The 114217-nt window shown below is 63.8% G+C and carries 107 protein-coding genes and 1 other RNA gene (1 of these 108 running past the window's edge); 38 read left to right on the forward strand and 70 right to left on the reverse strand.

The annotated features are described in order from the left end of the window. Positions 1 to 81: the start of a bifunctional glutamate N-acetyltransferase/amino-acid acetyltransferase ArgJ gene (gene argJ / locus C163_RS21455; protein ID WP_023662147.1), read on the reverse strand. The gene continues 1137 nt to the left of window position 1, outside the view; the window shows 81 of its 1218 coding nt (coding positions 1–81); it begins with the start codon at positions 79 to 81; its stop codon lies beyond the left edge, outside the window. Positions 82 to 235: 154 nt separating this feature from the next. Continuing rightward, positions 236 to 2971: a preprotein translocase subunit SecA gene (gene secA / locus C163_RS21460; RefSeq protein WP_025340542.1), complete on the reverse strand. Its 2736-nt coding sequence runs from the start codon at positions 2969 to 2971 to the stop codon at positions 236 to 238. 391 nt (positions 2972 to 3362) lie between these two features. On the opposite strand from secA, the gene C163_RS21465 reads away from it, so the two are divergent. Then, on the forward strand, positions 3363 to 3818 hold the full coding sequence (locus C163_RS21465) for a DUF721 domain-containing protein (RefSeq protein ID WP_025340543.1): 456 nt from the start codon (positions 3363 to 3365) through the stop codon (positions 3816 to 3818). A 47-nt stretch (positions 3819 to 3865) separates the two neighbouring features. Here the strand turns inward: C163_RS21465 and lpxC are convergent, their stop codons facing one another. The 18 genes from lpxC to rsmI form a co-directional block, all read right to left on the reverse strand. Next, positions 3866 to 4777, reverse strand: coding sequence for a UDP-3-O-acyl-N-acetylglucosamine deacetylase (gene lpxC, locus C163_RS21470; protein ID WP_003260771.1), 912 nt, complete (start codon positions 4775 to 4777; stop codon positions 3866 to 3868). 112 nt (positions 4778 to 4889) lie between these two features. Next, positions 4890 to 6086 carry a cell division protein FtsZ gene (gene ftsZ, locus C163_RS21475; RefSeq protein WP_003251871.1) on the reverse strand — a complete coding sequence of 399 codons (1197 nt, stop codon included), beginning with the start codon at positions 6084 to 6086 and terminating at the stop codon, positions 4890 to 4892. Between the two features lie 55 nt (positions 6087 to 6141). Beyond that, positions 6142 to 7398 carry a cell division protein FtsA gene (gene ftsA, locus C163_RS21480; RefSeq protein ID WP_015271706.1) on the reverse strand — a complete coding sequence of 419 codons (1257 nt, stop codon included), beginning with the start codon at positions 7396 to 7398 and terminating at the stop codon, positions 6142 to 6144. A gap of 14 nt (positions 7399 to 7412) precedes the next feature. Then, on the reverse strand, positions 7413 to 8282 hold the full coding sequence (locus C163_RS21485; protein WP_025340544.1) for a cell division protein FtsQ/DivIB: 870 nt from the start codon (positions 8280 to 8282) through the stop codon (positions 7413 to 7415). Between the two features lie 5 nt (positions 8283 to 8287). Further along, positions 8288 to 9244 (reverse strand): D-alanine--D-alanine ligase, encoded by a 957-nt coding sequence (locus tag C163_RS21490; protein ID WP_015271707.1) that lies wholly within the window; start codon positions 9242 to 9244, stop codon positions 8288 to 8290. Continuing rightward, positions 9241 to 10689, reverse strand: a complete 1449-nt coding sequence (gene murC / locus C163_RS21495; RefSeq protein WP_013974110.1) for a UDP-N-acetylmuramate--L-alanine ligase — start codon at positions 10687 to 10689, stop codon at positions 9241 to 9243. The genes C163_RS21490 and murC overlap by 4 nt, the downstream gene beginning before the upstream one ends. Next, positions 10682 to 11761 (reverse strand): undecaprenyldiphospho-muramoylpentapeptide beta-N-acetylglucosaminyltransferase, encoded by a 1080-nt coding sequence (murG, locus tag C163_RS21500; protein ID WP_025340545.1) that lies wholly within the window; start codon positions 11759 to 11761, stop codon positions 10682 to 10684. Before murG ends, murC begins: the two co-directional genes overlap by 8 nt. Further along, the gene (gene ftsW / locus C163_RS21505; protein WP_025340546.1) at positions 11751 to 12965 is read right to left on the reverse strand and encodes a putative lipid II flippase FtsW; all 1215 of its coding nucleotides are present in this window, start codon (positions 12963 to 12965) and stop codon (positions 11751 to 11753) included. The genes murG and ftsW overlap by 11 nt, the downstream gene beginning before the upstream one ends. After that, a complete protein-coding gene (murD, locus tag C163_RS21510) occupies positions 12962 to 14308 on the reverse strand; it encodes a UDP-N-acetylmuramoyl-L-alanine--D-glutamate ligase (protein ID WP_038408387.1) in 1347 nt (448 codons plus the stop codon). Before murD ends, ftsW begins: the two co-directional genes overlap by 4 nt. A gap of 6 nt (positions 14309 to 14314) precedes the next feature. Next, the gene (mraY, locus tag C163_RS21515) at positions 14315 to 15397 is read right to left on the reverse strand and encodes a phospho-N-acetylmuramoyl-pentapeptide-transferase (protein ID WP_025340548.1); all 1083 of its coding nucleotides are present in this window, start codon (positions 15395 to 15397) and stop codon (positions 14315 to 14317) included. Next, complete coding sequence (gene murF, locus C163_RS21520) at positions 15397 to 16764, reverse strand: UDP-N-acetylmuramoyl-tripeptide--D-alanyl-D-alanine ligase (RefSeq protein WP_025340549.1); 1368 nt, start codon at positions 16762 to 16764, stop codon at positions 15397 to 15399. Before murF ends, mraY begins: the two co-directional genes overlap by 1 nt. Continuing rightward, positions 16757 to 18247, reverse strand: coding sequence for a UDP-N-acetylmuramoyl-L-alanyl-D-glutamate--2,6-diaminopimelate ligase (locus C163_RS21525; protein ID WP_177325770.1), 1491 nt, complete (start codon positions 18245 to 18247; stop codon positions 16757 to 16759). Before C163_RS21525 ends, murF begins: the two co-directional genes overlap by 8 nt. Beyond that, positions 18244 to 19986 (reverse strand): penicillin-binding protein 2, encoded by a 1743-nt coding sequence (locus tag C163_RS21530; protein WP_162276789.1) that lies wholly within the window; start codon positions 19984 to 19986, stop codon positions 18244 to 18246. Before C163_RS21530 ends, C163_RS21525 begins: the two co-directional genes overlap by 4 nt. Then, entirely contained in the window at positions 19986 to 20279 is a 294-nt protein-coding gene (gene ftsL, locus C163_RS21535) for a cell division protein FtsL (protein ID WP_025340552.1), read from the reverse strand. Before ftsL ends, C163_RS21530 begins: the two co-directional genes overlap by 1 nt. Continuing rightward, positions 20276 to 21223, reverse strand: a complete 948-nt coding sequence (gene rsmH / locus C163_RS21540; RefSeq protein ID WP_025340553.1) for a 16S rRNA (cytosine(1402)-N(4))-methyltransferase RsmH — start codon at positions 21221 to 21223, stop codon at positions 20276 to 20278. The genes ftsL and rsmH overlap by 4 nt, the downstream gene beginning before the upstream one ends. Further along, positions 21220 to 21675, reverse strand: a complete 456-nt coding sequence (mraZ, locus tag C163_RS21545; protein ID WP_004575120.1) for a division/cell wall cluster transcriptional repressor MraZ — start codon at positions 21673 to 21675, stop codon at positions 21220 to 21222. Before mraZ ends, rsmH begins: the two co-directional genes overlap by 4 nt. A 308-nt stretch (positions 21676 to 21983) precedes the next feature. Further along, positions 21984 to 22343, reverse strand: an RNA gene (gene rnpB / locus C163_RS26025) — RNase P RNA component class A. A gap of 67 nt (positions 22344 to 22410) precedes the next feature. Further along, positions 22411 to 23286: a 16S rRNA (cytidine(1402)-2'-O)-methyltransferase gene (gene rsmI, locus C163_RS21550; RefSeq protein ID WP_025340554.1), complete on the reverse strand. Its 876-nt coding sequence runs from the start codon at positions 23284 to 23286 to the stop codon at positions 22411 to 22413. 186 nt (positions 23287 to 23472) lie between these two features. Here rsmI and C163_RS21555 point away from each other — a divergent pair, with 186 nt between their 5' ends. The 5 genes from C163_RS21555 to C163_RS21575 all read left to right on the forward strand — a co-directional run bounded on the left by C163_RS21555 (position 23473) and on the right by C163_RS21575 (position 27278). Next, a complete protein-coding gene (locus C163_RS21555) occupies positions 23473 to 25290 on the forward strand; it encodes a penicillin-binding protein activator (protein WP_025340555.1) in 1818 nt (605 codons plus the stop codon). Next, on the forward strand, positions 25290 to 25661 hold the full coding sequence (locus C163_RS21560; protein WP_013974121.1) for a YraN family protein: 372 nt from the start codon (positions 25290 to 25292) through the stop codon (positions 25659 to 25661). Before C163_RS21555 ends, C163_RS21560 begins: the two co-directional genes overlap by 1 nt. A gap of 86 nt (positions 25662 to 25747) precedes the next feature. Beyond that, the gene (locus C163_RS21565) at positions 25748 to 26341 is read left to right on the forward strand and encodes a phosphoheptose isomerase (protein ID WP_012274070.1); all 594 of its coding nucleotides are present in this window, start codon (positions 25748 to 25750) and stop codon (positions 26339 to 26341) included. Continuing rightward, entirely contained in the window at positions 26338 to 26916 is a 579-nt protein-coding gene (locus C163_RS21570; RefSeq protein WP_015271720.1) for a BON domain-containing protein, read from the forward strand. Before C163_RS21565 ends, C163_RS21570 begins: the two co-directional genes overlap by 4 nt. A gap of 143 nt (positions 26917 to 27059) precedes the next feature. Next, the gene (locus C163_RS21575) at positions 27060 to 27278 is read left to right on the forward strand and encodes a YgdI/YgdR family lipoprotein (RefSeq protein ID WP_025340556.1); all 219 of its coding nucleotides are present in this window, start codon (positions 27060 to 27062) and stop codon (positions 27276 to 27278) included. Positions 27279 to 27326: 48 nt separating this feature from the next. On the opposite strand, the gene C163_RS21580 is transcribed toward C163_RS21575, so the two are convergent. The 7 genes from C163_RS21580 to rplM all read right to left on the reverse strand — a co-directional run bounded on the left by C163_RS21580 (position 27327) and on the right by rplM (position 32192). Next, positions 27327 to 27758 carry a ClpXP protease specificity-enhancing factor gene (locus C163_RS21580; RefSeq protein ID WP_025340557.1) on the reverse strand — a complete coding sequence of 144 codons (432 nt, stop codon included), beginning with the start codon at positions 27756 to 27758 and terminating at the stop codon, positions 27327 to 27329. A 10-nt stretch (positions 27759 to 27768) separates the two neighbouring features. After that, positions 27769 to 28392: a glutathione S-transferase N-terminal domain-containing protein gene (locus C163_RS21585; protein WP_025340558.1), complete on the reverse strand. Its 624-nt coding sequence runs from the start codon at positions 28390 to 28392 to the stop codon at positions 27769 to 27771. 117 nt (positions 28393 to 28509) lie between these two features. After that, entirely contained in the window at positions 28510 to 29289 is a 780-nt protein-coding gene (locus C163_RS21590; RefSeq protein ID WP_025340559.1) for a cytochrome c1, read from the reverse strand. Then, the gene (locus C163_RS21595) at positions 29289 to 30500 is read right to left on the reverse strand and encodes a cytochrome bc complex cytochrome b subunit (RefSeq protein WP_025340560.1); all 1212 of its coding nucleotides are present in this window, start codon (positions 30498 to 30500) and stop codon (positions 29289 to 29291) included. The genes C163_RS21590 and C163_RS21595 overlap by 1 nt, the downstream gene beginning before the upstream one ends. Next, positions 30500 to 31093: a ubiquinol-cytochrome c reductase iron-sulfur subunit gene (petA, locus tag C163_RS21600; protein ID WP_015271723.1), complete on the reverse strand. Its 594-nt coding sequence runs from the start codon at positions 31091 to 31093 to the stop codon at positions 30500 to 30502. The genes C163_RS21595 and petA overlap by 1 nt, the downstream gene beginning before the upstream one ends. Positions 31094 to 31356: 263 nt before the next feature. Further along, positions 31357 to 31749 carry a 30S ribosomal protein S9 gene (gene rpsI / locus C163_RS21605; RefSeq protein ID WP_003260797.1) on the reverse strand — a complete coding sequence of 131 codons (393 nt, stop codon included), beginning with the start codon at positions 31747 to 31749 and terminating at the stop codon, positions 31357 to 31359. A 14-nt stretch (positions 31750 to 31763) separates the two neighbouring features. Continuing rightward, positions 31764 to 32192, reverse strand: a complete 429-nt coding sequence (gene rplM, locus C163_RS21610; protein WP_003260798.1) for a 50S ribosomal protein L13 — start codon at positions 32190 to 32192, stop codon at positions 31764 to 31766. Between the two features lie 257 nt (positions 32193 to 32449). On the opposite strand from rplM, the gene C163_RS21615 reads away from it, so the two are divergent. Next, complete coding sequence (locus tag C163_RS21615) at positions 32450 to 33490, forward strand: NADP(H)-dependent aldo-keto reductase (RefSeq protein WP_023662822.1); 1041 nt, start codon at positions 32450 to 32452, stop codon at positions 33488 to 33490. A gap of 274 nt (positions 33491 to 33764) precedes the next feature. Further along, entirely contained in the window at positions 33765 to 34685 is a 921-nt protein-coding gene (locus C163_RS21620; protein WP_075047039.1) for a GlxA family transcriptional regulator, read from the forward strand. A 72-nt stretch (positions 34686 to 34757) separates the two neighbouring features. Here C163_RS21620 and zapE read toward each other — a convergent pair whose 3' ends face one another. From zapE to C163_RS21635, 3 genes are all read right to left on the reverse strand, one after another. Next, positions 34758 to 35852, reverse strand: coding sequence for a cell division protein ZapE (gene zapE / locus C163_RS21625; protein WP_025340562.1), 1095 nt, complete (start codon positions 35850 to 35852; stop codon positions 34758 to 34760). Between the two features lie 164 nt (positions 35853 to 36016). Next, on the reverse strand, positions 36017 to 37366 hold the full coding sequence (locus C163_RS21630) for a tryptophan--tRNA ligase (RefSeq protein WP_025340563.1): 1350 nt from the start codon (positions 37364 to 37366) through the stop codon (positions 36017 to 36019). A 25-nt stretch (positions 37367 to 37391) separates the two neighbouring features. Then, positions 37392 to 38027, reverse strand: coding sequence for an alpha/beta hydrolase (locus tag C163_RS21635; protein WP_025340564.1), 636 nt, complete (start codon positions 38025 to 38027; stop codon positions 37392 to 37394). 135 nt (positions 38028 to 38162) lie between these two features. Here C163_RS21635 and C163_RS21640 point away from each other — a divergent pair, with 135 nt between their 5' ends. Then, positions 38163 to 38600 (forward strand): YhcB family protein, encoded by a 438-nt coding sequence (locus C163_RS21640; RefSeq protein WP_025340565.1) that lies wholly within the window; start codon positions 38163 to 38165, stop codon positions 38598 to 38600. Positions 38601 to 38784: 184 nt separating this feature from the next. Here C163_RS21640 and C163_RS21645 read toward each other — a convergent pair whose 3' ends face one another. Further along, a complete protein-coding gene (locus C163_RS21645) occupies positions 38785 to 39978 on the reverse strand; it encodes a methionine gamma-lyase (protein WP_025340566.1) in 1194 nt (397 codons plus the stop codon). Between the two features lie 127 nt (positions 39979 to 40105). On the opposite strand from C163_RS21645, the gene C163_RS21650 reads away from it, so the two are divergent. Beyond that, positions 40106 to 40585, forward strand: a complete 480-nt coding sequence (locus C163_RS21650; protein ID WP_025340567.1) for an Lrp/AsnC family transcriptional regulator — start codon at positions 40106 to 40108, stop codon at positions 40583 to 40585. A 232-nt stretch (positions 40586 to 40817) separates the two neighbouring features. On the opposite strand, the gene cysN is transcribed toward C163_RS21650, so the two are convergent. The 3 genes from cysN to C163_RS21665 all read right to left on the reverse strand — a co-directional run bounded on the left by cysN (position 40818) and on the right by C163_RS21665 (position 44635). After that, entirely contained in the window at positions 40818 to 42719 is a 1902-nt protein-coding gene (cysN, locus tag C163_RS21655; protein WP_025340568.1) for a sulfate adenylyltransferase subunit CysN, read from the reverse strand. A gap of 15 nt (positions 42720 to 42734) precedes the next feature. Next, on the reverse strand, positions 42735 to 43652 hold the full coding sequence (cysD, locus tag C163_RS21660; RefSeq protein ID WP_013974136.1) for a sulfate adenylyltransferase subunit CysD: 918 nt from the start codon (positions 43650 to 43652) through the stop codon (positions 42735 to 42737). Positions 43653 to 43876: 224 nt separating this feature from the next. Beyond that, positions 43877 to 44635, reverse strand: coding sequence for a Nif3-like dinuclear metal center hexameric protein (locus tag C163_RS21665; RefSeq protein ID WP_025340569.1), 759 nt, complete (start codon positions 44633 to 44635; stop codon positions 43877 to 43879). Positions 44636 to 44804: 169 nt separating this feature from the next. Between C163_RS21665 and algW the strand changes: the two genes are divergently transcribed. After that, positions 44805 to 45965, forward strand: coding sequence for a Do family serine endopeptidase AlgW (algW, locus tag C163_RS21670; RefSeq protein ID WP_025340570.1), 1161 nt, complete (start codon positions 44805 to 44807; stop codon positions 45963 to 45965). 130 nt (positions 45966 to 46095) lie between these two features. On the opposite strand, the gene C163_RS21675 is transcribed toward algW, so the two are convergent. From C163_RS21675 to C163_RS21690, 4 genes are all read right to left on the reverse strand, one after another. Beyond that, entirely contained in the window at positions 46096 to 46860 is a 765-nt protein-coding gene (locus C163_RS21675; protein WP_003251792.1) for an amino acid ABC transporter ATP-binding protein, read from the reverse strand. Between the two features lie 10 nt (positions 46861 to 46870). After that, a complete protein-coding gene (locus tag C163_RS21680) occupies positions 46871 to 47968 on the reverse strand; it encodes an amino acid ABC transporter permease (protein WP_025340571.1) in 1098 nt (365 codons plus the stop codon). A 10-nt stretch (positions 47969 to 47978) separates the two neighbouring features. Further along, positions 47979 to 49157: an amino acid ABC transporter permease gene (locus tag C163_RS21685; protein WP_025340572.1), complete on the reverse strand. Its 1179-nt coding sequence runs from the start codon at positions 49155 to 49157 to the stop codon at positions 47979 to 47981. A 67-nt stretch (positions 49158 to 49224) separates the two neighbouring features. Further along, entirely contained in the window at positions 49225 to 50253 is a 1029-nt protein-coding gene (locus tag C163_RS21690; protein WP_015271736.1) for an amino acid ABC transporter substrate-binding protein, read from the reverse strand. A 331-nt stretch (positions 50254 to 50584) separates the two neighbouring features. On the opposite strand from C163_RS21690, the gene C163_RS21695 reads away from it, so the two are divergent. Both C163_RS21695 and rhlB read left to right on the forward strand, forming a co-directional pair. Further along, complete coding sequence (locus tag C163_RS21695; RefSeq protein ID WP_025340573.1) at positions 50585 to 51241, forward strand: alpha/beta hydrolase; 657 nt, start codon at positions 50585 to 50587, stop codon at positions 51239 to 51241. Between the two features lie 101 nt (positions 51242 to 51342). Continuing rightward, positions 51343 to 52806: an ATP-dependent RNA helicase RhlB gene (rhlB, locus tag C163_RS21700; RefSeq protein ID WP_025340574.1), complete on the forward strand. Its 1464-nt coding sequence runs from the start codon at positions 51343 to 51345 to the stop codon at positions 52804 to 52806. 160 nt (positions 52807 to 52966) lie between these two features. On the opposite strand, the gene moaE is transcribed toward rhlB, so the two are convergent. The 5 genes from moaE to C163_RS21725 form a co-directional block, all read right to left on the reverse strand. Beyond that, on the reverse strand, positions 52967 to 53413 hold the full coding sequence (gene moaE, locus C163_RS21705) for a molybdopterin synthase catalytic subunit MoaE (protein WP_025340575.1): 447 nt from the start codon (positions 53411 to 53413) through the stop codon (positions 52967 to 52969). Positions 53414 to 53415: 2 nt separating this feature from the next. Next, on the reverse strand, positions 53416 to 53661 hold the full coding sequence (moaD, locus tag C163_RS21710) for a molybdopterin converting factor subunit 1 (protein ID WP_025340576.1): 246 nt from the start codon (positions 53659 to 53661) through the stop codon (positions 53416 to 53418). Beyond that, positions 53661 to 54131 (reverse strand): cyclic pyranopterin monophosphate synthase MoaC, encoded by a 471-nt coding sequence (gene moaC / locus C163_RS21715; protein ID WP_003251775.1) that lies wholly within the window; start codon positions 54129 to 54131, stop codon positions 53661 to 53663. Before moaC ends, moaD begins: the two co-directional genes overlap by 1 nt. A gap of 116 nt (positions 54132 to 54247) precedes the next feature. Further along, positions 54248 to 55642 (reverse strand): PhoH family protein, encoded by a 1395-nt coding sequence (locus C163_RS21720; RefSeq protein WP_013974146.1) that lies wholly within the window; start codon positions 55640 to 55642, stop codon positions 54248 to 54250. Positions 55643 to 56033: 391 nt separating this feature from the next. Continuing rightward, entirely contained in the window at positions 56034 to 57161 is a 1128-nt protein-coding gene (locus C163_RS21725; protein ID WP_025340577.1) for a polysaccharide deacetylase family protein, read from the reverse strand. 137 nt (positions 57162 to 57298) lie between these two features. Between C163_RS21725 and yaaA the strand changes: the two genes are divergently transcribed. The 15 genes from yaaA to C163_RS21800 all read left to right on the forward strand — a co-directional run bounded on the left by yaaA (position 57299) and on the right by C163_RS21800 (position 76624). Further along, entirely contained in the window at positions 57299 to 58078 is a 780-nt protein-coding gene (gene yaaA, locus C163_RS21730; protein WP_025340578.1) for a peroxide stress protein YaaA, read from the forward strand. Positions 58079 to 58982: 904 nt separating this feature from the next. Then, positions 58983 to 60299, forward strand: a complete 1317-nt coding sequence (locus tag C163_RS21735; RefSeq protein ID WP_025340579.1) for a nucleotide sugar dehydrogenase — start codon at positions 58983 to 58985, stop codon at positions 60297 to 60299. A gap of 73 nt (positions 60300 to 60372) precedes the next feature. Next, positions 60373 to 61854, forward strand: a complete 1482-nt coding sequence (locus C163_RS21740) for a glycosyltransferase family 2 protein (protein ID WP_025340580.1) — start codon at positions 60373 to 60375, stop codon at positions 61852 to 61854. 36 nt (positions 61855 to 61890) lie between these two features. Further along, positions 61891 to 63057, forward strand: coding sequence for an alginate biosynthesis protein Alg44 (locus tag C163_RS21745; protein WP_025340581.1), 1167 nt, complete (start codon positions 61891 to 61893; stop codon positions 63055 to 63057). 12 nt (positions 63058 to 63069) lie between these two features. After that, positions 63070 to 64497, forward strand: coding sequence for an alginate biosynthesis TPR repeat lipoprotein AlgK (gene algK, locus C163_RS21750; protein WP_025340582.1), 1428 nt, complete (start codon positions 63070 to 63072; stop codon positions 64495 to 64497). Further along, the gene (locus C163_RS21755; RefSeq protein WP_013974153.1) at positions 64494 to 65972 is read left to right on the forward strand and encodes an alginate export family protein; all 1479 of its coding nucleotides are present in this window, start codon (positions 64494 to 64496) and stop codon (positions 65970 to 65972) included. The genes algK and C163_RS21755 overlap by 4 nt, the downstream gene beginning before the upstream one ends. 22 nt (positions 65973 to 65994) lie before the next feature. After that, complete coding sequence (gene algG / locus C163_RS21760) at positions 65995 to 67554, forward strand: mannuronan 5-epimerase AlgG (protein WP_025340583.1); 1560 nt, start codon at positions 65995 to 65997, stop codon at positions 67552 to 67554. A gap of 13 nt (positions 67555 to 67567) precedes the next feature. Next, positions 67568 to 69010, forward strand: a complete 1443-nt coding sequence (locus C163_RS21765) for an alginate O-acetyltransferase (RefSeq protein WP_025340584.1) — start codon at positions 67568 to 67570, stop codon at positions 69008 to 69010. 7 nt (positions 69011 to 69017) lie between these two features. Beyond that, positions 69018 to 70121, forward strand: a complete 1104-nt coding sequence (locus C163_RS21770; protein WP_025340585.1) for a mannuronate-specific alginate lyase — start codon at positions 69018 to 69020, stop codon at positions 70119 to 70121. 196 nt (positions 70122 to 70317) lie between these two features. Further along, entirely contained in the window at positions 70318 to 71775 is a 1458-nt protein-coding gene (locus C163_RS21775; RefSeq protein WP_013974157.1) for an MBOAT family protein, read from the forward strand. A 10-nt stretch (positions 71776 to 71785) separates the two neighbouring features. Next, complete coding sequence (locus C163_RS21780) at positions 71786 to 72943, forward strand: alginate O-acetyltransferase (protein ID WP_025340586.1); 1158 nt, start codon at positions 71786 to 71788, stop codon at positions 72941 to 72943. Positions 72944 to 72959: 16 nt separating this feature from the next. Then, positions 72960 to 73607 (forward strand): alginate O-acetyltransferase AlgF, encoded by a 648-nt coding sequence (locus C163_RS21785; protein ID WP_025340587.1) that lies wholly within the window; start codon positions 72960 to 72962, stop codon positions 73605 to 73607. Between the two features lie 35 nt (positions 73608 to 73642). After that, a complete protein-coding gene (locus C163_RS21790; RefSeq protein ID WP_025340588.1) occupies positions 73643 to 75097 on the forward strand; it encodes a mannose-1-phosphate guanylyltransferase/mannose-6-phosphate isomerase in 1455 nt (484 codons plus the stop codon). Positions 75098 to 75195: 98 nt separating this feature from the next. After that, on the forward strand, positions 75196 to 75660 hold the full coding sequence (locus tag C163_RS21795; protein WP_015271749.1) for a hypothetical protein: 465 nt from the start codon (positions 75196 to 75198) through the stop codon (positions 75658 to 75660). Positions 75661 to 75811: 151 nt separating this feature from the next. Next, complete coding sequence (locus tag C163_RS21800) at positions 75812 to 76624, forward strand: SDR family oxidoreductase (RefSeq protein ID WP_025340589.1); 813 nt, start codon at positions 75812 to 75814, stop codon at positions 76622 to 76624. A 130-nt stretch (positions 76625 to 76754) separates the two neighbouring features. Here C163_RS21800 and C163_RS21805 read toward each other — a convergent pair whose 3' ends face one another. The 5 genes from C163_RS21805 to C163_RS21825 form a co-directional block, all read right to left on the reverse strand. Then, complete coding sequence (locus C163_RS21805) at positions 76755 to 77549, reverse strand: SDR family NAD(P)-dependent oxidoreductase (protein WP_025340590.1); 795 nt, start codon at positions 77547 to 77549, stop codon at positions 76755 to 76757. Between the two features lie 139 nt (positions 77550 to 77688). After that, positions 77689 to 79140, reverse strand: a complete 1452-nt coding sequence (locus C163_RS21810; RefSeq protein ID WP_025340591.1) for an efflux transporter outer membrane subunit — start codon at positions 79138 to 79140, stop codon at positions 77689 to 77691. Beyond that, positions 79137 to 80198 carry an HlyD family secretion protein gene (locus C163_RS21815; RefSeq protein ID WP_025340592.1) on the reverse strand — a complete coding sequence of 354 codons (1062 nt, stop codon included), beginning with the start codon at positions 80196 to 80198 and terminating at the stop codon, positions 79137 to 79139. Before C163_RS21815 ends, C163_RS21810 begins: the two co-directional genes overlap by 4 nt. A 28-nt stretch (positions 80199 to 80226) precedes the next feature. Beyond that, positions 80227 to 81768, reverse strand: a complete 1542-nt coding sequence (locus tag C163_RS21820; protein ID WP_025340593.1) for an MFS transporter — start codon at positions 81766 to 81768, stop codon at positions 80227 to 80229. A 226-nt stretch (positions 81769 to 81994) separates the two neighbouring features. Then, positions 81995 to 82903, reverse strand: a complete 909-nt coding sequence (locus tag C163_RS21825; protein ID WP_015271755.1) for a LysR family transcriptional regulator — start codon at positions 82901 to 82903, stop codon at positions 81995 to 81997. Between the two features lie 271 nt (positions 82904 to 83174). On the opposite strand from C163_RS21825, the gene C163_RS21830 reads away from it, so the two are divergent. Continuing rightward, a complete protein-coding gene (locus C163_RS21830) occupies positions 83175 to 83624 on the forward strand; it encodes a universal stress protein (protein ID WP_025340594.1) in 450 nt (149 codons plus the stop codon). Here the strand turns inward: C163_RS21830 and C163_RS21835 are convergent. The 5 genes from C163_RS21835 to C163_RS21855 all read right to left on the reverse strand — a co-directional run bounded on the left by C163_RS21835 (position 83621) and on the right by C163_RS21855 (position 89329). After that, entirely contained in the window at positions 83621 to 84280 is a 660-nt protein-coding gene (locus tag C163_RS21835) for an Abi family protein (RefSeq protein ID WP_025340595.1), read from the reverse strand. The two genes, C163_RS21830 and C163_RS21835, sit on opposite strands and share 4 nt — an antisense overlap. A gap of 269 nt (positions 84281 to 84549) precedes the next feature. Continuing rightward, the gene (locus tag C163_RS21840; protein ID WP_025340596.1) at positions 84550 to 85410 is read right to left on the reverse strand and encodes an HlyD family secretion protein; all 861 of its coding nucleotides are present in this window, start codon (positions 85408 to 85410) and stop codon (positions 84550 to 84552) included. A gap of 10 nt (positions 85411 to 85420) precedes the next feature. Then, a complete protein-coding gene (locus C163_RS21845) occupies positions 85421 to 85621 on the reverse strand; it encodes a DUF1656 domain-containing protein (RefSeq protein WP_008097766.1) in 201 nt (66 codons plus the stop codon). Between the two features lie 4 nt (positions 85622 to 85625). Beyond that, the gene (locus tag C163_RS21850; protein ID WP_025340597.1) at positions 85626 to 87803 is read right to left on the reverse strand and encodes an FUSC family protein; all 2178 of its coding nucleotides are present in this window, start codon (positions 87801 to 87803) and stop codon (positions 85626 to 85628) included. Beyond that, a complete protein-coding gene (locus C163_RS21855; RefSeq protein WP_025340598.1) occupies positions 87800 to 89329 on the reverse strand; it encodes an efflux transporter outer membrane subunit in 1530 nt (509 codons plus the stop codon). Before C163_RS21855 ends, C163_RS21850 begins: the two co-directional genes overlap by 4 nt. Before the next feature lie 191 nt (positions 89330 to 89520). Here C163_RS21855 and C163_RS21860 point away from each other — a divergent pair, with 191 nt between their 5' ends. Next, positions 89521 to 90468 carry a LysR family transcriptional regulator gene (locus C163_RS21860; protein ID WP_013974172.1) on the forward strand — a complete coding sequence of 316 codons (948 nt, stop codon included), beginning with the start codon at positions 89521 to 89523 and terminating at the stop codon, positions 90466 to 90468. A gap of 177 nt (positions 90469 to 90645) precedes the next feature. Next, positions 90646 to 91620, forward strand: a complete 975-nt coding sequence (locus C163_RS21865; protein WP_025340599.1) for a D-glycerate dehydrogenase — start codon at positions 90646 to 90648, stop codon at positions 91618 to 91620. Between the two features lie 134 nt (positions 91621 to 91754). Here C163_RS21865 and C163_RS21870 read toward each other — a convergent pair whose 3' ends face one another. Further along, a complete protein-coding gene (locus tag C163_RS21870) occupies positions 91755 to 92657 on the reverse strand; it encodes a DMT family transporter (protein ID WP_025340600.1) in 903 nt (300 codons plus the stop codon). Positions 92658 to 92930: 273 nt separating this feature from the next. On the opposite strand from C163_RS21870, the gene C163_RS21875 reads away from it, so the two are divergent. Next, positions 92931 to 93806, forward strand: a complete 876-nt coding sequence (locus C163_RS21875) for a helix-turn-helix domain-containing protein (protein WP_025340601.1) — start codon at positions 92931 to 92933, stop codon at positions 93804 to 93806. A gap of 114 nt (positions 93807 to 93920) precedes the next feature. On the opposite strand, the gene C163_RS21880 is transcribed toward C163_RS21875, so the two are convergent. The 6 genes from C163_RS21880 to C163_RS21905 form a co-directional block, all read right to left on the reverse strand. Next, a complete protein-coding gene (locus tag C163_RS21880; RefSeq protein WP_025340602.1) occupies positions 93921 to 96311 on the reverse strand; it encodes a TonB-dependent receptor in 2391 nt (796 codons plus the stop codon). 218 nt (positions 96312 to 96529) lie between these two features. Beyond that, entirely contained in the window at positions 96530 to 97513 is a 984-nt protein-coding gene (locus C163_RS21885) for a FecR domain-containing protein (RefSeq protein WP_025340603.1), read from the reverse strand. Further along, the gene (locus C163_RS21890) at positions 97510 to 98085 is read right to left on the reverse strand and encodes an RNA polymerase sigma factor (RefSeq protein WP_025340604.1); all 576 of its coding nucleotides are present in this window, start codon (positions 98083 to 98085) and stop codon (positions 97510 to 97512) included. Before C163_RS21890 ends, C163_RS21885 begins: the two co-directional genes overlap by 4 nt. 4 nt (positions 98086 to 98089) lie before the next feature. Next, on the reverse strand, positions 98090 to 98416 hold the full coding sequence (locus tag C163_RS21895) for a DUF3325 domain-containing protein (RefSeq protein ID WP_015271767.1): 327 nt from the start codon (positions 98414 to 98416) through the stop codon (positions 98090 to 98092). After that, positions 98416 to 99993 (reverse strand): PepSY domain-containing protein, encoded by a 1578-nt coding sequence (locus C163_RS21900; RefSeq protein ID WP_025340605.1) that lies wholly within the window; start codon positions 99991 to 99993, stop codon positions 98416 to 98418. The genes C163_RS21895 and C163_RS21900 overlap by 1 nt, the downstream gene beginning before the upstream one ends. After that, on the reverse strand, positions 99990 to 100295 hold the full coding sequence (locus C163_RS21905; RefSeq protein ID WP_025340606.1) for a DUF3649 domain-containing protein: 306 nt from the start codon (positions 100293 to 100295) through the stop codon (positions 99990 to 99992). The genes C163_RS21900 and C163_RS21905 overlap by 4 nt, the downstream gene beginning before the upstream one ends. 232 nt (positions 100296 to 100527) lie before the next feature. On the opposite strand from C163_RS21905, the gene C163_RS21910 reads away from it, so the two are divergent. Both C163_RS21910 and C163_RS21915 read left to right on the forward strand, forming a co-directional pair. After that, positions 100528 to 100875, forward strand: coding sequence for an HPF/RaiA family ribosome-associated protein (locus tag C163_RS21910; RefSeq protein WP_003260689.1), 348 nt, complete (start codon positions 100528 to 100530; stop codon positions 100873 to 100875). A 120-nt stretch (positions 100876 to 100995) separates the two neighbouring features. After that, complete coding sequence (locus C163_RS21915; protein WP_025340607.1) at positions 100996 to 101286, forward strand: DUF3509 domain-containing protein; 291 nt, start codon at positions 100996 to 100998, stop codon at positions 101284 to 101286. 3 nt (positions 101287 to 101289) lie between these two features. Here C163_RS21915 and C163_RS21920 read toward each other — a convergent pair whose 3' ends face one another. After that, the gene (locus C163_RS21920; RefSeq protein ID WP_025340608.1) at positions 101290 to 101760 is read right to left on the reverse strand and encodes a phosphate-starvation-inducible protein PsiE; all 471 of its coding nucleotides are present in this window, start codon (positions 101758 to 101760) and stop codon (positions 101290 to 101292) included. A gap of 586 nt (positions 101761 to 102346) precedes the next feature. Here C163_RS21920 and C163_RS21930 point away from each other — a divergent pair. Next, positions 102347 to 102610, forward strand: a complete 264-nt coding sequence (locus tag C163_RS21930; protein ID WP_003260692.1) for a YebG family protein — start codon at positions 102347 to 102349, stop codon at positions 102608 to 102610. A 191-nt stretch (positions 102611 to 102801) separates the two neighbouring features. Here the strand turns inward: C163_RS21930 and C163_RS21935 are convergent, their stop codons facing one another. Then, positions 102802 to 103821, reverse strand: coding sequence for a Glu/Leu/Phe/Val dehydrogenase dimerization domain-containing protein (locus C163_RS21935; RefSeq protein WP_025340610.1), 1020 nt, complete (start codon positions 103819 to 103821; stop codon positions 102802 to 102804). Positions 103822 to 103945: 124 nt separating this feature from the next. On the opposite strand from C163_RS21935, the gene C163_RS21940 reads away from it, so the two are divergent. Then, a complete protein-coding gene (locus C163_RS21940; protein WP_025340611.1) occupies positions 103946 to 104752 on the forward strand; it encodes a SirB1 family protein in 807 nt (268 codons plus the stop codon). On the opposite strand, the gene maiA is transcribed toward C163_RS21940, so the two are convergent. Genes maiA through hmgA form a run of 3 tightly spaced genes read right to left on the reverse strand, consistent with a single transcriptional unit; the run spans position 104746 to position 107988 of the window. Further along, positions 104746 to 105378 carry a maleylacetoacetate isomerase gene (gene maiA / locus C163_RS21945; protein WP_025340612.1) on the reverse strand — a complete coding sequence of 211 codons (633 nt, stop codon included), beginning with the start codon at positions 105376 to 105378 and terminating at the stop codon, positions 104746 to 104748. The two genes, C163_RS21940 and maiA, sit on opposite strands and share 7 nt — an antisense overlap. Positions 105379 to 105390: 12 nt before the next feature. Further along, positions 105391 to 106683, reverse strand: coding sequence for a fumarylacetoacetase (fahA, locus tag C163_RS21950; protein ID WP_025340613.1), 1293 nt, complete (start codon positions 106681 to 106683; stop codon positions 105391 to 105393). 3 nt (positions 106684 to 106686) lie between these two features. Further along, on the reverse strand, positions 106687 to 107988 hold the full coding sequence (gene hmgA / locus C163_RS21955) for a homogentisate 1,2-dioxygenase (RefSeq protein WP_025340614.1): 1302 nt from the start codon (positions 107986 to 107988) through the stop codon (positions 106687 to 106689). A gap of 174 nt (positions 107989 to 108162) precedes the next feature. Here hmgA and C163_RS21960 point away from each other — a divergent pair, with 174 nt between their 5' ends. Further along, a complete protein-coding gene (locus tag C163_RS21960) occupies positions 108163 to 108945 on the forward strand; it encodes an IclR family transcriptional regulator (RefSeq protein WP_025340615.1) in 783 nt (260 codons plus the stop codon). 354 nt (positions 108946 to 109299) lie between these two features. Here the strand turns inward: C163_RS21960 and C163_RS21965 are convergent, their stop codons facing one another. The 4 genes from C163_RS21965 to C163_RS21980 form a co-directional block, all read right to left on the reverse strand. Then, on the reverse strand, positions 109300 to 110214 hold the full coding sequence (locus C163_RS21965; RefSeq protein WP_025340616.1) for an SDR family oxidoreductase: 915 nt from the start codon (positions 110212 to 110214) through the stop codon (positions 109300 to 109302). A 220-nt stretch (positions 110215 to 110434) separates the two neighbouring features. Further along, positions 110435 to 111340: an alpha/beta fold hydrolase gene (locus tag C163_RS21970; protein WP_025340617.1), complete on the reverse strand. Its 906-nt coding sequence runs from the start codon at positions 111338 to 111340 to the stop codon at positions 110435 to 110437. A 176-nt stretch (positions 111341 to 111516) separates the two neighbouring features. Further along, positions 111517 to 112203: an LrgB family protein gene (locus C163_RS21975; protein ID WP_024087732.1), complete on the reverse strand. Its 687-nt coding sequence runs from the start codon at positions 112201 to 112203 to the stop codon at positions 111517 to 111519. Further along, positions 112193 to 112579, reverse strand: coding sequence for a CidA/LrgA family protein (locus tag C163_RS21980; RefSeq protein ID WP_025340618.1), 387 nt, complete (start codon positions 112577 to 112579; stop codon positions 112193 to 112195). The genes C163_RS21975 and C163_RS21980 overlap by 11 nt, the downstream gene beginning before the upstream one ends. 97 nt (positions 112580 to 112676) lie before the next feature. Between C163_RS21980 and C163_RS21985 the strand changes: the two genes are divergently transcribed. Next, positions 112677 to 113558, forward strand: a complete 882-nt coding sequence (locus C163_RS21985) for a LysR family transcriptional regulator (RefSeq protein WP_025340619.1) — start codon at positions 112677 to 112679, stop codon at positions 113556 to 113558. Positions 113559 to 113705: 147 nt separating this feature from the next. Here the strand turns inward: C163_RS21985 and C163_RS21990 are convergent, their stop codons facing one another. After that, positions 113706 to 114161, reverse strand: coding sequence for a flavodoxin (locus C163_RS21990; RefSeq protein ID WP_025340620.1), 456 nt, complete (start codon positions 114159 to 114161; stop codon positions 113706 to 113708). Between the last annotated feature and the right edge of the window lie 56 nt (positions 114162 to 114217).

The following is a 114217-nucleotide window of genomic DNA, read 5'->3' on the forward strand; positions in this document are numbered from 1 at the left end:
CTTGATGCCGGCAGAAGCGATGCCGAGTTCAAAACCCGGAACCGGGTGCAGGGTGGGCAAAGGACCAAGACCAACAGCCATTAGAGCGCTCCTAGAAAATACGGTTGAATTGCAAAAAGCGGGGCCGCTTCGCGCCCCATCGCGACACAAGGCCGCTCCTACAAGAGTACTGCGATTCCTGTAGGAGCGGCCTTGTGTCACGACAGGGCCGCAAAGCGGCCCCATTCAGGTCAGATCACTCGATCTGCCCGTGGCAATGCTTGAACTTCTTGCCCGAACCACACCAGCACGGCTCGTTGCGGCCCAGCTTCTGCTCGTTGCGCACCGGTGCCGAGGCGACGGCCACTTCGGCGCCCTCCTCGTTCAGTTGCTCGCTTTCCAGGCCCGGGGCAGCGGCATGCTGGAACTGCATGCGGCTGGCCAGTTCCTCGGCCTCGCGGCGCAGGCGGGCTTCCTCTTCGACCGGGTCTTCGCGGCGTACCTGAACGTGCGACAGCACACGGATGGTGTCGCGCTTGATCGACTCGAGCAGCTCCTGGAACAGGCTGAAGGATTCGCGCTTGTACTCCTGCTTCGGGTTCTTCTGCGCATAACCACGCAGGTGGATACCGTGACGCAGGTGGTCCATGGTCGACAGGTGGTCTTTCCACAGGTCATCCAGCACGCGCAGCAGGATCTGCTTCTCGAAGGTACGCAGGGCTTCCATACCGGCCTGGTCTTCCTTCTCGGTGTACGCGGTGGTGATTTCGTTCAGCAGCTTCTCGCGCAGGGTCTCTTCGTAGAGGTGATCGTCCTCGTCGAGCCACTGCTGGATCGGCAGCTTCATGGCGAAATCGCTGGCAAGCGAAGCTTCCAGACCGGCCACGTCCCACTGCTCTGGCAGCGATTGCGGCGGAATGTGCTGGCTGATCGTAGCGTCCAGTACTTCCTTGCGGAATTCGACGATGGTGTCGCCAATGTTCTCGGCGGCCAGCAGGCTGTTGCGCATGTGGTAGATCACCTTGCGCTGCTCGTTGGCCACGTCGTCGTATTCCAGCAACTGCTTGCGGATGTCGAAGTTGCGGCCTTCGACCTTGCGCTGGGCCTTCTCGATGGCGTTGGTGACCATGCGGTGCTCGATGGCCTCGCCGGACTGCATGCCCAGCGCCTTCATGAAGTTCTTCACCCGGTCAGAGGCGAAGATACGCATCAGGCTGTCTTCCAGCGACAGGTAGAAGCGGCTGGAGCCCGGGTCGCCCTGACGGCCGGAACGGCCACGCAGCTGGTTGTCGATACGGCGCGATTCGTGGCGCTCGGAAGCGATCACGTGCAGGCCACCCGTCTCGATCACCTGCTGGTGACGCTTCTGCCAGTCGGCCTTGATCTGGGCGATCTGCTCGGCGGTCGGGTTTTCCAGGGCAGCCACTTCGGCTTCCCAGTTACCGCCCAGCAGAATGTCGGTACCACGGCCGGCCATGTTGGTGGCGATGGTCAGGGCACCTGGCGCACCGGCTTGCGCGATGATCTCGGCTTCCTTCTCGTGGTACTTGGCGTTGAGCACCTTGTGGTCGATACCTTCCTTCTTCAGGAGGTTGGACATGTGCTCGGAGGTTTCGATGGTCGCAGTACCCACCAGCACCGGGCGGCCCTGCTTCATGCTTTCCTTGATGTCGGCGATGATCGCGGCGTATTTCTCGTCGGCGGTCAGGTACACCAGGTCGTTGAAGTCTTTACGCGCCAACGGCTTGTTCGGCGGAATGACCATCACGTTGAGCCCGTAGATCGACTGGAACTCGAACGCTTCGGTGTCGGCGGTACCGGTCATGCCGGACAGCTTGGTGTACAGGCGGAAGTAGTTCTGGAAGGTGGTCGAAGCCAGGGTCTGGCTCTCGGCCTGGATGTTCAGGTTCTCTTTGGCTTCGATGGCCTGGTGCAGGCCTTCGGACAGACGACGGCCCGGCATGGTACGGCCGGTGTGCTCGTCGATCAGCAGGACCTGGCCGTCCTGGACGATGTATTCGATGTTGCGGTGGAACAGCTTGTGCGCGCGCAGGCCGGCGTAGACGTGGGTCAGCAGGCTCAGATTATGCGCCGAGTACAGGCTCTCGCCCTCGGCCAGCAGGCCGGACTGGGTGAGCATCTCTTCGATGAACTGGTGACCGGCTTCGTTCAGCTCGACCTGACGGCTCTTCTCGTCGATGGTGAAGTGGCCTTCCTGGGTGACCTGGCCTTCGACCTCTTCGATGTGCTGGGTAAGGCGCGGGATCAGACGGTTGATCTCGATGTACAGCTTGGAGCTGTCCTCGGCCTGACCGGAGATGATCAGCGGGGTACGCGCTTCGTCGATGAGGATGGAGTCGACTTCGTCGATCACGGCGAAGTTCAGTTCACGCTGGAACTTCTCGTCCTGGCTGAACGCCATGTTGTCGCGCAGGTAGTCGAAACCGAATTCGTTGTTGGTGCCGTAGGTGATGTCGGACGCGTAGGCGGCGCGCTTTTCTTCCGGCGGCTGGAAGGCCGAGACGATGCCGACCGACAGGCCGAGGAACTCGTACAGCGGGCGCATCCAGTTGGCATCGCGGCGGGCCAGGTAGTCGTTGACGGTGACCACGTGCACGCCCTTGCCGGACAATGCGTTGAGGTACACGGCCAGGGTACCGACCAAGGTCTTGCCTTCACCGGTACGCATTTCTGCGATCATGCCCTCGTGCAGGGTCATGCCACCGATCAGCTGCACGTCGAAGTGGCGCATGCCCATCACGCGCTTGCCGGCCTCACGGGCCACGGCGAAGGCTTCAGGCAGCAACTGGTCCAGTGTCTCGCCTTTGGCCAGGCGCTCCTTGAACTCTGCGGTCTTGCCCCGCAGTTGCTCGTCGGAGAGGGCCACCATCTTCTCTTCGAGAGCATTGACGATGTTCACCGTCTTGAGCATGCGTTTAACTTCACGCTCGTTCTTGCTTCCAAAAAGTTTCTTTAACAAAGGCGCAAACATATCGGCAGGATCTTCCACACGTAGGGATGGAGGGCGGCCCCATGAGTCGCCCGTGCAGCCCTGAGGCCGCATGCGAACGAGCATTCTACCCGGAAACGATGGTGAGGAAAGTGGTGGATTTCCACGATGCTTGTACAGCGTTTTGGCGGGGGCTTGTTTTAGATAGGGGCATTTTCCCTGAGTTCAAGGTTCGGGAAGATGAAACGTATCGAGAATGAGTCTTGTCTTGTGTTGCCTGTACCGGCCTCTTCGCGGGCTTGCCCGCTCCCACAGGATCACCACAGACCTCAAGTGTTGTGTAATGCCTGTGGGAGCGGGCAAGCCCGCGAAGAGGCCGGTACAGGCTATAGAGGTGTTAAACTGCTGATCTTGTAACCTCATGCACATACCCATGGCCTACAAACCCTCCCCCGCCCAGCCGCCCTCCGCCCTGCTACGCCAGGTGCGCCCGCTGCGCCTGCTGCTGAACCAGGCCGAACGCCTGGAACACCTGCAGCGCCTGCTGGAAAGCCAGCTGCAACCAGCCGCCCGCGAGCACTGCCATGTGGCGTCGTGGCGCGATGGCACACTGTTGCTGGTGGTAACCGACGGCCACTGGGCAACCCGCCTGCGCTATCAGCAGAAACGCCTGATGTCGGCATTACAGGCCATGGAGGCGTTCGCCAATCTCAGGCGCATCCTGTACAAGGTCCAGCCCCCGCTGGTGCCAGCCAAGCGTGGTGGCCATGCTGCGGAACTGTCCAATAACGCAGCCGAGAGCCTGCGCGATACCGCCGAGGGCATCACTGACCCCAAGCTGCGCGCAGCACTGGAACGATTGGCCGCCCACGCCCAGGGCAAGCCATAAAAAAGGCCACCCGAAGGTGGCCTTAATGAACTAGAGAGTGTTCGAACTTACACGGCCGCAACAGGGCGCATGTACGAGATCGGTGCCGTGCTGGCATCTTCGAAAGTGACCACTTCCCAGGCATCGGTTTCGGCAATCAGCTTGCGCAACAGCTGGTTGTTCAGCGCGTGGCCGGACTTGTAGCCCTTGAACTCGCCGATCAGGCTGTTACCCAGCAGATAAAGGTCGCCAATGGCGTCGAGGATCTTGTGCTTGACGAATTCGTCATCGGAACGAAGGCCGTCTTCGTTGAGCACACCGGTCTCGTCGACCACGATGGCGTTCTCGACACTGCCGCCCAGCGCAAGGTTGTGCTTGCGCAGGTACTCGATGTCACGCATGAAACCGAAGGTACGGGCGCGGCTGACTTCCTTCACGAACGAGGTGCTGGAGAAGTCGACGACCGCACTCTGGGTCTGGCCCTTGAGGACCGGATGATCGAAGTCGATCTCGAAGCTCACCTTGAAACCGTCGAAAGGCAGGAAAGTGGCGCGCTTGTCGCCCTCTTCCACGGTTACCTCACGCAGGATGCGGATGAACTTCTTGGCTGCGTCCTGTTCTTCCAGGCCGGCAGACTGAATCAGAAATACAAAGGGTCCGGCGCTGCCATCCATGATCGGCACTTCCGAGGCGGAGAGCTCGACGTAGGCGTTATCGATGCCCAGGCCCGCCATGGCGGAGAGCAGGTGCTCGACCGTATCGACCTTGACGTCACCGTTGACCAGCGTCGTCGACATGGTTGTCTCGCCGACGTTGGCCGCGCGCGCCGGGATTTCGACCACAGGGTCGAGGTCGGCGCGGCGGAAGACGATGCCGGTGTCAACAGGTGCAGGCTTGAGGGTCAGGTAAACCTTCTCCCCGGAGTGCAGACCGACACCTGTGGCACGGATGGTATTCTTCAGGGTGCGTTGTTTAATCATGGCATTGGCCGCTTCAGCGCAAATTGCGAACAGGTATCAACAAAGGCTGGGGATGATAACAGACCCAACCTTTGATGAATACCAATCACCTTTATACCCCTGATAAATTCCATTAATCAGCCTGACGACGCAGGAATGCCGGGATATCGAGGTAATCCAGGTCATCCTGAGGGTTCAGTTTAGCGGCTGCAGCAGCACCTGCATGGGCCTGGTTGCGCATTACGGTCGGGCGCTCCAGGTCACGGTAGTTGACCGCAGGCTGCTCCTGGCGAACCGGAGCCGGGTTGGAAGCCTCATATGCCTGCTGGGCAGTCTGCAGGGTGTTGTCGACCACCTTCACAGGCTTCTCGATGCGCGCGCCCAGGCCGGTGGCCACTACGGTCACGTGCAGCTCGTCACGCATGTCCGGGTCGATCACGGTGCCGACCTTGACCATGGCGTGGTCGGAGGCGAAGGCTTCGATGATGCTACCCACGTCGGAGTACTCGCCCAGCGACAGGTCAGGGCCTGCGGTGATGTTCACCAGGATGCCGCGGGCGCCCTGCAGGTTGACGTCTTCCAGCAGCGGGTTGCGGATCGCTGCCTCGGTGGCTTCACGCGCACGGTTCGGGCCGCTGGCGCAGCCAGTACCCATCATGGCCATGCCCATTTCACCCATCACGGTACGCACGTCGGCGAAGTCGACGTTGATCATGCCCGGGCGCTTGATGATATCGGAGATACCGCGCACGGCACCGGCCAGTACGTCGTCGGCCTTGGCGAAGGCGGACAGCAGGCTGGCATCCTTGCCCAGGATGGTCAGCAGCTTCTCGTTGGGGATGGTGATCAACGAGTCGACGCTTTCGGCCAGCATGCGGATGCCTTCATCGGCGATCTGCATGCGCTTGCGGCCTTCGAACGGGAACGGACGGGTCACCACGGCAACGGTGAGAATGCCCATTTCCTTGGCCACTTCGGCGATGATCGGCGCTGCACCGGTACCGGTACCGCCGCCCATGCCAGTGGTGATGAACACCATGTTGGTGCCCTGCAGCACTTCAGCGATGCGCTCACGGTCTTCCAGCGCGGCCTGGCGGCCGACTTCCGGATTGGCACCGGCACCCAGGCCCTTGGTCACGCCAGTGCCCAATTGCAGGATGGTGCGCGCGCCGATGTTCTTCAGCGCCTGAGCATCGGTGTTGGCGCAGATGAATTCCACGCCTTCGATGCTGCTCTTGACCATGTGGTTGACGGCGTTGCCGCCACCACCGCCAACACCGATCACTTTGATGACCGGGCTTTGCGGGACGTTGTCTACGAGCTCGAACATTTTCCCTCTCCTTACAGTTCTCTAGTTGTCGCGCCTACCACTACTGCTTTGAAACTTAGAAATTGCCCTGGACCCAGCGCTTGAAGCGTTCAAGCACTGGAGCCTTCGGTTCATCGCCATAGCTGTTGTTGCTGCTGTTACCGGTCAGGGGCAGGTCTTCGGTCTGCTTCTGCAGGCCGTAGGTGAGCAAGCCCACGCCGGTGGAATAGATCGGGTTGCGAACCACGTCGCTGAGCCCCCGAACGCTGTGCGGCACGCCCAGGCGTACCGGCATGTGGAAGATTTCCTCGGCCAGTTCCACGGCGCCTTCCATCTTGGCGGTGCCGCCGGTGAGGACGATGCCGGCCGGCACCAGGTCCTCGTAGCCGCTGCGGCGCAGCTCGGCCTGGATCAGGGTGAAGAGCTCGTCGTAACGTGGCTCCACCACCTCGGCCAGGGCCTGGCGCGACAGCTCGCGCGGTGGGCGATCACCCACGCTTGGCACCTTGATGGTCTCGCCGGCGCCAGCCAGTTTGGCCAGGGCGCAGGCGTAGCGGATCTTGATTTCTTCGGCGTACTGGGTCGGGGTACGCAGGGCCATGGCGATGTCGTTGGTCACCTGGTCGCCGGCAATCGGGATCACCGCGGTGTGACGGATCGCGCCCTCGGTGAAGATGGCGATGTCGGTGGTGCCACCACCGATGTCCACCAGGCACACGCCCAGCTCTTTTTCATCGTCGGTCAGCACCGAGTAGGCCGAGGCCAGTTGCTCGAGGATGATGTCGTCGATTTCCAGGCCGCAGCGGCGTACGCATTTTTCGATGTTCTGCGCCGCGTTGACCGCGCAGGTGACCACGTGGACCTTGGCTTCCAGACGTACGCCAGACATGCCCAGCGGCTCGCGCACGCCTTCCTGGTTGTCGATCACGTAGTCCTGCGGCAGGGTGTGCAGCACGCGCTGGTCAGCCGGGATGGCAACGGCCTGGGCGGCGTCGAGTACGCGCTCCAGGTCGGCCAGGCTGACCTCGCGGTCGCGAATGGCGACGATGCCGTGGGAGTTCAGGCTGCGGATGTGGTTGCCGGCCACGCCGACGAAGGCCGAGTGGATGCGGCAGCCGGCCATCAGCTGCGCTTCTTCCACGGCGCGCTGGATCGACTGCACGGTGGACTCGATGTTCACCACCACGCCTTTTTTCAGGCCGCGGGACGGATGGGTACCGATCCCGACGATTTCCAGGGTGCCGTCCTCGCCCACTTCACCCACCAGCGCCACCACCTTGGAGGTGCCGATGTCCAGCCCGACGATCATTTTGCCGCTATGCGCGTTTGCCATGGTCCTGCCTCTCTCTAATTCTTCGCAACGGCGGGTTGGGCCGTCGTCGGTGCAATCGGTTCCCGCCAACCAACGGCAAGTCCGTTGGAGTAACGCAGATCAATGCGGGCGATAGTGCTGATCTGGTCTTTGAGTGTCTTGTCGTAAATGGCAATGAAACGGCGCATCTTCTCCACCAGATGGTCGCGCCCCAGCAGCAGCTCGATACCCGGCCCGGCGCTGCTCGCGCCCGTGGTCAGGAACCAGCTGCCTCGCTCGCGCAGCTCCAGGCGAGCGATGGAAAAGCCCAGGGGGCGCAGCATCTGGCTCAATACCTGATACTGCTGCATCACTTGTTGCTGAGCACGCTGCGGCCCGGCCAGCTGCGGCAGGTGCTCGTAGTTGGCCAGTTCGCGCGGGGTGAAGGCCTGGCCCTGGTTGTTGAGCAAGGCTTCGTCACCCCAGCGCGCCACCGGCAACTGTTCTTCCAGGCGGATCACCACCTCGTCGGGCCACACCCGGCGCACTTCGGCGTGGGCGATCCACGGCATCTGCTCGAGCTCTGCGCGCATCGCCGGCAGGTCGACACTGAAGAAGCTCGCTGCCACGTAGGGCGCGATACGCTGCTGCACCGACTGCTGGCTGATGTAGCTGAGGTCGCCCTGCACGTCGATCTTGGTGATCGGCCGGTCGGCGTACGGCATCAGGCGAATGGCGCCCTCGTAGGCGCCAAACCCGGCCGCCACCAGCAGCACCGGCCACAGCAGGCGCTTGAGACCACCCAGGCTTGGCCGCGGCAGGCGCGCCGATACGGGCTCGTCGGCCACCAGCCGGCTGGCACCACGCGGCACCGGCTTGCTACGGCCGGTAACGGGTTGCTGCTGACGTATCATCGCGCCTTGCATGGTTGTTAACCTCGCGTCGCCACGCTTTCGGCCAGGATCGCCAGCACCAGTTGCTGGAAGTCCAGGCCGGCTGCGCGGGCCGCCATGGGCACCAGGCTATGGTCGGTCATGCCGGGTGCGGTGTTGACTTCGAGCAGCCAGAACCGGCCCTGCTCGTCCTGCATCACGTCCAGCCGCCCCCAGCCTTCGATGCCGATGGCATCGCAGGCACGTGCGGTCAGGTCGATCAGTTCCTGTTCCTTGACGCTGTCCAGGCCGCACGGAATGCGGTACTGGGTATCGTTGGCGATGTACTTGGCGTCGTAGTCGTAGAACACGTGCGGCGTACCCAGGGCGATCGGCGGCAGCACCTGGCCGCGCAATACCGCGACGGTGAACTCCGGCCCGTGGATCCACTGCTCCACCAGTACCTGGGAATCGTATCGGGCGGCATCCTGCCAGGCGGCGACCAGTTCCTGGGCGCTGTTCACCTTGGCCATGCCGATGCTGGAACCTTCATGGGCGGGTTTGACGATAAGCGGGAAGCCCAGTTCCGTGCTGGCCTGCAAACAATCGCTTTCGCTCGCCAGCACCGCGTGGCGCGGGGTCGGAATACCCAGGCTCTGCCACACCTGCTTGGTGCGCAGCTTGTCCATGGCCAGTGCCGAGGCAAGGATGCCACTACCGGTGTAGGGGATGCCCAGGCACTCGAGCAGGCCTTGCATGCTGCCGTCTTCACCGCCACGGCCGTGGAGGATGATGAAAGCGCGGTCGATCTTCTCGCTTTGCAGGCGGTCGAGCAGGTCGTCACCCACGTCGATGGCGACCACGTCGACACCGGCGGTGGTCAGCGCGTCGATCACTGCGGCACCGGACTTGAGCGACACTTCGCGCTCGGCGCTCTTGCCGCCGTACAGCACCGCGACGCGGCCGAACGCCTTGACGTCCAGGGTCGAGTGCAGTTTGTCGTAGGCGCTGGTCATTTCGACTTCTCCTGCTTGGCGCCAGCGAACAGCGGGCTTTTCATCAATTGAGGGGCCAGGCCGCCGACATCACCGGCACCCTGGCAGATCAGGATGTCGCCAGCGCGCAGCAGTGGCTTGACCAGCGGCGCCAGGTCGACGCCACGCTCGATGTAGATCGGGTCCAGCTTGCCGCGCTGGCGGATGCTGTGGCACAGCTGGCGGCTGTCGGCGCCGGGGATCGGCTCTTCGCCGGCCGGGTAGACCTCCATAAGCAGCAGCACGTTGGCATCGCCCAGCACCTGGACGAAATCGTCGTACAGGTCGCGGGTACGGCTGTAGCGGTGCGGCTGGTAGACGATCACCAGGCGACGGCTTGGCCAGCCACCGCGCACGGCCTGGATCACCGCGGCCACTTCGGTCGGGTGGTGGCCGTAGTCGTCGACCAGCATCACGCTGCCGCCTTCGACCGGCAGTTCGCCGTACACCTGGAAGCGGCGGCCGACGCCCTGGAAGCCGGACAGGCCCTGGACGATGGCTTCGTCGGTGATGCCTTCGTCGGTGGCGATGGCGATGGTGGCCAAGGCGTTGAGCACGTTGTGGTTGCCGGGCATGTTCACCGACACCTCCAGCGGCTCGCGGTCACGGCGCAGCACGGTGAAGTGGGTCTGCATGCCCATCTGGCGCACGTTGATGGCGCGGATGTCGGCCTCGTCGCTGAAGCCATAGGTCACGGTCGGGCGCTTGACCTGTGGCAGGATCTCGCGCACTACCGGGTCGTCCAGGCACATCACGGCCAGGCCGTAGAACGGCAGGTTGTGCAGGAACTCGACGAAGGTTTTCTTCAGTTTGTTGAAGTCACCTTCGTAGGTCGCCATGTGGTCGGCGTCGATGTTGGTGACCACGGCTACCATCGGCTGCAGGTGCAGGAAGCTGGCATCGCTCTCGTCAGCTTCGGCAATCAGGTAGCGGCTGGTACCCAGCTGGGCATTGGTGCCGGCCGCGGTCAGGCGGCCACCGATGACGAAGGTCGGGTCCAGGCCGCCAGCGGCGAACACCGAGGCCAGCAGGCTGGTGGTGGTGGTCTTGCCGTGGGTGCCGGCAACGGCCACGCCATGGCGATAGCGCATCAGCTCGGCGAGCATCTCGGCACGCGGCACCACCGGAATGCGCCGCTCGAGGGCGGTGGCGACTTCGGGGTTGGCCGGGTTGATGGCGCTGGACACCACCAGCACATCGGCGGTGGCGGCGTTCTCGGCGCGGTGGCCGACGAAGATCTCGGCGCCGAACGATTCCAGGCGCTCGGTAACCGGCGAGGCCTTCAGGTCGGAACCGGACACTTCATAGCCCAGGTTCAGCAACACTTCGGCAATGCCGCACATGCCCACGCCGCCGATACCGACGAAGTGGATACGGCGGATACGGCCCATCTTCGGCTGGGGCATGGCTTTCTGGCTCTCAACCATGGGCCACCTCCAGGCAGATATCGACCACGGTGCTGGTTGCGGCAGGTTTGGCCAGGCGCCGTGCGGTGCCTGCCATGACGTTGAGTTTCTCGGGTTGCATCAGCACCTCGTTCAGGCGTTCAGCGAGCTGCGCTGCGCCAGTTGTCGCTTGTGGCATCAGGAAGGCTGCGCCTTCCCGGGCCAGATATTGGGCGTTGTGGGTCTGGTGGTCGTCGATCGCGTGGGGCAATGGCACCAGCATCGAAGGCAGGCCCGCTGCCGCCAGCTCGCTGACGGTCAGGGCGCCGGCCCGGCACACCACAATGTCGGCCCAGCCATAGGCTTGGGCCATGTCCTTGATGAAGGGCTCTACCTGAGCCTCGACGCCCGCCTCGTGATAACGCTCGGCGGTGATCGGCGCGTGTTGCTTGCCGGCCTGGTGGAATACCTCTGGCCGCAGCGCGGCGGGCACTTCGGACAGGGCCTTAGGCAACAATTTGTTCAATGGTTCCGCACCCAGGCTGCCGCCCATCACCAGCAGGCGCGCACGGCGCTCGGCCAGGGGCGCGCGCAGGGCGTCCATGAACAGTTCCGGGCGCACCGGGTTGCCGGTGGTGCGCAGTTTGTCGCTGGCGGCGAAGGTGGCCGGGAAGGCTTCGCAAACACGCGCAGCCAGCGGCAGCAGCAGGCGGTTGGTGGTACCGGCGCGGGCGTTCTGCTCGTGGATCACCAGCGGTACGCCGCACAGGCGTGCGGCCACGCCGCCGGGGCCGGTCACATAACCACCGAAGCCGACCACGCATACCGGCTGGAGCTCACGCACGATACGCCGCGCCTGCAGCACGGCCTTGACCAGGGTGAACGGCGCCTTGAGCAACGACAGCTTGCTCTTGCCGCGCAGGCCACTCACCTGAATCAGGTGCAGCGGCAGGCCGGCCTGGGGCACCAGTTCGTTCTCGATACCGCGCGGGGTGCCCAGCCAGTGCACGCTGTAGCCGCGCGCCTGGAATTCACGGGCGCAGGCCAGGGCCGGGAACACGTGGCCCCCGGTGCCGCCCGCCATGATCAGTACGTTCTTGCCGTCAGCGGCCATGATTGGTCTCCTCGGCAAAATCGCTTTCGCTGAATTCGTGCTCCTCACTGCCCAGGTGCGTGCGGCTTTCCCACTCGATACGCAGCAACAGGCCCACACAGGCACAGCAGATCACCAGCGAACTGCCCCCGTAGCTGAGGAACGGCAGGGTCAGGCCCTTGGTCGGCAGCAGGCCGACGTTCACACCGATGTTGATCAGGAACTGGCCGATCCACAGGAAGGCCAGGCCGAAGGCAACATAAGCGGCAAAGAACTGCTTGGCTTTTTCTGCCCACAGGCCGATATACAGGGCACGTACAGTCACGAATACGAACAGCGCGATAGTCAGCAGCGAGCCGACCACGCCGAGTTCTTCGGCCAGTACCGAGAACACGAAGTCCGTGTGCGCTTCAGGCAGGTAGAACTGCTTCTGCACGCTGTTGCCCAGGCCAACGCCCAGCCACTCGCCACGGCCGAAGGCAATCAGCGCTTGGGTCAACTGGTAGCCCGAGCCGAACTGGTCGGACCACGGGTCGGTAAAGGTAATCAGGCGCGCCATCCGGTAAGGCTGCGCCTGTACCAGGACAAACACCGCGACCACTGCCAACACCACCATCAGGCTGAAGCGGAACAGCCCCACCCCGCCGAGGAACAGCATGGCCGCCGCCGCGCCCATCATCACCACGGTGGCACCGAAGTCCGGCTCCATCAGCAGCAGGGCAGCCATGGGCAGCAGCACGATGAACGGCTTGAAGAAGCCCATCCAGGTTTCGCGTACCTCGGTCTGCCGGCGCACCAGGTAGCCGGCCAGGTAGACGACCACGAACACCTTGGCAATTTCCGAAGGCTGCACGTTGAAGAAGCTGAAGCCGATCCAGCGCATGGAGCCGTTCACTTCGCGGCCGATACCCGGCACCAGCACCAGTACCAGCAGGCCGAAGGCACCCAGCAGCATCATGAAGCCCATGCGCTGCCAGGTGGCGATCGGTACCAGCATGGTGGCGCCACAGGCGACCAGGCCGAGGAACACGTACACCAGGTGGCGAAACATGTGGTAAAGCGGGTTGCCCGACTGCACCGCAGCCACTTCCGAGGACGCCGAGGTGATCATCACCAGGCCCAGGCCCAGCAATGCCAGGCAGCCGGCAAGCATCGCGAAGTCCAGGTCGATGCCACGGCCGCTGATCAGCGGCGACGGATAGGGCTTGAGGATGCCGAAGATCATGCAAGGCCTCCCGCTGCCTGGGCGAACAGGCGCCCGCGTTCTTCGAAGTTCTTGAACATGTCGAGGCTGGCGCACGCCGGCGACAGCAGCACGGCATCACCCGCCTGGGCCAGTTCGGCGCATTGCTGCACGGCGTCGTCGAGGGTCTTCACGCGGACCAGTTGCACGCCATCGCCCAGGGCTTCGGCCAGGCGCTCGGCATCACGGCCAAGCAGTACCACGGCGCGGCAGAAGCGCTTGACCGGCTCGCGCAGCGCGGCGAAGTCGGCGCCCTTGCCATCGCCACCGGCGATCAGCACCAGCTTGCCTTCGATGTCGGCACCCAGGCCTTCGATGGCGGCCAGGGCAGCACCGACGTTGGTGGCCTTGGAATCGTCGTACCAGTTAACGCCATTGCGCTCGCGCACCCATTGGCAACGGTGGGCCAGGCCGCCGAACTCGCGCAGTGCCTCGAGCATCGGTTCGAACGGCAGGCCGGCAGCATGCCCCAGGGCCAGTGCCGCCAAGGCATTGCTCTGGTTGTGGGCGCCACGAATCTTCAGCTCACGCGCCGGCATCAGCGCCTGGAATTCGAACGCCAGGTATTTCTCGCCGTCCACTTCGCGCAGGCCGAAGGCCTTGAAGTCCGGCTGGTTGAGGCCGAAGGTCCAGCATGGGCGGCCTTCCACCGGCAGCGGCCGGCTCAGCGCGTCCTGGCGGTTGACCACGACCTGGCGGGCACCACGGAAGATCCGGTGCTTGGCCAGGTGGTAGGCCGGCAGGCCGCTGTAGCGGTCCATGTGGTCTTCGCTGATGTTCAGCACGGTGGCCACTTCGGCGTTGAGCTGGTCTGTGGTTTCCAGCTGGAAGCTGGACAGTTCCAGCACGTACAGCTCGACGTCATCGGCCAGCAGGTCCAGCGCCGGGGTACCGAGGTTGCCGCCCACCGCCACGCGCTTGCCCGCCTTGGCGGCCATTTCGCCGACCAGGGTGGTGACGGTGCTCTTGGCGTTGGAGCCGCTGATGGCAATGATCGGGGCCTTGGCGTGGCGGGCGAACAGTTCGATGTCACCGGACAGCTTCACGCCACGCGCGGCCGCCAGCTGCAGGGCCGGGGTGGCCAGGGCCAGGCCGGGGCTGACGTACAGCTCGTTGGCGCGGCACAGGAAGTCCACGTCCAGTTCACCACAGCGCACTTCCACCTGCGGGTAATCACGGCGCAGGGTGTCCAGTTCCGGCGGTTGCTCGCGGGTGTCGGCGACCGCAAAGGCAATGCCCCGGCTCGCCAGGAAGCGAACCAGGGACATGCCGCTCTTGCCGAGGCCGACAACGATGCGGAATTGGTCGGAAGCGATCAGGGACACGCTCATCTACCTCAGTTTCAGGGTTGCAAGGCCGACCAGCACCAGGATCACGGTGATGATCCAGAAGCGGACGATCACCCGTGGCTCTGGCCAGCCCTTGAGTTCAAAGTGGTGGTGGATCGGCGCCATGCGGAACACGCGCTTGCCGGTCAGCTTGAAGGAGGCAACCTGGATCACCACCGACAGGGTTTCCATGACGAACACGCCGCCCATGATGAACAGCACGATTTCCTGGCGGACGATCACGGCGATGGTGCCCAGCGCGGCGCCCAGCGCCAGCGCGCCGACGTCACCCATGAATACCTGCGCCGGGTAGGTGTTGAACCACAGGAAGCCCAGGCCGGCACCGATCAGCGCGCCGCAGAACACGATCAGCTCGCCCGAGCCCGGCACATAGGGGATCAGCAGGTATTCGGCGAACTTCACGTTGCCCGACAGGTAGCAGAAGATGCCCAGGGCACCGCCGACCATCACCGTCGGCATGATCGCCAGGCCGTCGAGGCCGTCGGTGAGGTTGACCGCGTTGCTCGAACCGACAATGACGAAGTAGGTCAGCACGACGAAGCCGATGCCCAGCGGAATGGTGACATCCTTGATGAACGGCAGGATCAGCGTGGTTTCGACGCTGGTCGGCGCGGTCTTGTACAGGAAGATGGCTGCAGCCAGGCCGAACACCGACTGCCAGAAGTACTTCCAGCGGCTTGGCAGGCCACGCGAGTTCTTTTCGATCACCTTGCGGTAGTCGTCGACCCAGCCGATGGCACCGAATGCCAGGGTAACGATCAGCACCACCCACACGTAGCGGTTGGTCAGGTCGGCCCACAGCAGGGTGCTGACGGCGATGGCGGACAGGATCAGCGCCCCACCCATGGTCGGGGTGCCGGACTTGGACAGGTGCGATTGCGGGCCGTCGTTACGCACGGCCTGGCCGATCTGGCGGATTTGCAGGGTACGGATCATCCACGGCCCCAGCCACAGCGCCAGGGACAACGCGGTCAGCACACCCAGAATCCCGCGCAGGGACAGGTACTGGAAGACCGCGAAGCCTTTGTGGAACTGTTGCAGATACTCGGCCAACAGCAGCAGCATTAATGTTTCTCCCCGCTGGCACCGCACAATGCCGCCACGACGTTTTCCATCGCAGCGCTGCGCGAGCCCTTGATCAAGATAGTGGTGTCGCTGGCATTCTCGGCGCCAACTGCGTCGATCAACTCAGCTTGAGTAGCGAAATGGCGGCCATTGGCGCCGAACGCCTTGACCGCGTGTGTCATGTTGGAACCCACTGCGTACAGGGCGTCGACCTTGCCACGCGCGTAGTCACCCACCTGACGGTGGCCTTCTTCCGCCCATTGCCCCAGTTCGCCGATATCTCCAAGCACCAGGACGGTGCGTCCGGAAAAGCCGGCGAGTATATCAATGGCCGCGCACATGGAGGTGGGATTTGCGTTGTAACTGTCGTCGATCACGCGCACGCCGCTCGGCGCGATCTGCGCCACGGTACGGCCCTTGACCGGCTGCACGGCAGCCAGGCCGGCGGCGATGCCGCTCAGGCTCAGACCAACGGCATGGGCAGCGGCGGCGGCGGCCAGGGCATTGCTGACGTTGTGCTCACCGAGCACATTGAGTTGCACGTCTACCACGTCACCAGCGCCGTGCAGCTTGAACGACGGGCAACCACGGGCATCGCGACCGATGTCCGTGGCATGGAAATCGGCCTTTGCATTGCTGCGGGCGAAGCTGAAGACCTTGTGCGCGCCGGCGCGTGCCTTCCAGATATCAAAGGCCTTGTCGTCCAGGTTGAGGATGGCGATACCACCCTCGCCCAGGCCTTCGAGGATCTCGCCCTTGGCTTCGACGATCTTTTCCGGGCCGCCGAACTCGCCAACGTGGGCGGTACCGGCGTTGTTGATGATGACCACCTGGGGCTGGGTCAGGCCGACGGTGTAGCGGATCTCGCCAATGCGCGAGGCGCCCAGTTCGATCACCGCGGCACTGTGCTCGGGAGCGATCTCCAGCAGGGTCAGCGGCGCGCCGAGGTCGTTGTTCAGGTTGCCGCGGGTGGCGTGCACCAGGCCACGGGTGCGCAGGATGCTGGCGAGCATCTCTTTGACCGTGGTCTTGCCGCTGGAACCGGTGATGGCCACCACCGGCTTGTCGAAGGCAGCACGGTTCAGCGCGCCAAGCTGGCCGAGGGCCAGGCGGCAATCGGCGACCAGCAGCTGCGGCAGGTCGACATCGGCTACTTCACGCTCGACCAGGGCCGCGACAGCGCCCTTGGCCTTCACATCGGCCAGGTAGTCGTGGCCATCGAAGCGCGGGCCGGCCAGGGCGACGAACAGTTGCCCGGCGCCAACACTTCGGCTGTCGATGCTGACGCCGGTGAAGGTGGCGTCGGCACCGACTTGTTGACCACTCAGTGCTGTGGTCAGCTGGCTGAGTGACATCGGCTTAAGCATGTGGAGCCTCCCAGGCTGCAAGTGCCTTTTCGGCCTCGGTCAAATCGGAGAAGTCATGGCGCTCGCCATTGATCTCCTGGTAATCCTCGTGCCCCTTGCCGGCCAGCACGATCACATCGTCGGCAGCGGCAGTGGCGATCAGGTGTGCGATGGCTTCACCACGACCAGCAACGAACTCGACCTCGGCAGGCTTGGCGAAACCGGGGCGGATGTCATCGAAAATGCGCAGCGGGTCTTCAGTACGCGGGTTGTCGTCGGTGACCAGCACGCGGTCGGCCAGGCGCTCGGCCACTTCGGCCATCAGCGGGCGCTTGCCGCGGTCTCGGTCGCCGCCGCAGCCGAACAGGCACAGCAGCTTGCCGTGCGCGTGCGGGCGCAGGGCTTCGAGCACTTTCTCCAGGGCGTCCGGGGTGTGCGCATAGTCGACCACCACCAGCGGCTTGTTGCCCCCACCCAGGCGCTGCATTCGGCCGATCGGCCCCTGCAGCTGCGGGGTGACCTTGAGGATTTCGTCCAGCGCGTAGTCCAGCGCCAACAGGGTCGCCACGGCGGCGAGCATGTTGCTCAGGTTGAAGCGGCCCAGCAACTGGCTGCGCAGGGTACGTTCGCCCTGGGCGGTGACCAGGGTGGCACGCACGCCATCGTCATTGAACACGGCTTCGCGGCAGAACAGCGAGGCCTCCGGGTTCTCCAGGCTGTAGCTGAGCAACCGGGTCTCGATATGGTCGACACTCGGACGGCGGGCAAAATCGGCGGCCAGGCGACGGCCGAAATCGTCATCCAGGTTGACCACCTGGCAGCGCAGGCTCGGCCAGGCGAACAGCTTGGCCTTGGCGGCCTCGTAGGCCTCCATGCTGCCGTGGTAGTCCAGGTGGTCGCGGGACAGGTTGGTCATGACCGCAATGTCGAATTCCAGCGCGGCGACCCGGCCCTGCTCCAGGGCGTGGGAGGAAACCTCCATGGCCACGGCCTTGGCGCCACCTTTCTTGAGGTCGTTGAGGGTCGACTGTACGGCGATCGGGTCGGGCGTGGTCAGGCGACCACTCTGCAGCTCACCATAGAAGCCGGTACCCAGGGTGCCGATCAGGCCGCAACGCTGGCCAAGCAAGTCCAGCGCCTGGGCCACCAGCTGGGTGACGCTGGTCTTGCCGTTGGTACCGGTCACGCCCACCAGGTTCAGCTGGCGGCTCGGTTCGCCATAGAAGCGCCCTGCGATATCCGAAAGCTGGGCGATCAGGCCCTTGACCGGGATGAGCGGCGCGTCGGTGATTGGCAGGACGCTCGCGCCCTGCTCTTCATAGGCCACGGCGGCAGCGCCACGCGCCAGGGCATCGGCGATATGCTCGCGGCCATCGACCTTGGCGCCCGGCACGGCCAGGAACAGATCGCCCGGGCGCACATTGCGGCTGTCCAGGGTCAGTTCACGGATCAGCGGGTCACGGCTGGCGTGAGCGAAAAGCTTGCTCAATGGCATTGTCATCATCCACGCCCTCCCTTGGCGGTTGCTGCTGCATTGACTTGCGATTGTTCGACGGGTGCTGGTGGCGGCAGGTTGTCTGGCGGCACGTTCATCAGGCGCAGGGTGCCGGACATGACCTTGCTGAACACCGGCGCCGAAACCAGGCCGCCGAAGTAGCCGCCCTTGCCTGGTTCGTCGATGACCACGACGATGGCGTAGCGCGGGTCGCTCATCGGCCCGAAGCCGGCGAACAGCGAGCGATAGGCGTTTTCGGTGTAGCCCTTGGAGCCCACGGTGGCTTTACGCGCGGTACCGGACTTGCCGGCCACGTGGTAGAACGGCACCTGGGCGCGGAACACGCCGCGCGGTGCTTCAATCACCTGCTGCAGCATGCCCTGGACGGTTTCGGCGGTTTCCTTCGGAATGGCCTGCACCGCTTCCGGGGCCTTGTCGACCTTGAGGATCGACAGCGGCACCATCTTGCCGTCGTTGGCCAGCGCCGCGTAGGCATGCACCAGCTGCAGGGCGGTGACCGACACGCCATAGCCATAGGACAGGGTCGCGGTCTCTGCCTTGCGCCACTCGCGGTGGTTGGGCAGGTTGCCGACGCGTTCGCCGGGGAAGCCAAGGCCGGTGTACTGACCCAGGCCGACCTGGGACATGACCCGGTAGATGGCCTCGCCGCCGATGTCGAAGGCGATCTTGCTCATGCCGACGTTACTGGAGTTGATGAGGATGCCGGTCAGGTCGAGGATCGGGCCCTCGCTCCTGGACACGTCCTTGATGGTGTAGCGGCCGATCTGCAGGCTGCCCGGGTACACCTCGACCTTGTCGGTCGGCTTCCAGCGGCCACTTTCCAGTGCCGCGCTCATGGAAATCGGCTTGACCGTGGAGCCCGGCTCGAACACGTCGATGATCGCGCGGTTACGCATGGCGGCCGGGAACATGCTGCGACGGTTGTTGGGGTTGTAGGTCGGCTGGTTGACCATCGCCAGCACCTCACCGGTCTTGACGTCCATGATCACCAGGCTGCCGGCCTTGGCGTCCTGCTCGGCAATGGCGTTGCGCAGCTCGCGGGTAGCCAGGTACTGCAGGCGCAGGTCTATCGACAACGCCAAGGTCTTCCCGGCCTTGGCGTTCTTGGTTACCTGGATGTCCTTGATCAGCCGGCCGCGCCGGTCCTTGATCACCTGCCGCTTGCCGGGTACGCCGGCCAGCCACTCGTCATAGGCCAGTTCCACCCCTTCGCGACCGTGGTCGTCGAGGTCGGTGAAGCCGACCATGTGCGCGGTGACATCACCGGCCGGGTAGAAGCGGCGGAATTCTTCCAGGCCGTACACGCCCGGCACTTTCAGGTCGAGTACATGCTGGCCCTGCTCCGGGGTAAGGCCGCGGACCAGATAGATGAACTCTTTGCTGGCCTGCTGGGTCAGGCGCTCGGTCAGCTGCTGCGGGTTCTGCCCCAGCGCTGCCGCCAGCTGTGGCCAGCGGTCCTTGGAGGCCTGCATTTCCTTGGGGTTGGCCCACAGGGTGGTGACCGGGGTACTGACCGCCAGCGGTTCACCGTTACGGTCGGTGATCAGGCCGCGGTGAGCCGGGATAGGGATGTGACGCAGGCTGCGCGCATCGCCCTGGCCCTTGAGGAAGTCACGGTCGACCACCTGCAGGTCGATGATGCGCCAGCAGATGGCACCGACCATCAGCGCCAGCAAGCCGATCACCACGCGGAAGCGCCATGGGTAGAGTGCGCCTTCGAGCTTCATCATGGCGCCACCATCCGTACTTCGTCAGCCGAAGGTACGCGCATCTTCAGTTGCTCGGAAGCCAGGTTTTCGATGCGGCTGGCGGCGGTCCAGGTGCTTTGCTCGAGGATCAGCCGGCCCCACTCGGCCTGGGCCTTGTCGCGTTCGTTCAACTCGCCGTACAGGGTGTTGAGCAACTGACGGTTCCAGTGCGCGCTGTAGGACACGGCGATGGCCGAAATCAGCACGGCAACGAACAGCAGAAGCATCAGGAAGCTTCCGCCTGGCAAGGGTTTGGCAAACAGCCTGCTCACCGCAGTTTCTCCGCCACCCGCATCACGGCGCTGCGCGCCCGCGGGTTGGCCTTGAGCTCGGCTTCGGAAGCGAACTGGGCCTTGCCGATGAGCTTGATTTTCGGCTCGAAGGCCTTGTGCTGAACCGGCAGGTTGCGTGGCAGGTTGTCGGCCTCGCCCTTGACCAGCTTGCGCATGAACAGCTTGACGATACGGTCTTCCAGCGAGTGGAAACTGATGACTGCCAGGCGCCCGCCAACTTCCAGCGCTTCGAGCGCTGCCTCAAGACCGGTCTCTAGGTCGCCCAGCTCGTTGTTGACGTGAATGCGCAGGCCTTGGAAGGCACGGGTAGCCGGGTTCTTGCCCTTTTCCCAAGCCGGGTTGGCCACCTTGAGCACTTCCGCCAGGTCGGCGGTACGGGTGAACGGCTGCTTTTCGCGGCGTTCCACCACAGCACGCGCCATGCGCCCGGCAAAGCGCTCCTCGCCGTATTCCTTGAATACGCGGGCGATCTCTTCCACCGGCGCAGTGGCGATGAACTCGGCGGCGCTGATGCCCTGGTCCGGGTTCATGCGCATGTCCAGCGGGCCATCATTGAGGAAGCTGAAGCCACGCTCGGGATCATCCAGCTGCGGCGAGGAAACGCCCAGGTCCAGCAATACGCCGCTGACCTTGCCATCCAGGCCGCGCTCGGCCACTTCCGCGCCCAGCTCGGCAAAGCTGCGCTGCACAATGACAAAGCGGCCGTCTTCGGCCGCCAGCGCTTGCCCCGTGGCAATCGCCTGTGGATCTTTGTCGAAACCCAGCAGCCGCCCTTGCGGCCCGAGCTTGCTGAGAATCAGCCGGCTGTGCCCGCCGCGGCCGAAAGTGCCGTCCAGATAGCAACCGTCGGCGCGCAGGGCCAATGCCTCGACAGCTTCGTCGAGCAGGACGGTAATGTGGTTGAAGCCGCTATCTATGGTCACAGGATCAGGTCACGCAATTCGTCGGGCATGGCGCCCGGTTGTTGAATAGCTGCAAGGTCGGCTGCCGAAACCGCGTTCCAGGCATCTTCATCCCACAGCTGGAATTTGTTCAGTTGCCCCACCAGCATCGCCTTCTTGTCGAGCTTGGCGTACTCACGCAGACGGGGCGGCACCAGGAAACGCCCGCTGCCATCGAGCTCCAGGTCAACCGCATTACCGATCAGCAAACGCTGCAGGCGGCGGTTTTCCTCACGCAACGATGGCAAGGCACGCAACTTGGCTTCTATCTGTTCCCACTCATCGAGGGGATAAACACACAAGCAGGGGTCAACGGCGTCGATGGTCACGATCAGTTGACCATTGCAACGCGAATCGAGCTCGTCACGGTACCGGCTCGGCATGGCGAGACGGCCCTTGGCATCGAGGCTGACGGCGTTGGCTCCGCGGAACACGGCTGCGATTCCCCACAATGTTAGCTTTTTTGTGCCAGAAAACCCACTTCATCCCACTTTCTGCCACTTGCGCACACTATAGGAATCCGCCCGCAGCACCGTCAAGGCACGTTCGGAAGGAAAAGCCTTACAGGACCGAGATTTAGCGCAATAAAGGAATGCGGAAGGACTACCGAGGAGAAAAAAACACGAGAAAAATCAAACCCACGCAGGCGAATGGAGTTCGAAGTTAAAGTGATTTATTAAGAGTAAGATTTTTTCGGTATTACCAGAGGGCATCTGCTATCGAATAAAGCAGGGAGGGAAAGGTGGAGAGTCGATCTGTAAGCCGGGTTTTGTCGAGGACAGTCATTCCTCTACGACGGCCATCGCTGGACGCCTCTAGCAACCTACCCGGTTCCGACGCGGGCCACGCCTGATGGAACCCTATTTGGTCTTGCTCCGAGTGGGGTTTACCTAGCCACGAACTGTTGCCAGCCGTGCGGTGCGCTCTTACCGCACCTTTTCACCCTTACCGGCACCGAAGTGCTTAGGCGGTTATTTTCTGTGGCACTTTCCGTAGGCTCGCGCCTCCCAGGCGTTACCTGGCACTCTGCCCTATGGAGCCCGGACTTTCCTCCCCCTGCTGTTGCGGAACAAAAGCAGGCAGCGACTGTCCGATCGACTCTCCGCCGCCAAGATTAACGGCACGCGCGCCCGAGAACAAGCAATACCGACATCTACATCAATTTGCCACTACTCGGCTTTCTGCTTTTCCAGGGCCAGTTGATACAGCAGGTTCTTGCGCACCCCGGTAATTTCCGCGGCCAGCGCCGCCGCCCGCTTGAGTGGCAACTCGGCCAGCAGCAGGTCGAGCACCCGCTGCGCCTCGGCACTGATCGCCTGCTCGCCCTCCGGCGCACTCCAGCCACCGACCAGCACCACGCACTCACCGCGCTGCTGGTTGCTGTCGCCGGCAACGAACGCGCGCAGCTCGGCCAGGGGCAGGCCCTTGAGGGTCTCGAAGGCCTTGGTCAGCTCGCGCGCCAAAAGCGCCGGGCGCTCGCCACCGAACACCGCCTCCATGTCCTCTAGGCATTCCAGGATACGGTGCGGGGCCTCATAGAAGATCAGCGTGCGCGGCTCTTCCTTTACCTGCTCCAGGCGCGCCCGGCGTCCCGCTGCCTTGGCCGGCAGGAAGCCTTCGAAGATGAAGCGGTCCGAAGGCAGGCCGGCCGCCGACAGCGCGGCGATCAGAGCGCAGGCGCCCGGCACCGGCACCACGTTCACACCCGCAGCCCGCGCCTGGCGCACCAGGTGGTACCCCGGATCGGAAATCAGCGGCGTGCCGGCATCGGAGACCAACGCCACATTCTCGCCCGCCAGCAGCTTGGTGAGAAAACGCCCGCCCTCGTCGCGCTCGTTGTGCTCATGGCAGGCCGCCAGCGGCGTGTCGATGCCGAAGTGCTGCAGCAGGCGGATCGAATGACGGGTATCTTCCGCCGCGATCAGGGCCACGTCCGCCAGCACCTTCAGCGCCCGGGCGCTCATGTCGTCAAGGTTGCCGATGGGGGTTGCGACCACATACAGCGTCCCCACGGTGGATTTCGAAGCCCCTGCCACATCAGTCACTGCGCACACCTGTCGTTCGGATCAAAGGCGCCATTGTAGCCCGAGCGCCTGCAACAGGGCGCAAAGAACTTCGCCGACGACCGATGGCAGGCCTCCTATAGTGAAGGATCGACACGGCAACATCGCGCCCCGGCCAGCGCTTGGGTACAATTGCCGGCCACCTTGATCGAGTAACAGGACCTTTACATGATCGCTTGCCTGCGGCTGTTCACAGCCCTCTGCCTTGCTGCCTTGCTGGCAGCCTGCGCCAGCTCGCCCTCATCCAGCCTGGGCGAACTGCCACGCACCCCGGACGCCAGCATCGAGCAACTGCTCGAGAAGGCTGCTTCCAGCAAGTCCGCGGAAGACGCCGCCCTGCTGCGCCTGAGCGCAGCCGACCTGGCCTACAAGCAGAAGGATTTCCCACGCGCCGCACGCATCCTCGAGCAGGTGCCGCTGGACACGCTCAAGCCGGCGCAGCAAGTGTTCGCCAGCACCCTCGGTGCCGAGCTGGCCATGAGCCGCAACCAGCCCAAGGCTGCCCTGACCGCCCTGGCCCACCCGAGCCTGCAGCGCGTCGCCGAACTGCCGGAAGAACAGCAAGCGCGCACCTACAGCGTGCACGCGGCCGCCCTCGAAGCCGATGGCCAGGCCCTGGCCGCCGCGCAACAGCGCGTGCTGCTGGCCCCGCTGCTCAGCGGCCAGGCCGCCAGCGCCAACAATGACGCCATCTGGGCCCTGGTCGCCTCGCTGCCGGCAGAGCAACTGCAGCAGCCTGGCAACGACCAGACCCTGGCCGGCTGGACCAGCCTGGCCTTCGCGGTAAAAAGCGCCGGCACCCTGGAACAGCAGCAAGCGGCTATCGACGCCTGGGTCAAGCAGCACCCGGACCACCCGGCCGCCCAGCAACTGCCGCTGGCACTGACCAAGCTCAAGGAGCTGGCCAGCCAGCCGCTGACCAAGATTGCCCTGCTGCTGCCTCAGGAAGGCCCGCTGGCCGGTGTTGCCCGCGCCCTGCGTGACGGCTTCATGGCTGCGCATTTCCAGGCCCAGCAAGCCGGCCAGCAGGCGCCAGCCGTGCAGGTATTCGACAGCTCGCGCATCGGTTCGCTCGACGACTTCTATCGCCAGGCCCAGGCCGCAGGCGTACAGCTGGTCATCGGCCCACTGGAAAAACCGCTGGTCAAGCAACTGGCTGCCAAGCCACAACTGCCGATCACCACCCTGGCCCTGAACTACGCCGACGCCGGCCAGAAGGCGCCGCCGCAGCTGTTCCAGTTCGGCCTGGCTGCCGAAGACGAAGCCCGTGAAGTGGCCCGCCGCGCCCGCGCCGATGGCATGGTCCGCGCCGTGGCCCTGGTGCCGAGCGGCGAATGGGGCGACCGCGTGCTTGCCGCCTTCCGCCAGGACTGGGAAGGCAATGGTGGCACCCTGCTCGCCGCCGAGCGCATCGCCCAGCCGGTCGCACTGGCCCAGCAGATTGCCGACCTGTTCCAGCTGCGCCAGAGCGAAGGCCGCGCCAAGAGCCTGCAGAGCACGGTAGGTGGCAGCATCGCCGCGCAGCCGTCGCGCCGCCAGGACATCGACTTCATCTTCCTCGCCTCGACCCCGCAACAGGCCCAGCAGATCAAGCCGACCCTGAACTTCCAGTACGCCGGTGACGTACCGGTCTACGCCACCTCGAACCTGTACAGCGCCAGTGGTGACGTCAACCAGTACAACGACATGAACGGTATCCGCTTCTGCGAAACCCCGTGGCTGCTCGATACCAGCAACAGCCTGCGCCAGCAGGTCGTGCAGCAGTGGCCGCAAGCCGCCGGCAGCCTGGGCCGCCTGTATGCCATGGGCGTCGACGCCTACAGCCTGGCGCCGCGCCTGGGCCAACTGAAAGCGCTGCCGGACAACCGCGTACTGGGCCTTTCGGGCAGCCTGAGCATGAACGCCAACCAGCGTGTCGAGCGCCAGCTGCCCTGGGCCGAGTTCGTCGGCGGCCAGGTCCAGCGCCTGCCTGACACCGCCCGCTGATGGCAGCAGCGTCGCCCACCAGCGCCGGGCAGGCAGCGGAAACCCAGGCCCTTGAATACCTTCAAGGGCAGGGCTTGCAACTGCTGGCGCGCAACTGGCGATGCAAAGGCGGTGAGCTTGATCTGGTCATGCTCGACGCCGATACAGTAGTATTCGTCGAAGTCCGCTACCGGTTGCACGCGGGCTTCGGTGGCGCCCTCGGCAGTATCGACGGGCGCAAGCAGAAACGGTTGGTGCTCGCCGCCAGCCTGTTCCTGCAGAAGGAGCCCCACTGGGGCAACCACCCCTGCCGCTTCGACGTAGTCGCCCTGCAGGGCAGCCACCATGCAGGCAGACCGCTTCAATGGCTGAAAAACGCCTTCGAATGCTGAACCCACTCCGATTTTTTTGCTCTATGTTTCGCGGGCTGGTCGTTGTTGCGCGTAGCAAAGGCCACCGCCCCACTTAAGGTCACCAGATGGACATGCAATCCCGAATTCGCCGGCTGTTCCAGGCCAGCATCGATACCAAGCAACAGGCAATGGACATCCTGGCACCGCACATCGAGCAGGCCAGCCTGGTCATGGTCAATGCACTGCTCAACGAGGGCAAGATGCTCGCCTGCGGCAACGGCGGCTCGGCCGGCGATGCCCAGCACTTTTCCTCGGAGCTGCTCAACCGCTTCGAGCGCGAACGCCCGAGCCTGCCGGCCATCGCGCTGACCACCGACAGCTCGACCCTGACCTCGATCGCCAACGACTACAGCTACAACGAAGTCTTTTCCAAGCAGATCCGCGCGCTGGGCCAGCCCGGTGACGTTCTGCTGGCGATCTCCACCAGCGGCAACTCGGCCAACGTGATCCAGGCGATCCAGGCCGCACATGACCGCGAAATGATTGTCGTAGCATTGACGGGTCGCGATGGCGGCGGCATGGCTTCGTTGCTGCTGCCCGAAGACGTGGAAATCCGCGTACCTTCGACGGTTACCGCGCGCATCCAGGAAGTCCACCTGCTGGCGATCCACTGCCTGTGTGATCTGATCGACAGCCAACTGTTCGGGAGTGAAGAATGACCCCTATGCGCCTCGGCCTTATGGCCCTGACCCTGTGCCTGAGCGTTACTGGTTGCAGCTCGGTACTGACCTCTACCCGCAATTCGCCAATCGAGGACGATCGCGGCACGCGCACCATCGGCAGCAAGATCGACGACTCGCTGATCGAAACCAAGGCCTCGGTCAACATCGCCAAGGCCAGCCCTGACCTGGACAAAGGTTCGCACATCGTTGTCAGCAGCTACAACGGCATCGTCCTGCTGGCCGGCCAGACCCCGCGCGCCGACCTCAAGAGCCTTGCCGAGCAGACTGCCAGCCAGGTACAGCGGGTCAAGAAAGTGCACAACGAGCTGCAGGTGATGCAGCCCTCCTCCATCCTGGCGCGCAACAACGACGCCTGGCTGACCACCAAGATCAAGACCCAGATGCTGACCGACAATGCCGTGCCCAGCTCGCGCATCAAGGTGATTACCGAGAACGGCATCGTCTACCTGCTCGGCCTGGTGACCCAGCAGGAGGCCAACTCGGCCACTGCCGTGGTACAGGGCGTTTCGGGTGTGCAGAAGATCGTCAAGCTGTTCGAGTACATCGACTGATTCATTAGCCTGTACCGGCCTCTTCGCGGGCTTGCCCGCTCCCACAGGGATACGCTAAACCCTGTGGGAGCGGGCAAGCCCGCGAAGAGGCCGGTACAGGCAAGCACAACACCTTGTCTTTTCAGAAATCCAGGAAACACCGCATGAAAAAGCTTCTGCTGCCTGCCCTGCTGTTCGGCACTTTCGCCACCCTGGCCGGCTGCTCCACACCAAGCCTGATCACCCTCAACGATGGTCGTGAAATCCAGGCCGTCGACGTACCGGAATTCGACCGCGACGCCGGCTTCTACGAGTTCCAGCAACTCGACGGCAAGCGTACCCGCATCAACAAGGACCAGGTACGCACCATCAGCGACCTGTAAGTCAGGGCTGGTAAAGAAAAAGGCGATCCGGTTGGATCGCCTTTTTTGTTACTTGACCACTTTCAGGCTTGGCCGGCCAGTCGGGCGTGGCGGCTGGCCACCACCTTCTGGCGGGCCATTGTCGTCCGGCTGCACATCATCATCTTCCGGCTCATCGTCATCCATCACGGGCGGCTCCAGCTCGAAGACCATACCCTGGCCATTTTCGCGGGCATAGATACCCAGGATGGCGCCAACCGGCACGTACAGCGAGTGAGCCACGCCACCGAAGCGGCCCTCGAAGCTGACCGCGTCGTTGTCCATGTGCAGGCTGCGCACTGCACTTGGCGAGATGTTCAACACGATCTGGCCATCACTGGCGAAACCGTCCGGGACCTGGACCTTCGGGAATTCGGCATTGACCAGCATATGGGGCGTGCAATCGTTGTCGACGATCCACTCGTACAGTGCTCGAACCAGATAGGGGCGACTGGAGTTCATCAACGGCTCCTTAAAGCTTGCGCATTTCACGTTCTACAGAGGACAGGCTCGCCTGGAAAGGCTCGCGGGCGAACTGCCGCTCCATGTAATCCAGCAGCGGCTTGGCTTGCCGCGGCAACTCGATACCCAACACCGGCAGACGCCAGAGGATGGGCAGTAGACAACAATCGACCAGGCTTTGCTCCTCACTCATGAAGCAGGCGTACTCGCCGAACAACGGCGAGACCCCGGTCAGGCTCTCACGCAACGCCTTGCGCGCTTCGGCTCGGCCAGCCTCGCTGCTGCGCGGGTCGAGCACGGTATCGGCCAGGGAGCACCAGTCGCGCTGGATGCGGTGCATCAGCAAGCGGCTGTTGCCCCGCGCAACCGGGTACACCGGCATCAGCGGCGGATGTGGATAACGCTCCTCGAGGTATTCCATCACCACGGTCGACTCATACAGCGCCAGGTCACGGTCGACCAGGGTCGGCACGCTGCCGTAAGGGTTCACCTCGGCCAGCTTGGGCGGCAGGCGACTGGGGTCGACATCGATGACCTGCACGCTGATACCCTTCTCGGCCAGCACGAGGCGTACCCGATGAGAATAGTGATCAGCGGGGTCGGAATAGCAGGCTAACCTGTTGGTTGCGCCCATGTAGCGCCTCCTCGCACGGGATGCTTGTGAAACTGTAAATGAAAACGCGCCCGTGGTGACCTGGCAGATCTGCCAGGCCACCACGGGCGCGTTCAACAACCAGAAACTACTGCGTGATCAGTGCACGTCCTTCCAGTATTCACGCTTGAGCAAGTAGGCGAATACGAAGAAGAAAGCCAGGTACAGCAACACGTAGGTACCGATGCGCTGGCTTTCCAGTTTGACCGGGTTGGCCGAATAGGCCAGGAAGGTCACCAGGTTCTTGACCTTCTCGTCGAACTGCTCGGTCGTCAGGGTACCGGAATTCGGCGTAATGGTCAGCTGGTCGCAGGCTTCATGGGTGATCGGGGCGCCGGTCAACGGGTCGAATTGCTTCTTGCCATCGGTCACGGTCTGCACCTGTTTGCAGCCGACGTACTGGTTGCCCTGCAGGCCAACCAGCACGTTTGGCATGCCAACGTTCGGGAACACCTTGTTGTTCACCCCATAAGGCCGCGACGGGTCCTCATAGAAGCTGCGCAGGTAGGTGTACAGCCAGTCGGTGCCACGCACCCGCGCCACCAGGGTCAGGTCTGGCGGTGCGGCGCCGAACCAGGTCTTGGCGTCACTGGGCTTCATGCCGATCTGCATGTGGTCACCGATCTTGGCACCGGTGAACACCAGCTTCTCGAGCATCAGCTCGTGGGGGATGCCAAGGTCATCGGCCACCCGCTCGTAACGCTGGAACTTGGCACTGTGGCAACCCATGCAATAGTTGGCAAAGGTACGCGCACCGTCCTGCATGGCGGCCTTGTCGCCCAGGTCGATCTCGACCTTGTCCAGCTCCAGGCCCGTTTCGGCCGCGAAGGAAAAGGCAGGCATCACTGCCAGCAAAAATACTGCAATCAACTTTTTCATCAGCCAGTCACCCTTTCCGGAACCGGTTTGGTCTTCTCGAGCCTTGTGTAGAACGGCATCAGCAGGAAGTAGGCGAAGTACAACACCGTGCACACCTGCGACAGCAAGGTACGCCCAGGTGTCGGCGCCAGTACGCCCAGCACGCCGAGGATGACGAAGGCCACGCAGAACACCAGCAGGAAGAGCTTGCTGATCCAGCCCTTGTAGCGCATGGAGCGCACCGGGCTGCGGTCGAGCCAGGGCAGCACGAACAACACGGCAATGGCCGCACCCATGGCGATGACGCCCATCAGTTTGTCAGGCACCGCACGCAGGATCGCGTAGAACGGCGTGAAGTACCACACAGGCGCAATGTGCTCGGGTGTCTTGAAGGCGTTCGCCTGCTCGAAGTTAGGTTTCTCCAGGAAGTAACCGCCCATTTCCGGGAAGAAGAACACCACGGCGCAGAACACGAACAGGAACACCACCACGCCGACAATGTCCTTGACGGTGTAGTACGGGTGGAACGGGATACCATCCAGCGGGATACCGTTCTCGTCCTTTTTCTTCTTGATGTCGACGCCATCGGGGTTGTTCGAACCCACTTCGTGAAGGGCGAGGATATGCAGCACCACCAGGCCGAGAATCACGATCGGCAGGGCAACCACGTGCAGGGCGAAGAAGCGGTTCAGGGTGATACCCGAGATCAGGTAGTCACCGCGGATCCACTGGGTGAGGTCGCCACCGATTACCGGAATGGCACCGAACAGCGAGATGATCACCTGGGCACCCCAGTACGACATCTGGCCCCACGGCAGCAGGTAGCCCATGAAGGCTTCGGCCATCAGCGCCAGGTAGATCAGCATGCCGAACAGCCACACCAGTTCACGCGGTTTCTGGTAGGAGCCGTAGAGCAGGCCGCGGAACATGTGCAGGTAGACCACGATGAAGAACGCCGATGCACCGGTCGAGTGCAGGTAGCGCAGGATCCAGCCGTATTCCACGTCACGCATGATGTACTCGACCGAGGCGAACGCCTCTTCCGCCGAGGGCGTGAAGCTCATGGTCAGCCACACACCGGTGACGATCTGGTTGACCAGCACCAGCAGCGCCAGGGAGCCGAAGAAGTACAGGAAGTTGAAGTTCTTGGGCGCGTAATACTTGCTCAGGTGGTCTTCCCACATCTTGGTGGCGGGGAAGCGAGCATCAATCCAGTCCATGAACTTGCTCATCATGCGTTCTCCTGGTCAACGCCGATGACGACGATCTCGTCCGACTCGTAAGAGTGCGGTGGCACGGGCAGGTTGAGAGGCGCCGGCTGCGACTTGTAGACGCGGCCGGCCAGGTCGTAGTGGGAGCCGTGGCACGGGCAGAAATAGCCACCGACCCATTTCGGGCCAAGGTCGGCGGGTGCGACTTCCGGACGGAAGGTGGGCGAGCAGCCCAGGTGTGTGCACAGGCCGACAAGGATGAGGATTTCCGGCTTGATCGAACGAACCTGCGGGTCGACGTAGGTGGGCTGTACCGAGGCCTTGGACTCGGGGTCAGCCAGGTCACCGACGACCTTTTTCAGGTTACCGAGGATCTCGTCCGTTCGCCGCACGATGAACACCGGCTGGCCACGCCACTCGGCCACCATCTGCTGCCCGGCCTCGACCTTGGCGATATTGACCTTCACCGGTGCACCCGCGGCTTTCGCCTTGGCACTGGGAAACCATGACCCCACGAACGGTACCGCAGCCCCCACTGCCCCCGCTGCCCCGACTACAGATGTCGCGGCTACGAGGAAGCGGCGCCGGCCTGCGTTGACGCCGTCATTGCTCATTCAGTCCTCTCCCATCAGCTTGCTTGGCCAGTTGGACCTGGCCTGTACTTAGGTAATGTCTGTGGCACTAAAAATTGGCCGCCATGGTAAGAAACAAATCCACACACTGACAAGGTGATTACCCGGGGAACGGGCTACAACCCTCGCTTTGCTTGATCTGCGTCTATGCGGCAAGTCGTCACCGACATGCTGACAGGTTAGTTCAAGACATAAAAAAAGCCCGGTTCCAAGGAACCGGGCTTTTTTCGACTGCCGAAGCGGTATTAACGCTTGGAGTACTGAGGACGCTTACGCGCTTTACGCAGACCCACTTTCTTACGCTCAACTTCACGAGCGTCGCGGGTGACGTAGCCAGCACGACGCAGAGCGCCACGCAGGGTTTCGTCGTATTCCATCAGAGCGCGGGTGATACCGTGACGGATCGCACCGGCTTGACCGCTGACACCACCACCGGAAACGGTGACGTAGATGTCGAACTTCTCGACGGTTTCGGTCAGCTCGAGCGGCTGACGAACAACCATGCGAGCGGTTTCGCGACCGAAGAACACGTCCAGAGAACGGTTGTTGATGGAAATGTTACCAGTACCCGGACGCAGGAATACGCGAGCGGTTGCGGTCTTGCGACGGCCAGTGCCGTAGTTTTGAGTCGCCGACATAATGAACTATCCCGTTAGATCTTCAGTTCTTGAGGCTGCTGAGCAGTGTGTGGGTGAGCAGCACCCGCGTACACTTTCAGCTTGCGGTACATGTCGCGACCCAGCGGGTTCTTCGGCAGCATGCCTTTGACCGCAGTTTCGATAACACGCTCAGGGGCCTTGGCGATCAACTTCTCGAAGTTGATTTCCTTGATACCGCCCGGGAAACCGGAGTGGGAGTAGTACATCTTGTCGGAAGACTTGGCACCAGTCACACGAACCTGCTCGGCGTTGATGACGACGATGTAGTCGCCGGTGTCAACGTGAGGGGTGTATTCTGGTTTGTGTTTGCCACGCAGACGGCTAGCGATTTCGGTAGCCAGACGACCCAGGGTCTGGCCAGCGGCGTCGACTACGAACCACTCGCGCTTTACTGTTTCCGGTTTAGCAGTAAAAGTTTTCATTCTCTAAAGCCTCAGAGGCCGCCCAGCGAAAAATAGACGGCGAATCTTACTGGATAGTGCACAGCTTGCCAAGGGCAAGCGCGCAGCCGAACGCTGACGCTTTTGGGGGCTCGGGTCAGGCACGCCAATGTTCGACGGGGTTCTTCCTGCGTGGTGGTGCATCACTTCCGCCACACGGAGAGGGGCCGAATTATCCAGATTGCGCGAAAAATTTCAACCTGCTTTGATGGGCTTCTTTGTCAAGGAGTGTCTACCCGATGGAATACCGCCAGCTCGGCCGTACCGACCTCAATGTCAGCGCCCTGTGCCTGGGCACCATGACCTGGGGCGAGCAGAACGTCCAGGCCGAGGCCTTCGAGCAGATTGCCCGGGCCAAGGCCGCCGGGGTCAACTTCATCGACACCGCCGAGATGTACCCGGTGCCGCCCCGCCCCGAAACCTACGCCGCCACCGAGCGCATCATCGGCAACTGGTTCCGCGCCAATGGCGATCGCGACGACTGGGTGCTGGCCAGCAAGGTCGCCGGCCCCGGCAACGGCATCAGCCACATCCGCGACGGCCAGCTCAAGCACAACCGCCAGCACATCGTCGCCGCGCTGGACGAGAGCCTCAAGCGCCTGCAGACCGACCGCATCGACCTGTACCAGCTGCACTGGCCCGAGCGCAGCACCAACTTCTTCGGCAAGCTGGGCTACCAGCACCTGCCACAGGACCACTTCACCCCGCTGGAAGAAACCCTCGAAGTGCTCGACGAGCAGGTGCGCGCGGGCAAGATCCGCCACGTCGGCCTGTCCAACGAAACGCCTTGGGGCACCATGAAGTTCCTGCAACTGGCCGAAAGCCGCGGCTGGCCGCGAGCGGTGTCGATCCAGAACCCGTACAACCTGCTCAACCGCAGCTTCGAGGTGGGCCTGGCGGAAGTGGCCATCCGCGAGCAGTGCGGCCTGCTGGCCTATTCGCCGCTGGCGTTCGGCATGCTTTCCGGCAAATACGAGAACGGCGCACGCCCGGAAAACGCACGCCTGACCCTGTTCAGCCGCTTTGCCCGCTACTCCAACCCACAGACCGTGGCGGCCTGCAGCCGCTATGTGCAGCTGGCCCGCGAGCACGGCCTGGACCCGGCACAGATGGCCCTGGCGTTCGTCACCCGGCAGCCGTTCGTGACCAGCAACATCATTGGCGCGACCAGCCTCGAGCAGCTGGACAGCAACCTTGCCAGCCTCGAGCTGAGCCTGAGTGATGAACTGCTGGCGGCGATCGAGGCGATTCACCAGGAGCAACCGAACCCGGCGCCTTGAGCCGGACCCTGTGCTGGTTTCTTCGCGGGCTCGCCCGCTCCCACAGGACCTCACCGCCCCTCAGGCCTGCGGGGTACCTGTGGGAGCGGGCAAGCCCGCGAAGAAACCAGCGCGGTGTAGCAGGCTAGACACAATCGCCAAAAAATAAGACGATCCAGCCGGTGATTGACCACTCTACCCTATAAGAACAATGACAATGATGTTTACCCAACCCTCCGCGTCGCTGCGGCGCGTCAGCATCCTGGCCATTGACAAGGTGTTCGCTTCGACCTTGATGCAGGCCAAGGATTTCTTCCACCTCGCCAGCTTGCGCTACAGCAAGCAGCTGGGCCTGGGCCTTCAGCCCATGTTCGAGATCCGTCTGGTGAGCCCGGACGGCCAGCCCGTGGACAGCTTCAGCAATGTGCAGCTGCCGGTCGAAGGCGGCCTGGACGACGCCGATGTGATCATCCTCCCGGCATTCTGGGACGACTTCGACAACCTGCTGCAACGTTATCCACAGGTGCTACCGTGGCTGCGTGAACAGCATGCACGTGGCGCTGTGCTGTGCGCCGAGGCCAGTGGCGTGTTCTGGCTGGCCGAGTCCGGCCTGCTCGACGGCAAGGAAGCGACCACCTACTGGCGCTTCTTCAACAGCTTTGCCGAACGCTTCCCGAAGATCCGGCTGAACCAGGACAAGCACCTGACCGACGCCGACAACCTGTACTGCGCCGGCGGCACCACCTCGGCCTGCGACCTGTACATCTACCTGATCGAACGCTTCTGTGGCGCCAACGTGGCCCGCGCCGTGTCCCGGGACATCCTCTACGAAGTGCAACGCAACTACACCCCCGGGCGCATGGGCTTTGGCGGGCAGAAGCTGCACCAGGACCTGATCATCCTGCAGATCCAGCACTGGCTGGAGGAACACTTCGCCGACAAGTTCCGCTTCGAGGACGTGGCCCGCAACCACGGCATGAGCATTCGCAATTTCATGCGCCGCTTCCAGGGCGCGACGGGTGACAAGCCGCTGCACTACCTGCAACGGCTACGGATCGAGACGGCCAAGGGGTTGCTGTCGAGTACGCGCAAGAGCATCAAGACCATCAGCTATGAGGTCGGATATGACGATGCCAGTTTCTTTGCGCGGCTGTTCCGTCAGCACACCGAGTTGTCGCCGAACCAGTATCGGCAACAGTTCATGCAGGAGGCTTGAGGCCAATGGGGCTGCTCTGCAGCCCATCGCGACACAAGTGTCGCGAAAGGGCCGCAAAGCGGCCCCGGATTCTCAGGGCTTGTGCGCCCGCGCCAGAAACTCGTGCGACTGCATCTCCAGCAAGCGGCTCAGGGTACGCTGGAACTCGAAGGCCAAGCGCCCACCGGTATACAGGTCCTTCAGCTCCACCTCGGCCGAGATGATCAGCTTGACGTTGCGGTCGTAGAACTCGTCCACCATGTTGATGAAGCGGCGGGCGATGTCGTCGGTGGTGACACCCATCTGCTCCACGTTGCTCAACAGCACGGCATGGAAGATCTTGCCCAGTTCGATGTAGTCGTTCTGGCTGCGGGGGCCGTCGCACAGGGCGCGGAAGTCGAACCAGGCCACGTCGTCACAGGTAAGCAGGGCATTGATCGGGCGATTCTCGATCATCAGCACGTCGTTCTCGACCGCCTGGGTGCATTCAGGGGTCAGCGCCTTGAAGCTGGCGCGCAGGCTCTGGTGCGCCGCCTCATCGAGCGGGTAGTGGTACAGCTCGGCCTGCTCCAGGTGACGCAGGCGGTAGTCGACCCCGCTGTCGACGTTCACCACCTCGGTGTACTGCTTGATCATGGCGATGGCGGGCAGGAAGCGCGCGCGCTGCAGGCCGTCCTTGTACAGGCCGTCCGGCACGATGTTGGAAGTAGCCACCAGCGATACGCCGTTCTTGAACAACTCTTCCATCAGGGTGCCGAGGATCATCGCGTCGGTAATGTCCGATACGAAGAATTCGTCGAAACAGATGACCTTGGCTTCTTCGCTGAAGCGCTTGGCAATGATGGTCAGCGGGTTCTTCTCACCCTTGAGGGTTTTCATTTCCTCGTGCACACGCTTCATGAAGCGGTGGAAGTGCGTGCGCATCTTCTGCTTGAACGGCAGCGCCTCGAAGAAGGTATCGACCAGGTAGGTCTTGCCTCGCCCTACCCCACCCCAGAAGTACAGGCCCTTGACCGGGGTCTGCTCCTTCTTGCCGAACAGCTTGCCGAACACGCCCGGCTTGTTGTTCTGCGCGTGCACCAGGTCGTCGTACAGGCGCTGCAGGTGACGCACCGCAGTTTCCTGCGCCGCGTCATGGAAGAAGTCGGGACGTTTCAGATCTGCTTGATATCGTTCTAGGGGCGTCATGATTCGTTAGCGAGGCAACAAAAAACGGGCCGTCACTGTAGCGACAGGCCCGCTTAATGGCAATGCGACTTGCGTCAATATGCCTCATCCAGACCAACTAAGTGCTGGATGGCACCGGCTTTGCCGGTGTTCGCGGGTAAACCCGCTCCTACAGGCGAAATGCCTCAGTCCGGTTGAGGCGCAAGCGCTGCACGCAGGCTTTCAATGGCCGAATCACGGGCTTCGGCGCTGTCGAACTGCGGCCCGTCGGCAACCTGTTCGCCGTTCAGCCACAGCCCAAAGCCCAGCCCTTCGACGCGCACATCCGCCTCGCCGCCTTGCTGCAGCTGCTTGCTCACGGCGCCGGCGCTCTTGCCGTCGGCGAAGCTGCGCGACAGCAGCAGCTGTTCGCCGTCAGCGGCAAGCAGGCGGAAGCGGAAGCTGCCGTCTTCATCGCGGAAGCTGACGAAACGCGCACTCTTGGCAGCCTTCTTCTTCACTTCGGTGCTGGCCTGCACGCTGCTGCGGAACGAACGCAGGCCAACGGCCTCGCGCAGTTGCTCGAGGAATGGCGTGGCGATCTTGCGAGCCTTGGCGGCACCGGCCAGCAGGATGTCTTCCAGGTCCGCCGGGCGGGCGATCAGCTGGTGGTAGTACTCGCGCTTCTCGGCCAACTGGCCGTCCAGCAGCTGGAACAGGCGCTGCTTGGCCTCGCCCCAGCCCAGGCCCTGCAGCAGCTCTTCACGGAACTCGGCGCACTGCGCCGGCGTCGAGAAGGCCTGGAACAGGGTGAACAGGTGCGCGTTGTCCGGGTCTTTCGCTTCGCCAGGCGCACGCGAGTCGGTGACGATGCGCGAGATGGCGTCTTTCATCTCCTTGGCGCTGGTGAACAGCGGGATGGTGTTGTCGTAGCTCTTGGACATCTTGCGCCCGTCCAGGCCCGGCAGGGTCGCCACACTCTCCTCGATCACCGCTTCCGGCAGGGCGAAGAAGTCCTTGCCCTGGCCGAACAGGTGGTTGAAGCGTTGGCCGATGTCGCGGGCCATTTCCACGTGCTGGATCTGGTCACGGCCGACCGGCACCTTGTTGGCGTTGAACATCAGGATGTCCGCGGCCATCAGCACCGGGTAGCTGTACAGGCCCATGGTCACGCCGGCATCCGGGTCTTCGCCGTTTTCCAGGTTCTTGTCCACCGAGGCCTTGTAGGCGTGCGCGCGGTTGAGCAGGCCCTTGGCGCTGACGCAGGTCAGCAGCCAGGTCAGCTCGGGGATTTCCGGGATATCGGACTGGCGGTAGAAGGTCACCTTGTCCGGATCGAGGCCACCGGCCAGCCAGGTGGCGGCGATTTCCAGGCGCGAACGCTGGATGCGCAGCGGGTCGTCGCACTTGATCAGGGCGTGGTAGTCGGCCAGGAAGTAGAACGAGTCGACACCGGGCTGCTGGCTGGCACGGATCGCCGGGCGGATGGCGCCGGCGTAGTTGCCCAGGTGCGGAGTGCCGGTGGTGGTGATACCGGTAAGAATGCGCGTGGTCATGGGTGTTCGCTTATTCAGGCTTGGCTCAGTTCGAAAGGCGCGGCAGCAGCAGATCCTTCAGATCGGTCAGCTTGCCATGGAAGAAGTGTCCGCATTCTGCCACTTTCAGCAGCTCATGGGGGCGCGACAGGCTGTCGGACCATTCGTAAACCAGCTGCGGGGCGACGACTTCGTCGGCGTCCGGCTGCACCACGGTGAGCGGGCAGCGCTGCGGCAGCGGGAAATCCGCCGTCAGGCGCATGACCGCCGGGGCGATCATGAACAGCTGCTGCAGCTCTACACCGGCGGCCTCCAGGCGGCCGGCCAGGCTGGTGGCGACGAAGCCACCGAACGAGAAGCCCATCAGCACCAGCGGCAGGCCCAGATGCTTTTCGCGCAGCCAGGCCGCAGCGGCCTCGGCATCGGCCACCTCGCCAGCGCCCATGTCATGGGTGCCGGCGCTCTGCCCGACGCCACGGTAGTTGAACCGCAGGGTCACGTAGCCGGCGTCGCGGGCGGTGCGTTGCAGGGTCGAGACCACCTTGTTGAGCATGGTGCCACCCTGGACCGGGTTGGGGTGGCAGATCAGCACCGCGCCACGTGCATTGGCCACGTCCAGGTACAAGGCTTCCAGCTGGCCGCTGGGGCCATCGATGAACAAGGGGGTTTCGCGGACAAGCAAGGCACTACTCCGTGACCTCGGAAGGGGTCGATTCGTCTAGGTGAGGAATTCTGTTCTGATTTGCGATCGCTCGCGGTATACAGCGCAGGTCTGAGCCGTTAACGTAAAGCAAAGCCGTTTATAGAGGAAGGACTCGTGGAACTCTCGCTCCTTGTTTGGTTGTTGCCGACCCTGGCCCTGGTCATCGGCGTGGTAGTCGGTTTCGTCGTCGCTCGCCTGCTGCCCAATGCCGCGCCGAGCAGCACCCAGCGTCAGCTGGATGACATCCAGAAGCGTTTCGACAGCTACCAGAACGAAGTGGTCACCCACTTCAACAGCACCGCCGTGCTGGTCAAGAAACTGACCCAGAGCTATCAGGACGTCCAGGATCACCTGGCCGACGGCGCCAATACCCTGGCCCTCGACGATGTGACCCGTCAGCGCCTGCTGGCCGCCCTGCATTCCGAAGGCAGCCAGGGCCCACGTGACCGCCTGACCCCGCCGAAGGACACTGCCGAAGTGCCGCGCGACTACGCGCCGAAAGCGCCGAACTCGCCGGGCATGCTCGACGAGAGCTACGGGCTCAAGCGCTGATCTGCCGAACATGAAAAAGGCCTCGCAAGAGGCCTTTTTTGTGGGCATGTCTTCCTGCCTGGGCGCGATCCCTTGTAGGAGCGGCCTTGTGTCGCGAAAGGGCTGCGCAGCAGCCCCGGCGATCTTGCAGGCTGGCTGAAATCCTGGGGCCGCTACGCGCCCCTTTCGCGACACAAGGCCGCTCCTACAGGTGCCGCAATGCCTGCTCGACATCCGCCAGCAGGTCCTCCACATCCTCCAGCCCCACCGACAGGCGCACCAGCCCCTCCGATATCCCGTGATGCGCCCGTTCCTTCGCGGTATAGCTGGAGTGCGTCATGCTCGCCGGATGCTGCGCCAGCGACTCGGCATCGCCCAGGCTCACCGCACGGGCAAACAGTTGCAGGGCATTCATGAACCTGCGCCCGGCCTCGATACCACCCTTGAGCTCGAAGGCGATCATCCCGCCCGGCAAACGCATCTGCCGCTGCGCCAGCTCGTACTGGGCAAACGACGGCAACCCCGGGTAGTGAATCAGCTCCACCTGCGGCTGCCGGGCCAGAAACTCCGCTACCTGCAGGGCATTGGCGCAATGGCGGTCCATGCGCAAGGCGAGGGTCTTGATCCCGCGCATCAGCAGCGCCGCATCGTGGGGCGACAGCACCGCCCCGGTCATGTCCTTCAGCCCTTCCAGGCGAATGCGGTCGACCAGCGCCTTGCGTCCCACCACCAGCCCGGCAGTGATATCACCGTGGCCACTGAGGTACTTGGTCGCCGAATGCACCACCAGGTCCGCCCCCAGCTCCAGCGGCCGCTGCAGGTAGGGCGTGCAGTAGGTGTTGTCGACCACCACATGCACATCATGCCCGCGCACCGCCTCGGCCACCGCGGCGATATCCACCAGCTGCATGTTGGGGTTGGCCGGCGTTTCGAAGTAGATCATCCGCGTTTTGCTGTTGATCGCCGCTTTCAGGGCCTTGGCGTCGTTCAGGTCGACATGGCGGATCTTCACCCCGAATTCGCCAATGCCATGGTGCAGGAAAGCAAAGGTGCAGCCGTACAAAGTACGCCCGACGATCAGCTCATCGCCGGGGCGCAGCAGGGTCCAGATCGTCGATGTGATGGCCCCCATGCCCGACGCCAATGCCAACCCCGCCTCACCGCCCTCCAGCGAGGCCATGCGCTGTTCCAGCAGGGCCAGGGTAGGGTTGGAGATGCGGCTGTAGAAATGCCCCGGCTCCTCCCCGGCGAAGCAGGCAGCGCCGTATTCCACGGTGGGGAAGGCATAGGTAGCGGTCTGGTACACCGGCGGCACCAGGGCGCCACCGTGGGAAAGCGGGTCGTAGCCATGGTGAATGGCCCGCGTGGAAAAACCGGTGTTGTTATGGGAGTCGCGCATGGCAACAGCCTCTTGTGGTTTGCTATAAGCTTATGCCACTGAGCTGCCCGATTTTTTCCAAAATGGCCCACGCTTTCGTGTGCTTGTTGGAACAAAAACAATAATTACCGGACCAGAAGGGCAAAACATGCCTTCAACCCTCGACCGCACCGACCGCGCCCTGCTCGCTGCCCTGCAGGACAACGCCCGCCTCACCGTTGCCGAACTTGCCGACCAGGTAGCGCTGACCACCTCGCCGTGCTGGCGGCGGGTCAAGTTGCTGGAGGACAACGGCTACATCACCGGCTACCAGGCCATCCTCTCGCCCAAGTCGCTGGGGTTTGGCGTGACCGCGTTCGTCAGCATCATGATGGACTCGCACACCAAGGACATGGCGCTGGCGTTCGAGCAGCGGCTGATGGAAATTCCCGAGATTGTCGCCTGTCACAACATCTCCGGGCGCTACGACTTCTTGCTGGAGATTCTGGCGCGGGATCTGGAGTCGTTTGGCGAGTTCACCCGGGAAGTGCTGCAGCGGTTGCCGGGGGTGAAGGAGATCTACTCGAGTTTTTCCTATAAGGCGGTGAAGGAACGGCGGGTGATACCGGTGTCGGAAAAACACATCTGAACGGGACTGTCTTGTTCAAGCCCCCAAAGCTTGCGCAATCCTTGCAGGAGCGGCCTTGTGTCGCGATCGGGCCGCAACGCGGCCCTGCCGATATCAGCGGCGAAGTTCAATTCCCGGGGCCGCTGCGCGCCCCATCGCGACACAAGGCCGCTCCTACAAGGGAATGCGTACACATGCCGGGCATAGAAACAAAAAACCCCGCCGAAGCGGGGTTTTTCTTGCAGGCTAGCGCTTAGATCGCACCACGCTGACGCAGCACGTCCAGCACCTGTTTCACGCCCTCGTCCACGCTGGTGGCCTGGGTGTCGATCACAAGGTCGGCGTCCAGCGGCACATCGTACGGGAAGCTTTCGCCCGGGATGTTGTCGCCACCAGCAGCGTACAAGCCTTGCGGGTCACGCTCACGGCAGGCCAGCGGCGAGGCCTGGACGTAAACGGTTACCAGGCGCTCCTTGCCGATCAACGCCTTGGCCTGTTCGCGGCCTTCGGCATCCGGGGCCACGAACGCGGCCAGGGTCAACAGGCCGGCTTCGTTGAACTGGCGCGCCACATGGGCGGCGCGGCGCCAGTTTTCGGTACGGCCGGCGCGGTCCTGTGGCAGGCCCTTGTTCAGGTCGTGGCGCAGGTTCTGGCCGTCGAGCACGTACACCGCACGGCCCATGTCGAACAGCTTGCGCTCCACGGCGTAGGCCAGGGTGCTCTTGCCAGCGCCGGACAGGCCGCTGAACAGTACGGTCGCAGGCTGCTGGCCGAAGCGCAGGGCGCGCTCTTCGGTGGCCACATGGCACAGCTTGCCATGATGGCCGGTGCTGCCGTGCGGCAGGACTGGCGGGGCGATGATCATGCCGGCGCCGACGGTGCCGTTAGTCAGGCGGTCGATGACGATGAACGCACCGGTGGTGCGGTTGCTGTCGTAACCGTCCAGGGCGATCGAGGCGTCCAGAGACACCTTGACGCGGCCGATCTCGTTCAGTTGCAGCGCGCTGGCAGCGCCCTGCTCCAGGGTGTTCACATCGACCTTGTGGGTGATGCTGGCAATCGAGCCCGGCACGTAGCTGGTGGCGCGCTTGATGTCGTATTTCTTGCCCGGGAGCATCGGCTCCTCGGCCATCCACACCAGCATGGCGTCGAACTGGTCGGTGACCGGCGGGACGTTGTCGGCATGCACCAGCAGGTCGCCACGGGAGATGTCGATCTCGTCTTCCATGGTCAGGGTCACGGCCTGGCCAGGGCCTGCGTTTTCCAGCTCGCCTTCGTAGGTGACGATGGACTTGACGCGGCTGCTCTTGCCCGACGGCAGCACGACGATTTCGTCGCCCTTGTGCACCACGCCGCTGGCGATGGTGCCGGCGAAGCCACGGAAGTTCAGGTTCGGACGGTTGACGTACTGCACCGGGAAGCGCAGGTCGGTGAAGTTGCGGTCGGCCGACACTTCGACGGTTTCGAGGATTTCCATCAGCGTCGGGCCGGCGTACCACGGCGAACGCTCGCTGTGGTTGACCACGTTGTCGCCCTTGAGCGCCGACATCGGCACGAAGTGCAGGCTGCTCGGGGTCAGGTTGATGGCTTCGGCGAACTTCAGGTAGTCGGCCTTGATCGACTCGAAGACGCCCTGATCGAAGCCCTTGAGGTCCATCTTGTTGACCGCGACGACGATGTGCTTGATGCCCAGCAACGAGGCAATGTAGCTGTGGCGGCGGGTCTGGGTCTGCACGCCGTAGCGGGCGTCGACCAGGATGATCGCCAGGTCGCAGGTGGACGCGCCGGTAGCCATGTTGCGGGTGTACTGCTCGTGGCCCGGGGTGTCGGCAATGATGAACTTGCGCTTGGCGGTGGAGAAGTAGCGGTAGGCGACATCGATGGTGATGCCCTGCTCGCGCTCGGCCTGCAGGCCGTCGACCAGCAGTGCCAGGTCGACTTCCTCGCCGGTGGTGCCGACTTTCTTCGAATCACGGGTGATGGCCTCGAGGTGGTCCTCGTAGATCATCTTCGAGTCGTGCAGCAGGCGCCCGATCAGGGTGCTCTTGCCATCGTCGACGTTGCCGCAGGTCAGGAAGCGCAGCAGTTCCTTGCGCTCGTGCTGGGCCAGGTAGGCGAGGATGTCCTCGCTGATCAGATCAGATTGGTGCGACATGGAGTAACCCTGAAATTAGAAGTAGCCTTGGCGTTTCTTGTCTTCCATGGAACCGGCGCCATCGTGGTCGATGACACGGCCCTGGCGTTCGGACGTACGGGTCAGGAGCATTTCCTGGATGATGTCCGTCAGGGTCTCGGCTTCCGACTCGACAGCACCCGTCAACGGGTAGCAGCCGAGGGTACGGAAACGCACCTTCTTCTTGACGATGCGCGCTTTCTCTTCATCGGTGAGATGTTCGAGGATGCGTTCGTCGTCGATCATGATCAGGGTGCCGTTCTTCTCGATGACTTCACGCTCGGCGGCGAAGTACAGCGGCACGATCGGGATGCCTTCGAGGTAGATGTACTGCCAGATGTCCAGCTCGGTCCAGTTCGACAGCGGGAAGACGCGGATCGACTCGCCCTTGTTGACCTTGCCGTTGTACACGTTCCACAGTTCCGGGCGCTGGTTCTTCGGATCCCAGCGGTGCTTGCTGTCACGGAACGAGTACACACGCTCCTTGGCCCGCGATTTCTCTTCGTCGCGGCGCGCACCACCGAAGGCGGCGTCGAAACCATGCTTGTCCAGCGCCTGCTTCAGGCCCTGGGTCTTCATGATGTCGGTGTGCTTGGAGCTGCCATGGGTGAACGGGTTGATGCCCTGCGCCACACCCTCAGGGTTGACGTGGGTGATCAGCTCCAGGCCCATTTCCTCGACCATCTTGTCGCGGAAGCTGTACATCTCCTGGAATTTCCACTGGGTGTCGACGTGCATCACCGGGAACGGCAGCTTGCCCGGGAAGAAGGCCTTGCGCGCCAGGTGCAGCATCACGGCGGAATCCTTGCCGATCGAGTACAGCATCACCGGGTTGTCGAACTCGGCGGCCACCTCGCGGATGATGTGGATGCTCTCCGCCTCCAGCTGTTTCAAGTGCGTCAGTTTGTCGACCATGGCTACTCACGAAAAACGATCTTATGGACGGCCTGCGGGCCGTGTTCGAGCGAGCCACTTTATCACAGCGGCTGCTTCTATTTAGGAGGCTGGCTAGATCGAAAAAGTCTAACGATATGACTGGGGGTTTGGGCTGGAATTGGGGCCGCTCTGCGGCCCTTCGCGGGCACGCCCGCTCCCACAGGTGCAGCGGAGTCCTTGGGGAGCGGGCGCGCCCGCGAAGATCAGATAGGGTTCGGGCAATCGATGAACAGGTGCTCCACGGCAAAGCGCCGCGCCAGGTAATCACCCAGCGCCTGTACCCCATACCGCTCGGTGGCATGGTGCCCGGCGGCAATGAAGCTGACGCCATTCTCGCGGGCACTATGGTAGGTCTGCTCCGACGCCTCGCCGGTCAGGTACAGGTCCACCCCGGCCGCGATCGCCGTGTCGATGTAGCCCTGCCCGCCCCCGGTGCACCAGCCGACCCGGCGGATCATCTGCTCACCTTCGACCAGCAAAGGTTCACGCCCCAGCACCTCCCGCACCCGCCGGGCGAAGTCGCGGGCGGTCATCGGCTCGGCCAGCGAGCCGACCATGCCGACTACCTTGGGGTTCTCCGGGTCCAGCGGCCCTTCGACAGTAATGTCCAGCTGCCGCGCCAGTTGCACGTTGTTGCCCACGTCCGGGTGCACATCCAGCGGCAGGTGGAACGCCAGCAGGCTGATGTCGTTGTTCAACAGGGTCTTCAGCCGGCGCTGCCGGATACCGGTGACGCACGGATTCTCGCCCTTCCAGAAGTAGCCATGGTGCACCAGCACCAGGTCGGCCTCGGCCGCGACCGCCGCATCCAGCAGCGCCTGGCTGGCGGTAACGCCGCTGACGATGCGGCTGACCTGCGGCCGGCCTTCGACCTGCAGGCCGTTGGGGCAATAATCCTGGATCTTCGCGCTGCCCAGGTAACGCTCGGCTTCCTCGACCAGGGTGTTCAGAGCGACGGCCATGAAAATCTCCTCGAAATCTGCGTTTTTCTCGGGCACAACGCCCATGCAACGCCCGTATAATGCCGGCCATTATGGGCCGTCGCCGGCACTGGGGGAACCGGTGTATGATCGCGCGCGCTCATGCCCCACCGCACGGTCACCGTCCCCCGGCCCTTTCCAGGATTCATTCATGTTCAAGGCTTTGCGTTATTTTGGCTGGCCCCTGCTTACCGGCGTACTGATCGCCATGCTGATCATCCAGCGCTTCCCGGAATGGGTGGGCCTGCCCAGTCAGGACGTCAACCTGCAACAGGCGCCGCAGACCTCGCGGATCATGCAGGGCCCGGTATCCTACGCCGACGCCGTGACCCTGGCCGCCCCGACGGTGGTCAACCTGTACACCACCAAGGTGGTGAACAAGAGCGCCCACCCGTTGTTCGAAGACCCGCAGTTCCGCCGTTTCTTCGGCGACAACCTGCCCAAGCAGCGCCGCTGGGAGTCGAGCCTGGGCTCGGCGGTGATCATGAGCCCCGAGGGCTACCTGCTGACCAACAACCACGTCACCAGCGGTGCCGACCAGATCGTCGTGGCCCTGAAGGATGGCCGCGAGACCCTGGCCCGGGTCATCGGCAGCGACCCGGAAACCGACCTGGCGGTGCTGAAGATCGACCTGAAGAGCCTGCCGGCGATCACCATCGGCCGCTCCGACAACATTCACATCGGCGACGTTTCGCTGGCCATCGGTAACCCGTTCGGGGTCGGCCAGACCGTGACCATGGGCATCATCAGCGCCACCGGCCGCAACCAGCTGGGCCTGAACAACTACGAAGACTTCATCCAGACCGACGCCGCGATCAACCCGGGCAACTCCGGCGGTGCGCTGGTGGATGCCAACGGCAACCTGATCGGCATCAACACGGCGATCTTCTCCAAATCCGGCGGTTCACAGGGCATCGGCTTCGCCATCCCGGTGAAACTGGCACTGGAGGTGATGAAATCGATCATCGAGCACGGCCAGGTGATCCGTGGCTGGCTGGGTATCGAAGTACAGCCGCTGAGCCAGGAGCTGGCCGAATCGTACGGCATGAAGGACCGCCCGGGCATCGTGGTGGCGGGTATCTTCCGCGAAGGGCCGGCGGCAAAGGCCGGGTTGCAGCTGGGTGACGTGATCCTGAGCATCAACGGCGAGCCGGCCGGTGACGGGCGCAAGTCGATGAACCAGGTGGCGCGGATCAAGCCCAACGAGAAGATCACCATCGAGGTGATGCGCAATGGGCAGCAGTTGAAGCTGATCGCCGAGGTGGGGCTGCGGCCGCCACCGGCGCCGGCAGTCGCCAAGGAAGAGAAGTAAGGCCGCGATCGGGTTTCTGGGGCTGCTTCGCAGCCCATTCGCAGCACAAGGCTGCTCCTACAGGAGATCGCATTTCCCTTGTAGGAGCAGCCTTGTGCTGCGAATGGGCCGCAAAGCGGCCCCTTTTGCATCAATGCAGGATCTGGCTCAGGAACAACTTGGTCCGGTCACTGCGTGGCCGGTCGAAGAAGTCATCCGGCGCCGCCTGCTCGACGATCTCGCCCTTGTCCATGAAGATCACCCGGTTCGCCACGGTCCGGGCAAAGCCCATCTCGTGGGTCACGCAGAGCATGGTCATGCCATCCTCGGCCAGGCCCACCATGGTATCGAGCACTTCCTTGACCATTTCCGGGTCCAGCGCCGAGGTCGGTTCGTCGAACAGCATGATCTTCGGCTTCATGCACAACGCGCGGGCAATCGCCACACGCTGCTGCTGGCCACCGGACAACTGCCCCGGGTACTTGTGCGCCTGCTCCGGAATACGCACCCGTTCCAGGTAGTGCATGGCGATTTCCTCGGCCTTGCGCCGCGGCATCTTGCGCACCCACATCGGCGCCAGGGTGCAGTTTTCCAGAATGCTCAGGTGCGGGAACAGGTTGAAGTGCTGGAACACCATGCCCACTTCGCGGCGGATGGCCTCGATCTGCTTGAGGTCGTTGGTCAGCTCCACACCATCGACCACGATGCGCCCCTGCTGGTGCTCTTCCAGGCGGTTGAGGCAACGGATGGTGGTGGACTTGCCCGAGCCGGACGGCCCGCACAGCACGATGCGCTCGCCCTGGCGCACGTTCAGGTTGATGTCCTTGAGCACATGGAACTGGCCGTACCACTTGTTCACGCCCTGCATCTGGATGATGCCTTCGGGGCCGGCAGGCTGCTTGATCGCTTCACTCATTTCGAAACTCCTAACGCTTGTGGCCAGTGTCCAGCTTGCGCTCCAGGTGCATGGAGTAGCGGGACATACCGAAACAGAAAATCCAGAACACCAGGGCGGCGAACACGTAGCCCTCGGTAGCCATGCCCAGCCAGGCCGGGTCGGCGGCGGCTTGCTTGACGCTGTTCAGCAGGTCGAACAGGCCGATGATGATCACCAGGCTGGTGTCCTTGAACAGGGCAATGAAGGTGTTGACGATGCCGGGAATCACCAGCTTGAGCGCCTGCGGCAGAATCACCAGGCCCATCGCCCGCCAGTAGCCCAGGCCCATGGCAGCGGCAGCTTCGTACTGGCCCTTGGGGATGGCCTGCAGGCCACCACGCACCACCTCGGCGATGTACGCCGACTGGAACAGGATCACGCCGATCATCGCCCGCAGCAGCTTGTCGAAGCTCATGCCCTCAGGCAGGAACAACGGCAGCATCACCGATGACATGAACAGCACGGTGATCAGTGGCACGCCGCGCCAGAACTCGATGAAGGTCACGCACACCACCTTCACCGCCGGCATCTTCGAGCGCCGGCCCAGGGCCAACAGGATGCCCAGCGGCAATGCGCCGACAATGCCCACGGTGGCGATCACCAGGGTCAGCATCAGCCCGCCCCACTGGCTGGTCGGTACGTTTTCCAGGCCCAGCACGCCCCCGTGCAGCAGGGCGTAGGCCAGCAGCGGGTACAGCACCAGGAAGCCCAGGCCGTAGAAGGCCTTGCGCGGGAAACGCTTGATGAACAGCGGCGCGGCGCCGAGCACGGCAAGCCACACGGTCAGGTCCACGCGCCAGCGCAACTCGGCCGGGTAGTAGCCATACATGAACTGGCCGAAGCGCTGCTGCACGAACACCCAGCAGGCGCCCTCCTTGGTGCAGTCGGCGCGGGTGGTACCGACCCAGTTGGCGTCAAGCAACGCCCACTGCAGCAACGGTGGCACGATCAGCCACACCAGGTAGATGGCGAACAGGGTCAGCAGCGTGTTGAGCCAGCTGGAGAACAGATTGGCACGCATCCATGCGAGCACGCCTACGGTTTTTACCGGTGGCGGCATGTCGGGTTTGAAAACATGGGCATTCACGGGCGTATCCTCACCGCTCGATCAGCGCAATGCGCTTGTTGTACCAGTTCATCAGCAGCGAAATGCTGATGCTGATGGCGAGATAGACACTCATGGTGATGGCGATCACCTCGATGGCCTGGCCGGTCTGGTTGAGCACGGTACCGGCGAACAGCGAGACCATCTCCGGATAGCCGATACCGGCCGCCAGCGACGAGTTCTTCGCCAGGTTCAGGTACTGGCTGGTCAGCGGCGGAATGATCACCCGCAGTGCCTGGGGGATGATCACCTTGCGCAGGGTCGGCCCCTCGCGCAGGCCCAGCGAGCGCGCGGCCTCGGTCTGGCCATGGCTGACCGAACGGATACCGGAGCGCACGATCTCGGCGATGAACGCAGCGGTGTAGATGGTCAATGCCAGGGTCAGCGCCAGCAGCTCGGGGATCAGTACCCAGCCACCGACGAAGTTGAATCCTTTCAATTGCGGCACTTCCCAGTGCACCGGGCTGCCGAACAGCAGTGCACAAACGCCCGGAATGGCGATGAACAGCGCCAGCCCCACCCAGAACTTGTGGAACGGCACGCCGGTCTCGTCGAAGCGCTTGTTGGCAAAGCGCACCATCGCCACGATGGCCAGCAGCGCCAGGACCAGGGCCACGACGAACGGCCAGAAGCCTTCGGCCATGGACGCGCCGGGCATGTTCAGGCCACGGTTGCTGATGAAGAAGGTGTCGTCGATATTGATGCTGCCCCGCGGTCCCGGCAGGGTCAGGAACACGGCAAAGTACCAGAACAGGATCTGCAACAACGGCGGGATGTTGCGGAAGGTTTCCACATACACGGTCGCCAGCTTGTTGATCATCCAGTTCGGCGACAACCGCGCCACACCGATGATGAAGCCGAGAATGGTCGCCAGCACCACGCCGATGAAGGTCACCAGCAGGGTGTTGAGCAGGCCGATGACGAACACTCGCGCATAGCTGTCGGATTCCACGTAGGGGATCAGATGCTGGGCGATGCCGAAACCGGCACTGCGGTCGAGGAAGTCGAAGCCCGAGGTGATGCCCCGGTGTTGCAGGTTGGTTTGCGTGTTGTGGAACAGATACCAGCCCAGACCGACCACGAAGACTATCGTGAGAATCTGGAACAGCCACGCGCGCACACGCGGATCGTTAAGGGACAAGCCCTTGGGTGCGCCGATTTGATTTTGCATGAAGTGCCCCGGACAGTAGGGATTCGAACAGCCTGCGGCGGCGGGATGCCGCCGCAGGGTGCAGCCATCAGCGCACAGGTGGCGCGTACTGGATGCCGCCGTTGTTCCACAGGGCGTTCATGCCACGGTCGATCTTCAGGTCGGTGCCCTGGCCCAGGTTCTTCTCGAACACTTCGCCATAGTTGCCGACTTGCTTGACGATCTGCACTACCCAGTCCTTGGGCAGCTTGAGGTCCTTGCCGTACTCGCCGTCCGCACCCAGCAGGCGGGCGACGTCCGGGTTCTTGGTGCCTTTGGCCTCGGCCTCGACGTTCTTCGAGGTGATGCCCGCCTCTTCGGCGTTGAGCATGGCGAACAGGGTCCACTTGACGATGCTGAACCACTCCTCGTCGCCTTTACGCACCACCGGGCCCAGCGGTTCCTTGGAGATGGTTTCCGGCAGTACCACGTACTCGGTCGGCGCGGCCAGCTTGGAGCGCTGGGCGAACAGCTGCGACTTGTCCGAGGTCAGCACGTCGCAACGGCCGGACTCCAGCGACTTGGCGCTTTCGTCGGAGGTGTCGAAGGTGATCGGGGTATATTTCAGGCCATTGGCGCGGAAGAAGTCCGACACGTTCAGCTCGGTGGTGGTACCGGCCTGGATGCAGATGGTCGCGCCATCGAGCTCCTTGGCGCTGGAAACACCCAGCTTCTTGTTGACCAGGAAACCGACGCCGTCATAGTAGGTAACACCGGCGAATACCAGGCCCATGCCGGCATCACGCGAGCTGGTCCAGGTGGTGTTGCGCGACAGCACATCGACTTCGCCCGACTGCAGGGCGGTGAAGCGTTCCTTGGCGTTGAGCTGGCTGAACTTGACCTTGGTGGCGTCGCCGAACACGGCGGCGGCCACGGCGCGGCACACGTCGGCGTCGATACCAACGATCTTGCCCTGCGCATCAGGTACCGAGAAGCCTGGAAGACCGTCGCTCACGCCACACTGGACGAAGCCCTTCTTCTTTACCGCATCGAGGGTGGCGCCGGCCTGGGCGTTGCTCACGGCGCCCAGCGCGGCGGCAGCGGTCAGGACTGCCAGGGTGGTTTTCAACATCTTCATTCACAACCTCCAAATCGCTCTTGTTGTATCGAGCCGGAATTGCACCGCACCCTTTTGAGGCGTATCCGACCCGTATTGGCTTGTTATTGGGTCAATGGCGCAATGGACTGTTCTGTGACAGCCTTCGCGTGCAAAGGGTGTTACCGTCACGGCCTGCCCTTTGCATCATTGGTTGAATTGCAAAGCGCGTACCAGAATTTACGGCTGTAGCGTTTAAGCGCTCGTCAAGTAGGGAAAGTTGTATCGTTGCGACATTCTTTTTCCGACAATCATTTCCAGCGCCTTCTTTTCACGCACGCCATAACAAGACCCGCACACTTTCGGAGCAGTCATGACCAACCCGCTGATTCTCGAACCGCAGAAAACCGCCGATGCCTGTGTGATCTGGTTGCACGGCCTGGGTGCCGACCGTTACGACTTCCTACCAGTGGCCGAATTCATGCAGGAGCGCCTGCTCAGCACCCGTTTCGTCATGCCCCAGGCTCCAACCCGCCCGGTAACCATCAACGGCGGCTACGCCATGCCCAGCTGGTACGACATCAAGGCCATGACCCCGGCCCGTGCCATCGACGAGGCGCAGCTGGAAGAATCGGCCGAGCAGCTCATTGCCCTGATCAAGGCCGAGCAGGCCAAAGGCATCAGCCTGTCGCGGATCTTCCTGGCCGGTTTCTCCCAGGGCGGCGCGGTGGTGCTGCACACTGCCTATATAAAGTGGCAAGAAGCGCTGGGGGGCGTGATCGCCCTGTCCACCTACGCCCCCACCTTCAACGACCAGCATCAGTTGAGCGCCTGCCAGCAACGCACCCCGGCCCTGTGCCTGCACGGCGTGCACGACCCGGTGGTGATCCCTTCCATGGGCCGCACCGCCTTCGAGTACCTGAATACCTGGGGCGTCGCCGCCCGCTGGCACGAATACCCGATGGAACATGAAGTGGTGGTGGAAGAGTTGAGCGACATCCACGACTGGCTGAGCAAGCAATTGCAATAAGCCAGGGCCGCCTGTAGTTGTAAGGCTATTCCACTACGCCGCGCCTGAATCTTGCTTTACACTGCCCGGCGTACATTCCTTAACCAGTTGACGAGACGATCGTGCTCAAGGCACTCAAGAAAATTTTCGGCAAGGGAGACGCCGCGCCACAGGCCGTCGCTCCTGCTGCCAGCGTGACGCTGCCTGCGCCCGCACCCGCCAGCGAGGCCCAGCCTGCGGCAAAACCGGCCGCCCCACGCGCCACCCCAGCACCACAGGCCGAACAGCCTGCCGCCGTTACGCCAGCCGCCGACAAGCCGGCCAAGGACAAACCGCGTCGCGAGCGCAAGCCCAAGCCGCAGGCCAGCCTGTGGAAACCGGAAGACTTCGTGGTCGAGCCGCAGGAAGGCAAGACTCGCTTCCACGACTTCAAGCTGTCCAACGAGGTGATGCACGCCATCCACGACCTGGGCTTCCCGTACTGCACGCCGATCCAGGCACAGGTGCTGGGTTACACCCTGCGTGGCCAGGACGCCATCGGCCGGGCCCAGACCGGTACCGGCAAGACTGCGGCGTTCCTGATCTCGATCATTTCCCAGCTGCAGCAGACGCCGCCGCCGAAGGAACGCTACATGGGCGAGCCACGCGCGCTGATCATCGCGCCCACCCGCGAGCTGGTGGTGCAGATCGCCAAGGATGCCATCGCCCTGACCAAGTACACCGGCCTGAACGTGATGAGCTTCGTCGGCGGCATGGACTTCGACAAGCAGCTCAAGGCCCTGGAAGCGCGCCATTGCGACATCCTGGTGGCCACTCCGGGCCGCCTGCTGGACTTCAACCAGCGCGGCGAGGTGCACCTGGACATGGTCGAGGTGATGGTGCTGGACGAAGCCGACCGCATGCTCGACATGGGTTTCATCCCCCAGGTGCGCCAGATCATTCGCCAGACGCCGCCGAAAAGCGAGCGCCAGACCCTGCTGTTCTCCGCCACCTTCACCGACGATGTGATGAACCTGGCCAAGCAATGGACCACCAACCCGGCCATCGTCGAGATCGAGCCGGAGAACGTTGCCAGCGAAACGGTGGAGCAGCACGTCTATGCGGTGGCCGGCAGCGACAAGTACAAACTGCTGTACAACCTGGTGACCCAGAACAAGTGGGAACGGGTGATGGTGTTCGCCAACCGCAAGGACGAAGTGCGGCGCATCGAGGAAAAACTCGTGCGCGACGGCATCAATGCCGCGCAGTTGTCGGGCGACGTGCCGCAGCACAAGCGTATCCGTACCCTGGAGAACTTCCGCGAAGGGCGCATCACCGTGCTGGTGGCCACCGACGTGGCGGGGCGTGGCATTCACATCGATGGCATCAGCCACGTGATCAACTTCACCCTGCCGGAAGACCCGGACGACTACGTGCACCGCATTGGCCGGACAGGCCGTGCGGGCACCAGTGGTGTGTCGATCAGCTTTGCCGGTGAGGATGACTCGTACCAGCTGCCCGCGATCGAAGAGCTGCTGGGGCGCAAGATCAAGTGTGAAATGCCACCGGATGAGCTGCTGAAGCCAGTGCCGCGCAAGCACCACTGATTCATCAGCGCTGGCCTGCCCTCTGTAGGAGCGGCCTTGTGTCGCGAAAGGGCCGCATCGCGGCCCCAGCAATCTCTGCATTAATGCTGAAATCCTGGGGCCGCCATGCGGCCCTTTCGCGACACAAGGCCGCTCCTACAAGGAATCAGCGCAGCCTTGGCTACCAGCGCCCAGCGGCATCCTGGTCACTCTGCTTCCCTTCCACCCACCGTGCCCCTTCCTGGGTATTTTCCTTCTTCCAGAACGGCGCCCGGGTTTTCAGGTAGTCCATGATGAAGTTGCAGGCATCGAACGCCGCCTGCCGATGGGCACTGGCCACACCGACGAACACGATCGGCTCGCCCGGTTCCAGCGCACCGATGCGGTGCAGCACCTCCACCTTGAGCAGCGGCCAGCGTTGCTCGGCCTCGACAACGATCTTGGCCAGGGCCTTTTCGGTCATGCCCGGATAGTGCTCGAGGAACATCCCCGCCACTTCGCGGCCGTCGTTGAAATCCCGCACGTAGCCGACAAAACCGACCACCGCGCCCACGCCGACATTCGCCGCGTGCATGGCATTGGTCTCGGCCCCCGGGTCGAACGCGCCCTCCTGTACTCGCACAGCCATGTTCAGCCTCCGGTCACCGGCGGGAAGAACGCCACTTCATCGCCCTCTTCCAGCGGCTCATCGAGCTTGCACAGTTCTTCGTTGCGCGCACACATCAGGTTCTGCTCGGCCAGCACTTCGTACTGCCCGCCCTTGGCCACCAGGGCTTGGCGCACATCGTCGAGCACCGTGAACGCGCCCTCCACCCGCTCGGCATCCACGCCCAGCAGTTCGCGGTAACGGGCGAAGTACATCACCTTGACCTTCATCACGCCTCCACCTTGTAGTGGCCGCTCTTGCCACCGAGTTTTTCCAGCAGGCGCACCTGCTCGATGACCATACCTTTATCCACAGCCTTGCACATGTCATAGATCGTCAGCGCGGCAACGCTGGCGGCGGTCAGCGCCTCCATCTCCACGCCGGTCTGCCCGGCCAGCTTGCAGCGGGCGACGATACGCACGGCGTCCTGCCCCTCGGCGCTGAGCTCGACCTTGACGCTGGTCAGCATCAATGGGTGGCACAGCGGGATCAGGTCGCTGGTCTTCTTCGCCGCCTGGATCCCGGCAATGCGCGCCACGGCGAACACGTCGCCCTTGGGGTGTTCACCGTCGACGATCATCTGCAAGGTCTGCGGCAACATGCGCACCCGCGCCTCGGCGGTGGCCTCGCGCTCGGTCACGGCCTTTTCAGTGACGTCGACCATGTTGGCCCGCCCCTGGGAATCAAGATGTGTCAGCACTGCTCTGCTCCTGTGAAGGGAACTTGCAGTGTAAACCTGTGAGTCAGGTTTGAGCAGAGGGGTGCGTCAACCGTGCCCGCGAAAAGGCCGGGCGGCGAACCGCCCGGCGAAGAGGGTTACAGATGCGACTCGGCGTACTCGGCCAGCACCGAGCGTGGCACGCCCTGCAGGGTGATGTGCACGCCATGGGGGAAGTCCTTGAAGCGCTCGGTCAGGTAGGTCAGGCCCGAGCTGGTCGCGGACAGGTAGGGGGTGTCGATCTGCGCCAGGTTGCCCAGGCAGACCACCTTGGACCCGGAGCCGGCACGGGTGATGATGGTTTTCATCTGGTGCGGCGTCAGGTTCTGACACTCGTCGATCAGGATCAGGCTCTGCTGGAAGCTACGGCCACGGATGTAGTTCAGCGACTTGAACTGCAACGGCACGCGCTCGAGGATGTACTCGACGCTGCCATGGGTGCTCTCGTCATCCATGTGCAAGGCTTCGAGGTTGTCGGTGATGGCGCCCAGCCAGGGTTCCATCTTCTCGGCCTCGGTGCCCGGCAGGAAGCCGATCTCCTGGTCCAGCCCCTGCACGCTGCGGGTGGCGATGATGCGCCGGTAGCGCTTGCTGACCATGGTCTGTTCGATGGCCGCGGCCAGGGCCAGGATGGTCTTGCCGGAACCGGCGGCGCCGGTCAGGTTGACCAGGTGGATATCCGGGTCGAGCAGGGCGAACAGCGCCAGGCTCTGGTGGATGTCACGCGGCTTAAGGCCCCAGGCTTCCTGGTGCAGCAGCGGTTCCTGGTGCAGGTCGAGCAACAGCAGCTCATCGTTGCGAATACCCTTGATCCAGCCGACGAAGCCCTGTTCATCGATGATGAACTCGTTGACGTGAACCGCCGGCAGGTTGTCGATCAATTGCACGCGGTGCCAGGTGCGGCCACGCTCCTGGCGGGTATCGACCTTGCTCACCCGGTCCCAGAACGAGCCGGTGACCGAATGGTAGCCCTTGGACAGCAAGGACACGTCATCGACCAGCTGGTCGGTGCTGTAGTCCTCGGCCGCGATGCCACAGGCACGCGCCTTCAGGCGCATGTTGATGTCTTTGGTGACCAGCACAACGTCCAGGTCGGTGCGCCGGGCCCGTACTTCGAGCAACTGGTTGATGATGATGTTGTCGTTGAGGTTTTCCGGCAGCAGCTTGTTCGGCTCGTTGCGCGGAGTCATCAGGATGGACAGGAAGCCCTTGGGCCCGCTCTTGCCACGCTGGATCGGCACGCCCTGCTCGACATCGCTGGGCGAGGCGTCACCAAGGGTCTGGTCGATCAGCCGAATGGCCTGGCGGCATTCGGCGGCGATGGTCTGTTTGCCGGTCTTGAGCTTGTCGAGTTCCTCCAGCACCGTCATCGGGATGGCGACATGGTGCTCCTCGAAGTTCAGTAACGCGTTGGGGTCGTGAATCAGGACGTTGGTATCGAGCACATACAGGATAGGCTTGCTGGAGGAAGGGTTGCGTCCTTGGTCATCCATACTCGGTCACCTTATGTCGAAGCCACACGGCGTGGTCTGTTACGCCGCAGAGTGACTGCCGCTGTCCCCGTATCCGCGTTGTTACGGGCGGGAAGCGAACCTGGCTAGGTGGGCCTGGATGACGCCACCTGTGCTGCAGGAATCGGCTGTCTGGTTTCTTCATACCGCAAAAATGATGACTAAAAAAAGTCTTTTTACGTGCAGGTGAAGTTTATTTTTCCAAATGACGAACAGGGGTTGGCGAGGGGGCGCGTGAGGACTACAGTCAAAAATCAGGCTGGCATTGCTGAGGGGCGCTTCGCACCCCGATCGCGACACAAGGCCGCTCCTACAGGCATCGCGTGACCTTGTAGGAGCGGCCTTGCGTCGCGATGGGCCGCAAAGCGGCCCCCTACCCCCTCAAGCCATAAGCTTGGCAATCTTCCCAACCAATCCCGCTCTGCGCCGTATTGCGCAACAACCACTCCACCGCAGGCTGCGCCTTGGGCAGGCTGTCATGGAACTGGATCACCCCCTTGCGCCACAGCAACATCAAGGTCAGCACCCGCTGGGCAGAGGCCTCGGCGCTCAGTGCGCCATCATCCTGGGCATCGATGTCCCACAACGATACCTGCAACTGCTGGCTGGCCATGAACGCCTCGCCATCGGCCCGACGCTGCCCGTAAGGCGGGCGAAACAACGGCACATACTGCTCCGGCAGGTCGGCCTGCACCCGCGCCTGGCTACGCCGCAGCGAGTCCTGCCAGCCTGTCCACTGCGCATGGGAGCGGTACTCCCAACCCTGTATCCCCACGCACTGCCCGCCATAGAGCTGGCGCAAGGCATCTGCCGCCCCGGCGTCGCGCCGTTGCTGCAGGCGGTTGCCGAGCACGAAGAACGTGCCTTCAAGCTTTTGCCGGCGCAGGTAATCAGCCAGCAGGTCGGTACTGCCGCCATCCGGCCCGGGCCCGCCGACGAAGGTCAGCAGGAACATGCGGTCGTTCAGTTCATCCCCATTGCGCTCGCGTGAGGACAGCCGCTCCACCTCGCTGCTGGTCTGCGGCAGCAACGCCGCCTTGCGCAGTTGTTCGTCCAGGTAACGCACATGGAACTGGTGGCTCGGCTCGATCCAATCGGTGTAGAAAGTGCCGACATCGGCAGCGAACGTCGCCGCTTGCGTACGCAACTCCGCCATCGACGTCACCGGGTAGCAGAACGACGCATCCTGCTCGCAACTGCGCTGCGCCTGTTGATAACCTTCCCATAACCGCTGCCACATGCGCGCCCGCACCAGGCGCACCTTCTGCAGGTTGACTTGCCGTAGCCCCAAGCGTGCCGCCAGCGCCGCGTCGTCCAGCAGTTCGCTTTCGTGCAGCACCTGGGCGAACGAGAGGATCTCGGCCCGCGAGGCCACATCGAACAACGCCGGGCTGTCCAGCTTTTCGGGCCACAGGCTGCGGTCCAGGCTCACCTGGGGTGAAGGGGCGGCTTGCACGGCCAGGCTCAGCAGAGCGGCCAGCAAGGCAGAGGCAATACGCACGGTTGAAGGCTCCGCAACGGCGAAACGCGCACTATAGCCTCTGCACCGGCCATGGTCTGTGACTATAGTCGCCATAGTTTGGACTTGCACCGTCCAGCCCGTAGAATTCCCGGCCAACGATGCCAGGAGCCGACCCGATGCTGACGGTGATTTCCCCCGCCAAGACCCTCGACTACGACACCCCGCCGGTGACCGAGCGTTTCACCCTGCCCCAGTACCTGGACGACTCCCAGGAGCTGATCCAGCAGCTGCGCGACCTGTCGCCGGCGCAGATCAGCGAACTGATGCACCTGTCCGACAAGCTCGCCGGCCTGAATGCCGCGCGCTTCGGCAGCTGGACCCCGGACTTCACCCCCGCCAATGCCAAGCAGGCGCTGCTGGCGTTCAAGGGTGACGTGTATACCGGCCTCGACGCCGAAAGCCTTTGCGAGGACGATTTCAGCTACGCCCAGCAGCACTTGCGCATGCTTTCGGGCCTGTATGGCCTGCTGCGCCCGCTCGACCTGATGCAACCCTACCGCCTGGAAATGGGCACCAAGCTGGCCAACGCCCGCGGCAAGGACCTGTACGCCTTCTGGGGCACGCGCATCAGCGAATGGCTGAACCAGGCCCTGGCCGAACAGGGCGATGACGTGCTGCTGAACCTGGCCAGCAACGAGTATTTCAGCGCGGTGAAACGCAGCGCGCTGAAGGCCCGGGTGATCAACGTCGACTTCAAGGACCTGAAGAACGGCCAGTACAAGATCATCAGCTTCTACGCCAAGAAAGCCCGCGGCATGATGAGCCGCTTCGTCATCCAGCAGCGCATCAGCGACCCGGAGCAGCTCAAGCAATTCGATGAGCAGGGGTACTACTACAGTGCCGAACAGTCGAAGCCGGACCACCTGGTGTTCCTGCGGGATCATCCTTCCGAATAGTCAGGCAATACACAATCCCTTGTAGGAGCGGCCTTGTGTCGCGAAAGGGCCGCATAGCGGCCCCGGCAATTTCTGCTTTGATGCTGAAATCCTGGGGCCGCTGCGCGGTCCTTTCGCGACACAAGGCCGCTCCAACAAAAAGCGCCCCCTACTTACCCCCTCCGCCCCGCAACAGGGCACGACGCAAAGCGCCATTACGCCACAAATCCGACGCCAAAAAATCGACACACCGCAACTTATAGCCAAACGCCATAAGACCGTTCGTAGCTTTTTTGACGAATTTTTCAAAATATTTTTCGATGCTGGCATAAAAATATCTCGCAACAGTTTCGCCCTTTATATATAGGGACAAAACACCCGTGTGCTATCAGATTGAAATTGTCTGCCACTGAAAAAATATTTAGAAATCTTTCATCCACGCCGAACCCACCCCGGAACTTCTGCTACGACGAATCGCTCATAGTGCCGTAACGATTTTCCTGCCCCCGGGCTGTGAGAGATGACTTACAGATGACAACGGCAGGTATCCACTACCAGCCCCAACAACTTCGACAGGTATGACGGGCAACCCCCGAAGACCCTGTCCATGCAGGAGAGACGCGTCCCTTTCAATTCGTCCTAGTGGTTGATTTCAAAGGATTTTTCCACTTGAAAAAACAAGCACAGCAAAGCGCCACGTAGCGCCTTGCAATAAAGACGGCTGCATTCCAGGGCACGTTTTTTAATTAATGGCTTTTTACTGCCACATTTGAGTGCATAACTTTTTGCGCTCCGGATTTATTTTGCCTGCGCTCGGCGAAGTGTGCATTTCGCCATGGATCCGTGCGCCCGAAAACTGTTGTTAATCAACCCAGTCCGGCTCTCTCCGGAGGCGCCGGCGTGATAAACACATGAGGTGATAGCGATGCGTATCAGCATCTTTGGTTTGGGTTATGTGGGTGCGGTCTGTGCAGGCTGCCTGACGGCGCGAGGCCATGAAGTGATCGGTGTGGATGTGTCCAGCACCAAGATCGACCTGATCAATCAGGGCAAGTCGCCCATCGTCGAACCTGGCCTGGAAGCACTGCTGCAACAGGGCATCGCCAACGGCCGCCTGCGCGGTACTACCGATTTCGCCGAAGCCATCCGTGCCAGCGACGTATCGATGATCTGCGTGGGTACCCCAAGCAAGAAGAACGGCGACCTGGGCCTCGAGTACATCGAGTCGGTGTGCCGCGAAATCGGCTACGTGCTGCGTGACAGCGAGCGCCGCCACACCATCGTGGTACGCAGCACCGTGCTGCCGGGTACCGTGAAGAACGTGGTGATCCCGATCCTCGAAGACTGCTCGGGCAAGAAAGCCGGCGTCGACTTCGGCGTTGCGGTCAACCCGGAATTCCTGCGTGAAAGCACCGCGATCAAGGACTACGACCAGCCACCGATGACCGTCATCGGCGAACTGGACACCGCCAGCGGCGACATCCTGCAGGCCCTGTACGAAGAGCTCGACGCACCGATCATCCGCAAGCCGATCGAAGTGGCCGAGATGATCAAGTACACCTGCAACGTGTGGCACGCCACCAAGGTCACCTTCGCCAACGAGATCGGCAACATTGCCAAGGCCGTAGGCGTGGATGGCCGTGACGTGATGGACGTGGTCTGCCAGGACAAAGTGCTGAACCTGTCCCAGTACTACATGCGCCCTGGCTTCGCCTTCGGCGGCTCGTGCCTGCCCAAGGACGTACGCGCCCTCACCTATCGCGCCTCCAGCCTCGATGTACGCGCTCCGCTGCTCGACTCGCTGATGCGCAGCAACGAATCGCAGGTGCAGAACGCCTTCGAGCTGATCGAAGCCCACGACAAGCGCAAGGTCGCCCTGCTCGGCCTGAGCTTCAAGGCCGGCACCGACGACCTGCGTGAAAGCCCGCTGGTGGAACTGGCCGAACGCCTGATCGGCAAGGGCTACCAGCTGGACATCTACGACGAGAACGTCCAGTACGCCCGCGTCCACGGCGCCAACAAGGACTACATCGAGTCGAAGATCCCGCACGTGTCGTCGCTGCTCAACGCCGACTTCCAGAAGGTGATCGACAACGCCGACATCATCGTCCTGGGCAACCGTGACGAGCAGTTCCGTGCACTGGCCCAGCAAGCGCCGGCCGGCAAGCACGTGATCGACCTGGTCGGCTTCATGAGCAAACCGACCTGCGCCACCAGCCGTACCGAAGGCATCTGCTGGTAAGTGCTGGCCGGGCAGCGGGGGCCTCCCCACCCCCGCTGCCCACCTTTTCCCGAATTCTCGACGGATGCTGAACATGCAAAGGATCCAGACAGTGCTGTTGCAGTGCGCCGGTTGGCTGCTCTACATGAGTCTGCTCATGCTGATCGCCCTGGCCCTGCCAGCCGATATCTTCGACTCGCAGTCGAAGCACTTCATCTTCCTGGTCGGCGCAGTCGGCATCTGGCGCTATTCCATGGGCGCCACCCATTTCATCCGCGGCATGATCTTCCTCTACGGCGTGTACCCGTACCTGCGTCGCAAGGTGCAGAAGATGGGCAAGGCTGCCGACCCGTCCCACGTGTACCTGATGGTGACCAGCTTCCGCATCGAAGCACTCACCACCGCCCAGGTGTACAGCTCGGTGATCCGCGAGGCGATCAACTGTGGCTTCCCCACCACCGTGGTCTGCTCGCTGGTGGAGATGTCGGACGAACTGCTGGTGAAAAGCCTGTGGGCCAAATACAACCCGCCAGCCCACGTGAAGCTGGACATCGTGCGCATCGCCGGTACCGGCAAGCGTGACGGCCTGGCCTACGGTTTCCGTGCGATCTCGCGCATGCTGCCGGACGAGAACGCTGTGGTGGCGGTGATCGACGGCGACACCGTGCTGGGCGATGGCGTGGTACGCAAGACCGTGCCGTGGTTCAAGCTGTTCCCCAACGTCGGCGGCCTGACCACCAACGAGTTCTGCGAAGTGCGTGGCGGCTACATCATGAGCGAGTGGCACAAGCTGCGCTTTGCCCAGCGCCACATCAACATGTGCTCGATGGCCCTGTCCAAGCGCGTGCTGACCATGACCGGGCGCATGTCGATGTTCCGCGCCAGCGTGGTGACCAACCCCGAGTTCATCGCCGACGTCGAAAGCGACTCGCTGATGCACTGGCGCCTGGGCCGCTTCAAGTTCCTCACCGGTGACGACAAGTCCAGCTGGTTCAGCCTGATGCGCCTGGGCTACGACACCTTCTACGTGCCGGACGCCGCCATCAACACGGTCGAGCACCCGCCGGAGAAGAGCTTCCTCAAGGCCAGCCGCAAGCTGATGTACCGCTGGTACGGCAACAACCTGCGGCAGAACTCCCGCGCGCTTGGCCTGGGCCTGCGCCGCCTGGGGCTGTTCACCAGCATCGTGCTGTTCGACCAGCGCGTGTCGATGTGGACCAGCCTGCTGGGCCTGACCGTGGCGGTGATCGCCAGCCTCAAGTTCGGCCTGGGCTTCCTGCTGGTGTACCTGCTGTGGATCGGCATCACCCGCCTGATCCTCACCATCATGCTGCTGTGCTCCGGCCACAACGTAGGCCCGGCCTACCCGCTGATTCTCTATTACAACCAGATCATCGGCGCGCTGATGAAGATCTACGTGTTCTTCCGCCTCGACAAGCAGTCCTGGACGCGTCAGCCCACTGCCCTCAAGCGTGACCTCGCCAGCTTTCAACAATGGTTCAACACCTGGTCCTCGCGGACCATGACCTTCTCGGCTGCCAGCATCTTCGTTGCTGTGCTGTTCATGGTCGTGTGAGCCCAACCCGGATCGGAACTAACAGGAACAAACCACATGAATACCGCCGTGAACGTCAACGTCGTGCATGAGTCCGAAGCCCAGCGCCAGCATGCCCGGGTACGCATCCCCGCCAAGCTGCGGTTCCTCGACCCTCAGCGCCAGGCCCACGATGTGAAGGTCGACGACCTCTCCGCCGGTGGCCTGAGCTTCCACACCAAGCAACCACTGTCGGTTGGCGACGTGCTCCGCGGGCGGCTGCAGTTCACGGTCGACAACCTCGGCCTGTCGATGGACATCGAGTTCCAGGTGCGCTCCTACAACCCGGGCAGTGGCCGTACCGGCGCCCAGTTCCAGAACCTCGAGCCCCGCGATATCGCCACGCTGCGCCACATCATCACCTCGCACCTGTCGGGTGAGCTGATCACTGCCGGCGATGTGCTCAGCACCTTGCAGCGCGACAACTTCACCAAGGCGCGCAAGCAGAAGGACGGCGGTGCCGGCCTGAGCGCCTTCGGCCGCCTCAAGGCGGTCACCGTCACCCTCGGCGTGTTCGTGGTCGGTGTCGCCGCCTTCGGCTTCATCGCCAAGTCGCTGTACGGCATGTACTTCGTCAGCCATGCCGAAGCCGGCGTGGTCGCGGTACCCACCACCAACGTCACCATGCCGCGCGACGGCACCGTGAACAGCCTGGTCGAAAGCGGTGGGCAGATCGCCAAGGGCGCGCCACTGGCCAGCTTCACCACCAGCATGCTGGACATGCTCAAGGGCAACCTGGAAGACGCACAGCTGGAGCCGGCGAAGATCGAGGAACTGTTCGGCAAGCAACTGTCCGGCACCCTCACCAGCCCGTGTGATTGCGTGGTTGCCCGCCAGCTCGTGGACAACGGCCAGTACGCCGCCAAGGGCCAGCCGATCTTCCAGCTGATCCCGCGCACCACCAACCCGATGATCGAGGCGCGCTTCACCTACCGCCAGTTCGACGAGGTCAAGCCAGGTACCCGGGTCAACTTCCAGGTAGCCGGCGAAGACGAAGTACGCACCGGCCAGATCGTCAGCAGCGCCAGCCTCAACAGCGAAGACCTGGCCGCCGACATCCGCGTGCAGATCAAGCCCGACAGCGCCCTGCCCGCCGAACTCGCCGGTCGCCCGGCTTCGGTCAACAGCGACCGTGGCCCATCGCTGAACTGGCTGATCGACAAAGCCATGGCCCGTGGGCTGTAAGAGGATCACGACATGATTCCCCACAAGAAAAGCGCCAGCCTGGGCCTGTGTGCCCTGGCTGCTGCCATCACCCTGGCCGGCTGTGCGGGCCTGCCCGACCAGCGCCTGGCCAACGAAGCCATGAAGCGCGGTGACACGGCACTGGCCGAGCGCAACTATAAGGCGCTGGCCGACCTGGGCTACAGCGAAGCGCAAGTGGGCCTGGCCGACATCAAGGTCGGCACCCGCGATCCGGCGAAAATCAAGGAAGCCGAGGCCACCTACCGTGCCGCGGCCGCCATCTCGCCGCGTGCCCAGGCACGCCTTGGTCGCCTGCTGGTGGCCAAGCCCGACAGCACCCAGGCCGAGCGCGAAGAAGCCGAAACCCTGCTCAAGCAAGCCGCCAAGCAGGGCGAAAGCAACACCCTGATCCCGCTGGCGATGCTCTACCTGAGCTACCCGCAGAGCTTCCCCAAGGTCAACGCTCAGCAGCAGATCGACCAGTGGCGCGCCGCCGGCAACCCGGAAGCGGGCCTGGCCCAGGTGCTGCTGTACCGCACCCAGGGCACCTACGACCAGCACCTGGGCGAAGTGGAGAAAATCTGCAAGGCCGCGCTGAACACCACCGACATCTGCTACGTCGAACTAGCCACCGTGTACCAGAAGCGCGGCCAGGCCGACCAGCAGGCTGCCCTGCTCGGCCAGCTCAAGGCTGCCTACGCCCGTGGCGCAGTACCGGCCACTCGGGTCGACAGCGTTGCCCGGGTACTGGCTGACCGCAGCCTCGGCCAGACCGACGAGAAAACCGCCAAGGACCTGCTCGAGCAGGTTGCCCCGGCCAACCCGGCGTCCTGGGTCAGCCTGGCGCAACTGATGTACGACTTCCCCGAGCTGGGCGATACCGACCAGCTGATGGCCTACATCGACAAGGGCCGCGAAGCCGAACAGCCACGCGCCGAACTGTTGCTGGGCCGCCTGTACTACGAAGGCAAGACCGTGCCTGCGGACGCGGCCAAAGCCGAACAACACCTGCAGGCTGCCGCCGACGCCGGCGAAGTCAGCGCCCATTACTACCTGGGCCAGCTGTACCGCCGCGGCTACCTGGGCAACGTCGAGCCACAAAAGGCCGTCGACCACCTGCTGGCCGCCGCCCGTGGTGGGCAGAACAGCGCCGACTATGCCCTGGCCCAGCTGTTCAGCGAAGGCCACGGCATTCGCCCGCAACCGGGCAACGCCTGGGTATTCGCCCAGCTGGCCCAGGCCAACCCGTCGCCGCAGTCCGCTGAATTGCTGCAGCAACTCGACCAGCAACTTACGCCTGACCAGCGCAGCCAGGCCCAGCAACTGCTGGCCCAAGAAAAGCAGGCGCGCGGCAGCATGAGCCAGGGCGCCAACAGCACCCTGGCCATCGAAGCCCTGCAAGACGACGAAAAAGAAGTAACCGGTGAGGACTCGCTATGACGCTCAATCCCTTCGTGAAAGCTGGCATCGGCCTGAGCTTCGCCCTGCTGTGGTCCTGCCCGACCCTGGCGGAAATGACCGCTGAAAAGAACTTCGGCCTGGATGTGAAAATCACCGGCCAGTCGGAAGACGACCGTGACCTGGGCACCCGCTCCGGCGGTGACGTCAACGGCCTCGGTCTTGATCTGCGCCCTTGGGTATATGGCGAGCGTGGCAACTGGAGCGCCTATGCCATGGGCCAGGCCGTCACCGCGACCGACACCATCGAAACCGACACCCTGCGCCAGAACGACGACGGCACCAGCACCGACACCGCTGCCGACGGCCGTGAACAGGACAAGAGCTACCTGGCCATGCGCGAATTCTGGGTCGGCTACAGCGGCCTCACCGCCTACCCCGGCGAACAGCTGCGTTTCGGTCGCCAGCGCCTGCGCAGCGACGATGGCATGTGGCGTGACACCAACATCGAGGCGCTGAACTGGACCTTCGACACCACCCTGCTCAAGGCCGACCTGGGCGTGGCCCAGCGCTTCAGCGAATACCGCACCGACCTCACCGAGCTGGCCCCGGAAGACAAGGACCGCACGCACCTCTACGGCAACGTCGCCACGCAGTGGACCCCTGGCCACTGGGTCGGCGTACGCGCCCACCACACCCACGACGGCGGCAGCCTGAAGAACCCGGGCGAAACCGTCGATGCGCTGGACAAGACCCGCACCGGCGACCTCACCTGGCTGGGCCTGGAAGCCAACAGCGACGCCTACAACTGGCGCAACGACCACACCGTCAACTACTGGGGCAGCGTCACCTGGCTGACCGGTGATCGCGACACCCTCAGCAGCCAGGTCGTCGGTGACGAAACCGTGGCCACCGGCAAGCAGAGCGGTGATGTCAACGCCTGGGCCACCGACCTCGGCATCCGCCTGCGCCTCGACCCGCAATGGCAGGTCGGTGCGGCCTACGCCCGTGGCAGCGGCGGTGGTGGCGACGACGGTTCGAGCAACTACGAGCAGACCGGCCTCGAGAGCAACCGCTCCAACTACACCGGTACCCGTTCGCGCGTGCACCGCTTCGGTGAAGCCTTCCGTGGCGAGCTGGGCAACCTGCAGGCGGCCACCCTGTTCGCCTCCTGGCAGCTGCGCGACGACTACGACGCCAGCTTCATCTACCACAAGTTCTGGCGTGTCGATGGCAACCAGAACATCGGTTCCAGCGGCATCAACGCGGTGGTCAACGACAACGGTGTGAACCGCCCGCTGGTCGATGGCGAAAAAGACCTTGGCCAGGAAATGGACGTGGTCGTGACCAAGTACTTCAAGCAAGGCCTGCTGCCGGCTTCGATGAGCCAGGCAATCGACGAGCCATCTGCCCTGGTGCGCCTGCGTGCTGGCGTGTTCAAGCCGGGCGATGCCTACGGCAAGGAAGCGGACTCGTACATGCACCGCGCCTTCGTCGATGTGATCTGGCGCTTCTGAGGCCGGTAGAGGACTTACCGTTATGAACCTTCACCCGCACTTACGTCACAGCCTGTTGGCCAGCGCCTTGCTGCTGGCCAGCGGCCTGGTGGCTGCCGCAGAGCCCCAGGTGATCGCCAAGGAACTGCAGCAGGCCAAGACCTACACGGTCTCCAGCGCGCCGATCGAGCCGCTGCACATGGACCCGCCGAAGCTGCCCGACCTGACCGGCTACACCGCCGAAGCGGTGCAGAAGAAAATCGACCGCCGCCACAAGGGCAAGGTCAGCCTGCGCCGCATGTTCCAGGAGGATACCCTCAAGGAATTCGTCGGCGGCGACAACAAGGCGGCCGAGTGGGTCCAGCGCCAGCATGGCATTCCGCAGGCGATCTTCGTCGATGACGGCCATGTCGACCTGGTCGAGCTGAGCAAGAAGGTACCCAAGCAGTACCTCAGCGAAGTCGAGCCGGGTGTGTACCTGGCGCGCCTGCCGATCGTGGTCGGGCAGAAGGGCATCCTCGAGATCGACGGCAAGGTCAAGCAGCTGCGCCTGTCCCAGGAAGGCGGTTCGTTCCTGGTCAACGACGGCAAGCTGTTCGTCACCGACACCCAGGTGACCGGCTGGCGAGAAAAGGAAAACGGCCCGGCGACCTTCCGCTCGCCCAAGGAATTCCGCCCGTTCCTGCTGTCGTGGGGCGGCACCGAGACCTACATCGTCAATACCAAGATGGCCAGCTTCGGCTACGCCAAGTCCAAGTCGTACGGCGTGAGCATCTCGCAGTACACGCCGAACATGGCCAAGCGCATGGGCCGCCCGGAACCCACCGGCTGGATCATCGGCTCCGAGTTCAGCGACATGTGGTACGGCTTCTACTGCTACGAGACCCAGGACTTCGTGGTCAAGGACAGCACCTACCGCGACAACATCGTCTACGGCATCGACCCGCACGACCGCTCGCACCGGCTGATCATCGCCGGCAACACGGTGTACGGCACCAAGAAGAAGCACGGCATCATCGTTTCGCGTGAGGTCAACGACAGCTGGATCATCAACAACAAGAGCTTCGACAACAAGCTCTCGGGCGTGGTGATCGACCGTAACAGCGTCAACAACCTGATCGCCTACAACGAGATCTACCGCAACCACACCGACGGCATCACCCTGTACGAAAGTGGCGACAACCTGATCTGGGGCAACAAGCTGATCAACAACCGCCGCCACGGCATCCGCGTGCGTAACAGCGTGAACATCCGCCTGTACGAAAACGTCGCCATGGCCAACGGCCTGGTCGGCGTGTACGGCCACATCAAGGACCTGTCCAACACCGACCGCGACATCGCCCTCGACCCGTTTGACACCAAGGTGTCGCTGATCCTGGTCGGTGGCGAACTGGCGGCCAACGGCTCCGGGCCACTGTCGATCGACTCGCCGCTGTCGGTCGAGCTGTACAAGGTGTCCATGCTCGCCCCGCGCAAGGCCAGCGGCATCAGCCTCAACGGCATCCTCGGCGAGCGCCAGGACGAAATCCTCGACCTGCTGGTACGCCAGCAAAAGGCTGTGCTGATCGACCCGGTCGAACGCCAGACCGAAATGATCGATTAAGGAAGCCCAGACCATGACTCCACATCTGATGAAACTGCTGGGCCTGTCCGCTGCCCTCCTGGCGATCAGCCAGGGCGTGCGCGCCGAAGACGTCAAGGCCCCTACGTTCAGCGCCGAGCCTTGCTGCCAGCTGTGCCCTGAAGCGCATGACGCCAGCCGCTACACCACCCGTTACCAGCAGAACTTCACCACGCTGGTGCAGGCCCAGGGCGACTGGCTGTTCCGTACCCGCGAAGACCTGCGCACCGAGTTCAATACCACCCCGGCCGGCTACAAGCGCCTGCAGCAAGTGCACGACGCGTTCAAGAAGCGCGGCGTGGAACTGGTGGTGGTGTACCAGCCGACCCGTGGCCTGGTGAACCGCAACATGCTCAACCCGGCGGAAAAGGCTGCCTTCGACTACCAGAAGGCCCTGGGCAACTACCAGGCCATGCTCAAGCGCTTTGCCAGCATGGGCTACAACGTGCCTGACCTGTCGCCGCTGACCAACGAACAGCTGGCCGCTGCCGACCAGGGCAAGGACTTCTACTTCCGTGGCGACCAGCACTGGACGCCTTACGGCGCCGAGCGCGCGGCCAAGATCGTGGCCGATACCGTGCACAAGATGCCGGCTTTCGAAGGCATCCCGCGCAAGGAATTCGAAACGAAAAAGTCCGGGCGCATGGGCAAGACCGGCACCCTGCATAACGTGGCCGGCCAGCTGTGCGGCACCAGCTACGCCGTCCAGTACATGGACCAGTTCGCCACCGAGCCGAAAGGCTCCACCGGCGGCGGCGACGACCTGTTCGGTGACGGCGGCAACGCGCAGATCACCCTGGTCGGCACCAGCCACAGTGGCAAGAACTACAACTTCTCCGGCTTCCTCGAGCAGTACATCGGCGCCGACGTGCTCAACGTGGCCTTCCCTGGCGGTGGCCTGGAAGGTTCGATGATCCAGTACCTGGGTAGCGAGGAATTCCAGAAGAACCCGCCGAAGATCCTGATCTGGGAATTCTCCCCGCTGTATCGCCTGGACCAGGAAACCATCTGGCGGCAAATCCTTGGCCTGCTCGACGACGGCTGCGATGACCGCCCGGCCCTGATGAGCGCCAGCGCCACCCTCAAGCCCGGTAAGAACGAGCTGATGGTCAACGGCAAGGGCGGCGTGATCAAAGACCTGATCAACCGCAACATGCAGATGGACGTCAAGTTCGAAGACCCGTCGGTGAAGGTGCTGCAGGCCACCCTCTGGTACCTCAACGGCCGCCACGAGGACATCAAGCTGGAAAAACCGGAAACCTCCGACACCGACGGCCGCTTCGTCTTCCAGATGCGCGAAGACGAGGACTGGGCCAGCCAGAGCCTGCTGGCGTTCGAGGTGCAGGGGCCGGAAAGCGGTACCCAGAAGGTCGAAGCCAAGCTCTGCAAACGCAACAACTTCGCCGTGCCCGCGCAGACCGCGCAGGCCGGCCAGTGAGGCGACCATGATCCCGTTCAAGCGAATTTCCCGCCCCGCCCTGCTTGCCCTGGCGTTGTGCGGCGGTGCCGCGCACGCCGCGCTGGTACCGCCCCAGGGTTACTACGAGGGGATCGAAAAGCTCAAGACCGGCGACGGCAACTTCCGCTGCGAGGCTGCCCCCAAGCCATACACCGGTGCCCTGCAGTTCCGCAGCAAGTACGAAGGCTCGGACAAGGCACGGGCAACGCTCAATGCCGACTCGGAAAAGGCCTTTCGCAAGTCCACCGAAGACATCACCACCCTCGAGAAAGGCGTGAGCAAGATGATCGGCCAGTACATGCGTGACGGCCGCCCGGCGCAACTCGACTGCACCCTGGCCTGGCTAGGCGACTGGGCCCGCGCCGATGCGCTGATGTCCACCGACTACAACCACACCGGCAAGTCGATGCGCAAATGGGCGCTGGGCAGCATGAGTGGTTCCTGGCTGCGCCTGAAGTTCTCCAATTCGCAGCCGCTGGCCGCGCACCAGGCCGAGGCCGAGCTGATCGAAAAATGGTTCGCCCGCCTGGCCGAGCAGACCGTGCGCGACTGGAGCGACCTGCCACTGGAGAAGATCAACAACCACAGCTACTGGGCTGCCTGGGCGGTAATGGCCAGCGCCGTGGCCACCGACCGTCGCGACCTGTTCGACTGGGCCGTGAAGGAATACCGGGTTGGCGCCAACCAGGTCGACGAGCAGGGCTTCCTGCCCAACGAACTGAAGCGCAAGCAACGCGCCCTGGCCTACCACAACTACGCCCTGCCGCCGCTGGCGATGATCGCCAGCTTCGCCCAGGTCAATGGCGTGGATGTGCGCGGCGAGAACAACAACGCCCTGCAGCGCCTGGCGCAGCGGGTGCTGAACGGGTCGAAGGACCCCAGCGAGTTCAAAGCCCGCAATGGCGAGAAACAGGACATGAAAGACCTGAAGATCGACAGCAAGTACTCGTGGATGGAGCCCTACTGCAGCCTGTATGCGTGCAGTGGCGACACCCTGCAACGCAAGCGCGGTATGCAGCCGTTCAACAGCTTCCGGCTGGGCGGCGACCTGACCCGGGTCTACGACCCGAGCGCAGAGAGCAAGAAATGAGTTGAACCCCTTTTTGGGGTCGGAACCTGTGGGAGCGGGCATGCCCGCGAAGATGGCACCGCGGTGCATGGCAAGGGCTTCGCCCTTGTTCGCGGGCATGCCCGCTCCCACAGGTACCAAGGCTTCCCCCACTTTTTGAGTGGGGGGTTTGGGGGGCGCTTTGCCCCGGATGCTGTGAACAAAAAGGAGAACCGGGATGGTCTTCTCGTCCAACGTGTTCCTGTTCCTGTTCTTGCCGATCTTCCTCGGCCTGTACTACTTGAGCGGGCAACGTTATCGCAACCTGCTGCTGCTGGTCGCCAGCTACATCTTCTACGCCTGGTGGCGGGTGGACTTCCTGGCCCTGTTTGCCGGGGTCACCCTGTGGAACTACTGGATCGGCCTGAAAGTCGGCGCCGCCGGTGTGCGCACCAAGCCCGCGCAGCGCTGGCTGCTGCTCGGCGTCGGTGTCGACCTGGCGATCCTCGGCTACTTCAAGTACGCCAACTTCGGCGTCGACAGCCTCAACGCGATCATCTCCTCGTTCGGCCTGGAGCCGTTCATCCTCACCCACGTGCTGCTGCCGATCGGTATCTCGTTCTACATCTTCGAGTCGATCAGCTACATCATCGACGTGTACCGCGGCGACACCCCGGCCACCCGCAACCTGATCGACTTCGCGGCGTTCGTGGCGATCTTCCCGCACCTGATCGCCGGCCCCGTGCTGCGCTTCAAGGACCTGGTCGACCAGTTCAACAACCGCACCCACACCCTGGACAAGTTCTCCGAAGGCTGCACCCGCTTCATGCAGGGCTTCATCAAGAAAGTGTTCATCGCCGATACCCTGGCGGTAGTGGCCGACCACTGCTTCGCCCTGCAGAACCCGACCACCGGCGATGCCTGGCTCGGCGCCCTGGCCTACACCGCGCAGCTGTACTTCGACTTCAGCGGCTACAGCGACATGGCCATCGGCCTGGGCCTGATGATGGGCTTCCGCTTCATGGAGAACTTCAAGCAGCCGTACATCAGCCAGTCGATCACCGAGTTCTGGCGGCGCTGGCACATCAGCCTGTCGACCTGGCTGCGCGACTACCTGTACATCACCCTGGGCGGTAACCGCAAAGGCACCTTCAACACCTACCGCAACCTGTTCCTGACCATGCTGCTGGGCGGCCTGTGGCACGGCGCCAACTTCACCTACATCATCTGGGGCGCCTGGCACGGCATGTGGCTGGCCATCGAGCGCGCGCTGGGCATCGACACCAACCCGCAGCGTTTCAACCCGGTGAAGTGGGCATTCACCTTCCTGCTGGTGGTGGTCGGCTGGGTGATCTTCCGTGCCGAGAACCTGGAGGTGGCCGGTCGCATGTACGGCGCCATGTTCAGCTTCGGCGACTGGCAGCTGTCGGAACTCAACCGTGCCCAGCTCACCGGCCTGCAGGTAGCCACCCTGGTGGTCGCCTACATCACCCTGGCGTTCTTCGGCCTGCGCGACTTCTACCGCAACGCCAGGCCAACGCCCAAGGCCACCCCGGTGGAGGTCAACAGCGACGGTTCGATCGGCCTGGACTGGACCCGGGTGATGACCCGCGCCCTGGTGCTGCTGCTGTTCGTGGCCTCGATCCTCAAGCTTTCGGCGCAGAGCTACTCGCCGTTCCTTTACTTCCAGTTCTGAGGTTGATGACATGACCCGGACATTACGCATTACCTATTCGCTGTCGTTCCTCGGCCTGCTGGTGGGCATGGGCGTCTGGTCCACCGGTGGCCTGCAAAGCTTCCAGCGTACCGAGCAGATGACCCTGCTCAACGGCAAGCTGGCCAAGGCCGCCGAGACCCACTACGACGAGCAGTTCCCGATCAAGCGCCTGGGTACCAACCTATGGGCGGCGATGGACTTCAAGCTGTTCAACGAAGGCCGCCCCGGCGTGGTGCTGGGCCGCGACCAGTGGCTGTTCAGTGACGAAGAGTTCAAGCCCACCGCCGGTGCCGAGCAGCTGATGCAGGAAAACCTGGCGCTGATCCGTGGCGTGCGCGACACCCTGCAGCAGCACGGCAGCCAGCTGGTGCTGGCGATCGTGCCGGCCAAGGCGCGGGTGTATGCCGAGTACCTGGGCAAGGAACTGCCGACCAGCCTGCATGACGACCTGTACAACCAGTTCCATGCCCAGGCACGCCAGGCCAACGTGTTCGCCCCGGACCTGATGGCACCCATGGAGCAGGCCAAGGCCCGCGGCCAGGTGTTCCTGCGCACCGACACCCACTGGACGCCGATGGGCGCCGAAGTGGCGGCGCAGGCACTGGCCGAAGCGGTCAACCGCCAGAGCCTGCTCAACGGCGACCCGCAGGCGTTCATCACCGAAGCCGGCAGCACCGCGCCATACAAGGGCGACCTGACCAACTTCCTGCCACTGGACCCGCTGTTCAGCAACCTGCTGCCAGCCCCGGACAACCTGCAGCAACGTACCACTCGCCCGGTCGAGGCCGAAGGTGAAGCCGGGGACGCACTGTTCGCCGACACGCAGATCCCGGTTGCGCTGGTGGGTACCAGCTACAGCGCCAATCCGCACTGGAACTTCCTCGGTGCGCTGCAGCAGGCCCTGCGCAGCGACGTGGCCAACTACGCCGAAGACGGCCATGGCCCGCTACTGCCGATGCTCAAGTACCTGCAAAGCGATGCCTTCAAGAACGCCGCACCCCAGGTGGTGGTGTGGGAATTCCCCGAACGTTATCTGCCAATGAAGAACGACCTCAGCAGCTTCGATCCACAGTGGATCGCCCAGCTGAAGAACACCCGTAAATCCGAAGAAAACCTGGCTTTGTCGTCCACCCGGACTAACCACTAATCAGAGGAACATACATATGACTACCAAGACTTCCATTGCCAAAGCCCTCACCCTCGCAGCCGGCCTGTCCCTGGCCTCCATGCAGGCCTTCGCCGGTGCCGACGCCGCGCTTTATGGCCCGAGCGCACCGAAAGGCTCGACCTTCGTGCGCCTGTACAACGCCTCCGGCGCACCGGCTGCAGCCTCGGTCGGCAACACCCAGATCAAGCAGGTTGGCGCCCAGGCCAGCAGCGACTTCAGCTTCCTGCCAGGGGGTGACTACACCGCCCAGGTCGGCGGCAAGAGCGTGCCGGTCAAGCTGGCTGCGGACAAGTACTACACCCTGGTCAACAGCGCCAACGGCAACCCGCAGCTGATCGAAGAGCCGCCGTTCAAGAACAAGCAGAAAGCCCTGGTTCGCGTGCAGAACCTGAGTGACCAGCAACTGACCCTGAAGACCGCCGACGGCAAGACCGAAGTGGTCAAGCCGGTGGCCGCCAACGGCCGTGGCGAACGCGAAATCAACCCGGTCAAGGTCAACCTGGCGCTGTACCAAGGAGACAAGAAAGTGGGTGACGTCAAACCCGTCGCCCTGGAGCGCGGCGAAGCCGCAGTGCTGTACGTAACGGGTTCCGGCAACGCCTTGTCGCCGGTGTGGGTAACTCGCCCCGTGGCTAGCAACTGATTCCCCTGCCTCTCAACGACTATTGGAGAAACATGATGATCCCGGTAATTCTTTCTGGTGGTAGCGGTTCCCGTCTGTGGCCTCTGTCGCGCAAGCAGTTCCCCAAGCAGTTCCTGGCCCTGACCAGTGAACACACCCTGTTCCAGCAAACCCTCGAGCGCCTGGTGTTCGAAGGCATGGACACACCGATCGTGGTCTGCAACAAGGACCACAAGTTCATCGTCCAGGAGCAACTGGCCGCGCTGAAGCTGGAAACCCAAGGCATCCTGATGGAACCGTTCGGCCGCAACACCGCGCCGGCCGTAGCCATGGCTGCCATGAAACTGGTCAACGAAGGCCGCGACGAGCTGATGCTGGTGCTGCCCGCCGACCACGTGATCGAGGACCAGAAGGCACTGCAACGCGCCCTGGCCCTGGCCACCGTGGCCGCCGAGCGTGGCGAGATGGTGCTGTTCGGCGTGCCGGCGACCAAGCCGGAAACCGGCTACGGCTACATCCGTTCCAGCCAGGACGCCCTGCTGCCTGAAGGCGTGGCGCGCGTGGCGCAGTTCGTCGAGAAGCCCGACGAAAAACGCGCCGCCGAGTTCGTCCAGGCCGGCGGCTACTTCTGGAACAGCGGCATGTTCCTGTTCCGTGCCAGCCGCTTCCTCGAAGAGCTGAAAAAGCACGACGGCGACATCTACGACACCTGCGTGCTGGCCCTGGAGCGCAGCCAGGAAGACGGTGATGTGCTGAGCATCGACGAAGCCACCTTCGCCTGCTGCCCTGACAACTCCATCGACTACGCGGTGATGGAAAAGACCCAGCGCGCCTGCGTGGTGCCGATGTCGGCCGGCTGGAGCGACGTGGGCTGCTGGTCGTCGCTGTGGGAAGTGCACGAGAAGGACGACAACGGCAACGTCACCAAGGGCGACGTGGTGGTGCAGGACAGCCACAACTGCATGATCCACGGCAACGGCAAGCTGGTGTCGGTGATCGGCCTGGAGAACATCGTGGTAGTCGAGACCAAGGACGCCATGATGATTGCCCACAAGGACAAGGTCCAGGGCGTCAAGCAGATGGTCAAGACCCTCGACGAGCAGGGCCGCAGCGAAACCCAGAACCACCTGGAAGTGTATCGCCCGTGGGGCTCGTACGACTCGGTGGACATGGGCGGCCGCTTCCAGGTCAAACACATCACCGTCAAGCCGGGCGCCAGCCTGTCGCTGCAGATGCACCACCACCGCGCCGAGCACTGGATCGTGGTGTCCGGCACCGCCGAGGTGACCTGTGACGAGAACGTGTTCCTGCTGACCGAGAACCAGTCCACCTACATCCCGATCGCCTCGGTGCACCGCCTGCGCAACCCGGGCAAGATCCCGCTGGAGATCATCGAAGTACAGTCCGGCAGCTACCTGGGCGAGGATGATATCGAGCGCTTCGAGGATGTGTACGGGCGTACCTCTACACCCATCGAGCGTGGTGTTTCGGTGAAGACCATCGCGCAGTAATGCAACCCCTGGGGCCGCTTTGCGGCCCCGCTTTTTGAGCCACTCCCCATTTCGGGCTACGATGGTCAGACCCCGCGCAATCAAGGTCTGCCCGCCCCATGATCATCGGTGCCTTCCTCATCCTCACCTGGCTGGTGCTGTTGTTGCGCTACCCGGCCAAGGCCCTGCCGATCTCGCTGGCTGCCGTTTGTGGCCTGGGCCTGGTGGCCCTGTTCGTCGTCTGGCAGGACACCCGCGAAACCTCGCAACTGGCCCGCCTGGACCTGCGCCTGACCTACGCCCCCGAACACTGCCCCGCCGACCGCGCCCTGCAGGTGCGCATGAAGAACGGCAACGACGTGCCGCTGACCGAGCTGCGCTGGCGGGTGGCGGCGTATGCACCGGGGGATACCGTGAACCTGGCGGAGAACACCTACAATGCCCCGCGCTACCGTGGGCCGGGTGAGCTGCAGCCAGGGGCCGAATGGAAAGACTGCCTGCCACTGCCGCCACTGCGCTCCGGGTACCGGCCGCAGACCCTGGAGTTTCGTGCAGAGCATCTGCAAGGTACGTTTGCCAACTAATGTATCGCCAGTGCCGGCCCTTTCGCGGGCTTGCCCGCTCCCACAGGTACTGCACAGCTCTTGAGTACTGTGCAGTACCTGTGGGAGCGGGCAAGCCCGCGAAAGGGCCGGCACTGGCAACATCAACTTCCCCTGACAACAGGCCCCAACCATGCCCACCGTCCTGATCACCGGTTGTTCCAGCGGCATCGGCCGCGCCCTGGCCGACGCCTTCCGCGATGCCGGCCACCATGTCTGGGCCACCGCTCGCAAACCTGAGGATGTCGAGCAACTGAACGCCGCCGGTTTCACCGCCCGGCAACTTGATGTGAACGACAGCGAAGCGCTGGCCCGCCTGGCCGAGGAACTGGTAAACCTCGATATCCTGATCAACAACGCCGGCTACGGCGCCATGGGCCCGCTGCTCGATGGCGGTGTGGATGCCCTGCGCCAGCAGTTCGAAACCAACGTATTCGCAGTGGTCGGCGTTACCCGCGCATTGTTCCCACAGCTACGCCGTTCACGGGGCCTGGTGGTGAACATCGGCAGCGTATCAGGCGTGCTGGTCACGCCGTTCGCCGGCGCCTACTGCGCCTCGAAAGCAGCCGTGCATGCCCTGAGCGATGCCTTGCGCCTGGAACTGGCGCCGTTTGGTGTGCAGGTAATGGAAGTGCAGCCAGGGGCGATTGCCTCGCAGTTCGCCAGCAATGCCCAGCGCCAGGCCGAGCAGGTGCTGGCGGCGGATTCGGCGTGGTGGCCGTTGCGCGAGCACGTGCAGGCACGGGCACGGGCTTCGCAGGACAAGCCCACCTCGGCGGCAGTGTTTGCCCAGGGCGTGTTGGCGGCGGTCGGGAAATCGCCGGTACCAGCGGTGGTGCGGTTGGGGAACGGCAGTACGGCGTTGCCGTTGATGGCCCGGCTACTGCCGCGGCGGGTGCTGGATTGGGCGTTGCGCAAGCGGTTTGGCCTACTGCGCCCACTCTGATTGTTTGGTTGCCTGTGCTGGCCTCTTCGCGGGTGAACCCGCTCCCACAGGTACCCCACAGAATTTGAGTCCCGTGCGATCCCTGTGGGAGCGGGTTCACCCGCGAAGAGGCCGGTACAGGCAAAACAGATCAGGCAATGGAACGCAGCACCCCGCCATCCACCCGCAAGGCAGCCCCGGTAGTGGCACTGGCCTGCATCGATGCCAGGTACACCACCATGTTCGCCACCTCCTCCACCGTCGCCAGCCGCTTGATCAGTGAGGTCGGTCGGTGCTCAGCCAGGAAGTTGGCTTCCAGCTCTTCAGTCGACACCCCCTGCTCCTCGGCCAGCTTGGCAAAGAAGTCGCCCACACCTTCCGAACGCGTAGGCCCCGGCAGCACCGAATTCACCGTCACCCCGGTGCCGGCCAGGGTCTCGGCCAGCCCGCGCGACACCGCCAGCAACGCAGTCTTGGTCATGCCGTAATGAATCATCTCGGTCGGGATCTGCAGCGCCGACTCACTGGACAGGAACACCACCCGCCCCCATTTGCGCTCGGCCATGCCTTGGGCATAGTGGCGCGACAGGCGAACGGCGCTGAGCACATTGACGTCGAAGAAACGCTGCCAGTCCTCATCCCCGATCTCGAAGAACGGCTTGGGCTCGAAGATGCCCAGGTTGTTGACCAGGATGTCGGTGTGCGGCACCTGGTTGAACAACTTCTGCGCACCGGCCTGGGTGCCCAGGTCGGCAGCGATGCCGATGATGCGCGCCTGCGGCAGGCGTTCGCGCACAACTTTGAGGGCTTCGTCGACCCGGGCCTGGGTGCGACCGTTGAGGACCACTTCGGCCCCCGCCTCGGCCAGGCCGATGGCGATGGCCAGGCCGATGCCGGCGGTGGAGCCGCTGACGATGGCGCGCTTGCCGTTCAGGGAAATGTGCATCTGTGCCTCCTCGGTAATCAGGACAATTGCCGGGGCTGCTTTGCAGCCCATCGCGACACAAGGCCGCTCCTACATGCGGACGCGATCTCCTGTAGGAGCGGCCTTGTGTCGCGATGGGCCGCAAAGCGGCCCCAAAAAATCACACTTTCTTCACAGGCTGCTCATCAAACGCCTGCCAGCCACCACCCAGGGCCTTGTAAAGCCCCACCAACGCCTGCGACACCGCCGCCGAACTGTCGATCCACTGTTCCTCGCTGGCCAGCAGGGCACCCTGCACCGTCAGCACATTGAGAAAGTCCACCGCCCCTTCCACATACTGGCGCTGGGCAGTTTCCAGGGCGATGCGGTTCTGCCGCACCGCCTCGGCCAGGTGGTCGCGGCGCAGCTGGCTGGCGTTGTACAGGCGTAGCACATCGTCGATTTCATGCCAGGCACCCAGCACCACCTTGCGGTAGTTCAGCGCCGCCTCCTGCTGCTGCGCCTCGCGCAGTTCCAGGGTGCCCTTGAGCCGGCCACCCTCGAAGATCGGCAGCGACAGCTGTGGCCCGAAGGCGAACCGGCGTGAATCCCAGGCGCCGAAATCGGACAGCTGCATGGCCTGGAACCCGACACTGCCCGACAGCCGGATGCTGGGGTAGAAGTCGGCCTTGGCCACGCCAATGCTGGCAGTGGCAGCATGCAGGCGGGCCTCGGCCTGGCGAATGTCCGGGCGGCGTTCGGCCAGTTCGGACGGCAGGCCAATGGCGAACTTCTGCTGCGGCGCTGGCAGTTCGCCGCCCTGCAGCAACTCGGCCTGCAGGCTGCGCGGTGGTTCGGCGGCAAGCAGGCTGAGGGCGTTGATCAAGTCGTCGCGCCGCGCTTCCAGGCTTGGCAGGCGCGACTCGATCGAGGCGACCTGGGCACTGGCCTGGGCCACGTCCAGGCGCGTGGCGACACCTTCGGCCTGGCGGTTCTCGGACAACTTCAGGCTGTGCTGGGCGACCTTGAGGTTGTCGCGGGTCACATCGATGGTGTGCTGCACGGCGCGCAGCTGGATGTAGTTGCCGGCGGTTTCCGAAAGCAATGCCAGCAGCACGCCGCGGCGGTCGTTCTCGGCCACTTCGACCGTGGCATCGGCAGCCTCGACCTGGCGCCGCACACGGCCCCACAGGTCCAGCTCCCAACCGGCCACCAGGTCGCCCTGCCAGAGGTTGAAGGCTTCCTTGCCCGCCTTGCCGGACGGGTCACTCAGGCCTTCGGCACTGTTGCGCGAGCGGCTGTAGCCAGCGTTCACATCCACCGACGGTACTTCGTCGGCAGCCACGGTGCTGCGCAGGGCGCGGCTTTGCAGCAGGCGGGCACTGGCCATCTGCAGGTCGAGGTTGCGCTCGGCAACACGCTGGATCAAGGCACTAAGGCGGGTATCGTGGAAGCTCTCCCACCAGCGCAGTTCCAGCGGTTCGGCCTGCGGCTGGCTGGTCGCCGCCTCACCTTGCAGCGGCGCCCACTGTTGCGGTGCCTGGCTGTCAGGGCGCTGGAAGTCCGGCCCCAGGGTGCAGCCAGCCATCAATACGGCCAGCAGCAACGGGCTCAAGCGTAGTGCCGGTTTCATCGTGCGCTTACCTCTTTGCCGTCCAGCTTGTCGCCACGGGTGTCGATGGTCGCTTCCACCGACATGCCCACGCGCAGGCGGGCAAGCAGCGGCTGGCCGTCATCGAAAACGATCTTCACCGGGATGCGCTGCACCACCTTGGTGAAGTTGCCGGTAGCGTTGTCCGGCTTGACCGCGGCGAAGGTCACGCCAGTGGCCGGGGCGATGCTTTCCACATGGCCTTGCAGCTTCTCACCGGCAAAGGTGTCGACGCTGATGCTCACGGCCTGGCCAGGCTGTACGTGGGTCAGCTGGGTTTCCTGGAAGTTGCCGACCACGTAGGCCTGCTGCAACGGCACCACCGACAGCAGGCGGGCGCCCGGGTTGACGTAGGCACCGACACGCAAGGCGCGCTCGCCAACCATGCCGTCCACCGGCGCGGTGATGCGGGTGTAGGACAGATCGAGCTGGGCCTTTTCCAGCCCTGCCTCGGCCCGCTTCAGCTGGCCGTCGGCACTGGCCACCTGGGCGGCAAGGATATCCACCTGCTTGCGTGCCGCTACCAGCGCCGCCTGGGCATTGGCCAGGCGTGCGCGGGCCTGGTCGACCCCGCTGCGCGCCTGCTGGGCGTTCTGCACGGTGCCGGCACCCTGCTCGGCCAGGCGGCTGTAGCGGTTGACCTCATGGTCGGCGAACGCAGCTTCGGCCTGGGCCGCTTTCACTGCGGCCTCAGCCTGGGCAATCAGCGACGCCTGGCGCTCGAGAGTGGCACGGGCATCGGCGCTTTGCGCCTGGGCCACCAGCAACTGCGCCTGCGCGGCATCCAGCGCGGCCTGGTAGTCACGGGCATCGATGGTCGCCAGCAACTGGCCGGCTTTGACCTGCTGGTTGTCCTCCACCAGCACCTCCTTGATGAAGCCGGCGATCTTGGGCGCGACCACGGTGTAGTCGGCGATCACATAGGCGTCATTGGTGCTCTGGCGGTGGTCACTGCCGAACATCCAGGGGCCAGCGATGCCGGCCAGGACGGCCACGGCAAGCACCGAGCCGATGAACAGGGTTTTGCGGTTGTTGGTCATTTCAGTGGTTCTCGAATTCATCCAGGGTTCAGGCCACCGCGCGCGGCGGATAGACCCGGGTAGGCACGAAAGGAATCAGGCAGATCAGGGCCACGGCAATGCAGGCCATGACCAGGTAGAGGTCGGCCGAGGTCAGCACCAGCGCCTGGTCGTGGATGCGCCTGGCCAGGCCGGCTGCGTTACCGTCGACCAGCGGGGCGTTGCCCAGGCTGTCCACCAGGTGGTTGGAATGGAAGTGCCGGCGCAGGGTGCCAAGGGCGTCCAGCAGGCCACCGGCGATCACCGCGGCCAGGCCCTTGACGGTGTTGAACCAGCTGGAGGCGAACGGGCCTTCCTGCGGGGTCATGCCGTTGGTGGACAGCATCAGCAGCGGCAGCACTGCCATTGGCTGGCCGAACACCTGCAGCAGGTAGAACGGGTAGAAGTCGCCACGGATCCACTCGCTGGTCAGCAGGCTGCTGCCGACGCAGGACGCCGCCAGCATCGCCAGGCCGATGCCCAGCACCCAACGGCAGTCCACCGCGCGGATGTTGCACAGCGCCGCCGTCAGCGGCAGGGCGATCAGCTGCGGCATGGCCACCAGCATCATCAGCGGGCTGGTCTGCGCCGGGCGGTATCCCTGAATCTGCGCCAGATAGGCCGACGGAATGCTGCCAACGCCCGAGAGCACGATCAGCACACCGGCCAGGGTCACCAGGGCGAAACTCAGGTTGCGCCGTGACAGCATGCGCAACTGGAAGAACGGCAGCGGCTCGGACCATTCGTTGTACATGAACAGCACCAGCAACAGCAGGCCACCGCCGAGCAGCCAGCAGATCAGCGGCGAATCGAACCAGCCCCAGCGGTCACCCAGCGACAGGCCCAGCACGATGCAGCTGATGGCGGGCAGGCCGAGCAGCACGCCGCGCCAGTCGAACTGCTTGAAGCGCTCCAGGCGCAGCGGGTCCTGCGGCAGGCCCCAACCGACGCAGAACATGGCCAGCGCCGAGGGCAGGATGATCTGCCAGAACGCCCACTGCCAACCGACGTATTCGGTCCACAGCCCTGCCAGCGGCGTGCCGAGGTTGGGGCCGAAGGTGGCGGTGAGGGCATAGCAGGCCAGGCCATAGACCTTGATGCCCGGTGGCAGGAAGCGCAGGGCCACGCTCATCAACATCGGCGGCAAGGCGCCAGAGGCGAAGCCCTGGAGCACACGCAGCAGCATCAGGCTGTGCAGGTTGGGGGCGAACGGTTGCAGCAGGCCGAGCACGGCGAACAGGCCGATGGCGCTCATGGTGAAGCGCCGCAGCGAGAACGTGGTGGCCAGCCATGGCGCGAAGGCCATGGCCGAAACCGAGGCGGCGCTGTAGACCGCCAGCAGCCAGGCGCCTTCGTCGGCACCGATGCCCATGGCCCCACGGATATCGGCCAGGGAGATCTTGGTCACCGACTCGTTGAGGCCCGCGCACAACACGGCCAGCAGCACACCGAACAGCCCGACCACTACCTGCAGGCCGAACGCAGTCTGCGCAGGCGCGGCCGGCGCGGGGGCAGCGGCAATCGCGGCAGATGGGGCGGACAGGGAACTCATGGGCAGACATCTCCAGCAACAAATTTGCGACTGGAGCAAGTCTAAGAAGGTCGAATGCTGACGAAAACTGACTTATCGGTAGGTTTATGTTGCGTCAGGCGCAATCCACTTCGAAACCGAGTCGCCTGCTTCGCGGGCGCGCCCGCTCCCACAGAAAAATCACAGGGCCTGAGGGCTGTGGTGTACCTGTGGGAGCGGGCATGCCCGCGAAGAAGCCAACCTGGTATCAAGGGTCGACGCTGCAGCAAGCCTTCAGGGTCTGCCGCAACCACCGATGTGCCGGGTCATTGTGAAACCGGGGGTGCCATGCCTGCAGCACGGTCACTCGCTCCAGCGGCACCGGGATCTCGAACGAGCGCAGCGGCAGCCCGAGCTTGTGCACGCTGTTGAGGATGTTGGCCGGCATCGGCAGGATCAGGTCGGAATCCGGCAGCGAGAACAGCGCCGAGTGAAAACTCGGGGTAATCAGCGCCACCCGCCGCTGCACCTTGAAGTTGGCCAGTTCCACATCGATCGGCCCATTGGCACGGCCACGGCGGGACACGCTGATCTGTGGATAACTGGCAAAACTGTGCGCCGTGATCGGCTGCTCGAAAATCGGGTGGTCGCGCCGCGCCAGGCCCACGTAGTAGGTCTGGAACAGGCTCTGCACCTTGATCTCCGGCCCCAGGTCCACGGTCGAGCTGATGATCAGGTCGGTACGCCCGTCGCGCAGCACGCTGTCATCATCGCCGCCGGGGCTTTCCGGCACGAAGCGCAGCACCGTGCGCGGTGCCTGCTCGTGCATGCGCCGCAGCAACTGGGCACCGTACAGGGCGATGAACAGGTCGTTGGTGCGGATGTTGAAGGCCCGGTCAAGCTTGGGCAGGTCGACCTCGTCGCCACTGCGGAACACCTCGCCGGCCTGCTCCACCAACGCCGCCACCTGCTCGCGCAGGGCCAGCGCCCGCGGTGTCGGCACCAGGCCGCGACCGGCGCGCACCAGGATCGGGTCACCCAACGCATCGCGGATACGCCCCAAGGTCCGGCTCATCGCCGCCGGGCTCAGGTTCATGCGCTGCGCCGCGCCGACCACGCTGCCCTCGTCGAGCAGGGCATCGAGGGCGACGAGCAGGTTCATGTCCGGGAGTTGCATGGCCGTTTTCCGTTACAGCTGTGGGGAATGGCGATGGTAGCAGGTTGCTGGATTGCACCAGACGCAATGCGCTCGTGCGTGGTGGGGCATTTATCCTGAGGGTGGATTGAGCCAAGAATGAGGAATGGCAGGTTCGGCCTCTTCGCGGGTGAACCCGCTCCCACAGTGACTGCACAGGCTTTGAATACTGTGGCGCACCTGTGGGAGCGGGTTTACCCGCGAAGAGGCCAGAACAGACAACCCCTTAGCCAGCCTGAAACAAGGATTCCACATGCCCAGCCCTGTCCTGATCGCCATCGACGCCTCCCCTGCATCCACCGCCCTGCTCACCCTCGCCCGCCGCTACTGCCGCGCCGACGAGCACGAACTGCACGTGCTGCTGGCCATCGACACTACCTTCGCCGTCCACGACCAACCCGCGCCTTACACCGCAGAAGAACTGGAAGAATACCCCGCCGCCTGCGAAGAGCAGCACCAGGCCGACCAAGCCGTGGCCGAGGCGGTGCGCGAGTTGCAGCAAGCCGGCTTCGCCAGCCGGGGCTGCATGGTGGCCGGGCAGCCGGTCGAGGCAATCGTGGCCAAGGCACAGGAACTGAACTGTGAACTGATCATCATGGGCCACCGCCACCTTTCGCGGCTGGGGCGGATGCTGGACCCGTCGATCAGCGCGAAGGTGATTGATCGGGTGAAGGTACCAGTATTGGTGGGGGCTGCTGGTTAGCAGTCATAGGCGGTGCAGCAAACCCAGTTTGACCATGCTTCGGAAAAACCATCATAGCGGGTAAGCCAAGGCTTCAACTCCGGGCTTACCCAACCAATAACTTCAAGGCAGAGAAGATGCCGTTGCCGAATATCGGGTTCCAACCAGAGCAAGGCATCGTGGTGAGCTGCTCGATTGCGTAGATCCCGAATCAGATTCAACACCTTTGAAATTTCATTTCTTTGGCGCCTTTTCTTCGGGCACCGGGGGAAAGCAAGGCGTAACTCCTTCCAGAGCGCCTGCTCGTGCCTGGTGTTAAGCAGGGAGACCCAAAAACCAAAGCTAAGATCAGAAACGATTTTGTCGGGTGTTGCGGCATGGCGCTTCACCTTGATCGATGCCTTGGCCTTCTCAATTTCTGACCTGTCGACAGCGGTGAGTGACTCCGCCGCCTCCCACCAATCGGCTCGCCCGTACTTGAGCCGCAAAGCCTGATTCAGGGCGTTGCGCAGACTGACCTCCAGTACGTGCAGGCACGGGTAGATTGCTTGCCCGAGCAGCATGTTATGGGCATACGCAGTAGCGGCGGCGGTTTTACGAGGGTTGATGGCGTATCGAGCAAGGCGAGGCTTGGAAAAAGCCTGCTCAAGAAATTGGCTCCAGTCCTGGTTTGTCAAACTCGTCCCTCCTGTATTAGCATTCGCGATGCAGCCCTATGTCGCCCTCTCCCAGAAGACCTGATGGTCATGCTGGTGATGACGCTAGGTACGTATCAATGGCCCCGCATTGCGGGGCCATTCCTTTTCCGACTCACTGCCAGAGCAAGCTGCAGGCGACTCGAAAACGGCATTGTGCAGCGCGAGCTACAGGCGACTCATGACATCCGCTTCCTACCCTCGTGTAGTCCTTTTCCTAAAGACGCCAAAAAGTCCAACCTAAGCTGTGATCACCCCTCACTCGGCTTCACCACCACCGTACAAGTCGTCCCCGCCGCCAGCAAAAACCCGTCCGGCACCTCATCGATATGAATGCGCACCGGCACCCGCTGCGCCAGCCGCACCCAGTTGAAAGTCGGGTTCACATCGGCGATCAACTCGCGGCTCTGTGGGTTGTCGCGGTCGTAAATGCCGCGGGCGATGCTCTCCACATGCCCTTTGATGCGCTCGCCGCTCATCATCTGCAGCTCAGCCTGGTCACCCACCTTCACATGCGGCAGCTTGGTCTCCTCGAAGAACCCGTATACCCAGAACGAGTTCTCGTCGACCACCGCCATCACCGCTTCACCGGTACGCGCATAGTCACCCTTGTGGATATTCAGGTTGGTCACGTATCCGTCCACCGTGGCCACGATATGCGTGCGCTTGAGGTTCAGTTCGGCGGCTGCCAGTTCGGCAAGGGCCTGCTGGTAGTCCGCCTGGGCGGAGTTGGCGATGTTGCTGGCGTCGTCGCGGTTTTCCTTGGAGATCACCAGGTTGTCCATGTCTGCACGGCGCTTGGCGTTGACCTTGCGCATCTCCCAGGTGGCCTTGCGCGAAGCGACCAGCGCCTTGGCCTGGTCGACCGCCAGTTGGTAATGCTCGGGGTCGATCTGGATCAGCAGGTCGCCCTTCTTCACCCGCTGGTTGTCCTTGACCGGCACGTCCACCACATAGCCAGGCACGTCGGCAGCGACGTTGATGATGTCGGCACGCACACGGCCGTCGCGGGTCCATGGCGTGGTCATGTAGTGCAGCCACAACTGGCGACCGATCACCACGGCAGCGGCAAGCACCAACAAGGTGGCGATCAGGCTGAAGAACTTTTTCATCGAAGGATTCTCACCAGTAGAGCGACAGCGCCAAAGCGCCGAACAGGCAGACGAACAGGCTCAGGCGCAGCAGCGCCGGGTGCCAGAAGAAGCGGTAGCCATCATGGCTGGCAATGAACCGGTCCAGGCCCCAGGCCAGGCCCAGGGCGAACAGGAACATCAAGGTCATGGTGGGCATGTACACGCCATGGAAAGCGATTTCACGGGGCATGGTTTCACGGAGCATCGTGCAGTCCTTTCGCCGGTGCCAACGGCGACTGTGGGTCGAGCAGGGAAGAACGGATGAAGTGCAGGTAGCTTTGCGCGCGGCGCAGCACCGAAGTGTCGAAGTGGCGGGCGAAGGGCTCGTCGGTGGCCTGCACGCGGGCGATGGCGTGGTCCACCGCCACCAGCGCGCGTTCGTGGTTGCTGGCGCTGGGCTGCAAAAACAGCCGGGCCAGGGCACGGCCCATCACGCGGATCGCCTGGCGCCAGGGCTGCGACTCGGCGTAGGCCGGGTGCACCGGCGCACGGGCCTGTTCCTTGCGCAGCTCGATGATGGCGTGGCCGATTTCCAGCACGGTGAACATCCAGCCCATCAACTGGCTCTGTACCTGCGGCTTGCCGGCTGCCAGGCCATAGGCCTGGTGCAGCAGGTCACGGGTGCGGCTTTCGAAGGCGGTGCCGATGCCGCGCAGGCGGCCGCTGATGGCGAACAGCACCTGCTCGCGCAGTTCCTGCTCCAGGCGGCTCCACAGCCAGCGGCTGTTGGGCGGCAGGATGATCGCCCCGGCAGCGGCACAGACGAACATGCCGATGACCATGCCGATGTAGTCGTTGATGAAGGTGTATGGGTCATACACGGTGAGGTTGTTCGGCACCGAACCGATGGCGAAGAACACCAGCAGGCCGATGCCGTAGCCAGCATAAGCCGGCCGTGACGAAAGGAACGCGCCCAGCACGAACACCGGTGCCAGGACCATGCACAGCAGCGGGAAACCGTCGATCCAGGGGAACACGAAGAAGGTTTCGAAGAAGCCGACGAAGGCACCAATCGCCGTGCCGCAGGCCATCTGGAACGACATGCGCTTGGGGTTCGGCGAGGCTGCCGACAGGCCCACGGTGACGGTGGCGATCAGGGTCATCATGGCGCCGCTGGGCCAGTCGCTGAACAGCCAGTAGCTGCCCAGCAGCAACAGCACCGCCGAGGCGCGCACACCGGCGGCCAACGATACCAGCCAGCTGGTCTGCGCCACGTAGGGCTCATCCCACTGCTCGCGTTCGTGCCGGTGCGCGGCCAGCGAGGCGTGGGTTTCGGCGTAGCCGTACATCTCGTCGACGAAGCGGTAGAGCAGCTCGAAGGCGGTGTGGAAGTCGAGCAGGTCGGACTCGCTCGGCTCGGTTGCCAGGTACTCGGCGCGCAGGCCGCGCACCTGTGCCTGCAAGCCTTCCTTGTAGGCGGCCAGCTCCAGGGTCAGGCGTAACGCATCGGCGTCGGTCAGCGCCCGGCCCACGTAGGGCTGCAACAGCTCCACCAGGGTGTTCAGGCCCGGCTCGATGGCGCCGACGATCTGCAGCGGGCCGCGGGCGCGCAGGCGCTCCAGCAACCGGTGCAGGGCATTGAAGCGCGTGGTGATGGCCATGAACTCGCTGTTCATGCGCACCAGGCGACCAGAGCGCCGGCGCATGTGCGGGTCTTCGAAGGCGGTGACGTTGCGCAGGCTCTCGAGGCCCACTGCTTCAGCGACGAAGCGCACGTTGCTACTCTCGAAGCGGTCCCGCTGGCTTTCGCCGCGCAGAGCCTCGACCACCACCCCGGCGAACACGCCAAAGCGCTGGTACAGGGCGTTGCGCATGGCGGCACTGGCCGACTGCGGCAAGATCGCGGCGCTGACGAAGGTCGACACCAGAATGCCCAGGGCAATTTCCAGCACCCGCCATACCGCCGCCATGAACGCCTGGTCAGGGTGCTCCAGCACCGGCAGGCCGATCATCGCCGCGGTGTAGCCGGCCAGCACGAAGCCATAGGCGCGGAAGGTGCGGTAGCGCATGGCACCGGCCGAGCACAGGCCTACCCACAGGGCCAGGCTGGGCAGGAACAGCTCGGTGTTCTGCGGGAATATGGCGATCAGCGCCACCATCATCGCCGAGCCGGCCAGGGTGCCGAGCACCCGGTAGAAACTCTTGGCGAACACATGCCCGCTTTGCGGCTGCATGACGATGAACACGGTGATCATCGCCGTGCGCGGTTGTGGCAACTCCAGGCGCATGGCCAGCCACAGGGTGATGAACGCAGCGGCCAGCACCTTGAAGATGTACACCCAGGTCACCCCGTCGGTGCGCGCCCAGGCAAAGAAGCCCCGGCGCCATTCCAGGCTCTGCAGCCAGCGCACGGGCAAACTGGAAGTGCTCATTCGGCGTTATCCGGCTTCTTGTCGAAAATGGCCAGGGTGGCCGGGGTTTTCGGTGCGGCCTGGCGCTCCTCTTTCGGCACATCCTGACCAGCCTGCAAGCCGCCGCCCAGGGCGGTGACCAACTCGGCATGGGCAATCAGGCGGGCAGCCTGCACCTGCTGTTGCACCTGCTGCTGGCGGAACAGCAAGGTCTGGGCGTTGAGCACGTTGAGGTAGTCGGTAAGGCCACGCTGGAAGGCGACCATGGCGATGTCGTAGGTTTTCTGCGCGGCCGCGACCGACTCGGCGGCGAAGTGCGACTGCTCCTTCATCGACTCACGGCGGATCAGCTGGTCGGAGATGTTCTTCAGCGCACCGACCACGGTCTGGTTGTAGCGCGCCACGGCCACGTCATAGCCCGCCGAGGCCACGCCCAGCTGCGAGCGCAGGCGGCCACCGTCGAAGATCGGCAGGCTGATGGCCGGGCCGACGTTGTAGTTGAACTTGCGCCCGGTGAGGAACTCCAGCGGGCCGCCGCCGGTTGCCATGAAACCAAGGCTGCCGACCAGGTCGACGTTGGGGAAGAAGCCGGCATGGGCGACATCGATGCCCCGCGCCTGGGCGGCCACCTGCCAACGGCTGGCGACCACGTCGGGGCGCTGGCCGACCAGTTCGGCCGGCAGGTTCGACGGCAGCTTCAGCGGCGCGGCCAGGGCCAGGCTCGGGCGCTGCAACTGCGCGCCCTCCCCCGGGCCCTTGCCGGCCAGGGCGGCCAGCTGGTTGCGGGCCAGGGCAATTTCTTCGTCCAGGCTGTCGAGCTGGCGGTGGGTTTCCGGCAACGGCGCTTCGGCCTGGCTGACTTCGAAGTGAGTGCCGATGCCGGCATCCAGGCGGCGCTTGGCCAAGGCGAGGATCTGCTCCTGCTGTTCCAGCTCGGCCTTGACGATATCGCGCTGGGCGAAGTGCAGGCTCAGCTGAATGTAGGCGCGCACCACGTTGTTCTGCAGCTCCAGTTGCGCCTGGCGGGCTTCGGCCACGCTCATGTGCGCCTGGTCCACGGCCTGCTCGCTGGCGTTGCGTTCGCGGCCCCACAGGTCGAGTGCATAGCTGAAGCCAATGGCGGCGTTGTTGTCCCAGGTGTTGGCACCGGAAAGCGCGCCCGGGCCGTAGAACTGGTCTTCAGGCCAATTGTGGCGCTTGAGCGAGGCCTGGCCGTTGGCCTGGAGCTTTTCCGCCGATTCGACCACGCCGGCCATGGCCTTGGCTTCGCGCACCCGCGCCGCAGCCATGGCCAGGCTCGGGCTGCCGGCCACGGCCAGGGCAACCCAGCGGTCCAGCTGGGGGTCGCCATAGGCGTGCCACCACTGCTGGTCGGGCCAGTGCGCGTCGGTCGCGGCTTCGCGTATGGCCGCGTCGGTGGTCAGGGTGTTGGCTTGCAGCGTCTTGCTTTGCGGGGCAATGCCCCAGGTTCCGATACAGCCGCTCAAGGTGAGGGCAAGGGCACAGGCACTGAACGCATTGAGCGTTCTGATGATGCGACGCGGCACAGCTGCGATTTCCCGAGGAAGAGGTAAAGGGGCCGGGCAATTCTAGGGGGCGGCAGCACTGGCGATAAGCGTGGATTCCTGCGAATCTTTGTTACCAAAACAGCGATAATCCGCCTTTGGTCGAAGGCAACTTTTCATCTCTTTTACGTTACTTCGTGACACAATTTTGTCCTCTACATCGAGAGTGACCCATGGACACCCTGCAAAACATGCGTGCTTTCAGTTGCGTAGCCCAACTCGGCAGCTTTACCGCTGCCGCCGGGCAACTGGATACGACCACCGCGAACGTGTCGCGGGCGGTCTCCAACCTGGAAGCCCATCTGCAAACAAGGCTGCTCAATCGCACCACCCGCCGCATTGCGCTGACCGAAGCCGGCAAGCGCTACCTGATGCGTTGCGAACAGATTCTTACCTATGTCGAAGAAGCCGAGGCCGAGGCCAGCGACGCCCATGCCCGCCCGGCCGGGCAGTTGAAGGTGCACTCGATGACCGGGGTCGGTCAGCACTTCGTGGTCGACGCCATCGCCCGCTACCGCGAATCGCACCCGGACGTGACCTTCGACCTGACCATGGCCAACCGCGTGCCCGACCTGCTCGACGAGGGCTATGACGTGTCCATCGTGCTGGCCACCGAACTGCCCGACTCGGGGTTCGTGTCCCAGCGCCTGGGCATCACCTACAGCATCGTCTGCGCCTCGCCCGCCTACATCGCCCGCCACGGCGTTGCGCACAAGCCTGCCGACCTGCTCAAGCACGCCTGCCTGCGCATGGTCAGCCCGGTGATTCCGTTGGAGAAATGGCTGTTCGACGGGCCGGAAGGCCAGGAGATGGTCAACATCACCAGCTCGCCGTTCATGGTCAATACTGCCGATGCCATGAAAACCGCCATCCGCAGCGGCATGGGCGTGGGCGTGCTGCCGATCTATTCGGCCATCGACGGGCTGCGCGATGGCAGCCTGGTACGGGTGCTGCCCGAGTACCGGCTGCAGGAGCTGAACCTGTACGCCATCTACCCGTCGCGGCAGTACCTGGATGCCAAGATCAAGACCTGGGTGGAGTACCTGCGCAACTCGCTGCCGGAGATTCTGGCAGCCCATGAGGCGGACCTTAAAACCCATCAGGTGATGATCGCCAACTAAAAAGCTGCTGCATTGCGAGGGCGGACAATGGTAGGTTGCTAACCATTGTCAGGCCATTCGCGGGCACGCCCGCTCCCACAGGTAATGCACAGGCCTTCAATCTGTGCGGTACCTGTGGGAGCGGGCGTGCCCGCGAAGAAGCCCCCACCGTCCCACGCCTTGCAGAGAAGTTGCCCGATGAAAAAGACCGTCCTGGCCTTCAGCCGTATCACCCCGGCCATGGCCGAACGCCTGCAGCAAGACTTCAACGTGATCGTGCCGAACCCCAAGCTCGGCGACATCAATGCCCAGTTCAACGAAGCCCTGCCCGAGGCCCATGGCCTGATCGGCGTTGGCCGCAAGCTCGGCCGGTCGCAGCTTGAAGGGGCGGCCAGGCTGGAGGTGGTATCCAGCGTGTCGGTCGGCTACGACAACTACGATCTGGACTACTTCAACGAACGCGGCATCGCCCTGACCAACACCCCCGACGTGCTGACCGAAAGCACCGCCGACCTGGGCTTCTCGCTGATCATGGGCTGCGCCCGCCGCACCGCCGAGCTGGATGCCTGGACCAAGGCCGGCAACTGGCAAGCTACCGTGGGCCCGGCCCATTTCGGCAGCGATGTGCACGGCAAGACCTTAGGCATCGTCGGCATGGGCAACATCGGTGCCGCCATTGCCCGCCGCGGCCGGTTCGGTTTCAACATGCCGGTCATCTATTCCGGCAACAGCCGCAAGAGCGCACTGGAGCAAGAGCTGGGCGCGCAGTTCCGCAGCCTGGAGCAACTGCTGGCCGAAGCCGACTTTGTCTGCATCGTGGTGCCGTTGTCCGATGCCACCCGCAAGCTGATCGGTGCGCGTGAGTTGCAACTGATGAAGCCGAGCGCGTTCCTGATCAACATCGCCCGCGGGCCGGTGGTGGACGAGGCGGCGCTGATCGAGGCACTGCAGAACGGCACCATTCGCGGTGCGGGCCTGGACGTGTACGAGAAAGAGCCGCTGAGCGATTCGCCGCTGTTCAAGCTGCCCAATGCCCTGACCTTGCCGCACGTTGGCTCGGCCACTGCCGAAACCCGCGAGGCCATGGCCAACCGGGCAATCGACAACCTGCGCGCGGCGCTGCTGGGTGAGCGGCCGCGGGACCTGGTGAACCCGCAGGTGTGGAAGGGCTGATAGCCCCCTGCTCCCTGCCCTGGCCCTTTCGCGGGCTCGCCCGCTCCCACAGGTACACCACCGCCCTAAAGGCCTGTGCAGTACTTGTGGGAGCGGGCGAGCCCGCGAAAGGGCCGGCACAGGCAACCCATCACCTATTTGGCCACCACAACACCCTCAGCCACCCTGGCCTTGGGTTTGCGAAACACCAGTACATTCCCCGCCATCACCGCCACCAACCCCAACAAGGCCGGCGCCGTCCACTGATACCCCTCGGCCACCGCCGACACGTTCAACGCCACCAACGGGAACAGCACCGTGCAGTACGCTGCCCGCTCCGGCCCCATGCGCCCGACCAGGGTCAGGTAGGCGGTAAAGGCGATCACCGAGCCCGGCACCACCAGGTACAGCAACGAGCCGATGTACCGCACGTTCCACTCCATGCTGAATGGCACGCCGCTGACCACGCAGAACACCGCCAGCATCACCGCCCCGTAGACCATGCCCCAGGCATTGGTAGTCATGGGTTTGAGCCCGGCCTTCTGCTGCATGCTCGACAGCATGTTGCCGGCCGAGAAGCACAGCGTGCCGAGCAGCGCCAGGCCAAGGCCGTACAGGGTTTCGCGGCTGGCCGAGTGGTGGGACAGCTCGGGCCAGAACAGCAGCCCCAGGCCAAGTAGCCCCAAGGCGCCGCCGCCGAGCACGTTGCTGGCGATCTTCTGGCCGAAGAAGATCCGCGCGTTGAGTGCGTTCCACAGGGTGGCGGTGGAGAACACCACGGCGATCAGGCCGCTGGCAATCCACTGGCTGGCGCTGAGGAAGCAGATGAAGTTGACGCAGAACAGGCACAGGCCCTGGGCCAGACAGATCTGGTGGCCACGCCGGTTCATTGGCTGCAGGCGGCGGGTGAGCAGCAGAAAGGCGAACAGGATCAGCCCGGCCAGGGCGAAGCGGTAGACGATCGAGACCGGAATGGCGACCACACCCAGCTGGAGTTTAAGGGCGATCCAGGTGGTGCCCCAGATCAGGACGGTTAGCAAGTAGAGTGACAGGTTCATCGGTGGGGCTCCTCAGGCGATCGACCATGCATCCCGGGGCCGCGATGCGGCCCATCGCCGGCAAGCCAGCTCCCACAAGTACAGCGCCAAGCTCGAGGCTGGCGCGGTCCCTGTAGGAGCTGGCTTGCCTGCGATCGAGGGCGCAGCCCTCGCCGAGGCCTCCAGTTTCATCCGGGGGCCCCTCCCCGGCTTGCACAAACTTGCGCATTTGTCCCGCGGGTAGCTGTAAGCCTGCCCAAGGCGCAGTAGGATGGCTGGCAAGAGGAACCGCCCATGACGCCACTCACCCAGCTGCAAGTGTTCAACGCCATGCACGCCTCGCCCCACGCCCGGCTGGAGCTGAGCGCGCACCTGGGCGACGGGCTGGCGGCGGCGTTGTGGAGCAACCGCGACGATGCCCGCGACTACCAGGCACCGAGCCATCACACCCTGTCGTGCTACATCGCCGACGGCACCGGCACCTTTCGCCGCCAGCGCCCCGGCGACAAAGGGGCGCCCGACAAGCTGTGCGTGATGCCCGCCGGGCAGGAATCGAACTGGGTGGTCAATGGCGCGATCCGCCTGGCGCACCTGTATGTCAGCGAGGCGCAATTCGCCCTGGGCTGTGTGCGCCTGCTCGACCGTGAACCGCGTGAGCTGCAACTGCAGGAAGCGACCTTTCTCGATGACCCGCAGCAGGCCAAGCGCTTTCGCCAGCTGATAACCCTGGACTGGGATGAACCTGGCGAACGCTTGCTGGCCAGCAGCCTGGCGCACGAGATCGTCGACCATGCGCTGCTCAACCAGGTCGGGCTGCGCCAGGGCCTGCGGCTGAAAGGCGGGCTGGCACCGAGCCTGCGCCGGCAAATGGTCGACTACATCGAAGCGCACCTCGACCAGCCCATCACCCTGGGTGAACTGGCCTTGCGCTGCAACCTGTCCGAATACCACTTTGCGCGCATGTTCCGCGCCAGTTTCGGGCTGCCGCCGCACCAGTACCTGCTCGCCCGGCGGCTGCACCGGGCCTGCCAGCTGTTGCGGCTGGGGTTGATGCCTTTGGGGGAGATTGCCCTGTTGTGCGGGTTTGCCAGTGCCAGCCATTTCAGCAACCGGTTCCGCCAGGCGGTCGGTGCAACGCCTGGCGAGTACCGTCTGGCCTTCAATTCGTGAAACTGGGGCCGCTTTGCGGCCCTATCGCGACACAAGGCCGCTCCTACAGGGGTACGCGTTTCCCTGTAGGAGCGGCCTTGTGTCGCGATAGGGCTGCAAAGCAGCCCCAAATGCCTAGAACTCGAAGGTACTGGACAAGCTCACCTGCCGCGCATCGCCAATGGCCACAAAGTACTGGTTCACCGCCGAGCTGTAGTAAACCTTGTCGAACAGGTTCTTCACGTTCAGCTGCAACAGCACCTTGTGCTCGTCGAGCCTGGTCTCGTAGCTGGCAAAGGCATCGGCCACGGTATAGGACGGCAGGTCGAAGGTGTTGGTCGGGTTGCCAGCGCGCTCGCCCACGTATCGGGCCCCCGCGCCAATGCGCAGGCGATCGCCGCCGAACAGGCTGCCATAGTCATACACTGCCGACAGCGAACCACTGTGGCGGGCCACGTTCTGCAGGCGGTTGCCCTTGAGGTCCGGGTCCTTGGTCACTTGCGCATCGGTGAAGGCGTAGCTGCCGATCAGGCTCCATCGCTCGCTCAACTGACCAGTCAGGTCCAGCTCGACACCCCGTGAGCTGACCTCTCCAGCATTGCTGTACACCGTTTCGCGCGTACTGGTATCAAAGTTGGAAACCAGCACGTTGCGCTTGGTGATGTCGAACAACGCCAGGGTTCCGGTAAGGCGGCCTGGCATGTCGAGCTTGGCGCCCAGCTCCCACGATTTGCCCTCCTCCGGCGCCACCGACGAGTCAAGCACCACGTTGCCGACCAGCGGCGCGATGGTGGAGTTGGGCTTGAACGACTCGCTATAGCTGCCATAAAACGACAGCTGCTCGTCCACCTTGTAGACGATACCTGCATGCGGCACCCACGCCTGGCCATTGATGTCGGTGTTGGCCTTGAACGGGCGGCCGCGGCCGGCGTATTGGTCGAACTGCTGGAAGCGCGCACCGGCCACCAGGATCCAGTGATCATCCAGGTGCAGCGCGTCCTGCACGAACAACGCGTCGGTGCGTAGCTTGTCGGTCTGGTCGCTGTCACTGGCTTTGACGGTGGTGCCCTCCACTTCCTGCCCGTAGATCGGGTTCATGTAGCTGAAGGTAGATTGGGCGCTCTGCCGGATCAGGTCCCCGCGAAAGATCTTGCGGTCTTCATGATCGACACCGAACAGCAGGTCGTTCTGCATCCCGGCCAGTTGCACATTGCCGGCCAGGCTCAGGGTGGCGAACTGGTCACGGCTCATGGCGTTGTGGGTGCCGTCGATGCTGCGCGACAGCGTGCCGCTATTTTCATTCACGCCGGTCACCCGCACCTGGCTGGCATCATAGGTTTCGCGGTTGAAGCTGTAGCCGAAGTGCAGCTTCCAGTCATCGGCCAGTTGGTGGTCGACTTCCAGTCGGTACAGGTCGGAACGCCCCTCCATGTCGTTGAAGGGCTCGTCCAGGCGCCGCGTGGCTGGGATATCCAGCGGGTGGCCGTTGTTGCCGAACGCCGTGCCACGGTCGAAGGGGTAGAGAAATTCGCGGTGCTCGTAGGCCAGTACCACCTGGGTGTCTTCGCCCAGCCAGGCCAGCGACGGCGCTACCAGCGATTCGCGGTGCACGCCGTAGTTGCGCCAGTAGTCTTCATCTTCGTGGTCGACGATCAGGCGATAGGCGAAGTTGCTGTCGCCGAGCGCGCCGGTGCTGTCGAACCCGCCACCGCTGCCGTTCTTGCCGCTGCCGTAGGTCGACCCGCGCACGGTCAGGGCGTTGTACTGCTCGAGCTGCGGGCGCTTGCTGACCACGTTGATGACCCCGCCCGGGTCCTGGATGCCGTACAGCAGCGAAGCCGGGCCCTTGAGCACTTCAACCCGCTCGGTGCTGGCGTTGAGGCTGCGGCCCTGCACGATGGGCATGCCATCGCGCATGATCGAGCCGTCGCGGTTGTCGCCGAAACCGCGCTTCATCACCGTGTCGGAGGTGCCACCGAAATTGTTGCCCTGGGTGATGCCGCTGACATTGGCCAGGGCGTCATCGAGGTTGCGCGGAGCCTGGTCACGGATGACCTGGGCCGGCACCACGTTGATGGCTTGGGGGATGTCCTGGCTAGGGCCCTGCCCGCGCATGATCGAGGCGGTAGCCGGGGGCTGGTAGCTGTAGTCGTCCAGTTGCGAGGTCACGGTGATGGCCTGCAGGTTAAGCGCGCCGGAGGTGTCCACTGCTTCGAGGGTGAGCGTGCGTGCATCGACGCGGCGCCAGGCCAGCCCGGTAGTGTCCAGCAGCTGTTGCAGGGCCTGTTCGGCGCTGAACCTGCCGTTCAGCGCCGGCGCCTGCACGCCTGGCAGTTCCAGGGTGTAGACCACGCTCTGGCCGGTGGTGCGGCTGAAGGCACCAAGTGCCTGGGCAAGGGGTTGCGCTGGCTGGGCGAAGGTGTACGCCTGCTGCTGCTCGGCGGCACAGGCCAGGGGGGCGACAGCGAATGCCGGGAGCGCGGAAAGGCCGAGCCAGAGAGGGACGCAACGCGGGGTGAACTTCATGGACGCTGACCTGTGAGAGGGATATGACTGCGAATGAATCGCACTTCCACTCATTACACGGATGCCACGTCCTGTTACCTCACCCGCTACCTGAAAATATTTTTGCCTGTGCCGGCCTCTTCGCGGGCTTGCCCGCTCCCACAGGGACTGCACAAGTCTCGAATCCGGTGCAGTACCTGTGGGAGCGGGCAAGCCCGCGAAGAGGCCGGCACAGGCAACTATCGGATGACAGTCAACCGCCCCAGCACAGTCTGCCGCGAAAAGCCCATCACCTTGCCCAGCGAGTCCAGCGCCAGCAACGGCTCGGCCACGGGGAAACTGCCACTGACCTTGCGCCGCCCCAACTCATCATCGAGCAGCAGGATGCGCCCCGGGTAATAACGCCCCAGGTCCTCGACCACCTGCGCCAGCGGCACCTGGTAGTAATTCAGCCAGCCCTGGCGCCAGGCCAGGCGGTTGTCGCTGTCCACCGCCAGGGTGTCGCCGACTCGGCCGGCAGCGTAGGCCGCCTGCTGGTTGGCCGTCAGTTCACGCGCTGCTGCGCCCGGCGCCGGGCTCACCGCCACCCGCCCGCTGCGTACCGTGACCTGGGCCCCCTCGTCCTGCTCGCGCACTTCGAACTGGGTGCCAAGCACGCGCACCTCGCCACCGGCAGCTTCCACCACGAACGGCGTGCCGGTATGCGTGACCTGGAAGAACGCCGCACCATGCAACAACCGCACGCGGCGCTCGCCCTGCACAAAATCGACTGCAATCGCGCTTCCCGCATCCAGCGTCACCTGCGACTGGTCGGCCAAGGTCACCTGGCTAACTTGACCAGCACTGCTGTAGTCGGCCTGCAGGTCCTGCAGCCACAGGCCCGGGTGCCAACCACCGGCAACGCCCACGGCCAGTACCAGGCACGCAGCCACCGCCAGCGCCGCGACCCGCTGCCGCCAGGGGTGCCTGGCCGGTGGCCTGGCCATCGCATCCAGGTAACGTTGCAGGCTTGCCTGTTCTTCAGCAGCCAGGCGCGCCGCCGGGGCGGCGCTGTTCTGCCACAGCGCCTGGGCCTGGGCGTAGGCCTCACGGTGCCCAGGGTCGGCCAGCAGCCAGCGCTTGAACGCCGCGCCTTCGGCTTGCGCAGGCTGCTCGTTGATGCGGCTGAGCCATCGCAGTGCAGCCCGGGACTGCGCCTCGGTGATCGGCGGTAAACGGCTCATCGACGGGCATTCCCTGGCCGGCGTGGGGTGGACGCGGGCTCGGCAACACTCGCCTTGCACGCTTCGAGGGCGCGCATCATATGCTTTTCCACAGCACTCTGGGACAGTTGCATGGCCTTGGCGATCTCGCCGTACTTGCAGCCGTGGATACGGTTGAGCAGGAAGATCTGCCGGGTGCGCTCGGGCAAGGCGCGCAAGGCAGCGTCGATGCGCTGCAAGTCGTGATCGACCTCCACGGCCTGTTCCGGGGCCTGGGCCATGGCCGCTTCATCCAGCGGCAGCACAGCTTCGGCCACGCGCTCGCGGCTGCCTTCGCTGCGCAGGTGGTCGATGGCCAGGTTGCCGGCGCAGCGCAGCAGGTAGGTGTCCAGCGCCTCGACCTTGACCTCGGGGCGACGCCAGAAGCGCAGGAACAGTTCCTGGACCAGGTCCGATGCCGTGGCCCGGCAGCCGACCCGGCGGCTCACCAGGGCCTCCATGCGTGCCCGCTGGGCCTGGAACACCTGGACGAAGCGCGCACGCCCGCCGCCGCTTTCAGCACCCGCCTCGATCATGTCGCCCGGCTCGCTCACCTGATCACTCGGCGAACACGGCCAGCAACGGGCCCAGCACCACGCTGGCGGCGGCCAGGCCCAGCAACAGGCGGGGCTGGTATGGCAGGCCGAACACCCACAGGGTCACCCCGGCCATCATCACTGCGGTCCACTCCACCAGGCCATGGGCCCAGCCACGCAGGTGCACGCTGAGCACCAGCGACAGCACCAGCAACAGCCAGCCGGCGCTGCGCAACAGGCGCAACTGCCCGGGGCGCGGCTTGCGCCCGAGCAGGTCGACGAAGTGCTTCTCCATGGCCAGGCACAGGGCAACGAAGCCGGCGTAAGCGATCAGTGCATTACCCAGCATCAGCTCGCCTCCGCCGTTTCAGTACTCGGCTTCTTTGCTGCACGAGGGGCCCGCTTGGCCACAGGTTTCGGGCTGTGCAACATCTTGCCGGCCAGCCAGGCCAGGAACAGACCAGTGCCCAACGCTGTAAGGTCGAAGCCGGCCATCGCCCAGTCACCCGCCGACAGCGAATGGTTCAGGCCCTGGCCGGTGGTCAGGCCGTTGAGCGCCGGCAGCAAGGCGAAGGCCAGCGCGCCCAGCGCCAGTTGCTCGCCCCATGCCCGCCGCCCGCTGCGCAGCACAGCGTGCACCAGCGACAGGCCCCAGGCGGTGAAGAAGGCGTTGACCTCCCAATCGGCCCGGCCTTCGACACCCATCGGGATCAGGCGGTTGGCCCAGAAGAAGCCCGCCACGGCCAGCAACAGGCCGCTCATGCTGGCGATATTGAGCACCTCGACCAGGCGCAGTTCGCCCGGCAGGCGTTCGCTCTTCGCATGCTTGAGCTGACGCTTGCCCAGCCACATCACCAGCCCGGTGCCGATCACCGCGGTACCGGCCACGCCAAAGAAGAAGTACAGCCAGCGCAGCCAGGGCCCGGCGAAATTGCCCATGTGCAGGCCGGCAAAGCTGAAGGCGGTCATCATTGTCCCGCTCTCCGGCTTACCCTGGCTCAACAGCACACCGCTGGCGCCATCGAAGGTCCAATTGGCGCTGCGCCGATAGGCCACATGGTCGGCCGCGGACTGGGTGAAGGTAACGCGGGCATTGCTGTCGCCGGCATTTTCCACCTGGATACGGCCGATACGCGCGCCCGGTTGCAGGTACTGCACCTTGGCGTACAGGCTCGGCAACGGTACCAGCGGCGCGGCCACATGGGCCGCCTTGGGCGCATCGTTACGGCCGAACAGGTCGTTGAAGTACTTGCCGGTGTCATTGCCGTAGCTGGCCATGATGCCCGCCGGCATCACCATGTACATGAACAGCACCAGGCTGCTGTAGCTGATCATCAGGTGGAACGGCAGCACCAGCACGCCAATGGCGTTGTGCCCGTCCAGCCAGGAACGCTGGCCCTTGCCGGGGCGGAAGGTGAAGAACTCCTTGAAGATCTTCTTGTGGGTGATGATGCCGGTGACCAGCCCCAGCAGCATGATGAAGGCGCAGAACGTCGACAGCCAGCGGCCAAAGGGGTATGGCATCTGCAGCTGGAAGTGAAAGCGGTAGAAGAACTCGCCACCGCGACTGTCGCGTGCCTCCACCGGCTGGCCGGTCTGGGTATCGAGGGTCTTGGTGACGAAGCCGCGTGGCCCGCCATTGGGGTCGCGATAACCCACGCTCAAGGCGGCCTCGCGTGCGTTGGGCATGCGGATCAGCCAGGTGCCCGAATGCCCGGCGTTGTCCTGCAGGTACCGCTGGGCCACCTCCAGGCTATGGGTCGGGTCCAGTGCATGGCTGCGCACTTCCGGCTGCGACCAGTGGGTGATTTCTTCCTTGAAATACGACAGCGTGCCGGTGAGGAAGATGGCGAACAGCAGCCAGCCGAAGATCAGGCCGGTCCAGGTGTGCAGCCAGGCCATGGCTTGGCGGAAGCCTTCTTTCATGGGGTTTTCATCCAGTAGGCCAACCCGCTGATCACCCCCAGCAGCACGCTTGGCGCCAGCACGCCCAGCCAGGCGCGCAAAGCGCTGCGGCAGGCGAAGCACCAGATGAACGCTAGCAGGTAGAAGACGAATGACAGCAGCAGGCCGGTGAGCGTGGCATCGACCTGTGGCAGCGGCGCTACCAGGGTAATGCAGACGCTGGCCACGGACGCCAGCAGGTAGCCGCCCAGCAGCGCGGCCAGGCTGCGTGAAGTCACGGCCAGGCGATAGCTGAGCGAGAGACCGGCGGTTTTGCGCGTCATGGCGAAGGTCCGGGCGTTTTCGGGCCTGCAATAATAATGATTTCAATTCTCATAAGCAAAGGCCGAGCGATGAGCCGCCTGCCGCCTTGAATGCAACAAGAAATTTATTTTCAAAAAGGGCTTGAATTCGTTTCGCCGTTGCCTGACCTTAGAGTCAAGAGGCGCAGAAATTCCAAGGGTCTCAAAGGCCTAGGCGCGTCTCCATGCGAGCAAGCTGAATAAGGATTGAATCATGCAAATCCAGGTCAACAGCAGCAACCATTTCGAAGGCAACGCCCGGCTCGACCAGTGGGTCCGCAGCACACTGCAGAACTCGCTGGAACGTTACGAAGACGACCTCACCCGCATCGAGGTTCACCTGCGCGACGAGAACGGCGCCAAGCCCGGACCGCATGACAAACGCTGCCAGATGGAGGCTCGCCCCAAAGGCCACCAACCGATTTCCGTGACCCACACCGCCACTTCGCTGGACCAGGCGGTCGATGGTGCCGCCACCAAGCTCAACCACGCGCTGGAACACTTCTACGGCAAGCTGCGCAGCAAGCGCGGAGCCCTGGAACTGAGTGACCCGGACGCCTGATCGGCAATGCAAACGCCCGGCCTGATGCCGGGCGTTTTCGTTTGTATCGATCGATGGCGCTGAACCAACAGGTAATTTCCCCGGTCAACTTCTGCACTCATTCACCGCAGAAGCATGACCATGAACAACCCATTCGAACGAATCAGTGCTGCATTCGCCCCCGAATACCGGGTCAACCTGAGCATTGCAAACCTCGACGGCAGCATCATGCTGACCCTGTCCGACGACGCTGGCGTGGTCGCCAAGCGCCTCATCACCCAGGCCCAGCGCAATGACCCGGTACGCCTGCAGCGGGTGATCGACAGCATCCGCCTGGGCCTGGCCATCGAACACAGCCAGAACCCTCTGCAGGTGCTGGCCGCGCTGACCCGTGACGCCCGCCACGAGCCGCGCCATTTCATCGCCAACTGAGGGCTACTTGCCCTCCTCCACTTCCTTGCCGTTGGCATCCAGTACCTTGGTCGAGGGGTAGCGGTACGAGGCGTAACGCACCACCAGGATCGCGAACGCCAGCAACAGGATGCCACCGCACACGTACAACAGCCCTACGTCCGGCGCCTTGTGGTGCGAGACGTCGCCGATCAGCAGGCGGGTCAGCGCGGTGATGGCCACGTACAGCAGGAAGCGGATCGGCATGTGGTTGGTCTTGAAGTAGATACCGACCATCGCCCCCAGCTCCAGGTAGATGAACAGCAGCAGGATGTCATCGACACTGACCCCGCCCTTGCCGAGCATGTCCAGGAACGTCATCACTGCCGCATAGGCGGTGATCGCGCCAATGCCAAACAGCGCCAGGTAATGGAATGCCTCGACGCACAGGTTGCCCAGCGAGTCGGCCGAGCCGTGCAGGCCCTTGCGCAGCTTTTCTGCCCATTTGATGTTCACGATGTTCCATTCCCCGATACGTCTTGAAGGATGATGCGTCACCGGCGTGACGCTTGTGCCATGCAGTTAAAAGGCCAGGCCCCTGCCTTGGAAGGCGACCGATTGCCGCAAGGCACCTTGAGGCGTGGCAAGTTGCCAGAAGCGAGCAGCCACCGTGGTGCATCAGGCCTTGCTACTGCAGCCCAAATCGCCGGCTTCGATCCTGATGATGACCTCAATGCATGAGCTGGAAACGTTGCGGGCTTTGCTTGAGTCGGCACTGGTTCAGGTGCAGAGGCCCGCTGAGCCTCGGACTTTGCACTGAGGTTTGAGTGTTGCGTTGTCTGGGCTGGCCTCTTCGCGGGTAAACCCGCTCCCACAGGACCTCCACAGGCCTTTGAGGTAGATGCAGTACCTGTGGGAGCGGGTTCACCCGCGAAAGGGCCCGGATGGCCAAGGCGCTGATGGATGATGCTGAGTTGGGCATGAAGCAGTAAGCCCTCTGCACCACGCTACAATTTCTGCTTGCGAAGCAATCAACATTGCCATTACTGTATATAGATACAGTAAATCGAAACGCAACCAGCAAAAGGCATAGAGGTGATGAATGGCCGTCGAAGTGGTGTACCGCAGCAGCCGCGACCCGGAGCGCTTGTTCATGGATAAGGCCGAAGCAGACCGTCACGACAAGATGCTCGAACTGGCCGAGCGCCTGGCCGAAGTACTGCACAAGGCAGTGCCCTCGCTGAGCGAGAAACAGGTCGAGGAAGCCGGTATCTACATGGCCAAGAACCGCGATGTGTTCGCCCGGGCGTTCAAGAGCCAGCCGGATGCGCTGGCCGAGTTGCTCGAAGCGCCAGCGGCCGAGTAATTGCCTGCACTGGCCGCTTCTGGCTTGAGGTTCAGCGCGCTCAAGGTGGATGGCACGGGCTGCGCCCGTGTTCGCGGGCACGCCCGCTCCCACAGGGACCGCGTGGGTTTCAAGGTTTTGGGCAGAACAGGGAGGTATTCCTGTGGGAGCGGGCGTGCCCGCGAAGAGGCCCGCAAAGCCGGTATCGCCCCTCAACCGTAGAGCAACCGCTCCGCCAGCATCTGCGCCACCCGCGCCGGCGAGCGCTTCTCTGCCTGCGCATGGCCAAACACTTCGGTCAGCCGTGAAGGTATCCGCGCCAGGTGCGCAGTGATGGTGCCCAGGTCTTCGCCACGATGGGTAAGTGCCACGTAGATCAACCCACCGGCATTGATCACGTAATCGGGCGCATACAGTATCCCGCGCGACTCCAGCTGGTCGGCTACCTGCAAAGTGGTCAGCTGGTTGTTCGCCGCCCCCGCCACCGCCGCGCAACGCAGCTGCATCACGCTCTGCCCGTTCAACACCGGCCCCACGCCGCAAGGGGCAAAGATGTCGCAAGGGGTGCTGATCAACGCATCGTTGGTCACCGGATGGGCATTGAACTGCTCCACCGCCAACCGCACCCGCCCAGGGTCCAGGTCGCTCACCAGCAGGTCAGCACCCGCCGCATGCAGTTGCTCCGCCAGCGCATAACCGACATTGCCCAGCCCTTGCACCGCAACCCGCAGCCCTTGCAGGTCATCACTGCCAAGGCGGAACGAAGTGGTGGCACGAATGCCGGCAAAAACCCCCATCGCCGCATGCGGTGAGGGGTCACCCGAGGCCGTGGTGCTGGTCACATGGGGTGTGCTCTGGGCAATGCAGTCCATGTCCAGGGTCGAGGTGCCGCTGTCCACGGCGATGATGAAGCGCCCTTGCAAGGTGTCGATGAAGCGGCCAAAGGCCTCGAACAGCGCGGCACGGTTTTCCACATGCGGATTGCGCATGATCACCGCCTTGCCGCCCCCCAGTGGCAGGCCAGCCAGCGCCGCCTTGTAGCTCATGCCCTGGGCCAGGCGAATGGCGTCGGTCATGGCGCTTTCATCATCGGCATAAGGCAGGTAGCGGCAACCGCCCATGGCCGGGCCCAACTGCTCGCTGTGAATAGCCACCACGGCCTTCAGGCCGGTGGGCGGGTGGGTGAACAAGTGCAGCGACTGGGTACGGGTGCTTTGCATCAGCGCGAACATCGACAGGCTCCCCTACGAGGTGCTCCTTCCAGTATAGGCATGGCCCTTGGGCTGGCACCGCCGCCGGACCACTGGACGAAACCGCGCGCCGCGGCTAATACTCAAGCGTGTGTGGAGAAGCCCCATGAAGCCACGTCAAGCCTGCCTGGCCTGCCTGGAACGCGAGCCCGTCGCCCTGCTGGAAGCCGCATTATGGATTGCCGCCGAGCACGACCGCAGCGTCGAGCCCGCGGCCAGCCTTGCCAAGCTGCATGACCTGCAGCGTGAGATCAGCGCCAACCTGCCGATGCTGCCGCTGTGCGAACTGGCCCAGCCACTGCTGCGCCAACTCAATGCCCTGGGCTTCCAGCAGGATGAATATCACCCGCTGCGCCCGCATGCCGCGATGATGGACAAGGTGCTGCAGCGCCGCCGTGGCCAACCGCTGGCCCTGGCCATCCTCGCCTTGGAACTGGCCCGGCGCCTGTCCATCCCCCTTGAGGGCGTAGGCTTCCCTGGCCACTTCCTGCTGCGCGTGCCAGGTGCGGATCACCTGCTCGACCCCTGTGGTGGCCGCCGCCTGTACCCCAACGATTGCCGCGAGCTGCTGGCTCGCCAGTTTGGCCCGCATGTAGCGCTGACCGCCGAGCACATGCGCAGTGCCAGCCCGCTGCAGATGCTGCAACGCCTGTCACGCAACCTGCGCCAGTTGCACATCAGCAACGACAACCACCTGGCGGCGCTGATCGATGCCGAGCGGGTCATGCAACTGGGCCCGGTGCAGGTCAGCGACTATGTAACCCGCGCCTCGCTCTACCAGCACCTGGATTGCCCGCAGGCCGAGCGCTTCGACCTGGAGCATGCGTTATTGCTGACGGAGGACCCGGTCCAGCGCCTGAAACTGTCCGAGCGTATCGGCAAGCTTCCGGCGGCGAACCGTTCCATTCACTGAGCCGGGCTGTCCGGCTGCTGTGCTGGGTGGGCCTGGGCGAACGCCGGGTGCCCCGCCGCCAGGGCGGCAACCCGCAGGATACGCGGGAAGCTGTCGAGGTCGATGTTGAAGCGTTCGGCCGCGTACAACTGCGGGATCAGGTAGACATCCGCCAGGCCCGGCTCATCACCGAAGCAGAAGCCGTGATCGCCTATCAGCTGCTCCACTGCCGCCAGCCCCTGGCTGATCCAGTGGCCGATCCACTGGTTGACCTGGCTCTCGTCCTGGCCAGCCTGGCGCAGCCGGTTGAGCACGCTGACGTTGTGCAGCGGGTGGATGTCGCAGCCGATGATCGCCGCCACGCCCCGTACCTTGGCGCGCGCCTCGGCCGCAGCAGGCAGCAGGGCAGGCTGTGGATAAACCTCCTCCAGGTACTCGATGATCGCCGGCGATTGCACCAGCAGCTCACCGCCATCGGTGCGCAAGGCCGGCACACGGCCCTGCGGGTTGACCGCGACATAGTCCGCACCGCGCTGCTCACCCTGCAACAGGTTGACCGGCAGGGACTGGTAGGCCAGCCCCTTCAGTGCCAGGGCAATGCGCACCCGGTAGGACGAGGTGGAACGGTAATAGGTGTACAGCTCCATGCCCGTGCCTCCTCAGTTGGCCGCGATGACCGTGCCGCGGCATTCGCCGAAACCAATGCTGGCCACGCCATCACGCACGCAGCGGGCACGCAGGATGATCTCGTCGCCGTCTTCGAGGAACTTGCGCACCTCGCCACTGGCCAGTTCCACCGGGTGCTTGCCGCCTTCGGTGATCTCCAGCAGGCTGCCGAACGAACCTGGCGTGGCGCCCGACAGCGTGCCCGAACCGAACAGGTCGCCCGGTTGCAGCTGGCAGCCGTTGACGCTGTGGTGCGCGACCAGCTGCGCCACGGTCCAGTACATGCTGCGGGTGTTGCTCAGGGTCAGGCGGTGCGGGGCAAGGCCCTGCTCACGCATGCGCTCGGTCAGCAGCAGTACCTCGAGCTCGATATCGAATGCACCGGCGGCCTGGTCGCGCTTGTCCAGCAGGTACGACAGTGGCTGCGGGTCGCCTTCCGGGCGTGCCGGCTGGGCACAGCGGAACGGCTCCAGCGCTTCGGCGGTAACCACCCAGGGCGAGATGGTGGTGATGAAGCTCTTGGACAGGAACGGCCCCAGCGGCTGGTATTCCCAGGCCTGGATATCGCGCGCCGACCAGTCGTTGAGCAGGCACAGACCGGCCACGTGCTCGGCAGCATCGCCTACCGGGATCGCCTGGCCCATGTCGTTGCCCTGGCCGATCCAGATACCCAGCTCCAGCTCGTAGTCCAGGCGCGCGCAGGGGCCGAAGCTTGGCTCGGTGTGCCCGGCCGGCAGGGTCTGGCCTTTGGGCCGGCGCACATCAGTGCCGGACGGGCGGATGGTCGAGGCGCGGCCGTGATAACCGATCGGCACGTACTTGTAGTTGGGCAGCAGCGGGTTGTCGGGGCGGAACAGCTTGCCGACGTTCTTGGCGTGCTCGATGCCCACGTAGAAGTCGGTGTAGTCACCGATCTGCGCCGGGACATGCAGCTGGCAGGCGCTGGCCGGGTACAGGGCGGCCTGCAGTGCCGCCTGGTGTTCGCTGTGTTCGCCCAGCAGCACCAGCAGGCGCTCGCGCAGGGCGACGCGGGCATTGCGGCCGAGGGCGAAAAATGCGTTCAAGGCCCCACCACGGGTGGCCTCGACAGCGGCCTTGGCGGCACCGTCGAACAGGCCGGCGGCCAGCACCGCCTCCAGGTCGAGGATCGCGTCGCCAATGGCCACGCCACAGCGCTTGGCTTCACCCGGCCGGCTGAAGATGCCCAACGGCAGGTTCTGCAGCGGGAAGTCGCTGTGCCCGTTGGCGTGCTCGACCCAGCTACGGGCGATGGCGGTCTGGTTCATGGGTTATCTCCGGTTCGGGTTGAAGGTGCTCGGCAAGGTGGCCCAGCAACTATCGTAGTCGGCCTGCAACTGCGGGCATTCAAGGGCTTGCAGGCTCGGGCGCAGCACCTGGCTGGTCTCGAACATGAAGGCCATGGTGTTGTCGATCTTGTGCGGCGCCAGGTCGGCGGCAATAGCCTTTTCGCAGGTTTCGGCGTCGGGGCCGTGGGCGCTCATCACTCCGTGCAGCGAGGCACCGCCCGGCAGGAAGCCCTCGGCCTTGGCATCGTAGGCACCGTTGATCAGGCCCATGAACTCGTTCATCAGGTTGCGGTGGAACCATGGTGGACGGAAGGTGTTCTCAGCCACCATCCAGCGTGGCGGGAAGATCACGAAGTCCATGTTGGCCAGGCCATGCACGCTGGTCGGCGAGGTAAGTACGGTGAAGATCGATGGATCCGGGTGGTCGAAGCTGACCGTACCGATGGTGTTGAAGCGGCGCAGGTCGTACTTGTACGGCACGTTGCTGCCGTGCCAGGCGACCACGTCCAGTGGCGAGTGCTGCAGTTCGCAGGCCCAATGTTCGCCCAGGAACTTCTGCACCAGCTGCACCGGGCCATCGGCCTCTTCGTAGTGCGCCACCGGGGTGAGGAAGTCGCGCGGGTTGGCCAGGCCGTTGCTGCCGATCGGGCCCAGGTCCGGGATGCGCAGCGGCGCGCCGTGGTTTTCGGCGATGTAGCCGCGGGCCTCGCCGTCGAGCAGTTCGACGCGAAATTTCATGCCACGCGGGATGACCACGATTTCCAGCGGCTCGACTTCCATCACCCCCAGTTCGGTGGCAATACGCAGGCGGCCCTGTTGCGGCACCAGCAGCAGTTCACCGTCGGCGTTGAAGAACACCCGCTCCATGGACCGGTTGGCGCGGTAGATGTAGATGCTCACGCCGGCCGGTTTTTCCGCAGCGGCGTTGGCCACCATGGGCAGCCAGCCCTCGATGAAATCGGTCGGTTCGACGGGGATCGGCTGGGGGTTCCAGCGCAGGCGGTTGGGGGTGATGGCCCCCAGCGGGCCGGTCAGCGGCTGACGCGCCAGGCGTTCGAAACGCGGGTGCAAGGCAGACGGACGAATACGATACAGCCAGGTGCGGCGCAGCTCGCTGCGGGTCATGGTAAACGCCGTGCCCGAGAGCAGCTCGGCATACAGACCATAGGGCGCCTTCTGCGGCGAGTTCTGCCCGACCGGCAAGGCCCCTGGCAGCGCTTCGCTGGCAAACTCGTTGCCGAAGCCGCTGAGGTAGTGAAGGTCGGGTGACGTATCGCGATTCATCGATGCCTCCGGGCTCTGGCCGAGCCGTTGCTGGCAGCTGGCTGCTGGCCCGGGGCGGGGTGGCAGCGCGTCTGCATTGTTTTTATCGTAATCAGATTACGAATAACGTAATTTGCTACGGGCAATGCGTCAAGCTATAAAGGCGCGACTCGACGAATCCGGAAGAAGATGTCCATGGCCAAAGCCAGCTCCCCCGCCGACAACGGCAAGCAGAAAGTCCGCTCGGCAGAGGTCGGCACCGACATCCTCAAGGCCCTTGCCGAGCTCTCCCCGTCCACCTCCCTGTCGCGCCTCGCGGAACATGTGCAGATGCCGGCGAGCAAGGTGCACCGTTACCTGCAGGCATTGATCGCCAGCGGTTTTGCCGAGCAGGATGCGGCCACCAACCATTACGGCCTGGGGCGCGAGGCACTGAGGGTGGGGCTGGCGGCGCTGGGCAGTATCGATGTGCTGAAGATTGCCGCGCTACCGTTGTCGCAGCTGCGCGATGAACTGAACGAGAGCTGCTTCGTTGCCGTATGGGGCAACCAGGGCGCGACAGTGGTCAGCATCGAGCCGGCGGTACGCGCGGTCACCGTGGTAACGCAGATCGGCTCGGTACTGCCGCTGCTCACGTCGTCCACCGGGCTGGTGTTCGCCGCCTACCTGCCCGAGCGCGAGACCGTGGAGTTGCGTGACCGGGAACTGGCCGCCCTGCAGCACAGCGCCGCCGACTACCAGGCGGTACTGGCGGGCATTCGTGAACGTGGCCTGCACCATGTGCACGGGCTGTTGATGCCGGGCGTGGATGCGCTGTCGGCCCCGGTGTTCAATGCCATGGGGCAGGTCGCCGCGGTGATGACCGTGGTCGGGCCGACGTCGATCTTCCATGCCGACGAGCATGGCCCGGCGGCGCAACGGCTGCTGGCGGCAGCGCGGGAAACCAGCTGGCGCATGGGCTATTCGCCCGCCGGCTGAGCGCTTGCGGCACTATTGCCCGATACGTAAAGGTGAATGTCATAAGCGGCTATTTTTCCTACAGGATCAGGCGCTTATTCTTAACTCACTGGCCGGCATGAAGGGCTCTCCCCCCCCGCCTTTCAGGCCTGCGAGGTTCACCGACGTAGATTTTGAAGCTCCTTGATCTGACGTCTCGATTGGCCGCTGCGGCTTGCAGCGGCCTTTTTTATTTGCCCTGAAAATTTCCGTCGCCTGTGCTGGCCTCTTCGCGGGCTTGCCCGCTCCCACAGGGATATCACCAAGCCTGAGGGCAGTGAGATCCCTGTGGGAGCGGGCAAGCCCGCGAAGAGGCCAGCACAGGTAGTACAAAGCTCAGCCCAGCGGATACTTCTGCAAGTTCGCCATCATCTGCTGCAACGCCTGCAAGCTGTCCTGTGGGTGCACTGCCCCATCGAAGTCGCCTATTCGTGCCCAGTTCTCCGCCACCTGTTCCGGGGTAAAGCCTTCGCGCGGATCGAAGCCTACCCCCAGGCTACGCTCCCACCGCACCTTGCCCACCCAGCCGCCGCCCACTTCGAACAGCTCACCGCTGCCCTGGCACTGCTCGCTGCCCAGGTACACCACCAGCGGGCTGACCAGCTCTGGCTTGAGCCGCTTGAACACCTGGGGCGGGATCAACCCTTCGGTCATGCGGGTACCACCGGTGGGGGCGATGGCGTTGACCAGGATGCCGTGCTTGCGCCCTTCGATCGCCAGGGTACGAGTCAGCCCATACAGGCCCAGCTTGGCCATGCCATAGTTGGCCTGGCCGAAGTTGCCGTAGATACCGGACGTGGAAGCGGTGAAGATCACCCGCCCCCAATTCTGCTCGCGCAGGTGGGGCCAGGCGGCACGGGTGACCTTGTAAGCCCCCTCGACATGCACCTGATACACCTGCTCCCAGTCGCTGTCTTCCATCTTGTGGAAGGTCTTGTCACGCAGGATGCCGGCATTGTTCACCAGCACATCGACCCGGCCGAAGCTGTCCAGGGCCTGCTCGACAATACGCGCGCCGTGGCTGACCGAGTCATGGTTGGCAATGGCACTGCCACCAGCGGCGCGGATCTCCGCTACCACCCGGTCGGCGGCAGAGGCGCTGGCACCTTCACCGTGGGTGGAGCCGCCGAGGTCGTTGACCACCACCCGCGCACCACGCGCAGCGAACAGCAGCGCATGTGCCCGGCCCAGGCCGCCCCCGGCTCCGGTGACGATCACCACGCGATCTTGCAGACGGACAGGCTCGCTCATGCTCATGGCTCCAGGCAGGTTCAGGTCAGCCGAGTGTCCGCCGCCAGCGGCGGGCGGACAATCAAGCTCACGCAGGCTGAATGCCTGGCAATAACGCAGCACGATGGTTATGGGGCCGTTGTGCGGCCCATCGCCGGCAAGCCAGCTCCCACACCAACCGCGCCGGCCTCCAGGCCTGCGCTGTACCTGTGGGAGCCGGCTTGCCGGCGATGAGGCCCTGTCAGGACCAGGCCACCTTCTGCTGGAAACAGCTCAGCGGTTGTTCACGAAAGGCCAGGTAATGGCGCAGCACCTGCACTGGCGCTTCGGTATGCGGGTAATGGCCGATGCCCTGCAACTGCACGGTGTCCGGCTCCGGCACCAGTTGCCGGTAGCGCTCCACCATGTGCGCGCCGGACAGCGGGTCGACCACGCCATTGATCAAGCGCAGCGGCACGCCTTCGTGCTGCATCGCGCCAACCCAGCGTTCGCGGTGCAACCTGCGCTCCGGCATGTAACACACCAGCTTGTGCAGGATGCGCGTGCCACGGTTGGCGGCGATCAGGCTCCAGAAGTCATCCAGCGCGCTTTCACTTGGGTGGGTGCAAGGGCCGTAGACCTGAGTCACGTTGCGCACCAGGTCGTCACGCCCGAACGAGCGCCCTACCAGCCAGCCCAGCCGGCTGAGCAACAGCTTCTGGATCAGCAGCATGCGGCAGCTTTCGGGGAACAGCCCGCTGTTGAGAAACACACAACTGGCGATGTTGGCGCGCTGTTCATGATGCCGTGCCAGCAGTTCCTGGGCCACACTGCCGCCGTAGTCATGGGCCAGCAGATGCACCGGCTGGTCGACTTGCAGTTCGGCGAGCAAGGCCTGCTGCAGGTCGGCTTGCTCCATCAGGCTGTACACGTGATCGACCGGTTTGGCCGAATCGCCAAAGCCAAGCATGTCGCAGGCGATCACCCGGAAGCGCTGGGCCAAAGGCCCCCACAGGTAGTGCCAATCCCAGCTGGCGGTGGGGAAGCCGTGCAACAGAAGCAGGGGCTCTCCTTGCCCTGCGGTCCAGTAGCGGATGCTCTGGCCCCGGAAGCTGAAACTCTGTCCCCGGGTACGCCAGACGCACAATGGAATTTCGGCCATGGGCATCAGAACGGTCCCGGTGAAGTGGTGTTGGTGGAATAGAGCAAGGCTGCGGTCATTGCATGTCACCTCGGCACTTACATGTGCTCTCTATGTCGAGGCTGAGTCTAGCCAGCAGCCCATGGGCTGGAACTTGCGTTGCCAGCCAGCTTGATGACTTGGCGAGTCAGTGGCACGAACGGTCAGAGCAGCATGGCCAGCAGCGGTGCCGCGAACAGGTTCAAAAGCCCCGTCAGGACCATGACCAGGCCGGCCACCGAGCCTTCCTCGCGGCCTACCTCCTGCGCCCGGCTGACACCGGCGCCATGCGCACCGACGCCGAACAGCGCGCCCCGCGCCAGCGGCGTGCGCAACGGCAACCAACGCAGCAGCACGCCGCCGAACATGGCGCCCAGCACGCCGGTGAACATCACGAACACCGCCGTCAGTTCCGGTACGCCACCCAGGTCATGGGCCAATGGCATGGCAAAGGGCGTGGTGATCGAACGCGGCACCAGCGACAGGCTGGTCGCGCTGTCCAGCGCCAACATATGAGCCAACCCCCAGGAACTGGCGATCGAAGCGCTGCTGCCGGCGACCATGCCCACCATCAGTGCCGGCCAGTGGCGCGCCAGCATGGCCCGTTGCTGCCAGATCGGCACCGCGAAGGCCACGGTCACCGGACCAAGCACGCTCATCAGCCAATGGGTGTTGCGGGCGTACTCGGCATAGGCGGTGTGCAGCGGCACGGCCACCGCCAGCAACAGAACGGGCACCAGGATCAGCGGCGACAGCAGGTAGCGCCCGCTGCGCCGGTACAGCCAGCGGCTGCCCAGGTACGCCAGCAAGGTCAGGGCCAGCCAGAACAGCGGCATGGGTTCAAGGCTCATGGCGCAACCTCCAGCGGCACACCAGTTCCACGGTCAAGGCGGTCACCACCATTACCATCAGGGTGCTCACGGCGATCACCAGCAGGATGCGCCAGCCCTCGTCACGGATCAGGGCGCCGTAATCGAGCAGGCTCATCAGCGCCGGGATGAAGAACAGCAGCATCTCAGCCATCAACCAGCCGGCGCCCAGTTGCAGCATGGCCGGCTTGAGCACACCCGAGGCAAACAGCAACAGCAGCAATGCCAGGCCCATCACGCCGCCAGGTATCGGCCAGCCCAGCCAGGTGGCAAGCTGGCCACCGAACAGGAACAAGGCACAGAGGATCGCCAGCTCGACGAGCAAGCGCAGGGTTTTTTTCAATAACGCGGGTTTCATGGGGGGGTTCCTCGACAGGCCCTCATTTTAAGATTTGGCTGCCTAGGCCAGAAGCGAATTGTTAGACTGAACGCCATTCCAGAATGGAATTGCGATCATGGAATTCAAACAGCTGCGCAGCTTTATCGAAGTGGTCCACCGCGGCGGTTTTACCCAGGCGGCTCAGACCCTGCACATCAGCCAGTCGGCGGTGAGCAAACAGGTGGCCCAGCTGGAGCAAGATGTGGGCCAGCCGCTGCTGGAGCGCCAGGCCTCGCAGCTGCACCTGACCGCTGCCGGGCGCATCGTGCTGGAGCGTGGCGAAGCCTTGCTGCGCCAACGTCAGGCGCTGCTCAGCGAACTGGACGACCTCAGCCAGATGGGCCGCGGTGAACTGCGCCTGGGCTTGCCGATGCTGGGCAGCGACGCGCTGTTCGCCGGCTTGTTCGCCGAGTATCGGCGGCGTCACCCGAACATCGCGGTCCAGTTGCTCGAAGGCGGCAGCCGCAGCATCGAACAGGCAGTCAAGAGTGGCGAACTGGAACTGGGTGGCAGCCTGACGCCCAGTGACGAGGCGTTCGACTACCAGCCGTTCTGCAACGAACCACTGGATGCCCTGCTGCCTGCGGGCCATGAGCTGGCGGGCCAGGACGGGGTGGACCTGCAGCAGCTGGCCGATACCCCGTTCCTGCTTTACCAGCGCAGCTTCGTGCTCAATGACCGGTTGCTGAAGGCATGCCAGCAGCAGGGTTTTACCCCCAAGGAAGGCGGGCGCAGTGGCCAGGCGGACTTCCTCGCGGCGCTGGCGGCGGCGGGCCAGGGCGTGGTGCTGCTGCCCCGTGTGGTGGCGAAAGCGCTGGAGCGCCCCGGTGTGGTGCGCTTGCCGCTGCGCTCGCCGGGGGATTTGCGTTGGGATATCGCGTTCATCTGGCGGCGCGGGGCGTATCTGTCACGGGCGGCGCAGGCGTGGTTGGCGTTGTTGCGCGAGCTCCACGGCTGACGCGATCCCTGTAGGAGCGGCCTTGTGTCGCGAAAGGGCTGCAAAGCAGCCCCAGCAATATCTGCTGCGCTGCCGAATCCTGGGGCTGCTGCGCAGCCCTTTCGCGACACAAGGCCGCTCCTACAAGGGATCGCGTGAAGCCTCTAGTCAGGCCTTCAGTGCTTGAACAAGCTCAGCCAACCAAGGCTCTGCATCCGCCTCCGGAGTCACCGTCTCGCTGGCATCCAGGCGCAGCATCGGCTGCACTTCGCGCACGCCCAGTTCGGCAAACAGTTCGCGCATCTGTTCGCCACCACCGCAATAGGTATCGCCATAACTGCTGTCACCCAGCGCAATCACCGCACCCGGCAGGCCACGCCAGGCCGCAGGCAGGGTATCGCGAATGCTGCTGTACAACGGCATGAGGTTGTCCGGCAGTTCGCCCATGCCAGTGGTCGAGGTCACGGCCAGCAAGGCGTCGGGGGCGAAACCTTCAAGGTCCTGCAAAGTGGCGCGCGCCGCATGCCAGGCCTCCAGGCCCGCAGCCTTGAGCAGCGATTCAGCGTGACGGGCGACTTCTTCGGCGGTGCCGTAGACCGATCCGGAAATAATGGCGACTTTCATCGGGTAGAGGATTCCGAAACTGAGTGAAAACGTAGGATACTAGCATCCGGCGCTGG

Origin of the sequence: Pseudomonas sp. FGI182 (genome assembly GCF_000511325.1) — a bacterium.
In the GTDB taxonomy this organism is placed as follows: domain Bacteria; phylum Pseudomonadota; class Gammaproteobacteria; order Pseudomonadales; family Pseudomonadaceae; genus Aquipseudomonas; species Aquipseudomonas putida_Z.

Bases quoted from the DNA above. Each gene is read 5' to 3' on its own strand.
- secA (WP_025340542.1), bottom strand. From the start codon at position 2,971: ATGTTTGCGCCTTTGTTAAAGAAACTTTTTGGAAGCAAGAACGAGCGT.
- C163_RS21465 (WP_025340543.1), top strand. From the start codon at position 3,363: ATGGCCTACAAACCCTCCCCCGCCCAGCCGCCCTCCGCCCTGCTACGC.
- lpxC (WP_003260771.1), bottom strand. From the start codon at position 4,777: ATGATTAAACAACGCACCCTGAAGAATACCATCCGTGCCACAGGTGTC.
- ftsZ (WP_003251871.1), bottom strand. From the start codon at position 6,086: ATGTTCGAGCTCGTAGACAACGTCCCGCAAAGCCCGGTCATCAAAGTG.
- ftsA (WP_015271706.1), bottom strand. From the start codon at position 7,398: ATGGCAAACGCGCATAGCGGCAAAATGATCGTCGGGCTGGACATCGGC.
- C163_RS21485 (WP_025340544.1), bottom strand. From the start codon at position 8,282: ATGCAAGGCGCGATGATACGTCAGCAGCAACCCGTTACCGGCCGTAGC.
- C163_RS21490 (WP_015271707.1), bottom strand. From the start codon at position 9,244: ATGACCAGCGCCTACGACAAACTGCACTCGACCCTGGACGTCAAGGCG.
- murC (WP_013974110.1), bottom strand. From the start codon at position 10,689: ATGGTTGAGAGCCAGAAAGCCATGCCCCAGCCGAAGATGGGCCGTATC.
- murG (WP_025340545.1), bottom strand. From the start codon at position 11,761: ATGGCCGCTGACGGCAAGAACGTACTGATCATGGCGGGCGGCACCGGG.
- ftsW (WP_025340546.1), bottom strand. From the start codon at position 12,965: ATGATCTTCGGCATCCTCAAGCCCTATCCGTCGCCGCTGATCAGCGGC.
- mraY (WP_025340548.1), bottom strand. From the start codon at position 15,397: ATGCTGCTGCTGTTGGCCGAGTATCTGCAACAGTTCCACAAAGGCTTC.
- murF (WP_025340549.1), bottom strand. From the start codon at position 16,764: ATGCTTAAGCCGATGTCACTCAGCCAGCTGACCACAGCACTGAGTGGT.
- C163_RS21525 (WP_177325770.1), bottom strand. From the start codon at position 18,247: ATGATGACAATGCCATTGAGCAAGCTTTTCGCTCACGCCAGCCGTGAC.
- C163_RS21530 (WP_162276789.1), bottom strand. From the start codon at position 19,986: ATGAAGCTCGAAGGCGCACTCTACCCATGGCGCTTCCGCGTGGTGATC.
- C163_RS21555 (WP_025340555.1), top strand. From the start codon at position 23,473: ATGATCGCTTGCCTGCGGCTGTTCACAGCCCTCTGCCTTGCTGCCTTG.
- C163_RS21560 (WP_013974121.1), top strand. From the start codon at position 25,290: ATGGCAGCAGCGTCGCCCACCAGCGCCGGGCAGGCAGCGGAAACCCAG.
- C163_RS21565 (WP_012274070.1), top strand. From the start codon at position 25,748: ATGGACATGCAATCCCGAATTCGCCGGCTGTTCCAGGCCAGCATCGAT.
- C163_RS21570 (WP_015271720.1), top strand. From the start codon at position 26,338: ATGACCCCTATGCGCCTCGGCCTTATGGCCCTGACCCTGTGCCTGAGC.
- C163_RS21575 (WP_025340556.1), top strand. From the start codon at position 27,060: ATGAAAAAGCTTCTGCTGCCTGCCCTGCTGTTCGGCACTTTCGCCACC.
- C163_RS21580 (WP_025340557.1), bottom strand. From the start codon at position 27,758: ATGAACTCCAGTCGCCCCTATCTGGTTCGAGCACTGTACGAGTGGATC.
- C163_RS21585 (WP_025340558.1), bottom strand. From the start codon at position 28,392: ATGGGCGCAACCAACAGGTTAGCCTGCTATTCCGACCCCGCTGATCAC.
- C163_RS21590 (WP_025340559.1), bottom strand. From the start codon at position 29,289: ATGAAAAAGTTGATTGCAGTATTTTTGCTGGCAGTGATGCCTGCCTTT.
- C163_RS21595 (WP_025340560.1), bottom strand. From the start codon at position 30,500: ATGAGCAAGTTCATGGACTGGATTGATGCTCGCTTCCCCGCCACCAAG.
- petA (WP_015271723.1), bottom strand. From the start codon at position 31,093: ATGAGCAATGACGGCGTCAACGCAGGCCGGCGCCGCTTCCTCGTAGCC.
- rpsI (WP_003260797.1), bottom strand. From the start codon at position 31,749: ATGTCGGCGACTCAAAACTACGGCACTGGCCGTCGCAAGACCGCAACC.
- rplM (WP_003260798.1), bottom strand. From the start codon at position 32,192: ATGAAAACTTTTACTGCTAAACCGGAAACAGTAAAGCGCGAGTGGTTC.
- C163_RS21615 (WP_023662822.1), top strand. From the start codon at position 32,450: ATGGAATACCGCCAGCTCGGCCGTACCGACCTCAATGTCAGCGCCCTG.
- C163_RS21620 (WP_075047039.1), top strand. From the start codon at position 33,765: ATGCAGGCCAAGGATTTCTTCCACCTCGCCAGCTTGCGCTACAGCAAG.
- zapE (WP_025340562.1), bottom strand. From the start codon at position 35,852: ATGACGCCCCTAGAACGATATCAAGCAGATCTGAAACGTCCCGACTTC.
- C163_RS21630 (WP_025340563.1), bottom strand. From the start codon at position 37,366: ATGACCACGCGCATTCTTACCGGTATCACCACCACCGGCACTCCGCAC.
- C163_RS21645 (WP_025340566.1), bottom strand. From the start codon at position 39,978: ATGCGCGACTCCCATAACAACACCGGTTTTTCCACGCGGGCCATTCAC.
- C163_RS21650 (WP_025340567.1), top strand. From the start codon at position 40,106: ATGCCTTCAACCCTCGACCGCACCGACCGCGCCCTGCTCGCTGCCCTG.
- cysN (WP_025340568.1), bottom strand. From the start codon at position 42,719: ATGTCGCACCAATCTGATCTGATCAGCGAGGACATCCTCGCCTACCTG.
- cysD (WP_013974136.1), bottom strand. From the start codon at position 43,652: ATGGTCGACAAACTGACGCACTTGAAACAGCTGGAGGCGGAGAGCATC.
- C163_RS21665 (WP_025340569.1), bottom strand. From the start codon at position 44,635: ATGGCCGTCGCTCTGAACACCCTGGTCGAGGAAGCCGAGCGTTACCTG.
- algW (WP_025340570.1), top strand. From the start codon at position 44,805: ATGTTCAAGGCTTTGCGTTATTTTGGCTGGCCCCTGCTTACCGGCGTA.
- C163_RS21675 (WP_003251792.1), bottom strand. From the start codon at position 46,860: ATGAGTGAAGCGATCAAGCAGCCTGCCGGCCCCGAAGGCATCATCCAG.
- C163_RS21685 (WP_025340572.1), bottom strand. From the start codon at position 49,157: ATGCAAAATCAAATCGGCGCACCCAAGGGCTTGTCCCTTAACGATCCG.
- C163_RS21690 (WP_015271736.1), bottom strand. From the start codon at position 50,253: ATGAAGATGTTGAAAACCACCCTGGCAGTCCTGACCGCTGCCGCCGCG.
- C163_RS21695 (WP_025340573.1), top strand. From the start codon at position 50,585: ATGACCAACCCGCTGATTCTCGAACCGCAGAAAACCGCCGATGCCTGT.
- moaE (WP_025340575.1), bottom strand. From the start codon at position 53,413: ATGGCTGTGCGAGTACAGGAGGGCGCGTTCGACCCGGGGGCCGAGACC.
- moaD (WP_025340576.1), bottom strand. From the start codon at position 53,661: ATGAAGGTCAAGGTGATGTACTTCGCCCGTTACCGCGAACTGCTGGGC.
- C163_RS21720 (WP_013974146.1), bottom strand. From the start codon at position 55,642: ATGGATGACCAAGGACGCAACCCTTCCTCCAGCAAGCCTATCCTGTAT.
- yaaA (WP_025340578.1), top strand. From the start codon at position 57,299: ATGCTGACGGTGATTTCCCCCGCCAAGACCCTCGACTACGACACCCCG.
- C163_RS21735 (WP_025340579.1), top strand. From the start codon at position 58,983: ATGCGTATCAGCATCTTTGGTTTGGGTTATGTGGGTGCGGTCTGTGCA.
- C163_RS21740 (WP_025340580.1), top strand. From the start codon at position 60,373: ATGCAAAGGATCCAGACAGTGCTGTTGCAGTGCGCCGGTTGGCTGCTC.
- C163_RS21745 (WP_025340581.1), top strand. From the start codon at position 61,891: ATGAATACCGCCGTGAACGTCAACGTCGTGCATGAGTCCGAAGCCCAG.
- algK (WP_025340582.1), top strand. From the start codon at position 63,070: ATGATTCCCCACAAGAAAAGCGCCAGCCTGGGCCTGTGTGCCCTGGCT.
- C163_RS21755 (WP_013974153.1), top strand. From the start codon at position 64,494: ATGACGCTCAATCCCTTCGTGAAAGCTGGCATCGGCCTGAGCTTCGCC.
- algG (WP_025340583.1), top strand. From the start codon at position 65,995: ATGAACCTTCACCCGCACTTACGTCACAGCCTGTTGGCCAGCGCCTTG.
- C163_RS21765 (WP_025340584.1), top strand. From the start codon at position 67,568: ATGACTCCACATCTGATGAAACTGCTGGGCCTGTCCGCTGCCCTCCTG.
- C163_RS21770 (WP_025340585.1), top strand. From the start codon at position 69,018: ATGATCCCGTTCAAGCGAATTTCCCGCCCCGCCCTGCTTGCCCTGGCG.
- C163_RS21775 (WP_013974157.1), top strand. From the start codon at position 70,318: ATGGTCTTCTCGTCCAACGTGTTCCTGTTCCTGTTCTTGCCGATCTTC.
- C163_RS21780 (WP_025340586.1), top strand. From the start codon at position 71,786: ATGACCCGGACATTACGCATTACCTATTCGCTGTCGTTCCTCGGCCTG.
- C163_RS21785 (WP_025340587.1), top strand. From the start codon at position 72,960: ATGACTACCAAGACTTCCATTGCCAAAGCCCTCACCCTCGCAGCCGGC.
- C163_RS21790 (WP_025340588.1), top strand. From the start codon at position 73,643: ATGATCCCGGTAATTCTTTCTGGTGGTAGCGGTTCCCGTCTGTGGCCT.
- C163_RS21795 (WP_015271749.1), top strand. From the start codon at position 75,196: ATGATCATCGGTGCCTTCCTCATCCTCACCTGGCTGGTGCTGTTGTTG.
- C163_RS21800 (WP_025340589.1), top strand. From the start codon at position 75,812: ATGCCCACCGTCCTGATCACCGGTTGTTCCAGCGGCATCGGCCGCGCC.
- C163_RS21805 (WP_025340590.1), bottom strand. From the start codon at position 77,549: ATGCACATTTCCCTGAACGGCAAGCGCGCCATCGTCAGCGGCTCCACC.
- C163_RS21810 (WP_025340591.1), bottom strand. From the start codon at position 79,140: ATGAAACCGGCACTACGCTTGAGCCCGTTGCTGCTGGCCGTATTGATG.
- C163_RS21815 (WP_025340592.1), bottom strand. From the start codon at position 80,198: ATGACCAACAACCGCAAAACCCTGTTCATCGGCTCGGTGCTTGCCGTG.
- C163_RS21820 (WP_025340593.1), bottom strand. From the start codon at position 81,768: ATGAGTTCCCTGTCCGCCCCATCTGCCGCGATTGCCGCTGCCCCCGCG.
- C163_RS21825 (WP_015271755.1), bottom strand. From the start codon at position 82,903: ATGCAACTCCCGGACATGAACCTGCTCGTCGCCCTCGATGCCCTGCTC.
- C163_RS21830 (WP_025340594.1), top strand. From the start codon at position 83,175: ATGCCCAGCCCTGTCCTGATCGCCATCGACGCCTCCCCTGCATCCACC.
- C163_RS21840 (WP_025340596.1), bottom strand. From the start codon at position 85,410: ATGAAAAAGTTCTTCAGCCTGATCGCCACCTTGTTGGTGCTTGCCGCT.
- C163_RS21845 (WP_008097766.1), bottom strand. From the start codon at position 85,621: ATGCCCCGTGAAATCGCTTTCCATGGCGTGTACATGCCCACCATGACC.
- C163_RS21850 (WP_025340597.1), bottom strand. From the start codon at position 87,803: ATGAGCACTTCCAGTTTGCCCGTGCGCTGGCTGCAGAGCCTGGAATGG.
- C163_RS21860 (WP_013974172.1), top strand. From the start codon at position 89,521: ATGGACACCCTGCAAAACATGCGTGCTTTCAGTTGCGTAGCCCAACTC.
- C163_RS21865 (WP_025340599.1), top strand. From the start codon at position 90,646: ATGAAAAAGACCGTCCTGGCCTTCAGCCGTATCACCCCGGCCATGGCC.
- C163_RS21870 (WP_025340600.1), bottom strand. From the start codon at position 92,657: ATGAACCTGTCACTCTACTTGCTAACCGTCCTGATCTGGGGCACCACC.
- C163_RS21875 (WP_025340601.1), top strand. From the start codon at position 92,931: ATGACGCCACTCACCCAGCTGCAAGTGTTCAACGCCATGCACGCCTCG.
- C163_RS21880 (WP_025340602.1), bottom strand. From the start codon at position 96,311: ATGAAGTTCACCCCGCGTTGCGTCCCTCTCTGGCTCGGCCTTTCCGCG.
- C163_RS21885 (WP_025340603.1), bottom strand. From the start codon at position 97,513: ATGAGCCGTTTACCGCCGATCACCGAGGCGCAGTCCCGGGCTGCACTG.
- C163_RS21895 (WP_015271767.1), bottom strand. From the start codon at position 98,416: ATGCTGGGTAATGCACTGATCGCTTACGCCGGCTTCGTTGCCCTGTGC.
- C163_RS21900 (WP_025340605.1), bottom strand. From the start codon at position 99,993: ATGAAAGAAGGCTTCCGCCAAGCCATGGCCTGGCTGCACACCTGGACC.
- C163_RS21905 (WP_025340606.1), bottom strand. From the start codon at position 100,295: ATGACGCGCAAAACCGCCGGTCTCTCGCTCAGCTATCGCCTGGCCGTG.
- C163_RS21910 (WP_003260689.1), top strand. From the start codon at position 100,528: ATGCAAATCCAGGTCAACAGCAGCAACCATTTCGAAGGCAACGCCCGG.
- C163_RS21915 (WP_025340607.1), top strand. From the start codon at position 100,996: ATGAACAACCCATTCGAACGAATCAGTGCTGCATTCGCCCCCGAATAC.
- C163_RS21930 (WP_003260692.1), top strand. From the start codon at position 102,347: ATGGCCGTCGAAGTGGTGTACCGCAGCAGCCGCGACCCGGAGCGCTTG.
- C163_RS21935 (WP_025340610.1), bottom strand. From the start codon at position 103,821: ATGTTCGCGCTGATGCAAAGCACCCGTACCCAGTCGCTGCACTTGTTC.
- C163_RS21940 (WP_025340611.1), top strand. From the start codon at position 103,946: ATGAAGCCACGTCAAGCCTGCCTGGCCTGCCTGGAACGCGAGCCCGTC.
- maiA (WP_025340612.1), bottom strand. From the start codon at position 105,378: ATGGAGCTGTACACCTATTACCGTTCCACCTCGTCCTACCGGGTGCGC.
- fahA (WP_025340613.1), bottom strand. From the start codon at position 106,683: ATGAACCAGACCGCCATCGCCCGTAGCTGGGTCGAGCACGCCAACGGG.
- hmgA (WP_025340614.1), bottom strand. From the start codon at position 107,988: ATGAATCGCGATACGTCACCCGACCTTCACTACCTCAGCGGCTTCGGC.
- C163_RS21960 (WP_025340615.1), top strand. From the start codon at position 108,163: ATGGCCAAAGCCAGCTCCCCCGCCGACAACGGCAAGCAGAAAGTCCGC.
- C163_RS21965 (WP_025340616.1), bottom strand. From the start codon at position 110,214: ATGAGCGAGCCTGTCCGTCTGCAAGATCGCGTGGTGATCGTCACCGGA.
- C163_RS21970 (WP_025340617.1), bottom strand. From the start codon at position 111,340: ATGCCCATGGCCGAAATTCCATTGTGCGTCTGGCGTACCCGGGGACAG.
- C163_RS21975 (WP_024087732.1), bottom strand. From the start codon at position 112,203: ATGAGCCTTGAACCCATGCCGCTGTTCTGGCTGGCCCTGACCTTGCTG.
- C163_RS21980 (WP_025340618.1), bottom strand. From the start codon at position 112,579: ATGAAACCCGCGTTATTGAAAAAAACCCTGCGCTTGCTCGTCGAGCTG.
- C163_RS21985 (WP_025340619.1), top strand. From the start codon at position 112,677: ATGGAATTCAAACAGCTGCGCAGCTTTATCGAAGTGGTCCACCGCGGC.
- C163_RS21990 (WP_025340620.1), bottom strand. From the start codon at position 114,161: ATGAAAGTCGCCATTATTTCCGGATCGGTCTACGGCACCGCCGAAGAA.